Source organism: Jeotgalibacillus aurantiacus (genome assembly GCF_020595125.1).
GTDB lineage: Bacteria > Bacillota > Bacilli > Bacillales > Jeotgalibacillaceae > Jeotgalibacillus > Jeotgalibacillus aurantiacus.
Map to the genome: position 1 here is coordinate 334970 of NZ_JACNMS010000003.1, position 115343 is coordinate 450312.

112 protein-coding genes and 1 riboswitch (1 of these 113 cut by a window edge) are annotated in these 115343 nt (G+C 44.3%); of the genes, 73 read left to right on the forward strand and 39 right to left on the reverse strand.

Annotated elements, in window-relative coordinates; all coding sequences use genetic code 11:
- The 3 genes from H7968_RS11380 to H7968_RS11390 form a co-directional block, all read right to left on the reverse strand.
- Positions 1–747: the 5' portion of an ABC transporter ATP-binding protein gene (locus H7968_RS11380; RefSeq protein WP_227396271.1), read on the reverse strand. Its footprint begins 159 nt before the window's first position; 747 of the gene's 906 nt are visible here — the first part of the coding sequence; the start codon lies at positions 745–747; its stop codon lies off the left edge, out of view.
- Positions 744–1127 (reverse strand): GntR family transcriptional regulator, encoded by a 384-nt coding sequence (locus H7968_RS11385; RefSeq protein ID WP_134375726.1) that lies wholly within the window; start codon positions 1125–1127, stop codon positions 744–746. Before H7968_RS11385 ends, H7968_RS11380 begins: the two co-directional genes overlap by 4 nt.
- 182 nt (positions 1128–1309) lie before the next feature.
- Positions 1310–2350, reverse strand: a complete 1041-nt coding sequence (locus H7968_RS11390) for a nuclease-related domain-containing protein (protein WP_227396272.1) — start codon at positions 2348–2350, stop codon at positions 1310–1312.
- Between the two features lie 281 nt (positions 2351–2631).
- On the opposite strand from H7968_RS11390, the gene H7968_RS11395 reads away from it, so the two are divergent.
- The 8 genes from H7968_RS11395 (at position 2632) to H7968_RS11430 (ending at position 10407) form a co-directional block, all read left to right on the forward strand.
- Positions 2632–4098 (forward strand): glycoside hydrolase family 32 protein, encoded by a 1467-nt coding sequence (locus H7968_RS11395; RefSeq protein WP_227396273.1) that lies wholly within the window; start codon positions 2632–2634, stop codon positions 4096–4098.
- Positions 4099–4115: 17 nt separating this feature from the next.
- On the forward strand, positions 4116–4727 hold the full coding sequence (locus H7968_RS11400) for a flavin reductase family protein (protein ID WP_227396274.1): 612 nt from the start codon (positions 4116–4118) through the stop codon (positions 4725–4727).
- A 163-nt stretch (positions 4728–4890) separates the two neighbouring features.
- Positions 4891–5100 (forward strand): helix-turn-helix transcriptional regulator, encoded by a 210-nt coding sequence (locus tag H7968_RS11405; RefSeq protein WP_227396275.1) that lies wholly within the window; start codon positions 4891–4893, stop codon positions 5098–5100.
- Complete coding sequence (locus H7968_RS11410) at positions 5097–5684, forward strand: hypothetical protein (protein ID WP_227396276.1); 588 nt, start codon at positions 5097–5099, stop codon at positions 5682–5684. The genes H7968_RS11405 and H7968_RS11410 overlap by 4 nt, the downstream gene beginning before the upstream one ends.
- A 65-nt stretch (positions 5685–5749) precedes the next feature.
- On the forward strand, positions 5750–6205 hold the full coding sequence (locus tag H7968_RS11415; protein ID WP_406566401.1) for a GNAT family N-acetyltransferase: 456 nt from the start codon (positions 5750–5752) through the stop codon (positions 6203–6205).
- A 293-nt stretch (positions 6206–6498) separates the two neighbouring features.
- Complete coding sequence (locus H7968_RS11420) at positions 6499–7626, forward strand: ATP-grasp domain-containing protein (RefSeq protein WP_227396277.1); 1128 nt, start codon at positions 6499–6501, stop codon at positions 7624–7626.
- Complete coding sequence (locus H7968_RS11425) at positions 7623–9326, forward strand: methyl-accepting chemotaxis protein (protein WP_227396278.1); 1704 nt, start codon at positions 7623–7625, stop codon at positions 9324–9326. The genes H7968_RS11420 and H7968_RS11425 overlap by 4 nt, the downstream gene beginning before the upstream one ends.
- A 112-nt stretch (positions 9327–9438) precedes the next feature.
- A complete protein-coding gene (locus tag H7968_RS11430) occupies positions 9439–10407 on the forward strand; it encodes a phosphotransferase (protein WP_227396279.1) in 969 nt (322 codons plus the stop codon).
- A gap of 696 nt (positions 10408–11103) precedes the next feature.
- Here the strand turns inward: H7968_RS11430 and H7968_RS11435 are convergent.
- The 8 genes from H7968_RS11435 to H7968_RS11470 all read right to left on the reverse strand — a co-directional run bounded on the left by H7968_RS11435 (position 11104) and on the right by H7968_RS11470 (position 19374).
- The gene (locus H7968_RS11435; RefSeq protein WP_227396280.1) at positions 11104–12288 is read right to left on the reverse strand and encodes a M20 family metallopeptidase; all 1185 of its coding nucleotides are present in this window, start codon (positions 12286–12288) and stop codon (positions 11104–11106) included.
- 11 nt (positions 12289–12299) lie between these two features.
- Complete coding sequence (locus tag H7968_RS11440) at positions 12300–13115, reverse strand: MetQ/NlpA family ABC transporter substrate-binding protein (protein ID WP_227396281.1); 816 nt, start codon at positions 13113–13115, stop codon at positions 12300–12302.
- A 14-nt stretch (positions 13116–13129) separates the two neighbouring features.
- Positions 13130–13780 (reverse strand): methionine ABC transporter permease, encoded by a 651-nt coding sequence (locus H7968_RS11445; protein WP_227396282.1) that lies wholly within the window; start codon positions 13778–13780, stop codon positions 13130–13132.
- On the reverse strand, positions 13770–14798 hold the full coding sequence (locus H7968_RS11450) for a methionine ABC transporter ATP-binding protein (RefSeq protein ID WP_227396283.1): 1029 nt from the start codon (positions 14796–14798) through the stop codon (positions 13770–13772). The genes H7968_RS11445 and H7968_RS11450 overlap by 11 nt, the downstream gene beginning before the upstream one ends.
- Positions 14799–14937: 139 nt before the next feature.
- Positions 14938–15043, reverse strand: a riboswitch (SAM riboswitch).
- Between the two features lie 547 nt (positions 15044–15590).
- Positions 15591–16598, reverse strand: a complete 1008-nt coding sequence (locus tag H7968_RS11455; RefSeq protein ID WP_227396284.1) for a FecCD family ABC transporter permease — start codon at positions 16596–16598, stop codon at positions 15591–15593.
- On the reverse strand, positions 16595–17593 hold the full coding sequence (locus H7968_RS11460; RefSeq protein ID WP_406566402.1) for a FecCD family ABC transporter permease: 999 nt from the start codon (positions 17591–17593) through the stop codon (positions 16595–16597). Before H7968_RS11460 ends, H7968_RS11455 begins: the two co-directional genes overlap by 4 nt.
- 55 nt (positions 17594–17648) lie before the next feature.
- Positions 17649–18575, reverse strand: coding sequence for an iron-hydroxamate ABC transporter substrate-binding protein (locus H7968_RS11465; RefSeq protein ID WP_227396286.1), 927 nt, complete (start codon positions 18573–18575; stop codon positions 17649–17651).
- Positions 18576–18582: 7 nt separating this feature from the next.
- A complete protein-coding gene (locus H7968_RS11470) occupies positions 18583–19374 on the reverse strand; it encodes an ABC transporter ATP-binding protein (RefSeq protein WP_227396287.1) in 792 nt (263 codons plus the stop codon).
- Between the two features lie 210 nt (positions 19375–19584).
- Between H7968_RS11470 and H7968_RS11475 the strand changes: the two genes are divergently transcribed.
- Together H7968_RS11475 and H7968_RS11480 are read left to right on the forward strand one after the other, a co-directional pair.
- Positions 19585–20625, forward strand: a complete 1041-nt coding sequence (locus H7968_RS11475; protein ID WP_264476705.1) for an NAD(P)/FAD-dependent oxidoreductase — start codon at positions 19585–19587, stop codon at positions 20623–20625.
- Positions 20626–21047: 422 nt separating this feature from the next.
- Positions 21048–21383: an antibiotic biosynthesis monooxygenase family protein gene (locus tag H7968_RS11480; protein ID WP_227396288.1), complete on the forward strand. Its 336-nt coding sequence runs from the start codon at positions 21048–21050 to the stop codon at positions 21381–21383.
- A 42-nt stretch (positions 21384–21425) separates the two neighbouring features.
- Here the strand turns inward: H7968_RS11480 and H7968_RS11485 are convergent, their stop codons facing one another.
- Positions 21426–22451, reverse strand: coding sequence for a FecCD family ABC transporter permease (locus H7968_RS11485; RefSeq protein WP_227396289.1), 1026 nt, complete (start codon positions 22449–22451; stop codon positions 21426–21428).
- Complete coding sequence (locus tag H7968_RS11490; protein ID WP_227396290.1) at positions 22451–23479, reverse strand: FecCD family ABC transporter permease; 1029 nt, start codon at positions 23477–23479, stop codon at positions 22451–22453. The genes H7968_RS11485 and H7968_RS11490 overlap by 1 nt, the downstream gene beginning before the upstream one ends.
- A 122-nt stretch (positions 23480–23601) precedes the next feature.
- Between H7968_RS11490 and H7968_RS11495 the strand changes: the two genes are divergently transcribed.
- The 10 genes from H7968_RS11495 to H7968_RS11540 all read left to right on the forward strand — a co-directional run bounded on the left by H7968_RS11495 (position 23602) and on the right by H7968_RS11540 (position 34433).
- Positions 23602–25101 carry an AraC family transcriptional regulator gene (locus H7968_RS11495; RefSeq protein ID WP_227396291.1) on the forward strand — a complete coding sequence of 500 codons (1500 nt, stop codon included), beginning with the start codon at positions 23602–23604 and terminating at the stop codon, positions 25099–25101.
- 97 nt (positions 25102–25198) lie between these two features.
- The gene (locus H7968_RS11500; protein WP_227396292.1) at positions 25199–26161 is read left to right on the forward strand and encodes an ABC transporter substrate-binding protein; all 963 of its coding nucleotides are present in this window, start codon (positions 25199–25201) and stop codon (positions 26159–26161) included.
- 99 nt (positions 26162–26260) lie between these two features.
- Positions 26261–28033, forward strand: coding sequence for an IucA/IucC family protein (locus H7968_RS11505; RefSeq protein ID WP_227396293.1), 1773 nt, complete (start codon positions 26261–26263; stop codon positions 28031–28033).
- Positions 27978–29612: an IucA/IucC family protein gene (locus H7968_RS11510; RefSeq protein WP_227396294.1), complete on the forward strand. Its 1635-nt coding sequence runs from the start codon at positions 27978–27980 to the stop codon at positions 29610–29612. The genes H7968_RS11505 and H7968_RS11510 overlap by 56 nt, the downstream gene beginning before the upstream one ends.
- Positions 29575–30795, forward strand: a complete 1221-nt coding sequence (locus H7968_RS11515; protein ID WP_227396295.1) for an AMP-binding protein — start codon at positions 29575–29577, stop codon at positions 30793–30795. Before H7968_RS11510 ends, H7968_RS11515 begins: the two co-directional genes overlap by 38 nt.
- Positions 30792–31058, forward strand: a complete 267-nt coding sequence (locus H7968_RS11520; protein WP_227396296.1) for an acyl carrier protein — start codon at positions 30792–30794, stop codon at positions 31056–31058. The genes H7968_RS11515 and H7968_RS11520 overlap by 4 nt, the downstream gene beginning before the upstream one ends.
- Positions 31055–32032, forward strand: coding sequence for a DUF6005 family protein (locus tag H7968_RS11525; protein WP_227396297.1), 978 nt, complete (start codon positions 31055–31057; stop codon positions 32030–32032). The genes H7968_RS11520 and H7968_RS11525 overlap by 4 nt, the downstream gene beginning before the upstream one ends.
- Entirely contained in the window at positions 32029–32844 is an 816-nt protein-coding gene (locus tag H7968_RS11530; RefSeq protein WP_227396298.1) for a sugar phosphate isomerase/epimerase family protein, read from the forward strand. Before H7968_RS11525 ends, H7968_RS11530 begins: the two co-directional genes overlap by 4 nt.
- Positions 32845–33375: 531 nt before the next feature.
- On the forward strand, positions 33376–34245 hold the full coding sequence (locus H7968_RS11535; protein ID WP_227396299.1) for a putative RNA methyltransferase: 870 nt from the start codon (positions 33376–33378) through the stop codon (positions 34243–34245).
- Positions 34242–34433, forward strand: coding sequence for a hypothetical protein (locus H7968_RS11540; RefSeq protein WP_227396300.1), 192 nt, complete (start codon positions 34242–34244; stop codon positions 34431–34433). Before H7968_RS11535 ends, H7968_RS11540 begins: the two co-directional genes overlap by 4 nt.
- A 656-nt stretch (positions 34434–35089) precedes the next feature.
- Here H7968_RS11540 and H7968_RS11545 read toward each other — a convergent pair.
- The 3 genes from H7968_RS11545 to H7968_RS11555 are packed head-to-tail and all read right to left on the reverse strand — an operon-like array spanning position 35090 to position 35758.
- A complete protein-coding gene (locus tag H7968_RS11545; protein ID WP_134374435.1) occupies positions 35090–35224 on the reverse strand; it encodes a YvrJ family protein in 135 nt (44 codons plus the stop codon).
- 58 nt (positions 35225–35282) lie between these two features.
- A complete protein-coding gene (locus H7968_RS11550) occupies positions 35283–35504 on the reverse strand; it encodes a DUF2922 domain-containing protein (RefSeq protein WP_227396301.1) in 222 nt (73 codons plus the stop codon).
- Between the two features lie 35 nt (positions 35505–35539).
- Positions 35540–35758 (reverse strand): DUF1659 domain-containing protein, encoded by a 219-nt coding sequence (locus tag H7968_RS11555; RefSeq protein WP_227396302.1) that lies wholly within the window; start codon positions 35756–35758, stop codon positions 35540–35542.
- A 144-nt stretch (positions 35759–35902) separates the two neighbouring features.
- Here H7968_RS11555 and H7968_RS11560 point away from each other — a divergent pair, with 144 nt between their 5' ends.
- Positions 35903–37357, forward strand: coding sequence for a gluconokinase (locus H7968_RS11560; RefSeq protein ID WP_227396303.1), 1455 nt, complete (start codon positions 35903–35905; stop codon positions 37355–37357).
- Between the two features lie 72 nt (positions 37358–37429).
- Here H7968_RS11560 and hmpA read toward each other — a convergent pair whose 3' ends face one another.
- Positions 37430–38635, reverse strand: a complete 1206-nt coding sequence (gene hmpA / locus H7968_RS11565; protein ID WP_227396304.1) for an NO-inducible flavohemoprotein — start codon at positions 38633–38635, stop codon at positions 37430–37432.
- A 177-nt stretch (positions 38636–38812) separates the two neighbouring features.
- Here hmpA and H7968_RS11570 point away from each other — a divergent pair, with 177 nt between their 5' ends.
- The 5 genes from H7968_RS11570 (at position 38813) to H7968_RS11590 (ending at position 43157) form a co-directional block, all read left to right on the forward strand.
- Positions 38813–39253, forward strand: coding sequence for an Rrf2 family transcriptional regulator (locus H7968_RS11570; RefSeq protein ID WP_227396305.1), 441 nt, complete (start codon positions 38813–38815; stop codon positions 39251–39253).
- 168 nt (positions 39254–39421) lie between these two features.
- A complete protein-coding gene (locus H7968_RS11575; protein ID WP_227396306.1) occupies positions 39422–40063 on the forward strand; it encodes an SDR family NAD(P)-dependent oxidoreductase in 642 nt (213 codons plus the stop codon).
- A 21-nt stretch (positions 40064–40084) separates the two neighbouring features.
- The gene (locus H7968_RS11580; protein WP_227396307.1) at positions 40085–41383 is read left to right on the forward strand and encodes a globin-coupled sensor protein; all 1299 of its coding nucleotides are present in this window, start codon (positions 40085–40087) and stop codon (positions 41381–41383) included.
- Between the two features lie 128 nt (positions 41384–41511).
- The gene (locus H7968_RS11585) at positions 41512–42948 is read left to right on the forward strand and encodes an NAD(P)H-binding protein (RefSeq protein WP_227396308.1); all 1437 of its coding nucleotides are present in this window, start codon (positions 41512–41514) and stop codon (positions 42946–42948) included.
- 14 nt (positions 42949–42962) lie between these two features.
- On the forward strand, positions 42963–43157 hold the full coding sequence (locus H7968_RS11590) for a hypothetical protein (protein WP_227396309.1): 195 nt from the start codon (positions 42963–42965) through the stop codon (positions 43155–43157).
- A 290-nt stretch (positions 43158–43447) separates the two neighbouring features.
- On the opposite strand, the gene H7968_RS11595 is transcribed toward H7968_RS11590, so the two are convergent.
- From H7968_RS11595 to H7968_RS11620, 6 genes are all read right to left on the reverse strand, one after another.
- The gene (locus H7968_RS11595; protein WP_227396310.1) at positions 43448–44599 is read right to left on the reverse strand and encodes an FAD/NAD(P)-binding protein; all 1152 of its coding nucleotides are present in this window, start codon (positions 44597–44599) and stop codon (positions 43448–43450) included.
- A gap of 15 nt (positions 44600–44614) precedes the next feature.
- On the reverse strand, positions 44615–44974 hold the full coding sequence (locus H7968_RS11600) for a hypothetical protein (protein WP_227396311.1): 360 nt from the start codon (positions 44972–44974) through the stop codon (positions 44615–44617).
- Between the two features lie 13 nt (positions 44975–44987).
- Entirely contained in the window at positions 44988–45257 is a 270-nt protein-coding gene (rpsN, locus tag H7968_RS11605) for a 30S ribosomal protein S14 (protein ID WP_134374413.1), read from the reverse strand.
- A 152-nt stretch (positions 45258–45409) separates the two neighbouring features.
- Entirely contained in the window at positions 45410–45769 is a 360-nt protein-coding gene (locus H7968_RS11610; RefSeq protein WP_227396312.1) for a hypothetical protein, read from the reverse strand.
- 307 nt (positions 45770–46076) lie between these two features.
- Entirely contained in the window at positions 46077–46460 is a 384-nt protein-coding gene (locus H7968_RS11615) for a hypothetical protein (protein ID WP_227396313.1), read from the reverse strand.
- 38 nt (positions 46461–46498) lie between these two features.
- On the reverse strand, positions 46499–47332 hold the full coding sequence (locus H7968_RS11620) for a DUF2268 domain-containing putative Zn-dependent protease (RefSeq protein WP_227396314.1): 834 nt from the start codon (positions 47330–47332) through the stop codon (positions 46499–46501).
- Positions 47333–47470: 138 nt separating this feature from the next.
- On the opposite strand from H7968_RS11620, the gene H7968_RS11625 reads away from it, so the two are divergent.
- The 3 genes from H7968_RS11625 to H7968_RS11635 all read left to right on the forward strand — a co-directional run bounded on the left by H7968_RS11625 (position 47471) and on the right by H7968_RS11635 (position 52274).
- The gene (locus H7968_RS11625) at positions 47471–48748 is read left to right on the forward strand and encodes a S41 family peptidase (protein WP_227396315.1); all 1278 of its coding nucleotides are present in this window, start codon (positions 47471–47473) and stop codon (positions 48746–48748) included.
- A 459-nt stretch (positions 48749–49207) separates the two neighbouring features.
- Entirely contained in the window at positions 49208–50422 is a 1215-nt protein-coding gene (locus H7968_RS11630; protein WP_227396316.1) for a hypothetical protein, read from the forward strand.
- Between the two features lie 31 nt (positions 50423–50453).
- Entirely contained in the window at positions 50454–52274 is a 1821-nt protein-coding gene (locus H7968_RS11635) for a midas domain-containing protein (protein WP_227396317.1), read from the forward strand.
- A gap of 183 nt (positions 52275–52457) precedes the next feature.
- Here the strand turns inward: H7968_RS11635 and H7968_RS11640 are convergent, their stop codons facing one another.
- Positions 52458–53594, reverse strand: a complete 1137-nt coding sequence (locus tag H7968_RS11640) for an NADH-dependent flavin oxidoreductase (protein ID WP_227396318.1) — start codon at positions 53592–53594, stop codon at positions 52458–52460.
- Between the two features lie 79 nt (positions 53595–53673).
- Complete coding sequence (locus H7968_RS11645) at positions 53674–54639, reverse strand: M23 family metallopeptidase (protein ID WP_319799496.1); 966 nt, start codon at positions 54637–54639, stop codon at positions 53674–53676.
- Between the two features lie 186 nt (positions 54640–54825).
- On the opposite strand from H7968_RS11645, the gene H7968_RS11650 reads away from it, so the two are divergent.
- From H7968_RS11650 to H7968_RS11680, 7 genes are all read left to right on the forward strand, one after another.
- Positions 54826–55869, forward strand: a complete 1044-nt coding sequence (locus H7968_RS11650; RefSeq protein WP_227396319.1) for a fatty acid desaturase — start codon at positions 54826–54828, stop codon at positions 55867–55869.
- Between the two features lie 131 nt (positions 55870–56000).
- Positions 56001–57134: a sensor histidine kinase gene (locus H7968_RS11655; protein ID WP_227396320.1), complete on the forward strand. Its 1134-nt coding sequence runs from the start codon at positions 56001–56003 to the stop codon at positions 57132–57134.
- On the forward strand, positions 57131–57730 hold the full coding sequence (locus H7968_RS11660; RefSeq protein WP_227396321.1) for a response regulator transcription factor: 600 nt from the start codon (positions 57131–57133) through the stop codon (positions 57728–57730). Before H7968_RS11655 ends, H7968_RS11660 begins: the two co-directional genes overlap by 4 nt.
- Before the next feature lie 397 nt (positions 57731–58127).
- Entirely contained in the window at positions 58128–59855 is a 1728-nt protein-coding gene (gene cydD, locus H7968_RS11665) for a thiol reductant ABC exporter subunit CydD (protein ID WP_227396322.1), read from the forward strand.
- Positions 59852–61564 carry a thiol reductant ABC exporter subunit CydC gene (gene cydC, locus H7968_RS11670; RefSeq protein WP_227396323.1) on the forward strand — a complete coding sequence of 571 codons (1713 nt, stop codon included), beginning with the start codon at positions 59852–59854 and terminating at the stop codon, positions 61562–61564. Before cydD ends, cydC begins: the two co-directional genes overlap by 4 nt.
- Before the next feature lie 165 nt (positions 61565–61729).
- Positions 61730–63886 carry an ATP-dependent helicase gene (locus H7968_RS11675; protein WP_227396324.1) on the forward strand — a complete coding sequence of 719 codons (2157 nt, stop codon included), beginning with the start codon at positions 61730–61732 and terminating at the stop codon, positions 63884–63886.
- Positions 63887–63898: 12 nt separating this feature from the next.
- Positions 63899–64045, forward strand: coding sequence for a hypothetical protein (locus H7968_RS11680; RefSeq protein ID WP_227396325.1), 147 nt, complete (start codon positions 63899–63901; stop codon positions 64043–64045).
- Between the two features lie 469 nt (positions 64046–64514).
- On the opposite strand, the gene H7968_RS11685 is transcribed toward H7968_RS11680, so the two are convergent.
- The gene (locus H7968_RS11685; RefSeq protein WP_227396326.1) at positions 64515–65933 is read right to left on the reverse strand and encodes an NAD-dependent succinate-semialdehyde dehydrogenase; all 1419 of its coding nucleotides are present in this window, start codon (positions 65931–65933) and stop codon (positions 64515–64517) included.
- Positions 65934–66067: 134 nt separating this feature from the next.
- Between H7968_RS11685 and H7968_RS11690 the strand changes: the two genes are divergently transcribed.
- Genes H7968_RS11690 through H7968_RS11700 form a run of 3 tightly spaced genes read left to right on the forward strand, consistent with a single transcriptional unit; the run spans position 66068 to position 68436 of the window.
- Positions 66068–66715 (forward strand): MOSC domain-containing protein, encoded by a 648-nt coding sequence (locus H7968_RS11690; protein WP_406566403.1) that lies wholly within the window; start codon positions 66068–66070, stop codon positions 66713–66715.
- Between the two features lie 23 nt (positions 66716–66738).
- Entirely contained in the window at positions 66739–67653 is a 915-nt protein-coding gene (locus H7968_RS11695; RefSeq protein ID WP_227396328.1) for a DMT family transporter, read from the forward strand.
- Positions 67654–67656: 3 nt separating this feature from the next.
- Positions 67657–68436 carry an alpha/beta hydrolase gene (locus tag H7968_RS11700; RefSeq protein WP_227396329.1) on the forward strand — a complete coding sequence of 260 codons (780 nt, stop codon included), beginning with the start codon at positions 67657–67659 and terminating at the stop codon, positions 68434–68436.
- A gap of 132 nt (positions 68437–68568) precedes the next feature.
- On the opposite strand, the gene H7968_RS11705 is transcribed toward H7968_RS11700, so the two are convergent.
- Positions 68569–68841 carry a hypothetical protein gene (locus H7968_RS11705; protein ID WP_227396330.1) on the reverse strand — a complete coding sequence of 91 codons (273 nt, stop codon included), beginning with the start codon at positions 68839–68841 and terminating at the stop codon, positions 68569–68571.
- A gap of 217 nt (positions 68842–69058) precedes the next feature.
- Here H7968_RS11705 and H7968_RS11710 point away from each other — a divergent pair, with 217 nt between their 5' ends.
- From H7968_RS11710 to H7968_RS11730, 5 genes are all read left to right on the forward strand, one after another.
- Positions 69059–70762, forward strand: coding sequence for a methyl-accepting chemotaxis protein (locus tag H7968_RS11710; RefSeq protein ID WP_227396331.1), 1704 nt, complete (start codon positions 69059–69061; stop codon positions 70760–70762).
- Between the two features lie 138 nt (positions 70763–70900).
- On the forward strand, positions 70901–71377 hold the full coding sequence (locus H7968_RS11715) for an SRPBCC family protein (RefSeq protein WP_227396332.1): 477 nt from the start codon (positions 70901–70903) through the stop codon (positions 71375–71377).
- Positions 71378–71683: 306 nt separating this feature from the next.
- The gene (locus H7968_RS11720) at positions 71684–73543 is read left to right on the forward strand and encodes an LTA synthase family protein (protein ID WP_227396333.1); all 1860 of its coding nucleotides are present in this window, start codon (positions 71684–71686) and stop codon (positions 73541–73543) included.
- A gap of 16 nt (positions 73544–73559) precedes the next feature.
- Positions 73560–74402, forward strand: a complete 843-nt coding sequence (locus H7968_RS11725; RefSeq protein WP_227396334.1) for a DUF1206 domain-containing protein — start codon at positions 73560–73562, stop codon at positions 74400–74402.
- A 110-nt stretch (positions 74403–74512) separates the two neighbouring features.
- A complete protein-coding gene (locus tag H7968_RS11730) occupies positions 74513–75892 on the forward strand; it encodes a Glu/Leu/Phe/Val family dehydrogenase (protein WP_227396335.1) in 1380 nt (459 codons plus the stop codon).
- A 123-nt stretch (positions 75893–76015) separates the two neighbouring features.
- On the opposite strand, the gene H7968_RS11735 is transcribed toward H7968_RS11730, so the two are convergent.
- Positions 76016–77293: a S8 family peptidase gene (locus H7968_RS11735; protein ID WP_227396336.1), complete on the reverse strand. Its 1278-nt coding sequence runs from the start codon at positions 77291–77293 to the stop codon at positions 76016–76018.
- Between the two features lie 333 nt (positions 77294–77626).
- Here H7968_RS11735 and H7968_RS11740 point away from each other — a divergent pair, with 333 nt between their 5' ends.
- Together H7968_RS11740 and H7968_RS11745 are read left to right on the forward strand one after the other, a co-directional pair.
- The gene (locus H7968_RS11740) at positions 77627–78640 is read left to right on the forward strand and encodes a S66 family peptidase (protein ID WP_227396337.1); all 1014 of its coding nucleotides are present in this window, start codon (positions 77627–77629) and stop codon (positions 78638–78640) included.
- A 13-nt stretch (positions 78641–78653) separates the two neighbouring features.
- Positions 78654–79157, forward strand: coding sequence for a DUF1648 domain-containing protein (locus H7968_RS11745; protein ID WP_227396338.1), 504 nt, complete (start codon positions 78654–78656; stop codon positions 79155–79157).
- A gap of 417 nt (positions 79158–79574) precedes the next feature.
- Here H7968_RS11745 and H7968_RS11750 read toward each other — a convergent pair whose 3' ends face one another.
- Entirely contained in the window at positions 79575–80009 is a 435-nt protein-coding gene (locus H7968_RS11750; RefSeq protein ID WP_227396339.1) for a peptidylprolyl isomerase, read from the reverse strand.
- Positions 80010–80169: 160 nt separating this feature from the next.
- On the opposite strand from H7968_RS11750, the gene H7968_RS11755 reads away from it, so the two are divergent.
- The 7 genes from H7968_RS11755 to H7968_RS11785 all read left to right on the forward strand — a co-directional run bounded on the left by H7968_RS11755 (position 80170) and on the right by H7968_RS11785 (position 88029).
- A complete protein-coding gene (locus H7968_RS11755; RefSeq protein WP_227396340.1) occupies positions 80170–81090 on the forward strand; it encodes a proline dehydrogenase family protein in 921 nt (306 codons plus the stop codon).
- Positions 81091–81148: 58 nt separating this feature from the next.
- Positions 81149–81697, forward strand: coding sequence for a superoxide dismutase family protein (locus H7968_RS11760; RefSeq protein WP_227396341.1), 549 nt, complete (start codon positions 81149–81151; stop codon positions 81695–81697).
- Positions 81698–82422: 725 nt separating this feature from the next.
- Positions 82423–83409, forward strand: a complete 987-nt coding sequence (locus tag H7968_RS11765) for a LacI family DNA-binding transcriptional regulator (protein ID WP_227396342.1) — start codon at positions 82423–82425, stop codon at positions 83407–83409.
- A 153-nt stretch (positions 83410–83562) separates the two neighbouring features.
- Positions 83563–84996, forward strand: coding sequence for a PTS transporter subunit EIIC (locus tag H7968_RS11770; RefSeq protein ID WP_227396343.1), 1434 nt, complete (start codon positions 83563–83565; stop codon positions 84994–84996).
- 14 nt (positions 84997–85010) lie between these two features.
- Positions 85011–86486: a glycoside hydrolase family 32 protein gene (locus H7968_RS11775; RefSeq protein WP_227396344.1), complete on the forward strand. Its 1476-nt coding sequence runs from the start codon at positions 85011–85013 to the stop codon at positions 86484–86486.
- Between the two features lie 101 nt (positions 86487–86587).
- Positions 86588–87034, forward strand: a complete 447-nt coding sequence (locus H7968_RS11780) for a DUF4385 domain-containing protein (RefSeq protein ID WP_227396345.1) — start codon at positions 86588–86590, stop codon at positions 87032–87034.
- A 113-nt stretch (positions 87035–87147) separates the two neighbouring features.
- Positions 87148–88029, forward strand: coding sequence for an EAL domain-containing protein (locus tag H7968_RS11785; RefSeq protein WP_227396346.1), 882 nt, complete (start codon positions 87148–87150; stop codon positions 88027–88029).
- A 77-nt stretch (positions 88030–88106) separates the two neighbouring features.
- Here H7968_RS11785 and H7968_RS11790 read toward each other — a convergent pair whose 3' ends face one another.
- A complete protein-coding gene (locus tag H7968_RS11790; protein ID WP_227396347.1) occupies positions 88107–88451 on the reverse strand; it encodes a DUF3307 domain-containing protein in 345 nt (114 codons plus the stop codon).
- A gap of 111 nt (positions 88452–88562) precedes the next feature.
- Between H7968_RS11790 and H7968_RS11795 the strand changes: the two genes are divergently transcribed.
- Genes H7968_RS11795 through H7968_RS11810 form a run of 4 tightly spaced genes read left to right on the forward strand, consistent with a single transcriptional unit; the run spans position 88563 to position 95126 of the window.
- Entirely contained in the window at positions 88563–89708 is a 1146-nt protein-coding gene (locus H7968_RS11795) for an HD domain-containing phosphohydrolase (protein ID WP_227396348.1), read from the forward strand.
- On the forward strand, positions 89709–91571 hold the full coding sequence (locus tag H7968_RS11800; protein WP_227396349.1) for an adenylate/guanylate cyclase domain-containing protein: 1863 nt from the start codon (positions 89709–89711) through the stop codon (positions 91569–91571).
- Between the two features lie 14 nt (positions 91572–91585).
- Positions 91586–91951 (forward strand): response regulator transcription factor, encoded by a 366-nt coding sequence (locus H7968_RS11805; RefSeq protein ID WP_227396350.1) that lies wholly within the window; start codon positions 91586–91588, stop codon positions 91949–91951.
- Complete coding sequence (locus tag H7968_RS11810; RefSeq protein ID WP_227396351.1) at positions 91941–95126, forward strand: ATP-binding protein; 3186 nt, start codon at positions 91941–91943, stop codon at positions 95124–95126. The genes H7968_RS11805 and H7968_RS11810 overlap by 11 nt, the downstream gene beginning before the upstream one ends.
- Before the next feature lie 122 nt (positions 95127–95248).
- Here the strand turns inward: H7968_RS11810 and H7968_RS11815 are convergent, their stop codons facing one another.
- Positions 95249–95662: a GNAT family N-acetyltransferase gene (locus H7968_RS11815; RefSeq protein WP_227396352.1), complete on the reverse strand. Its 414-nt coding sequence runs from the start codon at positions 95660–95662 to the stop codon at positions 95249–95251.
- Positions 95663–95836: 174 nt separating this feature from the next.
- On the opposite strand from H7968_RS11815, the gene H7968_RS11820 reads away from it, so the two are divergent.
- Complete coding sequence (locus H7968_RS11820; RefSeq protein ID WP_227396353.1) at positions 95837–96796, forward strand: Gfo/Idh/MocA family protein; 960 nt, start codon at positions 95837–95839, stop codon at positions 96794–96796.
- A gap of 11 nt (positions 96797–96807) precedes the next feature.
- The gene (locus tag H7968_RS11825) at positions 96808–97365 is read left to right on the forward strand and encodes a GNAT family N-acetyltransferase (protein WP_227396354.1); all 558 of its coding nucleotides are present in this window, start codon (positions 96808–96810) and stop codon (positions 97363–97365) included.
- Positions 97366–97888: 523 nt separating this feature from the next.
- Here the strand turns inward: H7968_RS11825 and H7968_RS11830 are convergent.
- A complete protein-coding gene (locus H7968_RS11830; protein WP_227396355.1) occupies positions 97889–98278 on the reverse strand; it encodes a hypothetical protein in 390 nt (129 codons plus the stop codon).
- Positions 98279–98395: 117 nt separating this feature from the next.
- Between H7968_RS11830 and H7968_RS11835 the strand changes: the two genes are divergently transcribed.
- Positions 98396–98767 (forward strand): sulfurtransferase, encoded by a 372-nt coding sequence (locus tag H7968_RS11835; protein WP_227396356.1) that lies wholly within the window; start codon positions 98396–98398, stop codon positions 98765–98767.
- Position 98768: 1 nt separating this feature from the next.
- Positions 98769–99056 carry a rhodanese-like domain-containing protein gene (locus tag H7968_RS11840; protein WP_227396357.1) on the forward strand — a complete coding sequence of 96 codons (288 nt, stop codon included), beginning with the start codon at positions 98769–98771 and terminating at the stop codon, positions 99054–99056.
- Between the two features lie 131 nt (positions 99057–99187).
- On the opposite strand, the gene H7968_RS11845 is transcribed toward H7968_RS11840, so the two are convergent.
- On the reverse strand, positions 99188–100141 hold the full coding sequence (locus H7968_RS11845) for a D-2-hydroxyacid dehydrogenase (protein ID WP_227396358.1): 954 nt from the start codon (positions 100139–100141) through the stop codon (positions 99188–99190).
- 11 nt (positions 100142–100152) lie between these two features.
- A complete protein-coding gene (locus H7968_RS11850; RefSeq protein WP_227396529.1) occupies positions 100153–100641 on the reverse strand; it encodes a metallophosphoesterase family protein in 489 nt (162 codons plus the stop codon).
- 88 nt (positions 100642–100729) lie between these two features.
- On the opposite strand from H7968_RS11850, the gene H7968_RS11855 reads away from it, so the two are divergent.
- Both H7968_RS11855 and H7968_RS11860 read left to right on the forward strand, forming a co-directional pair.
- The gene (locus tag H7968_RS11855; RefSeq protein WP_227396359.1) at positions 100730–101449 is read left to right on the forward strand and encodes a GNAT family N-acetyltransferase; all 720 of its coding nucleotides are present in this window, start codon (positions 100730–100732) and stop codon (positions 101447–101449) included.
- Positions 101450–101510: 61 nt separating this feature from the next.
- A complete protein-coding gene (locus tag H7968_RS11860; protein WP_227396360.1) occupies positions 101511–102044 on the forward strand; it encodes a YtxH domain-containing protein in 534 nt (177 codons plus the stop codon).
- A gap of 461 nt (positions 102045–102505) precedes the next feature.
- Here H7968_RS11860 and H7968_RS11865 read toward each other — a convergent pair whose 3' ends face one another.
- Entirely contained in the window at positions 102506–103864 is a 1359-nt protein-coding gene (locus tag H7968_RS11865) for a copper amine oxidase (RefSeq protein ID WP_227396361.1), read from the reverse strand.
- A 315-nt stretch (positions 103865–104179) separates the two neighbouring features.
- On the opposite strand from H7968_RS11865, the gene H7968_RS11870 reads away from it, so the two are divergent.
- Positions 104180–105094 carry a F510_1955 family glycosylhydrolase gene (locus tag H7968_RS11870; RefSeq protein WP_227396362.1) on the forward strand — a complete coding sequence of 305 codons (915 nt, stop codon included), beginning with the start codon at positions 104180–104182 and terminating at the stop codon, positions 105092–105094.
- Positions 105095–105136: 42 nt separating this feature from the next.
- Here the strand turns inward: H7968_RS11870 and H7968_RS11875 are convergent, their stop codons facing one another.
- Both H7968_RS11875 and H7968_RS11880 read right to left on the reverse strand, forming a co-directional pair.
- Complete coding sequence (locus H7968_RS11875; RefSeq protein WP_227396363.1) at positions 105137–106309, reverse strand: chromate transporter; 1173 nt, start codon at positions 106307–106309, stop codon at positions 105137–105139.
- Between the two features lie 13 nt (positions 106310–106322).
- Positions 106323–106631, reverse strand: a complete 309-nt coding sequence (locus H7968_RS11880; RefSeq protein WP_134372720.1) for a PadR family transcriptional regulator — start codon at positions 106629–106631, stop codon at positions 106323–106325.
- 207 nt (positions 106632–106838) lie between these two features.
- Between H7968_RS11880 and H7968_RS11885 the strand changes: the two genes are divergently transcribed.
- The gene (locus tag H7968_RS11885) at positions 106839–108017 is read left to right on the forward strand and encodes a GTP-binding protein (protein WP_227396364.1); all 1179 of its coding nucleotides are present in this window, start codon (positions 106839–106841) and stop codon (positions 108015–108017) included.
- Between the two features lie 52 nt (positions 108018–108069).
- Here the strand turns inward: H7968_RS11885 and H7968_RS11890 are convergent, their stop codons facing one another.
- Positions 108070–108378: a DUF3243 domain-containing protein gene (locus tag H7968_RS11890; protein WP_227396365.1), complete on the reverse strand. Its 309-nt coding sequence runs from the start codon at positions 108376–108378 to the stop codon at positions 108070–108072.
- 356 nt (positions 108379–108734) lie between these two features.
- Here H7968_RS11890 and H7968_RS11895 point away from each other — a divergent pair, with 356 nt between their 5' ends.
- Complete coding sequence (locus H7968_RS11895) at positions 108735–109757, forward strand: MoeB/ThiF family adenylyltransferase (RefSeq protein WP_227396366.1); 1023 nt, start codon at positions 108735–108737, stop codon at positions 109755–109757.
- A gap of 85 nt (positions 109758–109842) precedes the next feature.
- Here the strand turns inward: H7968_RS11895 and moaC are convergent, their stop codons facing one another.
- Positions 109843–110346 (reverse strand): cyclic pyranopterin monophosphate synthase MoaC, encoded by a 504-nt coding sequence (gene moaC / locus H7968_RS11900; protein WP_227396367.1) that lies wholly within the window; start codon positions 110344–110346, stop codon positions 109843–109845.
- A 67-nt stretch (positions 110347–110413) separates the two neighbouring features.
- Here moaC and H7968_RS11905 point away from each other — a divergent pair, with 67 nt between their 5' ends.
- Genes H7968_RS11905 through H7968_RS11935 form a run of 7 tightly spaced genes read left to right on the forward strand, consistent with a single transcriptional unit; the run spans position 110414 to position 114975 of the window.
- Entirely contained in the window at positions 110414–111670 is a 1257-nt protein-coding gene (locus H7968_RS11905; RefSeq protein WP_227396368.1) for a molybdopterin molybdotransferase MoeA, read from the forward strand.
- Positions 111658–112179, forward strand: coding sequence for a molybdopterin-guanine dinucleotide biosynthesis protein B (gene mobB, locus H7968_RS11910; RefSeq protein WP_227396369.1), 522 nt, complete (start codon positions 111658–111660; stop codon positions 112177–112179). Before H7968_RS11905 ends, mobB begins: the two co-directional genes overlap by 13 nt.
- Entirely contained in the window at positions 112134–112616 is a 483-nt protein-coding gene (locus H7968_RS11915; RefSeq protein ID WP_227396370.1) for a molybdenum cofactor biosynthesis protein MoaE, read from the forward strand. The genes mobB and H7968_RS11915 overlap by 46 nt, the downstream gene beginning before the upstream one ends.
- Positions 112613–112843, forward strand: a complete 231-nt coding sequence (locus H7968_RS11920) for a MoaD/ThiS family protein (protein ID WP_227396371.1) — start codon at positions 112613–112615, stop codon at positions 112841–112843. The genes H7968_RS11915 and H7968_RS11920 overlap by 4 nt, the downstream gene beginning before the upstream one ends.
- Positions 112840–113463: a molybdenum cofactor guanylyltransferase gene (gene mobA, locus H7968_RS11925; RefSeq protein WP_227396372.1), complete on the forward strand. Its 624-nt coding sequence runs from the start codon at positions 112840–112842 to the stop codon at positions 113461–113463. The genes H7968_RS11920 and mobA overlap by 4 nt, the downstream gene beginning before the upstream one ends.
- Positions 113402–114457 carry a GTP 3',8-cyclase MoaA gene (gene moaA, locus H7968_RS11930; RefSeq protein ID WP_227396373.1) on the forward strand — a complete coding sequence of 352 codons (1056 nt, stop codon included), beginning with the start codon at positions 113402–113404 and terminating at the stop codon, positions 114455–114457. Before mobA ends, moaA begins: the two co-directional genes overlap by 62 nt.
- Before the next feature lie 14 nt (positions 114458–114471).
- Positions 114472–114975 (forward strand): MogA/MoaB family molybdenum cofactor biosynthesis protein, encoded by a 504-nt coding sequence (locus tag H7968_RS11935; protein ID WP_227396374.1) that lies wholly within the window; start codon positions 114472–114474, stop codon positions 114973–114975.
- The last annotated feature ends 368 nt before the right edge of the window (positions 114976–115343 follow it).

Consider the following 115343-nt stretch of genomic DNA (forward strand, 5'->3'; position numbering starts at 1 on the left):
AACGCTTCCACGCTTTTCGTAGTGAAGAACGTCCATTCCTTTAAGGAATTCCTCTTTTTCCGGCAGCACTTTAAACGCAACCTGAAGCTTGTGAATATCTGTTTTCAATTCATCAAGATCCCGTTCAAACAGTAGTCCGCCGTTATGCATGATCCCCACGTAATCACAGAAATCCTCCATTTCACGAAGGTTATGAGATGAAACAATCAGGGTCATCTTGCGGTCCGCAACATCCTGCAGAATTACATTTTTCATTTGCTGGCGCACGACCGGATCAAGTCCATCAAACGGTTCATCCAGAATCAGAACATCCGGCATCGTCGATAAAGTCAGAATGAATGCTGCCTGACGCTGCATCCCTTTAGACATACGAGTCAGCTTTTTATCCGGGTTCATCCGGAAATGTTTAGTCAACTGCTCAAAACGTTTTTCGTTCCAGCGGGTATATACTTCCTTGTAAAAGCTGCCCATATCATTCAATGATGACTGATGTAAAAAGTGCGGCTGATCCGGAATGAACAGGACATGCTGTTTTGTATCAGGTTTTTCAAAAACAGGCTTCTCAGCAATCGTGATGGAGCCGTTATCCTGTTTATAAATACCGGCCATCATTTTCAGCAGCGTTGTTTTGCCGGCACCATTTGACCCGAGCAGACCATAAATAGAGCCTTTTTTTACGTGCAGCGTCAGGTTCTGGACCGCCTGAAGGTCTTCAAACGTTTTATTAACGGCCGTCGCCTGAATCATTGCGCATCCTCCCTTTCCGCTACTTCAATCTGTTTAATCAAGTCAATCAGATCTTCCTTCGAACCACCCAAAAATAAGAACTCACTGACGATTTTTTCAAGGTCCTGTCTCAACATCTCCAATCTCTCCTTATTCGCATCATTCTGAAATGGCGCCACAAAGCTACCCTTACCAGGAACGGAATAAATGTACCCCTCACGCTCAAGCTCACGATAGGCTTTCTGGATCGTATTCGGATTAATTGTCAGCTCCTGTGCCAGATTCCTGACCGACGGCAGCTGCTCATCCTGCGACAACACATCCCGGATCATCAAGGTCTTCAGCTGATCCATCAACTGCTCATAAATCGGAACCCGGCTTCGCGTATCCAACGTAAACATCCGCACCCTCCTCCAATATTTAGTGTACTATCTGTATTATCTATTGTAATACGGTTAATACGGTAGGTCAATACAGTTTATGGATTTTATTGTGAAAAAATTCATGGAGGGTGGGTTTGTGAGGTCAGGCGTGGAGTTCGTGAGGTTGAGGGGGAGTTTTGTGAGGTTAGTGTGAGAGTTCGTCAGTTTGGAAGGTGAATTCGTGAGGTCAAAAAATTTTTCGTGAGTTCAGTATCATTTGACCTATGCTCCAACATCGCTAAAGTGTTGCCGGGATATCGATAATAAGTGCCGCCAAATTTTCTAAAGGCAACTAAATCATTATTAATAAACGCTCGCCTTGCTGTATCCGCCGACTCAATCCTGAGAAAATCCCGGCCCTCCTGATTGGTCAACTGACTTTTCATAAACGTCAAATACACAAAAAGAGATTCACAAACCGTTTCTGGAGCAGAGAGGTTGCAGTGAATACACCGGAACCGCTTGGCAATCCAGTGCTGAGACAGCTTTTCACAAGCAGGACACCAGATGCCTGGGTGTATATCTTCCTTCTGGATTTTAAAGTGGTCTAACGTACTGAAAATTTCTTCTGGAAGGAGAGATTTTTGGATTTGTTTTATGACCTTTGGAATGTCAGATTTGGGATCAGTATTTTGCTTTAGAAGATCTCTCAATTTCATCTGTAGTCGTTCGCTCCTAATCACGTTTTTCGGAAGATTAGAATCATCACCAACAGATTCAAGAAAAACATCGTGGTGAGAAAACACAATTAGTGTGTAAATAGGCAGCGTGACTCCCCATTTTGAAAAGAGATCCTGCAATCCTTCACGGTGTCGTTCTGCTTGAAGTACAGGATGAAGATAGGCTTTGATGGTGCCGTCAGGATAAATGCGGTACATTTGCTCGTTGCGGAGGTCCAGCCGGATGTGACCTTTCATGTGTTTAGTCTCAATGATGAGGGCAAAGGACGGGGTAAGCAGAAGGTGATCCATTTGCATTCTAGCGTTTTCAAATGGAAGTAGGAGGTTTTCTCCGAGGTGAATGTCATCTTGATTTAGGGATTGAATGAGTCTCGTTACTTTTTTCTCGCCAAATTCTCCAGCTTTCAGGAGTGAAGCTTCTTCGAGAAGCTCGAGTCTGGCTGGATGATGAATTGGAAGATGCCTTGCCAGAATTTCATAGGCGCTGGCGCGAAGGGAGGGGGTTCGTTTGTGGAAAATCAAAAAAGATCAGCTCCATTTCTATTTGGTTTACATTATTATACACTTTGAGGATTTTGATATATAGGTCTAATGATACTGAACTGACAAACTTTTTTAGGAACTCACGAATCAGGCCCGCGAACTCACGAAAGTGTTGTGCAACCTCACAAACTTCACCGCGAACCTCACAAACTCCCCGCCGAACCTCACAACCCCCATTTTGTCCAACCCCTCTTCCTAAAAATCCCCTGCACACCGCAATCGTGCTAAAATACTTTTAATAAATGAAAGCAGGTGACTTGATGAGGGAGCAGATTGAGAAGGCTGAGCAGTCGGTGAGGGAGAAGCAGGCGGAGGAGCAGCGGCATCACTGGTATCCACGGTTTCATGTGGCGCCGCGGGCTTATTGGATGAATGATCCGAATGGGTTTTCGTTTTTTAAGGGTGAGTATCATTTGTTTTATCAGCATCATCCGTTTTCTCCGGAGTGGGGTCCGATGTACTGGGGGCATGTGAAGAGTCGGGATCTGGTGCGTTGGGAGCACCTGCCGATTGCGCTTGCGCCGAGTGAGGATTTTGATAAGGATGGCTGTTTTTCAGGGAGTGCGATTGAGAAGGATGGCAAGCTGCTGGCGATTTATACGGGGAATGTGTGGACGGGACCGGATCATGATACGGACCTGAAGCAGGTACAGGCTGTGGCGGAAAGTGAAGACGGCATTTATTTTACGAAATGGGAGGAGCCTGTGATCAGTGAGGCGCCGGATGGTGATGTACACCCGTTTCATTTCCGGGATCCGAAGGTGTGGCAGCATGAAGATCAGTATTATTGTGTGCTTGGTTCGAGAACGAAGGATCATGTGGGGCAGGTGCTGCTGTATCGCTCGGCAAACCTGAAAGAGTGGGAATTTGTTGCGGTTTCAGCAAATAAGAAAGAGAATGGCGGTTATATGTGGGAGTGTCCGGATTTCTTCCATTTGGGGGAACATGATGTGCTGGTCATGTCTCCACAGGGTGTGAAGCCGGAGGGGGACAGGTTTCATAACCTGCATCAGGCGGTTTACGTTCTCGGGAAGCTGAATTACGAGACAGGTGCATTTGACCACGGTGACTTTGAGATGCTGGATGCAGGCTTTGATTTTTATGCGCCGCAAACACTTGAGGATCCTGAAGGCCGCAGAATTCTGATTGGCTGGATGGACATGTGGGAGAGTGAGATGCCGACGCAGAAAATCGGGTTCAGCGGGGCGATGACGATTCCGCGTTTACTTGTGCCGAACGGTAATCGATTGCTCGTTCAGCCGTTGCCGGAGCTTGCCGAGTTGAGAAAAGAGGCTGTCCTCGTTGAACAGACCACATTTACAGGTAAACAAACGTTTGATTATGTCAGTGGCACGTGTCTTGAAATGAAGGTGGAGGCGGATGTTGCCTCAACGGATGCTTTACATATTAATATGCGCTGTGGCGAAAGAGAAAAAACTGTTCTGTCATGGACGCGATCTGATTCAAAGCTGACGCTTGACCGCTCTGAATCTGGTGAAGGAGTAATCGGTGTTCGAACAACAGCTATTGAAACAGTAAATAATCGTTTAAAGCTGCACATCTTTTTGGATCAGTCATCAGTTGAAGTGTTTGCTAATGATGGAGAGCGCGTGATGACGGCACGTATTTATCCAAAAGAGGATTCAGACGGTATTGAGTTTGTGGCAGAAGGAAAAGTGACGCTCCGTATCGAAAAGTGGGATTTGAGTCCTGCGTTTACTTTTTAAGTGAGAGGAGTAGAAAAATGCTTTCAATTGATCCATTAAAGCAGTCAGAGCGTGATAATTATAAATTATTAACGGGTGGTATTATCCCGCGGCCGATTGCGTTTGTAACGACTATGTCTGAAACAGGCGTGATCAATGCAGCGCCATTCAGTTATTTCAACATCGTCACTGCGGATCCGCCGATGGTTTCGGTTTCAGTGCAGCGAAAAGCAGGCGTTCGCAAGGATACTGCGCTTCATGCAGCTGCGAAAAATGAGTTTGTTGTTCATATTGTAGATGATGAAAATGTAGAAAAAGTGAATCTGACAGCAGCTAATCTGCCAGTTGATGAAAGTGAAGTGGAGCTGGCAGGACTGACAACGATTCAAAGTGAGGTCATCAGCGTTCCAGGGTTAAAAGAAGCAAAAATCCGGATGGAATGCGAATTGGAACAGATTGTTGAGCTTGGCGGAAAAGAAGGGACCCCATCAGCAGACCTGTTGATCGGCAGAATTGTCCGCTTTCACATTGCGGAAGAGCTTTATCATCAGGGTAGAATTGATGCAGAAAAGCTTGGCGCAGTAAGCCGGCTGGCTGGAAGTAACTACGCAAAGTTAGGGGAAATGTTTTCGCTGGACCGCCCGAAATAAAGGAAGTCTGGTGAATTTGGTCAATGCTGCTTGGCACCGAATATATAAGAAAGCCTGATTCGAAAATTGGATCGGGCTTTTTTTGGTATTTAAAAGTAAAATGAACTTTACATTTTGTAAAGTTCATTTTACAATATGGATATAAATGACTGGAGGAGATTGGATGGCAATCCGGAATCGGGTAAAGGAGCTGCGGGCACGGGACGGTTTAACCCAGGGAGATCTGGCTGAGCGGATTGGTGTAACGAGGCAGACGATTGTTTCGCTGGAGAAGGGAAGCTACACACCGTCATTGCTGTTGGCCCTTAATTTAGCGGAAGTGTTCAAAGAGTCTGTGGAATCGATTTTCTTTAAGGAGGAGATGGGGGAATGAAGAAGGTTGTGATTGAAACAACGGTGAGTCTTGTCTTTTATGTGCTGCTGGCAATTGCGCTGGCTACCACCGTGAATGGATTCTATGAAATGCAGCAGCTTTACGCGCAAATGGAAGAAGTCACTTTTGAAGAAGGAGAGACCTATCTTTTAGGAAACGAATTTGTGATTGATATCCTGAGGCTGGAAACAACATTTACGGTTTATGGAGGTACGGAGTCAGAACCTGAAAATGTTTTGTACACTTTCAGCATGCTGCCGTGGGGCATTCTCATTCTATTCAGTATCCCCTGGATGATTTATTCATACAAAACGCGTAACCGGGCTTTGGGGTTCAGTATGTTTGCATCAAGTATGACTGAATTTGCTGATTCGGACGAAAGGGAGACACTGATCACAAATGCTGCAACAAGAAAAGCATACCAGTCATGTGGTTATTCTGCACCGATCCTTGCTACTGTGCTTGTGGTTTATCCTTTGTTTTATGATTATATCCCTGCGCTGCCTGTATTTCTGATTCTTGGCGTACTTGCGATCGCAACCTCTGTTTACGGAATCGTATGGGTGAGGGAATATCGAAAGTAAAAGGATGAATCCGGAGAATCAGCCTAATTAAAAAAGAACCCAGAAACTCTATGGAGGAAACCATAATGAAATTAGAAAGAATAACAAATCAGTCAAAGGATTTTGAAGCCGCTCTGGACCTGTTTTGGGGAACATGGGGTTCGGAAGATAACCGGACGTTTTACGGAGATTGTATGAGAAATGCTTCTGGTGATGATGTTCCTCGTTTTTATGTTATGAAGGATGATGAAAAATTGATCGGTATGGTTGCGCTTCTTCGTAACGAGCTTGTTAGCAGGCAGGATCTGACGCCGTGGCTTGCCTGCCTGGTTGTGGATCCGGATTATCGTGGACAGGGGATCGGATTTAAGATGATGGAGGAAATGTGCAGAGAGGCTGCTTCCCTTGGATATGAATATGTCCATTTAAGCACGGATCTGGAAGGCTATTATGAAAAGGCAGGGTGGACTTATTTTGAAGAGTGTTATGGACTTGGCGGTGGCAAAACAAAAGTATACCGCAGTCCGCGCCTGAATGGATGATGTGAAAAAGCATGTAACGATAATCGAGGCATAAAAAGGGAAGAGGAAACGCTATTGCGATTTTCTATTCCCTTTTTAATATGGTATTAAAGACATATTTACGTGCGGAATCTCAATTTTCGTTGTGCTAAATAAATAAAAACATATATTTAATTAAATAGGAAAATTAGTACAAATGTCTTGACTTTGACATGGTTTTTACGATAAATTAATAAATCGTTACCAAAAAATTCTTCTATTTTGTTTCTTTTATACTCTTTGTGGTATATAGTTCCTAAGGAGGTGGAGACAGCATGATCATTTTGGATAAACAAATTATTTCTCCCATACTGATTCAATCTACAATTGAAAACGAAGTCCCTATTTTTTATAACGGTGATAAGCGTGAATTGCATCTGCCTTTGCAAACCAAGCTTTTAACTAATTCAGAATCTTGTCTTGCATGGCTTGAAACAATGAACTTTGACCATCCACATATCGCCGCTTCGCGGATTGTGAAGAATAAAGCGACCTTTAGGAGTCTCATCACACCGTTAACAAAGGATTATTTCTTTCAATTGGTCAAGCTGAATGAGCTGTCAGAGATTAATGCAGCGGACCTCCCTTTTCCGGTGGTGATTAAGCCGAATAAAGGATATTCCAGTGTTGGTGTATATATTGTGCACGAGCGACAGGACTGGGAGAAAACGATTCAGTCATTACACAAGGAGCTTCTTGTGACACGTGGCGTGTACCATGATTCATTGGTTAATAGTGAAGAGATTATTATTGAGCAGTATATTGATGGGCAGGAGTATGCCATTGACTGTTATATCAATCATGATGGAAAACCAGTGATCTTGAACATTTTGAAAAGAATGTTTATCAATAAAGAAGACACATCTGATCGGATTTACTATACATCCAGTGCCATTTTAAAAGAGGTGAAGGATGAGATTTTGAAATTTTTATATGAGTTGAATGAAGTTTTTCAGGTGAGGGATTATCCCTTTCATCTTGAGGTAAGAATATCTGAAAATGGCATTATACCAATTGAATTAAATCCGCTTCGCTTTGCAGGTGCAGGGACAACGGATATCAGTCATTATGCTTTTGATATCAGAGGGGATGAATCTTACTTTCTCGACTATGAGCCCGATTGGGACATGATTGTGAATAGGGATGACTCTTTTATATACAGCTTCTTTTGTGCAGAGATTCCTGAGGACATGCGCAGAGAGAATGTGAAAACGATTGATCACGAAAAATTAAAGAATGAATTTCATCATTTGATCGAATACAGAGAAATCAAGTCATCCAGCGATCGATTGTTTGCCATCATCTTTTTCAAAGTGAAATCGTCTGATCAACTGACACGGTTGCTGAATCTGGATTTAACACGCTATATCGACGTACATCCACTAAAGGAGGAGATCAAATGAAAACAGGAAAACTGAATCCTAGGAAGTCATTAAGATCACAGTTGTTTTTATTCTTTGTTATTCCATTTGTTTTAATGGGTATTTTGGTATTTGGATTTGTTCAATATTTAACAGGTTATATTATTGAAGATCATGTATTACCGCAATTTGAGCAGCTTCTGCAAATTAACGGAGAAGAGCTTGCTACGACCATTGATGAATCACTGGTAACAGGAACTGTAAACGGTGATGCTTCGGCTGCACAAGGACTTGTTCAGTTTCTGGATGAGTTCATGGAGGGCAAGGAAGGCATGGAATATGCTTATGTTTTGAGCAGAGTGAACGGCACGGACTCTATTGTTGGACTGAATGGGATGGAAGAGACATTGGTTGAATCTCCATTTACTGCTGATCAGGCGGCTGCACTTGATGAAGGGCGGACAGTGTCTACTGAAATTTATGTTGATCAGTGGGGTAGCCATAAATCTTACTTCATTCCGCTTGAAAATACTGATGCGATTATCGGAGTTGATATGAGCACGCAGTTTATCGCTGATCTTCAGCAACAGATCTTGACGTTTCTGATCGTGTTCCTCGCGATTGCTGTTGTAACAGGTTCTGTGCTCGCTTATACGTTTGGCCGCAGATTGATTAAACCAATTGATGTGCTCGTCGGCTCAGTGAATAAAATTGCAAAAGGAGATCTGACAGAGAAGGTTTCCCTGAATCGAAAAGACGAGCTTGGACATCTTGCCCGTAACTTTGAAGAAATGCGTTTGAGTTTGATCGAAATCATTAAAAACGTTAAGTCAAATTCAAGTCAGGTAAATGACACGAGTCTTTATCTGGTCAAAGCATTTGATGAATTAGGTGAAGCATCTTCTCAGATTGCAGTTGGAACCGGTGAAGAAGCGAAGGCGTCTGAAAGCAGATCGACGCACATTGAAACGATCGCTCAAGGATTTACAGCCATGACCTCGAAAATTCAAAATGTCAACGACCAGACAAAGCAGATTGAACAGCTGACAAAAAATACAGGTGAAGTTGCTGAAAAAGGATCGGTTCAAATTCGTGAAATTTCAGATCAGATTACACGTATCCATAAAAACGGAGATGTCAGTCATGAGCGGATTTCCCTTTTAGGTAAGAAAATCGATCATATTAATGATGATATTAAGCTCATCAAAGCAGTAGCTGATCAGACAAATCTGCTCTCACTTAATGCTTCCATTGAGGCAGCAAGAGCTGGCGATGCAGGTAAAGGATTCTCCGTTGTAGCCCAGGAGGTTCAAAAGCTTTCTAGTCAGACGGAAAACACAGTTACAACGATCACTTCAACATTAAAAGAAATCACCGATCAGTGTGAATTGATGATGCAATCCAACAAGCAGGACCTTGCTGAAATTGAAAATGGTGTAGCCATGATCCGTGACAGCGGGGCGTTATTCAATCAGATTTTTGAATACGTCAATGCATTGTCGGAGCAGGTCGATCAAATCGTCGATAACATTGAAGATGTAACGAATACATCCAATCAGTCGGTTGAGTCGATTCATGAAGTGGCTGCTATTTCTGAAGAAGGCGTGGCAACCGTACAGCAGATTTCAGCATCTTCTCAGCAGCAATACGCTACGATCAACATTCTGAAAGACAAGAATATGGAGCTTCAGGAGATGGCAGATTCATTGAATCAGCTAGTTGACCGATTCGCGGTAAACTAAACGTTTATATAAAATGCATGTAATCACCGAAAAACCCTTCTCATGTGAAGGGTTTTTTCTCATTTACGGAGAAATGATAGACAAAGGATAGAATGAAGGGATGGGTTGATACATGGTACAAATTAAACATTCTCTCATTTCGGAAGAGGCGGTAAAAGGTTTTGCTCATGCTTACGATCTGGGGGGCATAACGGATTGTCGTTTTCTGGCCAGAGGCTTGAATGACACGTATGTGATTCATACAAAAGATGATCAGTATATATACCGGATCTATCGACATGGCTGGCGTGATGATGATGCGATTCTTTATGAATTGGATGCTATTTTATATGCAGCAAAAGAAGGGATTAAATCATCTGTTCCGGTAAAACGGAAAGATGGAGAGTTTCTGACGCCGATTGAGGCACCTGAAGGAAGACGTTATGGCGTCATGTTTACGTATTCTAAAGGTGATCGGCCCGAGATTACTGAAGAGAACAGCGGCAGAATTGGCCGTGCACTTGCGAATCTGCATCATGCGACGGATAAATTCAAAACGAAACATCCAAGAGGTTATGAATTAAATACAGCTCACTTAGTTAAGGTACCCGCATCGATTATCATGAAGCAGCTTGGGGATAAAATGTCAGAGGAACAGGAAACACTGCTGTATGAAGTAGTCAGTAAAGTAAAGGATAAAGCTGAGAATCCGGGGTTGTCCTACGGATTTTGCCACGGTGATTTTCATAATTTTAATTTCCATTTATATGATGGAGAACTGGAAGCCTTTGATTATGATTGCTGTGGACTTGGTTTCAGGGCTTATGATCTGGCTGTTTTCTGGTGGAACCTGAAGAATAATTATCCTCAGCAGGAGAAAACATGCTGGCGATCTTTTCTGCATGGATATGAAAGCATCCGTCCCTTAAAAGATGAGGATAAGGAGGCACTTCCTTATTTTGTGGCTGCACGGAGAATCTGGTTTTTAGGGATTTTGGCAGCAAATGAAGATGTGTGGGGACGTGCGTGGATGAATAACCAGAACCTGAATCACTTTTTTGGACAGCTGGCGTCGGATGTGAAGGGGTTTGGAGGGAAGTAGATTGTGTTGAAAAAAACGGGCTGGGGGCATCCTTTCCGTTGTCCAGCTTCGGCGACTAGCCCCTCGAGGTCATAAGTCAAAGCTGAACCAGGGCAAAGGTCAGCCCTCTTTTCATCTTCGCCTTATGCTTGTCGGGGCTGGACGAGTCGACTCCGCTTTTCCTGATGTCTAGCTCCGGCGTGCAGGGACTAGCAAACTTCCCGTCCCCTCGTCCGATAAGTCAACATCAGCTCACTGCGTTCGCTGTGTTTCCTTTATCTCCGTCGGGGCCAGTCCAGTTTGTACGTCCCTAAACGCCCGCCTCCGCTTTTCTGTGGCCGCGCGGTGAGCCAACTTGCGCTTCGCGCTACGTTGTCTCACCTGTCGCTCCTCTGCCGTAGGAGTCTACGGATGCCCCCAGCCCTTTGATCTCTCCGTTCATCAAAGGAGCATGATGAACTGGGACATTTCTTTGAAATCAAAAGATTGTCAGTCAAAATCATGAAGTGCTTCTGCTTTCGCAGGGGGTTTTTTATGAGGGTTTTTAAATGAACGGATAGAGTTGTTGAATAAGTGTGTAACGTTGTGTAATAGCCTTAATGAGTTGTTTAATAATCTAAAAAAGTTGTCAAATAAAGCTGGAAAGTTGTCAAATCCCCATTCTAATCATGAAGAAACCAAAAGCCTCTGACTCAACGAATCAGAGGCTTTTGTATGTTACCGGTTATTAAATTCTTCTTTAATACCCCTCAGTAATTCAGGCTCGGTCAGAAGGCGGAAGGCTGTTAGGGCAAGTGATTTGGCACCAATTAAAAGCCCTTCATCACCGGCTTTTGATTTAGCCGCTTCGCGAAATTCTTCTGTATGAAGAACTAATTCTTCGGGACCGATTTTCACATATGGGTGGATGGTCGGCACGACATGGCTGATATTGCCGGCGTCTGTTGAACCGATTCCGCCGTGTACTTTTTCAGGGAAGCTGCCGCCAAGTGATTCATATGCTTTTTTGTAGACTTCATCAAAAGAAGGCGTAGGGATCAGGTTATCCACCTGGTTTTGAAATTCCAGAATGTTTACCTTTGTTCCTGTTGCCAGGGCAGCACCTTGAGCAATCGCTCTGACTTTCTCAGTGACGTGATTTAAGGTAGCTCGTTCTGCAGCCCTGATATAAAAGCGGGCTTTTGCATAAGCAGGAATGATATTTGGCGCGTCCCCGCCGTGCGTAATAATGCCGTGAATACGGACGTCGCTCGTGACATGCTGCCTTAATGAATTAATGCCGTTGAACAATTGAATGACTCCTTCAAGTGCATTGGCCCCATCATGTGGGGAAGAGGCTGCATGGGCAGGCTTCCCAATGAATTCAAAGTCGAGCGGGTCGACAGCCAGGCTCGTCGTTGTTAGGCCGTTTCTGTAAGATGGATGAATCATCATCGCAGCATCAATGCCGTCCAGGTAACCGTGCTGAACAAAGCTGCCTTTTGCGCTTCCGTTTGGTCCGCCTTCTTCAGCAGGGGTGCCAAGCACGACAACCGTACCGCCAGTTTCATGAATGACACTGCCTATACTGATGGCTGCTGCTACACTGGCGGTTCCGATAATGTTGTGGCCGCATGCATGCCCTAACCCAGGGAGTGCATCGTATTCTGCCAAAAAGGCGATGACCGGTCCCGGTTTATCACTTTTCTTGTAGGCGTAAAAGGCTGTTTCGTGACCGGCGATATTCTTTTCAACGTTAAATCCGGCTGATATTAAATGGCTGGTCAGTAAATCCTGCGCAAAATATTCCTCATTCCCGATTTCAGGGCGAGCATGAATCTGATGGCTGGTTGATAAATACTGTTCTTTTCTTTCGTCAATGTGCTCAAGGATCTCCTGTTCAAAATAAGTGACAAGGCTCATGGTTGACCTCCTTAATAATTCGTTAATTCATCTAATGACACAAATGTTGGAATCATTCCACCGTCATATTCCTCTTCGATAAACTGTGCGACATCCTCTTCCTGATACAGCTCACCGATTCTCTGGTACACTTCATTATCCTGATCTTCCGTACGGCTAGCGATGATGTTGATGTATGGTGTTGCTGTATCACTTTCACGGAAAATAGAATCGTCAACCGGGCTGAAGCCTGCGTCTACTGCAATACCGTTATTGATGATCGATGCATCCACATCAGGGAGTACACGTGGAGTCTGCCCGGCAACAATCGGTTCAATCGTGATGTTTTTCGGATTTTCAGTAATGTCCTCCGGTGTTCCGGTTAATCCAGCATCATCGCTTAATTCGATGAGTCCTGCTTCTTCAAGTAAAAGCAGTGCACGGCCCAGGTTTGTTGCTTCATTTGGAACCGCGATCGTTGCACCTTCTGGAAGTTCATCCACTGATGACACTTTTTCTGAATATAGTGCCATTGGTGCGATGACAGTGGAAGCGATTGGCGCAAGGTCCAGATTACGGTCCTCAATAAATTCATCGAAATAAGAAATCGTCTGGAATGCATTCAAATCAATATCGCCTTCTGCAAGCGCAACGTTAGGCTGAACGTAATCAGAAAAGCTGACGATTTCAATGTCAATATCCTCTTCAGCTGCCTTTTCCGCAACGAAATCCCAAATTCGCGTGTCAGATCCGCTCACCCCGATCGTAACGGTTTCACTGTCTCCACCACATGCGGCAAGTAATGCTGTAGTTGATGCGATTAATACGGTTCCGATTGTTTTCTTCATGATAAATCCTCCATTTAGCTTCTTCTGATTTTTTTCGATACGATATTTCCTGTTGTTTGAAGTCCCTGAACCATGACGACCAGAATTCCGACTGTGATCAGCATAACGGCTGTATCAAAACGCTGATAACCGTAAGTGATTGCAAGATCTCCAAGACCGCCGCCTCCAACGGCTCCAGCCATGGCTGATGCACCGACCAGTCCGACTGTTGCAATGGTTAAAGCAAGGACAAGTGAGCTTAATGCTTCCGGGATCAGGAATTTGAAAATGATTTGGCCCGGTGTTGCACCCATTGCTTCTGCAGCTTCGATGACACCTTTATCAACTTCTAAAAGAGAGTTTTCGATAAGCCGCGCGATGTAAGGACCAGCGTAAAAAACAAGTGGTACAACAGCAGCTGCTGTCCCGATTGAACTTCCTACAATCAGTCTTGTAATCGGTATAATGGCAACCATCAGGATGATAAACGGAATCGAGCGAAAGACGTTAATCACGCCGTTTAAAACGTTAAAAACAGCTGTATTCTCAAGTAAATGTCCTTTTCTCGTCACGACAAGCAGAATCCCTAGCGGAAATCCGATCAGTGAGGAGAAGAGGAGGGAAAAGCCGACCATGGCCAGTGTTTCCCAAAGTGCTTCAATGATTTGATCTGTATTAACCAGCATGTCGGGTCACATCCTTTACATACACATTTTCCTGTTGGATATAATGCAGTGCTTTTTGAATATCAGACTGCTGTCCATCGAATTCTACAATCAGATTGCCGTACGGGATGTCCTGCAGTTCGGTAATGTTTCCGTAAAGTACATTGACATCCAGATTGAACTTCCGTGAAAGTCTCGAAAGAAGGGGGGATCCGGCGGAATGCCCTGTGTACTGGATCCGGTAAACGTTCTTGAAGCTCTTCTTTTCAAGCTCCCTGACAATACTTTCAGGTAACTGATCATTCATGACGGAACGTACAAACCGTTTTGTTGTAGGGTGCTGCGGGTTCGTGAAGACTTCAAAAACAGTCCCTTTTTCTTTAATGATTCCTTCCTCGATGACTGCAACTTTATCGCATATCTCCCGAATGACAGTCATCTCATGCGTGATGATCAAAATCGTGATGTTGTACGCTTTATTGATTTTTTTCAGCAGGTCCAGAATCGACTGGGTCGTCTGCGGATCAAGCGCTGAAGTCGCTTCATCACATAACAGGATGGAAGGGTTGGTGGCAAGGGCCCGGGCGATACCGACACGCTGCTTTTGCCCACCGGATAACTGGTCAGGATATTGATCTGCCTTATCTCCGAGACCGACAAAGTCCAGCAGCTCTGTTACTCTGTTCCGGATTTTATCTTTCGGCTCCCGGCTGAGCAGCAGGGGAGTCGCGACATTCTGAAAAACAGTTTTAGAGTTCAATAGGTTAAAATGCTGAAAGATCATCCCGATGTCTTTTCTAATCGTTCTGATTTCCTGTTTGGAGCGGCTGTTTAAATCCTGTCCATGAATCAGGACTTTTCCTTCTGTTGGTTGTTCAAGCCAGTTCACACAGCGTATAAGTGAACTTTTTCCTGCACCGCTGAAGCCGATGACGCCATAGATTTCACCCGTCTCCACGGTCAAATCGATCCCTTTCAGTGCATGAACAGCCTCTTGGCCTTCACCGTATGTTTTTTTAACGTTTTCAAATTGAATCATCAGGATCCTCCTCTAAATATATGTTTTCAGGGCTGTTTAATCGGATTAAAGTTAAAAATATTATCCTGCTTTATTCAGGAAGAAACAGAAAAAAGCCTCTTCCTGCAAAACAAGAAGAGGCTGCTTATCGCAAACACTCTTCTCATCTGTCAGGCAAATCGCCTGCTGGAGTTGGCACGGTGCTTATTAATAAGTCCGCTGCCGAGGTATCATAGGGCCAGTCCCTCCACCTCTCTGGATAAGAAGAAATCGTTCTATTCAAATGTTGTCACTTACTTTACTATGCTGAAATAAGATTGTCAACCCTGTATTTCAGAAAAAACGGGCGGGGACCATCCTCCGCTTTCCGTGGCCGGGCGGTGAACCCGCCTGAGCTTCGCCCAGTCGGTTTCACCTGTCCCTTTCCGCCACAGGAGTCTACGGATGGTCCCAGCCCTTTGATATCTTCGTTGATCAACGGAACATGATGAGCTAGGACATTTTTAAAAATCAACAGATTGGTAGTCAAAATCATGAAAAGCCCCTGCTTTCGCAGGAGTTTTTTGATGGGTGTTGTTTAATAAGCTGGAAGAGTTTTAACTCAATTGTGAATGTTTTAGCAGTTCTCTTAACTATTACACTTTTTAATACGGATTTTAATTAATCAAAAAGAGGGAAGGATTTCCCCGGAGACTCCTACGGCGGAGGAGGGACAGGTGAAACCGTTGTGCGTAGCACAAGGGGTTCACCGCCCGGCCGTGGAAAGCGAAGGGGAAATCCTTCCCGGTTTTCATTTGCACAAATATCTATAAATCACTTCTTCAACAACAAATAAACAAAATAAGGTGCACCAATAATCGCGACGACTATGCCTGCAGGGACGCCGGTTGGGTCGATGAGGTTTCGGCCGATTGTGTCTGCGGTGAGCAGAAGCCAGCCGCCAATGAGCATGGCGATTGGGATAAAGAGCTGGTTACGCGGGCCGACCAGTGACTTTGCGATATGTGGTGCCATCAGACCGATGAAGGCAATACCACCGGATACGGATACGGCTGCAGCGGCAAGGGCTACGGCAGTCAGCATGAGGATGATTCGTTCTCTGTTTACTTTTACGCCGACACCGATTGCCACTGGCTCACTCATGTTTAAGATATTCAGCCGCTGTGCGTTATATAAGATAAATGGCACGAGAATGACGAGCCAGGGGAGAAGAGCCCAGACGAATGGCCAGCTTGTTCCCCATACATTTCCTGCAAGCCACTGCGCGATGAAGTCGACTTTGTCGCGATCTGTAGAAGAGATCAGGACGACCATCAATCCTGACAGTGCCGCTGAAAAACCGACGCCAATCAGGATCAGGCGAATTGGCTGCAGTCCACTATCCCGCTCATAGGCGAAAAGATAAATTAATATTGCGGTAATCAATGCTCCTGCAAAAGCTACTGCCGGAATGACGTAGGTGAAGGCCCCCGTTTCGATTGGAACAAAAAGAAAGAACACGGCAACGGCAGCGCCGGCGCCGGAGTTGATTCCGATGATACCAGGATCAGCCAGATCATTTCGGGTGATGCTTTGTAAGACAGAGCCTGATACAGCCAAAGCCATTCCTGCTAAAAGAGTGACCAGCATGCGCGGGAGTCTCAGTTCAAATAACACGAATTCATCTACGAACTCTCCCTGCCCAAGGATTGTCGGGATGATGCGATCATAGGAAACGGAAGAAGCACCGAATCCAATGCTCACGATCATGATGATAAGTACGAGCAGTGAAAAAGCAATCATAAAAATACGTTGTTTTCTAATAACAGATGGATGGATCATGCTGACATATTCACTCCTTTACGTACGACGTATAAGAAGAATGGGAGTCCGAGCACGGATACGATCGCTGCAACCGGTGTTTCGAAAGGCGCATTCAGCAGTCTTCCTGCGGTATCAGCAAACAGCATAAAGGTACCTCCAACAAGTACACACATTGGCAGAATGTAACGGTAATCTGTTCCGACAATCGAGCGCACAATGTGTGGAACGAGAAGGCCTGCAAACGCTAAGTTTCCGGCAAGAGCAACCGCTGAACCGGCAAGAATAACCGTCAGTACAAAAAATACCGCTTTGACCTGGCCGATTCTTGAGCCGAGCCCTACCGCTACTTCCTCACTTAAGCTCAGGATGGTCAGCTGTTTCGAGAAGAGGATAGCGGCTAAAATACCACCTGCTGTAATGGGAATCAGCAGATTCAGCTGGCTCCAGGTCGTTCCGATCAGTCCGCCTGCTGTCCATTGTGCAACGTTTTGTGATAAACGGAAGGTCAGTGCAATACCTTCTGCAATTGCGAAAAGAAAAGCGGAAACGGCTGCGCCCGCCAGCACGACACGAATAGGTGAAAAGCCGCCTCTTCGCAATGAAGCAATCCCGAACACAAGTCCCGCACCGACGGCAGCCCCGATGAAGCTTGCGGCGATAATGCCCATATAATTGATGCCCGGAATGAACGCAAAGGCAACAGCAAGGGCAGCATTGGCACCTGCTGTCAGACCTAAAAGTCCAGGGTCGGCAAGCGGATTTCTTGTCATTCCCTGCATGATGGCACCTGATACGGCAAGTCCTGCACCTACAACGATGGCTGCGACTTCACGTGGGAAGCGGATCTCAATCAGTACGAGGGAGGTCGAGCTGCGATCCCCTGTGAATATAGCACGGAAAACGTCTTTCAATGATGTATCGGCCGCACCAAACGTGATGGCGACCAGAAACATCGCAATCAGGACAAGAAATGCCCCGATAAATTTAATGGTTAACGCACGTTCTTTATTCATCATCTTCACTCATTTCACACAAAAAAGGCTGTAGAGGGCTACAGCCTTTTGGAATTTATTCGTTACCAAGGAAATTTTCTTTAAAGAATTCAAGCTGAATTTCCAGTGTGATTGGATCATTAAAATAGAATTCCTCAGCGTTTGCGACAAACATATTTCCGTTTTTAACCGCAGGAATATTTTTAAACGTTTCAGTTTCCATAAACGAATTGTCCTGATCTGCGACGCGGCTGACGATTAAGTAGTCGCCTGCATATTCAGGAAGAACTTCAGCTGAAAGGGTGTAGTAACCTGGCTCAAGTGCGACTTCCTTTACTTTTTCAGGCATTTTCAGCCCCATTTCCTGATAAAGAATTTCTGTTCCGCGCGCCCAGTTGTCGCCGAATACGTAAAGCTGTTTATCGAAGTTCTCGATGACGCTGACGGTTGCGTCCTCACCGATTTTTGCTTTGATTTCTTCTCCGGCTTCCTGTGCACGTGCCTGGAAGTCTTCAACCCATTCTGTTGCTTCTTCTTCCTTGTTCAGAAGCTTTCCAATTTCAATCTGCTGCTCAAGGTAATCAAGGGCACCGTAAGTATAAGTGACAGTAGGTGCAATTTCCTGAAGCTGTTCAAGGTTTGGCGTTGTAGAAAGACCGATTATCAGGTCAGGATCAAGCTCGATGATCTGCTCAAGGTTATCTGCTGTCACTTCCTGTGCATCTTCAAGGTCGTAGTTTGGACTTCCTTTCGAATAGGAGTCAACACCTACAATATCGTCATCAAGTGCGAGCACATTCCCTGCGTATGTTGAGAGAACAACGATACGTTCAGGGTCTGCCGGCACTTCAACAGGGCCGTTTTCTGATTCATAAGTGATGGTTTCAGGTTCTGTAGAAGCATTGTCAGCAGCTGCGTCAGTGGAAGAAGTTTCAGCGTTTGAATTGCAGGCTGCAAGAACGAGAGCGGCTAAGAGAGAAACGGGTAATAAAGATTTTTTCATGATGTGGTTAAGCTCCTTTTACTAAGTTGTATGATAAACACATAGGTTTATTAGTGAGTGGATCGCGTCCAATCGTTGCATCAATATTGAAGACTGTACGGAGAATTTCCGGCTGGATGATTTCTTCCCCGGAGCCTGCTTTTACAATTTCCCCGCTTTTTAAAGCGATAAGATAATCGGCAAAACGCGCTGCCTGATTCAGGTCATGAAGTACCATGACAATTGTGCGGCCCTGTTCCTGATTCAGCCTTTGCAATAATTCGAGCACTTCAAGCTGATGGGCCATGTCGAGATAGGTAGTAGGTTCATCTAAAAAGATAATATCCGTTTCCTGTGCAAGTGCCATGGCTATCCATACACGCTGTCGCTGGCCACCCGATAAAGCATCGACAGGACGGTGCTTATAGTCAATCGTATCCGTCACTTCAAGTGCCCAGTCGATGACCTCAATATCCCGTTTTGTCAGGCGACCCAAACCTTTTTGATGAGGAAACCTTCCATAGGAAACAAGTTCACCGGCTGTCAGACCGGCTGCACTTTCCGGTGTCTGGGGGAGAATGGCCATTTTTTTTGCCAGTGCTTTTGTGCTTTCTTTTGAAATCGGCTTTCCATCCAGCACAACTGAACCGGACTGGTGGGAGATAATACGGGTGACCGCTTTAAGTAATGTAGACTTTCCGCAGCCGTTCGCTCCGATAATGGTCGTGATTTTCTGATCGGGGATTTTTATACTAAGGTTTTTGACAATCGGCTGATCGCCATAACCAATTGAAATATCTTCTGTATACAAACGTACCATAGGAGAGCCTCCAAATGTATTTTCACTATGTTGATAATGATTCTCACTATCAGCAATTCTTACTATAAGCCGCTAAATTTGAATTGTCAACACAATTCAGATTGCTTTTGTGCTACAATACGCTTATGATGTAAATGAGAATGAGAATCAATCGCTTATGTATCAACGGTTCACGGATGATTTGAGGAACAACAATCGGGAGTGAAAATAATGCGCGATGAATTATACGATGTAACGATTATTGGTGGAGGCCCCGCAGGTCTATATTCCGCTTTTTACAGCGGTCTGCGCGGAATGAAAACGAAAATCTTAGAATATCAGCCGCATTTAGGCGGAAAAGTGAATGTATATCCTGAAAAAATGATCTGGGACGCAGGGGGTATGCCACCGGTCACAGGTGCCAAAATGGCAGAGCAGATGATCGAACAGGGACTGACTTTCAACCCATCTGTTTTTTTGAATGAGAAAGTGGAAACTATCAGGAAAAATGAAGATGGGCATTTTGAGGTGACTGCAGCCAGTGGTAACGTCCACCTATCCAAAACAGTGATTGTGGCAGTAGGAAGTGGAATCCTCAATCCTCAAAAGCTTCAAATTGAGGGAGCCGAGCGTTTTGAAGTCACAAACCTTCACTACACAGTTCAATCGCTGAAAAAGTTTAAGGACAAGACCGTTTTAATCTCAGGTGGAGGAAACACTGCTATTGACTGGGCAAATGAACTCGAGCCGATCGCAAAAAAAGTGTATATCACACACCGCAGCTGTAACTTTAAGGGTCATGAATCACAAATCGGGCAGCTGTTGCAAAGTACAGCTGTATGTCTGCTGAACACGCAGATTACAAAGCTTCAGGCATCAGCTGCACACGATGCTATAGAGCAGGTTGAATTGACACATAGCATCACAAACGAAGTCAGCCATCTTGATGTGGATGATGTGATCATTAATCATGGTTATGAAATAGACGCATCACTGATCAAAAACAGCGAGCTGCCAATTGATATGGCTGATGATTATTTTATTAAAACAAATGCGGCCGGGGGATCAAACGTCCCAGGCATATATGCGGCAGGCGACATTGTCAAGCACGACGGCAAACTCAATCTGTTAATGGGTGCCTTTCATGACGCGGCCAATGCTGTTAATCAGGCAAAGCTTTATATCACACCTGATGCAGGAGCAGCGGCGATGGTTTCTTCGCACAATGACGTCTTTAAAGACCGAAACCGTGAACTAGTAAAAAAATTATAAAATGAAAAGCCGGGGCTGAGATCTCCAGGTTTTTCAAAACTCCCATGCCGAATGCGCTGCGCATTCGGCTTTTTTATTTTTGTATCATTGTCCGGATCATGAAAAGTAGAGGGGGGACGTTTGGTCAGCGTTGATTTGACCACCTTTTCGGAGTATTTAACCACTCTTTTAGGTTATTTAACCACTCTTGAGCAACGTTCGACCACTTTACGAAGTCATTTAACCACTCATCCTCACTTATTCACATGTGGATAAAAGAATACACTGTGTAATCCCGTGGATATGTGCACAAAGTCTGTGTATAACAGAGGTCTTATTAACGACCATTTAAAAGACCTGTATACAAATGCAAAATATTTCTTGAAAATGATATTCATTATCAATTATAATGACAAACAATGACATTGAAGGAGGAATCAATGATGTTTATTCAGTTAAAGACGATTCGTGTAACAGAGGGCCATGCAGAAAAAATGATTGAGCGTTTTGCGGGAGAAGGAATCATTGAGGAGCAGCCGGGATTTATTGATTTATCTGTTCTCAAACGAAAGCAGCGTCGTGGAGAAGAAGAGGTTCTGGTAATGATTCGCTGGCAATCGGAAGATGACTGGAAAGCGTGGGAAACGAGTGATGTGCATCTGGCTGGACATCGTGCCAGAAGAGGACAGCCTTCACCGGAATTTATTCTGGACAGTCGCCAGGATCTTTATGAAGTGATGGGATCGAAGCCTGCACGTGTTCCCTCAAAAAACGTATAAAAAGTACCGGTTAAGCCTGTCTTAACCGGTACTTTCAGCTTTTTAAGTTTTTAGTCCCTGAGAGGTTCTGGTCAGCAGCATATAGATCAGGTAAGGTGCACCGATCACAGAGATCACGATTCCCACAGGAATATCGGCTGGTGCTAATAAATTTTTTCCAATCAGATCTGCTGTTAGTAACAAAAAGGCTCCAATTAATGCTGAGACGGGAATCAGACTGTAGAAATTCGGTCCTGTCAGTTTTCGGGCTAAATGAGGGGCAAGCAGTCCGAGAAATGAAATACCTCCTCCTACAGCTACACAGGCTCCTGCTAATGCAGCAGATAAGACCAGGAGGGTTCTTCTTTTTCTTTCAGTATGTAAACCTAGAACACCTGGAAGCGGATCGCTAAGCTGCATAATATTGAGTGATTTTGCCTGGATAAAAACAGCAGGAATCAGCACGATCATCCATGGTACCAGAGCAAGGACGTATCGCCACTGCGTTCCCCACAGACTTCCGGTCAGCCAGATGGTTGCCTCCTGAAAATCCCGCGGGTCCATTTTCAGCTGAAGAACCATCAATAAAGCACCACAAAGGGCATTGAAGCCGATTCCAGTCAGGAGAAGCCTTGTAGGTGTCACACCATTTTTCCATGAGAATAGATAAATCAGAAGTGCGACCGTTACGGCACCGGTAAAAGCAAACAGGGGAAGAATAAAAGGTGATTCTCCCCAGTTGGCAGATTGAAAAAAGAAGATGAAAGCGACAACGGCTAATCCAGCTCCTGCATTAATACCTAAAATACCTGGGTCGGCAAGCGAGTTGCGTGATAATCCCTGTAATACGGCACCGGATACAGCTAGTCCCGCACCAATCAGCATCGCAATGATCATTCGGGGAAGTCTGAGCTCATATAAAATCAATTCCTGTTGAGCGGTCCCCTGACCCGAGAAAGTATGAAAAGCGTCCATCAGTGTGACAGGTAAAACACCTGTTGTCAGACTGATCATAAAAACGATCATTAAGAACAGGCTGAAAAGCAGCATCCAACTGCGTGACTGCTTAAAAGCGATACGCCAATCCATTACAAATCCCTCCCGTTTCTTCGGGCTAAATATAAGAAAAATGGTACGCCAAGAATTGCAGTAATTGCACCGACAGGCGTTTCAAACGGAATGTTTACAATACGTGCGCCGATATCAGACAGCACAAGTAATGCGGCACCCATTAAGATGCTTAAAGGCATGATCAGCCGATAATCAACACCAATCAGTGATCGGACCATATGAGGGACCATCAGGCCGATAAATCCGATGACTCCGGCAACGGCAACAGCGGCTCCGGATAACATCACAACGGCTGCAAATCCGATCCACCTTATCTTTCCTGCAGATTGCCCTAACCCGGTTGCAATTTCGTCCCCCATCGTCAGAATCGTTAAGGGACGGCTGATCCACATGGCAAGAATAAAGCCTATTACTAAAACAGGTACCAGAATCCATACGTCAATCCACTGAGATCCGGCCAGTCCACCCGCATACCAGAAGGACAGATCCTGAGCTACCTGAAAATACAGAGCCAGTCCGGTGGAAAGTGCACCAAATAAAGTGCTTAAAGCAGCTCCGGCCAGTGTCAGTGTGACAGGTGAGTGACGATCTTTTGCAATCATTGAAAATAAGATGACAAGACCTGCACCAACAGCCGCTCCACCGAAAGCAAACAGCAGTAGCGTCCAGAAAGTATGCGTAGCCACAAATACTAACGCCATAGCAATCGCCAGTCCTGCTCCGTGAGTGATGCCGATAATGGAGGGATCTGCAAGCGGGTTGCGTGTCATTCCCTGCATAATCGCTCCGGCTGCTGCCAGCGCACCACCGGTTATAACGGCTGTCAGTGCTCTGGGTATCCGGACTTCACGGATCAGCTGGTGATGGATATTTGAAGCATCGAACGAGACAATCGAGTCCCAAACGACTGAAGGGGGGATCCAGATCGCACCGATCCCTATGGACACAATGGTTAAAACAATAAGGGCTGCAAGAGTGACAGTAAAAGTAACACACACTTTCACTTCTTTATTTGTCTGTCTTTTTAATACTGTAATAGATTGCATGGCTTAACTCCTTTGAAGAAATAACGAACTAATAATTGATAATCATTTTCAATTAAAGATGTTTTTAAATTTACTACCAATTACCATTGCGTGTCAATTCTTTTCAGAAAGAAGTGGAAATGATGTATTCACTGAATCCGCTAAATTGGATATTGAAAAAATATCAGCTCAAACCTGGGCAGTCCATCAATAAGGAGAATGCGCTGATCTATATCGAAGCAGGCTCAGTTGAGTTGAAAAATGACTTAGAAAACGTTGATATGCCAGAAGGAAAAAGTTATTACAGTGAAGTTCCCTTTTCTCTTCATAACCCTTCTGTGTCTGAAGCTGTTATACATATGCTCGACGGTTGTGATGCCCTGAGAAATGATCAGCTGCAAAGAGTGTCACCCGAATCGGTCGTTCCTCTATTCCATCAGGTGATGCGGTTGCAGCAGTCAGGGCTGTTCTGTGACGGATTACGAAAAACATCACTGTTATTTGAAATACTGGCCAAGCTTTCAGAGCCTGTAACAGAAGACTGGGAAAGACTGAAACAATATATTGATGATCATCTTCATGAAGCCCTCACAGTACAGGATCTGGCTAAAAGAGCAGGAATGACCCCGCCTGCATTCTCCCGGGCCTTTAAAAAAGCAGAGGGTGTTTCTCCGAAGGAATATTTCCTCACAAAAAGAATCAGACTTTGTAAGGAAACAATTGCTCAATATCCACAGACTCCTGTCAAAAAGCATGCGGAGGCTCTGGGATTTCAGGATGAATTTTATTTCAGCAGATTCTTTAAAAAGCATACAGGCTATTCACCAAGAGAGTTTGCCACCCGTTTTCAACCTAAAGTGGCGGTTGTCAGTCAGTTGTTTTTGCAGGATCATCTGCTCTCTTTAGGTATACAGCCGGTTATGGCACCTGGATACCCTTCAGAGTTTGAACATGGGGGTCTGCCCTCTTATTTGAGAAGTGAACTGGAGGGTACAGCGCTTTTTCACGCAGAGAAGCCACTTTATTTTACCGATGTTATGTATCGTCAGCCTGACTACATTTTTAAAACGGCTTTACATGAAGAAGGCACTTCACCGTCATTTTGGGAGCAGGATGACCGGGTAAAAACGATTCCCTTTCAGAAAAGCTGGGAGGACTATCTTTTGTTGCTGGCAGTCCAGCTCGGTAAAAGGGTAAAAGCTGAGAAAGTCATCAGAGAAGTAAAGGAGCAGGAGAACAGAACAAGATCTAATATCGCTGCAGCAGTAAAGGGAACGTGGGCCATTATCTGGATTCGTCAAAATGACATCAGACTGTATGGACGTAACAGTCATGCCTGTTCCCAACTCTTTTATGATGCATTGGGCTTTCAACCATGCAAAGGACTTCCTGAAAAAGAATACCGCACCATTTCATTGAGCGAACTGTATCAGATTGATCCCGAGCACATTCTCGTTTTGTGGAGCAGAAGCCACGACATTCAGCGGGTTGCCATACAAAAGGAGTGGAATGAACTATCCGCTGTAAAAGAAAATTGTGTGTATTATCCGAAAAGCCAGGAATGGGATCCTTGGGGCCCAAAAGGCAGAATGCATATGCTGCGGGAAATAGAGCAATTTTTCAACCTCAAACACAAGCTGTAAATTTGTGCATGGAATTGGACAAGAAATGACATGTTCTCTTTAAATGAAAATGATTATCATTAGCAACAGATAGCAACGTAACCAAGGAGGATACATCATGTTAAAGAGAACATTTCAACTGGCTGCTGTCCCTGCAGCATTTGCACTTATATTGGCTGGATGTGGAGGGGAAGATGCTGAAACCCAGCCGGTGTCCGGGGAAGAGAATTCATCCGGCACAGAAGCAACATCTTCAGAAGGTACTTATACAGTAAAACACCATCTTGGAGAAGCGGAAATTCCTGAAAATCCAGAGAAGGTTGTTGTACTGTCTCACGTTTCCTGGGAGGGTTCGCTTTTATCAGTAGGTGTTCAGCCACATGCAGTAATGGCCTATGATAATGAATGGCCACCGCATCTGACGGAGGAGCTTCAGGAGACAGAAGCACTGCCTTATACGGAAGAGATCAACCCGGAAGAAATGCTTGCATTGGATCCGGATCTGTTAATCATCAGTGACCGTTACGCGCCTTTATATGAACAGCTTTCTGATACGATTCCAACCGTTGTTGTTGAAATTGGAGGAGATTGGAAAGAAGATCATCTGCTTGTAACAGAAGCAGTCGGAAAGAAGGAAGAAGGACAGCAGGTGATTGATGACCTTCAGGCGAAAGCGGAGGATATTGGACAGCGGATTAAAGAAGAAGTGGGCGATGAAACCTTTATGGGCGTTGCAATCAATCGTGAAGACATCCGGGTATACGGAACGAAAGATCATGCCGTTAACACACTGCTTTATGAAGACATTGGTTTAACACCTGCTGAAGGTTTGCCGGAAGAGTTTGGCGAAAATGTCTCAATTGAAGGGCTGGCGAAATATAATCCTGATCACATTATTGACCTGACTTTCTTCAATAGTGGTGAGTATTACGAAAGTGTTAAGGATAGTGAAGTGTGGAACGGGTTAAACGCAGTACAAAATGATCAGGTTCATACCATCTCCACAACCTGGGGCTTCTGGGATCCGATCGAGCGCGAAAAAGGACTTGAAGAAATTGAAAATCTTCTTTTAAGAGAATAAATGAAAAGAAAACGGGGGCAATCCCCGTTTTTTCACACTAGTAAATGAGAATGGTTTTCAATTATAGGCTAAAGGTCCAAAAAAGAAGGTGGAAACAAAATGATGAACGCAAAACAAAAAGCGAATGCAGCCTCTTTTCAGGCGTTTATGAACAGCTATGTCAGAGAGGCAGAGAACACTGTCTGGCTGTCAGATCTGGAGAGACAAACACTGAGTGACATTCCGTTTTCTCAACGGTCAAAATGGCTGAAGGCTGGAGAGTTTTTGATTGAAGTTCCTTACTATTCCTTAACAGGTGGCCATACATATGGGCGGCTGTATCACTATACTGCAGGGAGGTGGAGCTCAGCAGAACCTCTTCAGGTCATGATTGCGCTATGTCAAAAGCTGCACGTGCTCACAGGCCACTGTTCTCATTATGATGATCTGCTGTTCAGGCTACTTGATAGCTGGCGGGCAATGGAGCTGACAGTGAAGGCTTATTTAAAACATCCAATAGAGTCTCACCCATCGCGTTTTTCATTTATCCAATCAGAGCAGAGTATACCTTTTGGTCACTGGATGCACCCGACACCAAAAAGCAGGCAGGGGGTTTCAGAATGGCAGTATCCTGCATATGTTCCTGAAATGAAGAGCTCCTTTCAGCTGTCTTTGTTTGCGGTGAATGAGCGAATCGTTCATCAGGAGTCCAGTCGATTACAGTCATCAGCTGAACAAATCTCAGCGATGTTTCCTGAAATCAAATTGAAGGAGAATGAAATCCTTTTTCCATTACATCCTCTGCAGGCTGACTATTTGCTGCAGCAGGATTGGGTAAAAAAAGCGATCAATCATTGTCAGATCCGGTTTCTTGGAAGACAGGGAGCTGCCTTTTATCCGACTTCGTCGTTCAGAACGCTTTATCATCCTTCAAGTGATGTGATGATAAAGGGCTCAATACCAGTACAGCTCACCAATTCACTCCGTGTGAATAAGCGGCACGAGCTGACAGCTGGTGTGATCATGTCCCGCTACATTCATCGAACGCGGATTCAGGAGCGTTTTCCAACCTTGTCTTTTATTCATGATCATTCTGCACTGACCGTCCAATCTGACCAGCAGGAATCCGGTTTCGAACTGATTTTGAGGGATAACCCGTTCCGTCATCAAAAAGGGATCGTTTCTCTGGCTTTTCTTGTGCAGGATCCCGTGGGTGAAACGAGTTATATGAAAAAGCTGATCCTGTCTTTGCAGGAACCGAGGGAAGAGCTGGCGGTTACGGTGGAAAAGTGGTTTCTCACTTATCTGGAACAGGTGATCTATCCATTTATCCGTCTGTATGACGAAGAGGGAATTGCCCTTGAGGCCCATCAGCAGAATGTTCTCATTGATATTTCAACAGGGCTTCCTAAAAAGGCCTATTTCCGTGATAATCAGGGCTTTTATTTATCGAATCAGAAACGCAGTAACATGATGCTGTCACTGCCTGAGATGAAACAGCTGCAGGAGGAATTTTTTGATGAGGGTGAGATTGAGCCCCGTTTCACTTATTACTTGTTTATCAATCACTTGTTTGCGGTGATCAACCGGCTCGGCAAAGATGGACTGATCACGGAGAAAGCATTGCTGCGGATCACTGTGGATAAACTACATGACTATGCAGCTGCATCCACAGGCTCAGCGAACAGGTGGATCAAGCATATTTTGACTGAACCGGAACTTCCTTTTAAAGCGAATCTGATGACGAGGCTCCAGAATATTGATGAGCTTGAGGCAGTTGCTGAAAAAGCGGTTTATTCCAGTCTTCCTAATCCATTGTTAAAAGGAGGGATCAAGGGTGAATCGGTCAGAGAAAAGAGTGATCAGGCAGCTACTCGAAGCGCTGCTTTTTGAAAAGCTGATCCCTTACAAGTTTAATGAGGATGAATTTTGTATGACTTGTCAGGATGGTAGTGAAATGATCGTTCATGGGAGAAAAAGTGCTTTTGGACGAATCCGCCTTGATATTGAGACGATAAGAGGAACAGATGGAACGCTGACATTTAAAAAAATATTAGACGCTCTTTCCATTGATGACCGCTTTTCAGATGAACTCAAAAGAACCGCGAACTTTTCAGCAGATTCGCCGGTTTCTGATCATAGGCGTAAACAAACCGGTGACCGTCTTGATTCTGCACTTTCTGAAGGTCATCCTTACCACCCCTCTTTTAAATCGAGAATCGGATTTTCAAAGAAGGATCACCGCTGTTTTGGACCGGAGCACGGTCAGTCATTCCCTGTAATGATCGCGGCTTTTCCGAAAGAAAATAGCAAACAAAGCTTTGCTGATGAACAGTCATTTTTCCGTAAAGAATTCGGAGAAAAGGCGGAATACTGGCTTAAGCAATGTCCGGATAGTCATGCGTTAATGCCTGTTCACCCCTGGCAATGGCAACGCTTTGAGCATGAATTGGGAGCTGAAGGTGTGACCCCGATTGGATTTACGGATCAACATTATTTTGCATCTCAATCTGTTCGGACACTATGGCATCCCAAACAAAATCATTTAAAGCTTTCAATGAATATGAAGCAGACTTCATCACTGCGCACGATTAAGCCGGAAAATGCATTGGCAGCACCACATATTTCAGATTGGCTTTCGGGAATTGTTCAAAGCGATCCTGATTTAGCGGGAGTAAAAATGCTGAAAGAATATGCGTCATGTGCTTACGAATCTACCCGTTTTAGTGATGGGGAATTCAGTGCAATCTGGAGAGAGCGGCCTGAGTCATTCTGTATTGGAAATGAATATGTCGTTCCGATGAACGCACTCGCTGTTGTGGAAGCAGATGATCTATATCCGGGTCACTGGCTCAATCGTTATGGAGCGGTAGCCTGGGTCCGGCAGCTGGTTCAGTGTTTTGTTATTCCGGTGCTGCATCTTCTGATCAAACATGGGGTAGCGATCGAAGCGCATGCGCAAAACAGTCTGCTTGTACTGGAAGATGGCTGGCCAAAGCGGATCATGCTGCGTGATTTTCATGATAGTGTGGAATATTGTCACGGCTTTCTTGCTGATCCTGCTGCTTTACCTGACTTTGACCGTATTCATCCATCCTTCAACAATTGGGAACTGAATGAATATTATGAAATGACCTCTCCTGACCTATTAACCGAGCTGATAACAGATACCTTATTTGTTTACCATCTGAGCGATTTCAGTTATGCATTGGAACGTCATCAGTATATGAAGGAAAACCGGTTCTGGGAAATCGTCCATGACGAAATTGGAAAATGGCTTCAGCGTCACCCTGACTGTCAAAAAAGAGTGAATGTTGCAGGGTTATTAAAAATAAATTGGACAGCTGAATCACTTCTCGCAGCGAAATGGGGAGTGGATCAAAAAATCATCGTACATAATCCGTTTGCAGACCAGAGAGAAAGGTTGATCCAACATGTTTCAGGTAGATCAAAAGTTATATTCAACAGCTGATATAGAAAAAAGATTTTCCTATTATGAACAGCTCAATTGGCTTAAAGAACATCGAAACAGCGGGATTGCTGTCAGGCTTGAGGATACGGGGGAATGGCTTACTTTTCTACTGTATGCGAGAAAGCATCGACTCAGCCTGTTGCCGCTTCATAAGGATGAAACAGCTGATCGGTCCCAACGCCTCTCCGACAATGCGGGTTGTTCCGTTCTAATAGATGGAACGATAGAAGAAGCCCGCGTGCTGAATGAAAGTGCTGGGAAAACAGCATATGGCCTCCATTTTTTCAGTTCCGGAACAACAGGTGAACCAAAAAGAATCAGCCGGTCATGGGAGGAGATCGAAACAGAGCTGAAAAGCTATCGGATGGCTTTTCCACTTTCTGAAGAAACGCGTTCCATTGTCGCGTGCCCGGTTACACATGCTTATGGCATGCTGTGCGGTTTTCTGGCAGGTATTGACCGCGGAACCACACCCGTTGTCATCACAACATTGAATCCGTCTTATGTGCTCTCAGCGGTGCGTCAATATCCTCACAGTATTTTGTATGCAGCACCTGCCTATTTACATGCGATCGTCCGTTTATCAAAGGAAAAGATTCCAGCTGTTATGATGTCCGGAACGTCTTTGCCTGTTAAATGGCTGGAACAGATTAAACAAAAATCCACTCATGTGCTTCAGCAGTATGGCTGCTCTGAAGCGGGATGTGTGTCGATCGCTGATCATGTTAAGGAGCCGGGCCATATCGGAAAAACGCTGCCGCACGTGCAGATCACCGGTGGTACAGCATCAAATCCTGCTGAGATGATCATTCATCTAAAAGATAAAATGATCCCATCAGGAGACCTCGGCTGGCAGGACGCCAATGGTGATTGGCATTTTTCAGCCCGGCTGGACGATATGATCAATGTCGCCGGCCGAAATGTGTATCCGGCGGATGTTGAGGAAGTCCTCCTGCGACACGAAGAGGTGGAAGAAGCGGTCGTCTTTAAAAAAGGAGATGACTGGAGCGGGGAAAGAGTATGTGTCTGTATCAAAGGAACGAGGGCTGAAGGTGATGTGAAGGCTTTTTGCCGTCCGTTTCTCAGCTCCTATCAGCTGCCAAAAGAGTGGCATTTTGTTGACACGATTCCTACTCTTCCAAATGGAAAAATCAGCCGCAGGCAGTTAGGAGTGATGTTATGAAAACAGCAAAACAACTGGAGCAACTGGTCGTGAGGTTGATTGTCGAAACTTTTAACCGGCATCATCCAGAAGAAATCGATACAAGATCTGATTTACAGGATGATCTCGGTCTTGATTCGGTCATGATGCTTCATCTGATTGTAGAGATAGAGCTTACAACTGGACTTGAAATCCCCGATGAATGCCTGAGTGTGGAAAATCTTAAAACCGTTCAGTCACTCGTTCAACTGATGGAAGAACGTCAAATGGAGGAAATCAAGTGATAAAAGTGCATTGTTTTGTCAGTTGTGTATGTGAAGCAATCAAACGTCACCATGAGGCTGACCACCGTCCCTTTTATTTTGGTGTGTGGGATGCGGACTTTGCCGTAACGGATGACTATCAGCTCCGTTACCATGCAGAAAGCGTCTCTCATGATTTCTTTAAAAGCTGGTATGAAACGCTTTACAAAATCGAAATCATAGAATGGTTTGATAAAGCTAAGCCAAAACAAGACAACGTTCAGTCCTTTCTTGAATTAATTGATCATAAACCAAAAGACCGCAATGTCATGGTCATGCTTGATTTATCAAGAATTCCATCGCGGGAAAATAAATTTCATGAACCTGAATTCCCACATTACGTCATGATCGAAAAAACGGACGATCCTGACCAGTGGATGATGTATGATCCGGATTTCAGATGGGAAGGTGTTCTCGCGAAAGAGGAAGTATTGCATGCGATTGAGTCGCCAGTTGCACAGGGTGGTTTTTATTTTGATGCAGCCGGGATTCAGCCTGCTTCAGATGACGCAGTCCGTGCTTACTTCGGCACATGCCTGAAGGAAAATCAAAATCCGTTTACAGAAGCCATTAAATCCATTGTTGAAGCTTATTCAACAGGTGATATGCGGAAGCACCGTGAACAATTAAGTGATGCGATTCATCAGATTCCGGTGCTCACGATTCGCAAATATGCCTACGAACATGCTTTTGCTTTTTTCAGTCATGCGCTTAGTATTTCTGAGGATCAGTTTGAACGCTGGTGTGATGAGATTGAAGAGCTGATCCAGGGTTTTCGGGCACTCCATTTCCATGCGATCAAATACGCTAAAACAGGCTCTGACAAAATACTTGCTGATCTTTATGAAAGAATCGATCGGCAGCATCATCGAGAATACGCAATCAAAAAGTCTTTATTAACATGTTTCAGAAAATGGGAACAACAAACTTCCACGATAAAGGAGTACGCAGGATGAAACTGTCACTTTGTACGATCAGCTATCGCCATCACCTTAGATCGCTGCCCAATATCGCTTCCTTTGCAACATCCAACGGTTTTGATTCCCTTGAATTGTGGGGCATCCATGCGAAAAACCTTAATCCGCTCTGTGACCCTTCTAAGCTAAATGGAATCAAAATCAGTATGATCAGTGACTATTTGCCGCTGGATGGGAACCTCAGTGATTTATATAAAAAAACGGATGAGTTAATCGCGCTTGCAGAGAAGTGGGAGACTTCAAGGATCAGGACTTTTGCGAGCACAAAAGGAAGTGAGTCCGTTCTGCCTGCTGAAAGGAAAGAAATCACAGGAAGGCTGAGAGATATTTGTACCCGGCTACCGGAAGGACAAAAACTCCTGATAGAAACGCATCCGGGAACACTCGCGGATACTCTGGACTCTACTTTGAAATTAATCGAAGAGGTGAGACATCCTGCATTCCACATCAACTTTGACGTGCTTCACGTATGGGAGTCAGGAGTTGATCCAATAGAGGCATTTAATCAACTTGAACCCTACATTGACCATTTGCATTTAAAAAACATAGCCAACCGTTCTCTTCTGCACGTGTTTAATCCCGCAAACGTCTATGCAGCAGCCGGCAGCCGGGAAGGAATGGTCCCATTATTTGAAGGAGCAGTTGATTACACACACTTCTTCGAACAACTCGGGTCCAGACTCGATTCACTCACAGGGAGCCTTGAATGGTTCGGCCCGGATCCTGACACCGTGTTAAAACATGACAGCCAGCTCATTCAAAACGCAGGAAAATTGATGAGTGTAAAATGAATATAGCCCACCATATAAAAAAGTCTGCCAGGATTATGATCTTAGGCAGACTTTTGACATACTCGTTTACAGGATGATGCTAGGTTTTCTCCTATAAATTAATGTAGATACTAGCGAATCATATGAATGAAGTAAGTGTCGTGTTTATCCCCTGAAACTCTTTTTTTAAAAGAGTTTCAGGGGATAAACACAATGGGCCAGCGACATCCGAAGATTCCCTCGACAGAGAAGCGCCTGGTGAGACTGCGTAGCGCGTAGCATTAGCTGACTCACTGCGCGGCCTTAGAAAAGAGGGCTGCCTTTCGCCCTCGTTCAGCTTTGACTTATGACCTCGAGGGGCTAATCGCCAGAGCTGGACAAAAGGATGCGAAGGATGTCCCCGGCACGGTTTCTCAACGTCCGTCCCAATTTATTCACATGTGGATAAAAGAATACACTGTGCAATCCCGTTGATATGTGCACAAGTCCCGTGAATAAAAGGAATCCTGATTTCTGATATGATAAAAGAAAAACAATCAGGAGCAAACAGAAATGAAATTAAAGAAAAGAGAAGCAGCCGCACTCAGGATCCGGGAATCCTTTCCACATTTAACATGCCCGGTCTGTCAGGAAAAGCTTACAGTGAACGAAACATCTCTCATCTGTACGAATCGGCATCAGTTTGACATTGCAAAAAATGGATCTCTCCATTTAATGAAGAAATCAGTCAAAACCAACTATACAAAGGAGCTGTTTCAGGCAAGACGATATCTGATGGATGAAGTCGGCTTTTTTCGACCGGTAACAGATCAGATCGTTCATGTATTGCATGGGAAAAAAGAGTTAACCATTCTGGATGCAGGGTGCGGTGAAGGGACGCATCTGACGTACATTCTGAAAAAATGTATAGAGAATCAATTCACAGGAATCGGGATGGACCTTGCAAAGGATGGTATCCAGACAGCGGCGAGCCATGATGAATCAGCATTGTGGATAACCGCGGACCTGGCAAAAGCCCCTGTGGAAAACGAATCCATTGATGTTATTTTAAATATTTTATCCCCGGCAAACTATCGTGAATTCAGCCGGTTATTAACAAAGAGTGGTCGGGTTATCAAGGTTGTCCCCAGGAAAGATTATTTAAAAGAGCTGCGTCACCATTACTTTAGTGAGGAATACTCAAAAGAAGAAACAACGGCAGCCTTTTACGATCAATTTGATGTAGTGGACAAAATCACAGTGCAGCATACTCAACAGCTTGATCATGCGGGCATTAATGCTCTTGTCAAAATGACGCCGCTCAGCTGGCGTGCAGATCACGACAAGGTGCAATCATTTCTGGATAAAACAATGGCGGAAATGACAATCGATGTGGATATTTTAATCGGTGTGAAAAAAGTGGAGCAGGTGGTGTCAGAATGAAAATCATGATTCGGTTCTTTTTATATGCAACGATTTATTTTATTTTTGCACTCGTATGGGATCTTCTTTTGGCAGATTCGATAAAGTGGACAGTTAATCTGATACAGGCAGCCTTATTCAGTCTGCTGTTTACGTTGCTTTTATGGAATTTCGAATTGAAAAAACGCAGGAAAGAACAGCAATCATGAAAAGACGTGCGTTTGGCGTGTATTCAGTCGTCTTTGGTTGATTGAGTTTATTCGATCTCATTCAGACTGGTGAAGTCGCTTTTGTAGTAAACCTTATAGCGGCAGCCGTATTTGCACTTGCGTATTACCTTGTGTGGACGAAAATGGGCTGGTTAAAGGGGAAATCTTCGGAGTGAGTGCGAGGTGCGGAGAGGGTTCGCGAGATTTTGAGCGGGTTTCGGAGAATATTGAGCCTGGTTCATGAGATTTTGTGATATGTTCGCAAGATATTCATACAGGTTCGCACAATCTTACCGTTGTTTCATAAGATTGGGACCAATGACTTACTTGGCGATTTTTTCATGAATCAAAGATCGGGTGTTTTTATAGTTAACGACAGTTTTCACCCGGTTATGAACGTTTATTGAAACGTTATCAACAGTTTGCATGTGCCTATTTACATTCATTATGCCGCTACCAACAAAATCAGCTGGTTCCGGGGCAGTCTATCAATATTAATTACCTTTCTATCAACAGAATGAGCCGGCCGATCGACAGTAAGAGTCACTGGATCAACATCAGCACGTTTATGCACAGCATATCCACATCGTGCACCGGACAATCGTCGTTTAGATAAGCAAACAGCCCCCATCAATCCAGATGGGGGCTGTTTGCTGTCACTGGCTTCGCTCCGTCAAGCCGTGTATGGATTGAATAACCGCCTCAAGTTTCGCTTCGATCCGGTGAAGGAGATAAAGCGTGACAATGATCGGGAATCCAACATCACTGATAAGCGTGATCCACTGTTCCACGGGACTTTCCCTCCTTTTAGAAAAAAGCAGCCAGCATCAGCTGACTGCCCCTTTTTGATTACAATGCAAAATCTACAGGTTCAACTCCGCGCGTAAGAACGCGGGCACTTTTGATCCCGACCAGGCTGCCGGATGTGGAAACAAAAGCGTTTTGGTCAATGATCGTCTGCATCGCTGTTTGTACAGCGGCGGGATCGATCGGTTCAGCAGGTCCGTCGACTGAAAGGGAAGTCGTGCTGCCTTCAGACGTGATGAAGATAAGCTCTAACGTTTTATCCAAGAAAATCCCTCCTTTCTGTCAGATTAACGAGTCACTTACACCTCAAGAATTGATGAGGTTTCGAGACGGTCGATGTCCAGCAGGTTGTGCTGACTTAATGAAGCGAGTGCAGATCCTGTGTAAAACAGCTGATCAGCAGTTGCGCCAGAACGTACGCGGCTGTATGTTCTGCGTTTGAAAACCGGCTTGCCGTCCTTGAATCCTGCGTCAAAAACAAGTCTCAGACGGATATCCATTACGTGTGCGTTTGCCATGTGTATCACCTCCTTTCATGAAACAGATCGCATCAAAGGAGGAAAATAGATACCCTGCTTTCAAAAAAGTTGATCACAGGTTTTTAGAAAGTCTGTCACTAAATGATAGAATACAAGAAAGGCAAACAGACAGGAGCGGGTAATGTGGCAGAATATGTGGCGGGAATTGACCTTGGGACGACGAGTGTAAAAGCCGTTGTATTTGATCAGAGCGGCCAAGTGATGACTCAGAATGAAGTGAAAGTAGAAACGATTTTCGGTTCTGATGGTTCAGCTGAGCAAAATCCTGAAGAGGTACTGACTGCAGCGGGACAAGCATTAACTGAGGCGGTTCAGTCAGTGGACGGCACAGTCATCGCGGCCGGATTCTCAAATGCGATGCACGCTATTTTGTGTATGGATGAAGAGGGAAATGCATTGTCAAACGCCTGGATCTGGTCGGATCGGAGGGCACACGCGGAGGCAGATGGTCTTTTAAAAGGAGAGGGACTGAAGCTGTTTCAGAAATCAGGTACACCGATTCATCCAATGTCCCCTTTTATCAAATTGCTCTGGATGAAGAATAATCAATATAAGCCTTATTTGAACGCTGCTAAATACATATCTTTAAAGGAATATATTTTATGGCACTGGTTTGGGACAGAAGTAGTTGATTTTGCGACAGCGTGTGCAACGGGCCTGATGGATATTGAAAAGAAAACATGGGATGAGGAGCTTTTGCAGCTTGCAGGGATTCAGGACGGTCAGCTTTTTGACATTGTGTCCCCTGATACCGTGCTTGGACATGTAAGTAAGCGGGTTTCAGAACAGACCGGAATCCCGGAAACGATATCATTCGTGATCGGCGCGGCGGATGGACAGCTTGCGACACTTGGAAGCGGTGCTGTAGAGCAGGGAGAAATGACGATTTCAGCCGGAACGAGTGCTGCAGTCAGACAATGGACAAATGGTTTTCAGACACAGGAAAGTCATGCTGCCTTCTGCTATTTATTTGATCAGCAACATTCCATTGTTGGCGGGGCTTCAAACAATGGTGGTGTCGTGATCGAATGGCTCAAAAAGACGCTGAATGCACCGGAGGATTTTCAGGCGTTTTTAGAAAAGGGCTTTACCGCAGCGCCTGGTTCGAATGGACTTCTGTTCCTTCCATTTATCAATGGAGAAAGAGCCCCATTATGGGACGCGCAGGCAACAGGCGAGTTTGCTGGCTTATCCATTACACATCAGCAGCACGATTTGATTCGTGCTGTCCTTGAAGGAGTCACGCTGAATCTTTATCACATTACAGAAGAACTCGGAAAGTCGGTCCCGCCGGCCCACACGATCTATGTTAATGGGGGACTGGCAAGATCCGATCAATGGCTTCAGTTAGTGGCAGATATTTTCGGTAAAAAAGTGATCGTCACAGAAACGCATCACACAGCTGCTTGGGGAGCAGCCTGGACGGCGATGGTTGGTCTGGGCATGCAACATCATTATCAGGAGATTAAATCCACGCTTACTTTTCAGGAACCGGTCCTGCCGGATATGGAACAGCACCGATTCTATCAGGGGGTCTATGGCAGGTATAAGGAGCGGGTGGCGTTGCGCATGAGGTAACGGGTTTGATTTCAGGGTAAAGCTCATACAAATAGAGGCAGGAACAGTAACACTGCCCCTGCCTCTTACTTATTATCCGGCGGACACGGTCTCAAGCTCAAGCGCCGGTCCGAAAAATTCATGATGTATCTGATCTGAGGACAGTCCGCAGTCCTGCAATCCACGGATGACTGCTTCCATAAATGGAGCCGGTCCGCACACATAAACGAGGCTGTCCTTATGAACAATTTCCTTTAATATCTCCGTTTTCAAATATCCTTCGAAATCACCGGAAAGGCCCTTCTGTTCATAAATAACATAGCTTTCACCTGAAGAGAGTTTATTCATGGCGTTCTGTACTTCGCGCTCAAAAGCACGTACTTCTGCATTTCTTGCTGCATGTATAAAAGTGACGCTTCTTCCGCTGTTATGTTCAGCAATGGATGTGAGCATGCTGAGCATTGGGGTGATGCCAACACCGCCGCTGATCAGTGTAATCGGTGTCTGATCGTGAACATCTGCATAAAAATCACCGGCCGGCACACTCGCTTCAAGAGACTGCCCGACTTCCAGTTCGTCATGTAAATAGGTGGAGACTCTGCCGTTTGGCGTGTGATCCGCTTCTCTCTTCACCGAAATACGGTAATAGTCAGGTGTGTAAGCGCTTGAAAGACTGTACTGACGATTGAGCAAAAATTTCTCATCATTGATTTGCATTCTGACGGTAATATACTGCCCGGGTTCATAGGAAGGCAGAGCCTGACCATCTTCAGGCTGAAGATAAAAAGATGTGATCAGTGAGCTTTCCTGTTCTTTCTTGACGATGCGGAACGCTTTAAAGCCTTCCCAGCCGCCATCTTTTGATTCAGCATCCTCGTACATCTCTTTTTCAACAGAAATAAAGGCATCTGCAATAACACCATATGCTTCTGCCCACGCCGATAAAATGTCATCCGTTGCCACATCACCAAGCACATCCTTGATCGCTTTTAGTAAATACTCTCCAACGATTGGATAGTGCTCAGGCTTTACACCGAGGCTTCGGTGCTTATGCGCAATCCTTTTTACGGCAGGAATAATGGCTTCCAACTGATCGATATGGACCGCTGCTGCGTATACTGTATTAGCAAGGGCTGTCTGCTGTCGTCCCTGCTCCTGATTGGAATGATTAAAAATGTTTAACAGCTCTGGATGAGCCTCGAAAAGCATTTGATAAAAACGGGTTGTAATATCGGTTCCTTTGACCTCGAGTACAGGGACAGTCGCTTTAATCGTCCGGATCGTCTGTTCAGATAACATCAATTCCACTCCAGTCATTAAAGATATATTTTAAATGCATCTTTATCTTACTCCGTTGAGATATAAAAGCAATATATAAAATACATCTTTTGAAAAACAGACACAAATGAGCAGGATAATGACAGAAACAGCATACGGCTTGTATACTGAAATCAGACATAGAAAAGGTGGAAACGAATGAAGCTGACACTATATACAGATTATTCACTGAGGGTATTGATTTATCTGGGAGCAAGGGAGCAGGACGAGCTGTCGAACATACAGCAGATCGCGGATGCTTATTCCATTTCTAAAAATCATCTGATGAAAGTCACGCATGAATTAGGAAAGCTTGGATATATTGAAACGATTCGAGGCCGTAACGGAGGAATCCGGTTGAAGCGGGCGAAGCAGGATATTAACATTGGCAAGGTTGTAAGGGAAACTGAGGATCATTTTCATCTGGTCGAATGCTTTGAACCTGGTGGAGGAAATTGTGTGATTTCTCCTGTATGTGGATTAAAACATGCCCTGGCTAAAGCACTTCAGGCTTATCTCTCTGTATTAGATGAATACACGCTCTCAGATTTAGTCAAAAACCCAACTGAATTAAATGCTCTTTTTGAGCAGCAAAACTGATCTCCTTCATAAAAATGGAGGTCAGTTTTTTGTATGTTGAGCAATATGTTGCAATAAAGCATTTAGTAAGAACACATTTGTTTAAATTGATTTATAATAGGGGTACAGGTAAAAAGAATTATTATTTATTTAGTCGTATAGATCTAAAAACAAGGATGGTGAAGGAAGATGGCAACATATGCAGTGATTGGAGCGGGACCGGGTGTCAGTTATGAAACGGCTCGCAGATTCGGAAAAGAAGGATTTGAACTTGTACTTATGTCACGGTCAGAAGATAAATTGAAAGAACTGGTGAACCAACTGAATGAGGAGGGTTTCAAAGCCTCTTATCAGGTAGCGGATGCGAATGATTCAGGCACAATAAAGAAAGCGATTACCTCATTATCTGAAATTGATGTACTTCATTATAATGCTTCAGTATTGGTTGAAGCTGATCTATTAACAGTGGAAGCAGAGCAGCTTGAAAAGGAATACCGCATCGACGTGCTGGGCATTATTGAAGCTGTTCAGGGCGCAATGCCTAAGCTTAAAAAGTCCTCAAATGCTGCTGTTCTTTTGACAGGTGGAGGTCTTGCGTTAAACCCATCTGCCGGGCTGCCCGGTCTGTCTTTAGGTAAATCCGCGATGCGCTCACTCGGTTTTATGCTTCACGACCGTTTGAAAAAGGAAGGTGTATTTGCGGGAATGATCACGATCAACGGCATGGTTGAAAGAGGAACGGCACTTGATCCTGAAAATGCCGCTGAAGCGCTGTTTTCGTTATATCAAAATCAGGATCAGGTAGAAATTAAACTTGAATCAGATAAATAAGACATTGAGAGAAGGTATACCATGTTGTCGTTGAAGAGAAGAGAAAAGGTTTTGTATCAGTCATCCATTCAGTACCCGGCGAAAAACGAAATTGTCACAACGATTAAACCCGAACTGAAGGATCGTCTGTATTATATGGGTTTCAAAGAGGAGTATCTGAAAACACTTAAGGAAATCAGCCCCGTGATGACCTCGATTCTTGATCAGGTGCTTGAGACCATACTGGATCATCTGATGAAGAGTCCGGAGATGGCGAAAATCTCAAGAGAGTCGTCAACGAGACAAAGGCTAAAGGATGTATTCGCTGATTACTTCAGAACGCTGTTGTCAGGCCAGATGGATGCCTCTTATTTTGCGATGCGTCAGCGTATGGGTGAAACGCATAACCGTTACGGTGTGCCGGTTACCTGGTTTCTAGCCACATATGCGTCCTTTCAGACATTGCTCGTTCCAAAATTAATCGAGCATTTTCACCACGACCCAGAAGGTATGCAGCGTACGATTCTGGCTGTTTCTCATATCATGAATCTTGATTCTCAGCTTGTTGTGGATCATTACATGAATATCCGGCTCAATGAGATTCAAAAAGCAAACGAAGAAACGAAGCTCCTTCAGACAGAGATCTCTGCAGTCAGTCAGGAGGTCGCGGCATCTGTTGAACAGACGGAAAGAGCGATCCGTGATACGAATGAAAGAGCGGCTCAGGTTCTTGAGGCAACCGACCACACAGAGAAGTCCAGTAAAAATCTTGTCGGCCTGACCCGGGAAAATGAACGCCTGATGGACCAAATGGAGCAGCAGTTCATCCAGTCATCTATCCGGGTAGGGGAATCCGTTTCCGGTATGAGTCAGTTGAAGGAAACATCTGAGCAGATTATTAATATGACACGCGGCATCGAAGAAATTGCTGACCAGACGAACCTTCTCGCCTTGAATGCCTCCATAGAAGCAGCCCGTGCCGGTGAACACGGTAAAGGCTTTGCCGTCGTCGCAAGCGAGGTGCGTAAGCTTGCTGAAAATGCCAAAGCATTAAGCGGAAAAATAAACGGGTTAATTGACAAAAACAACGAAGGAATCCAGCAGCTTGTTTCACAGCTTCGGGACCTTGACCATGAAAATGATACGTCCAAAGAAACAGTTGTACAGGTGAAGAACGGTTTGACTACATTTAAAATGGAAATGGAAAACTATCTCGACATGTTCGGCCGTAATAAGCAGGATTTGGAGAAGATCGTTTCATCTATTCAGGAAATCAGCCAGACAACAGCCGGATTATCAAGTGCCACTCATAACCTGCTCCGGAAAGCAGAGCAAATTTAAACCTTTAACCAGCGACTCTCAAGAAGCGCTGGTTTTTCTATAGGGAAAACACACCTGGTGCTCTGCATTTACATAAACCCGTAAGAACCGGGTATACACGTACTAAAAGTAATAAGGAGTTGCTGCAAATGGAAAAGAGAAGACCAGTCGTTGCGTTGACAGGTGCAACGGGATACATAGGCGGTAATCTGCTGAAACAGATTCAGGAAAAAGCCGATGTGATTGCTTTATCCAGAAGTGGAGATGATAAAGAAAACACAGATCACGTCACTTGGCGTTCCTGCGATTTTTTCTCTTTAAAGGATGCTGAAAAAGCACTTGAAGGAGCCGACTTTGCCATTTATCTGATTCATTCCATGAAGCCTTCTGCGAAGCTGACTCAGGCAAGCTTTGAGGATATGGACGTTATTCTGGCCGATAACTTTGCCCGCGCAGCGAAAAAGCAGGGAATCAAGCAGATTATTTACTTAAGTGGCATCATTCCGGAAGGCGAGAAAAAGCTGAGCCGTCATCTGAAAAGCCGTCTTGAGGTTGAAAAGGTACTGAAAGCTTACGGAACCCCTGTAACCACAATCCGTGCTGGCTTAATTGTAGGGCCAAGCGGATCGTCCTTTCCTATTTTGGCTAAGCTGGCGAAGAGACTTCCATTTATGCTTTTACCGAAATGGACAAGAACGAAGACGCATCCGATTGCCTTAAAGGATGTACTTCAATCCTTGAAGAGAACAGTTGGAAATAAAGAGGTTGAACACCAATCGATTGATGTTGGTGGTCCGGAGGTTATGAGTTATAAGGAGATGATGATCAAAACAGCTGAAGTCATGGATCGATCTCCAAAGGTGATTGATGTTCCTCTCATGACCGTGCAGTTATCGAGACTGTGGGTTATGCTGGTCACCGGCGCGCCAAAGGAAATGGTTTACCCGCTTGTAGAAAGTCTTGAACATCCAATGGTGGCGAGAAACAAAGTGGAAGGAATCAGTGATGGAAAGATCCCTTTTAAGGAAGCTGCGAAAACGGCTTTGGAAGAACAGGAAGATGACCTCAGCGTACCAGCTTACCTGAAGCCGAATCCGAAGGGAAAAGATGTGCGTTCCGTTCAGAGGGTCATGCTGCCAGAGGGGAAAAATGCATTATGGGCAGGTGAGGAATACTTGCAATGGCTCGCAACATTGGCGAAGCCTTTACTCTGGACGGATATGGATGATCAAAAAAGAGGAAAAATCCATCTGATTTCGAAAAAGAATCCACTGCTTGAGCTTACTTTTTCTCCTGACGAAAGTGATGAATTCAGGGCACTCTATCGCATTACAGGAGGCGCATTTGCTTCTGTTAGAGAAAACAGCAGAGGCAGAATTGAATTCAGACAAATCCCGGATACGCAGGAGTGTATCATCGCAATCCATGAATACGAACCGGCACTGCCATGGTTTATTTACCGGTATACGCAAGCCAATGTCCATTTAATTGTGATGTATTTATTTAAAAAATATCTGGAGCATTTAATGAAAAATGAACAGCATGAAGAGCAGGCCGGTGATCGAAAAGAGATTGCCGAAGCATAAAGAGGTGAGAAGCAATGAAAGGGAAATGGAAAGTTATTTTACTGGTGATCTCGATCTTTTTCTTCTTTCTGTTTGCCGTGAGTTTGTTAATGACAGCAAGTGTAGAAGGGTCAATTACCGGGTATCCTTTTGAACGGAATTTTCTGCTGAGTCTTGCGCTATTATTTATGGTTTTGTATATTGCTGCGAGGTTTAGGCGGAGGGAGTAAGAAGACATACATCGATTTTGTCAGGTTGTCGAATTTTTAAATCGTGCCAGGTCATTTCGTAGACTTCTGCCGCAGAAGTCTACGGAATGACCTGGCACTCTGAATGTAAGAACCATAAGAATATGGCTTTTGAAATACGTTAAACGGCTGTAAAACGAAGAGAAAAAAGATAAGAAAGAAAACACCATAACTAACGTGATAGGAATTAAATGTCTTGTTCATACACTTGAGTATTTTGGAAATCCAACACTCTGACAAAAACGACCGGCGTTGACCGGTCATCTTTGTGCTTAAATGGCTGTGATTCTCTCGGCTGCTTTCATGGCACCGATAATATTACGTGAGGAGGGTCCGAGCTCAAGCTCTGCCAGTGGTCCTGAAACGTAAAGATGATCGCACCAGGAGAGGTCCTCTTTAACAACAGGAAAACCGCAATGTGCGCATTTCAGCTTCTGATCCTGGACCAAATCCCTGAGCCACGGTGTATCCATCAGCTCTCGTGAGAAGCCTGTAGCAAAATAAATCGTATTGGCTTCGATCTGTTTACCACTTTTCTGCTGCAATGTAAAAGTGCCTTGTTCATAGGTGAAGGCTTCTGTTTCATCAATGACCAATTGATAAGCCTGTTCTTTTTGCAGCCAGTGCAGGCGATTTTGAAGATCTGACGGAATGGATCCGCGATGTCTGGCTTCTGTAATCGTGTCGCGTCTCAAACGATAATCGTTCAGCTTTTTGAAGCCGTCCATATATTTCGGGCCGAGCCAGCCGGGGTCACTGTCAAAGGCATGCACGCGATAAGGGTGCCGGGTAATCTGCGTCACTTGTCCAGGGAACTCTTTGGAAAGCCGGATGACGAGATGTGCTGCGCTGATCCCGCCGCCAATGACCACGAATGGACCTTTGTTCGGAGGAGCCGCTTCAAACACATGGCTGACCTGAGCAGGAGCCATCTCTTTTGCTGTCTGACCCCAATCAGGTACATGTAATTTCCTGTTTGGTCCGGTCGCGATGACAAGATTCTCACTTTCAAAGGTGGCCTGATCTTTTAAGGTGACAAGCCATGCATGATTTTTTCGTATCACTTTTTCCGCCGTTCCCTGATACCAGCATTCCTTTAAAGTCGTCTCGCTGAACAGCTGATCGCAATGCTCATTGAATAAGTACAGGGAAGGCCTGCTGTAGATTCCGTAAAAATCAGTCTCTGTCCCGTGTTTTTTGCCGTAAGCTTTTAAGCTAAACGGATCAGTATCCAAGTGATGTACACCAGGAGAGCGGAGATAGGGCATATCAATAAATCCCGTCCGCTTTTTCCATTCCGCTAAAGGTTCAGCATTCGGATCAATGATTCTGATCTGATCAGGCGTGACCTTTTTCTTTTTTATTAAATGAGATGCGATCGTACTTCCGTGTATCCCGCCACCGAGAATAATCCACTTTAACATAGCTGGTATTCCTTCCTACATGGTAAATAAAAAATATTGTTTTTTATGCTGGTCGGACTCTCCGTAAAGCTGTTTCATTGCAGGAGTCCGGTCCTGCCATTTCACATTCTCAAGTTTTCGTCTCAGTTGAAAGTCAATATCAGATTCAATGACCCGCATTCGACGGATCACCTCTCCGAAGGACAGATTGAAATGCTGCGCTGCTTTTTGATGCGGAGCCTGCTCAACGAGTTTCTGCAAAAACTCGTCAGCTGTTTCGCAGTTTGCAGCAAGCTCATCCTCAAGCTCCACTACATACTGATACAATGCTCTTTTTTCTTCAGGCAGAGAACGGACAATCTCTCTTGCCAATATCTCCATAAGATGAGTATTCAATCAGATCTGCTCCTTACCAGCTGGACTTTTTAACTCCAGGAACCTGCCCCTTATGCGCATACTCACGGAATGCAATCCGGGACATTTTGAACTTTCTCATGTATCCGCGTGGGCGCCCCGTCACTTCACAGCGGTTTTTTAAACGGGAAGGTGCTGAATCACGTGGTAGTTTCGCCAGCGCAGCATAATCCCCTTTTTCCTTCAGCTCACGACGAAGCTCTGCATACTTTTCAACCATCGCCTGACGCTTTTTCTCTTTTACAACTTTTGATTTCTTAGCCATTTATAATACTCTCCTTTATTAAATCGTAATGGTTACGTTTTATGGAGATAAGTAAAACACATTTAAAATGAGAATGCAAGAGGGAGGTAGAGAAAAGGTCTTTCCATGAGGTCTGGGGTAGACTTCATGGACAGACCCTTTTTTTGTGGTGATCAATCCAGATATTTCTTTAGAAGTTCGGACTGTTTTTCGGTTGTTTTGTGATAAAGCGTGGAGGTTTCATCTGATATTTCGAGTCTGCTGTGTTGAGTCCAGATGTTGTAGGTTGTTGTGTTGCCGTCTTTTTGAATGAGGATCGAATGCGAGTGGGGCTCTGCCCAGCTGACAACTTTGTTTTCCCATTCGATGGATTCAAGCATAAGTTGAATTGTAAGGATGTCCTGCTCATCTGTTAAAACGGTTAATTCATCTCTCTGGTCAATGGTGATTTGGCTGGCGGGTTCGATTTCATTGGCTTCATTTAAGCAGGCAGATAGGAAGAGAGATAGTAATAGGATGAGAAGTTTTTTCATGGCATATCCTCCCTTTGATTAAGTGGACGTTTGGTGTGGAGGAAAGTTCCATGGGCAGTGTTGCTGCGATACAATTCTGTTTTGAAACGATACAAATATGTTTTGAAACAGAACAATTCAAGAGGCGAACAGTACATTTCGGTTGGCTGGAAGGGCTAGCAATACAATTAATTTTTGGAACGATACATAAATAATCCGGAACATTACAATAAAAAGTTGAATCGATTGAATAACTTCGCAGAACAGTACATATCCTGCAGCCTCTTTCCACACAAAAAAAGAGCGGATTTCTCCACTCTCTCGCCAATTAATCCTCGTGCTTCATAAACAGTGCCATATAAGCAAATAAGATAAAGCTCAGAAGCAGCGTAACGCCACCGCCAATATAAACAATAAAGTAAAACGGCTGAGGGACATTAAAAATTTCCAAAATGAAACCTGATGTCAATCCGATTGTTCCAATGATCGCCGTATAAACATGCAGGGCAGCAACTTTAACTGAAACAGGCTTGAAAATCCGGTAATACACTGCCCAGGCAAATAAAGAAAGCCAGCCAACAACCAGGATATGCGCATGGGCTGCGCGGAAATTATAATCATATGAACCCGCCATATGACCGCCAATCCCGGCTCCAATTGCACCAAAAATCGCTGCGGTTCTGAGCAGTAACATACTATGCTTTTTATGCATTCACTCTCGCTCCTCTTTTTAAAGCTTACTCCCTTATTTTAGCGGTCAGACAGATACCGTGCAAAGCATCCCTGTGACGAAAGAGGGAACGATTCGCGCAGAATCTCATCTGTTGTCATGACCGTCAGTTTCTTTAATGTCCAACCATTTAGCAGTAAAGAGAAAATGATTTCTGCTCCAATGAAATATCCGATTCTGGAATAGTCAGCTTGAGGCTGTTTCGAAAAATAATGACGCATAAGATCCTCATTTAAAATAGCATTGAAGTCTTCTTGAAAAGACCATTTACAGGAAACGCAATGTTTCACTTCCTCTTTAGACATCATTAGACCTTCTGCTAGAGTCTCGTATGTAATGCTTTGATTATAGATCATGAGAGGCGTTAATGCGGCAAGACCTTCTGCGATCATTAAGTCGATGACGCGAAATGATGCATGTTCAGAAAGAGCATGAAATCGTACCATGTGATTGAATTCATGTGGGATCAAAACGGATAAATTGGCATTCTCCAATCTTTCCAGACCGATATAAATAAATGGACGATCGGACGGCGGGGCTGCTCCGTCACTATGTCCAAGACCAACGAGACAGAAGATAGATGACTCATGGTGAAATTCAAAAAAGTCCTGGCACAACTGAATCATTTTCCACAGATCGACTCGTTCCAGTTTCTTTTGACCAATGGTTGCATGAACACTCATTTCCATCCAATCGATTTTCTTAATCATAGGGTAAAGCTGCTGAAGGTCCGATTGATAAAGGTATTTGAAAAGAGAGTCAAAAACAGTTGCGTACTTTTTATAGTATTTTTTCCAGTTATTGTGCTCGATCACATCTTGCTGAAAATCCTCGTATCCGTTAATGATTTTCATTTAATCCTCCAAGCGGGGACGGAGCGGGTGTTCTTTATTACAAAAAGGAACACCCGCTCCGTCCCCCTGATTTTGATATAATAGTAAGAATAGTATGACATATCCATCTGTCAAAATCTAAATCATAAGGAGATTGTTATGTATTTAACTATGTTTGAAGAGGTTGTAAAGGTGATGCGCCGCGATTATTCTGGGTTTCTGGATAAGCAGGGGTGGGATCATCCGGATGTATATAAAGATAAAGTTAATGCGCTTGATCCTGAGTTACCGGAATCGCGGTCTGAGTTTGTGAGGCTGGTAAAGGATTATTTGCTGGATTTCAGGGATAGGCATGTTTCGTTTATTGCTACTGATCAGCAGGGGGCTCAACCTGAGTGGCCGGGGTTTAAAGTGAGAAGACATCAGGCGTTTTTATACATAACAGAGTCAGAGGATGCGAGATTTAATAGAGGGGATAAAATCATCTCACTGGATGGTAAAAGCATTCCTGAGGCAGAAAAAGTGTATGCGAGACTGCTTTATCAGGAGAAAGAAGTGAGGCAGGACTGGAATCTGGTCATGAATGAAGTTGATGAAGTGGTGGTTGAAAACCATTTAGGTGAAAAGGATATTTATCCGGTTAAAACACAAAGGAAGCCGGTGTATGTACCTGAGTATTCCTCGAAGGAAATTGCACCCGGTATACATCTGATTAAACTGACGGATTTCGGGAATCCGGATGCCGTTTATAATCTATTCAAAGAACATGAAGAGCAATATAAAGTCGCTCGTGCGCTGATCTTTGACGTTCGGATCAATTATGGAGGCAGTGATGCGAGCTACTATCCTTTTATTCCTTTTGTTTTCGGTCAGAAGGAGGTAGATCCTTTTGAAATAAGTCCTGAGATGCTGTTCAATTGTACGGATGCGACCGCTGAACGACAGTTGAAGGAATTAAGGCAGGGTCTTGAAGTCATTGAGGAAAAAGAGACGCGAAAGATCCTGGAATTTCTTGAACAGCAATGGCAGGAGAAAAAAGGTAGTGGATTTCAGCGCTTTCCATTTGAAGAAGTGATGCCAATGCAAAAGCTTAGCGGCTATCAAAAACCTGAGCAGGTGTTTGTTTTATCCGACATCTGTTGTGGAAGCTCGGGTGATTCCTTTGTGGAAACGAGTAAATGGTCAGAAAAAGTAACCGTGATTGGTCGCTCGACAATGGGTATTAACGATTACAGCAATGTGACGTCAATCGATCTTGGAAACGGATTTGTGCTCGGGTATCCAACCTCCAAACTCGTGTATGAAAATCCGGAACATTATCAGACCGGACGAGGGATCGAACCTCATGTTTACGTTGAATGGACGCCGGAGCATTTGGAGAGAGATGTAGATTTAGAGATGGTTTTGGATAGAGTGAAAAGCAAGGCCCGGTCATAACGATCGGGTCTTACTTTTTGGATTTAATTTTACACTAAGTAATCAGCTGGCGAATAAAGAATTTAGACATCAAGAGTGCGTTTGCTTATTTGTGTGAATCGAATGGTTGTTTCTGTTGTTACGTTGTTTATTTCTGTTGCTAAGGGAGTTTTATTTGTCATATGACTTTTCTCCAAGACTCAAATTGTTGATAACTCAGCCAGTTATTTTAATAGACGTTTCGTTTCTGTCGCAAGGAAGGTTACTTATGTCGCAAAGCAGTTTGTTTCTGTTGATGAGGAGAGTGATGTCTAGCTCTTTATCTTTTTAAAAAACACCTGCCTTTTCACGCCATTTGCACTATCTGCCCGAATTAATGCTTTTTTCCTGACTTTTAAAAAGAGTGATCCATCAAAAAAACTGTCCCGTTTTCCCCACGTGATGTTTTTTAAGTCCTTTTGAAAGGAGGTGAAAGACAGCGTGCGTAAATGGGTAGTAACATTTTCGATGATGACTGGATTATTGATGGTTCCAGGTGCTGCTTCTGCTGAAGGACTGTTGTCGTCTGTGACGAATAGTTTGAGCGGCCAGGAGGAACAGTCTGAAGAGCAAAAAGAGACGTCTTCTTTGCTCGGTGACACGGTTTCTTCTGTCGTTGAAACGGTTGATGAAACAGTGGATCCAGTCGTGAAAACAGTGGAGGAAACGCTGCCTGATGTAAAGGTGGATGCCGGTGTGGCTGAAGTGGATACATCAGAAGGAATCAATGTAGAAACTCCTGTGGCGGATGCTTCTGTTTCTTCGGATGAGGGTATTGGTGTTGAAACCTCTGTAGCTGACGTAAATGTCTCGGCTGAAGAGGGAGTAAGTGTCGATAGCTCAGTAGCAGATGCTTCTGTATCTACTGATCTCGAATTGAAGGCAGAAACACCAGTTGCAGATGCCAATGTTTCATTAGTTGAGGGAGTGGAAGTTGATACTTCTATTGCTGACGCGAGCGTTTCACTCGATGAAGGTGTGAAGGTTGAAACGCCTGTTGCAGATGCAGACGTATCGCTAAATGAGGGGATCGAAGTGTCGACTCCTGTAGCTGATGCAACTGTATCTGTAGAAGACAACATTGAGATTGAAACACCTGTAGCAGACGTGGAGGTAGTTGAGGAATCTCCTGCTGAAGCCACCCCTGCAGAGGAAACAGCAGCTCCTGTCATCCAAAATGAAACTGAGAGCAACACTTTTAAAGAAGAAAACAAATCCGATAACAATGAACAAAACATAACACCGGAAGTGGAAACTGAGCCTGTGCAAGCTGCATCAGCGCCAGTTGAACGGCCAGCTGTGACGGATACAGGTTTCACAGACGATAGTGATGTCGTTTTTGAGCCTGCGACACAGCAGGAAAACGATGATGTGCGTTCAGAAAACCCTGATCAATCTTCAAACTTTACGATGCCGAAAGAGGCAACCGTAACAGCTTCCCCAACATTTAGCGGGGGTGGAGCTTCTTCCGGTCCTGCAAATGCAGTGGGAGGATCAGCAACGGCTGTAGCTGGCGTATTGTTTGACCAGACGTTCGTCATAGAGCAAGTGCAGATATCTGCCTATTCAAGTGAACGTTTGTTGTTTGATCAATGGCTGAACGCGCCGCCGTCTCAACCACCGAAATCTTCTTCTTTTTTCGCTAATAGCATTTAAAAAAACGAAAAAAGAAGGAGAGAATATAATCATGAAAAATACAGTTAAAGCATTTACAATCGCAGGAACCGTGGCATTTGGACTTTTAGTTGGAGGTCAGGCTGGACAGGCTGAAGACCGTGATGGCCTTTTAGGAGGCGATCTGCTTGATGATATCTCGATCATCGAATCTGAAGATGGCTCTGGTTCTCTATCCATTTTAAATGATCTTGGTCTGACAGGATCTGCAGATGAAGAAAACGAGGAAGTCAATGCAGGAGGAACAGCTGAAACAGACGTGAACCTTGACGCTGAAGGCTCCGGCGAGGATGAAAATGTCTCATCAGATGCAGACGTTTCAAACGATGTAAATACAGATGTAACTGTAAATGAAGACGAAGTACAAGCTAACGCAGATGCACAAACAGACGCATCAGTAGGCGTAACAGCTGAAGGTGAAGAAGAAAGTGCAGAAGTGATGGCGGACGCTTCAAACGATGTAAACACAGACGTAGTGGTAAACGAAGATGAAGTACAAGCTAATGCAGACGCACAGACAGACGCATCAGTAGGCGTAACAGCTGAGGGTGAAGAAGAAAGTGCAGAAGTAATGGCGGACGCTTCAAACGATGTGAACACAGACGTAGTGGTAAATGAAGATGAAGTAGCAGCTAACGCAGATGCACAAACAGACGCATCAGTAGGCGTAACAGCTGAAGGTGAAGAAGAAAGTGCAGAAGTGATGGCGGACGCTTCAAACGATGTAAACACAGACGTAGTGGTAAACGAAGATGAAGTACAAGCTAATGCAGACGCACAGACAGACGCATCAGTAGGCGTAACAGCTGAGGGTGAAGAAGAAAGTGCAGAAGTGATGGCAGATGCTTCAAACGATGTGAACACAGATGTAGTCGTAAACGAAGATGAAGTAGCAGCTAATGCAGATGCACAAACAGACGCATCACTTGGCCTGAAAGCTGAAGGTGAAGAAGAAAGTGCAGAAGTAATGGCGGACGCTTCAAATGATGTGAACACAGACGTAGTGGTAAATGAAGATGAAGTAGCAGCTAACGCAGATGCACAAACAGACGCATCACTTGGTCTAACAGCTGAGGGTGAAGAAGAAAGTGCAGAAGTAATGGCGGACGCTTCAAACGATGTGAACACAGACGTAGTGGTAAACGAAGATGAAGTAGCAGCTAATGCAGATGCACAGACAGACGCATCACTTGGTCTAGCAGCTGAGGGTGAAGAAGAAAGTGCGGAAGTAATGGCGGATGCTTCAAATGATCTGAATTCAGATTTCGTTGTAAATGAAGACGAAGTAAAAGCAAATGTTTCTAACGATACAACTGCAGGTTTTGGTGTGAAAGCTGAAGATGAAGAAAGCAGCTCTTTCCTTGGCGGAGAACTTTTCAACAACCTTGATGGTGCTTTTGAGTCAAATGATGACATGACATCAGGTTCATTAGATGCTGTAACTGGTGGAACAATTGGTGCAGGATTTGAAGATGAAGATTCAAAAACTGGACTAAATGGTATTCTGGTTAACGATCTGTCTGGTTCTTTCGTAAGTGAAGAGGATGAAGATTTCATGTCTTCTCTTTCAAATGACACAAACCTTGGTCTGAATCTTACAAACGAAGATGAAGAAGATCGCTCTTCTTTATTTGCTGATGTAACGAATGCATTTGATCTTGGTCTATCTGAAGATGAGTTTGGTGTTGCTACTGATCTTGGTGTAGCAACAGGACTTTCATCTGAAGATGATGACAATTCATTTGCATCAAATCTTGATCTTGGCCTTGGTTTAAACCTGATGCTTGTTGATGAAAACAACAACCACAACGGTTCATTCCTGAGCCTACGATAAGAAAAGTGACCGGACTTCCTGAGGGAGGTCCGGTTTTTTAGGTTTAAAGGAATCTGGGGGACGGAGCGGGTGTTCATTTCCGGCAAAATGAACACCCGCTCCGTCCCCCAAAAACCGGCCTCCCAAGTGGAAGGCCGGTTGATTAACCTATTCATGTTTAAAAAGGAACAGGCGCTCCGTCCCCTAGGCGTTTTGGTGCTCTTTAACCGGGAACCAGCCTTTTGTGTTGACGATTGCTTTCCATAGCGGTTCTGGGACGGTGAGTTTTTCACGGTCGTCGACGGATAAAGAGGTGCGGATGTCGCTTTCTTTGCCTGATTCGACTTTTTGTACCCAGTCCGGCTCGACGATGATTTCGCGGCCGAGTGCGATGAGTGGCACGCCTCCTGCCATGGCTTTGGCTACGTCGTCGGGTGTGTGCAGTGAGCCTACTCCGATGATTGGGATCTGGCTTCCGACACGGTCGTGGACGAGCTGAACGCGTGATGCTGTATCTGCTTCGTCGCGCATAGAGCCCTGATGGAAGTCCTGTACGGATACGTGGAGATAGTCTAGGTCTTCTTTTGCAAGACGATCTACAAATGTTAACGTGTCTTCCATTGTGATACCAGGGTTTTCGCGTTCTTCCGGTGATAAACGGTAACCGACAATAAAGGAGTCATTGCCGAATTCCTTCACTGTTTTATTCACCTCATCAATGACCGCCAATGGGAATGTCATGCGCTTTTCAACGGATCCGCCCCATTTATCTTCACGGCGATTTGAATGTGGTGAGAAGAATTGCTGAATCAGGTAGGTGTTGGCGCCGTGAATTTCAACACCGTCAAAGCCTGCTTCAATCGCGCGGCGTGTTGCGTCGCCAAATGCTTTAATAATCGTTTCGATTTCATCATTTGTCAGCTCGCGTGGTGTCATTGCGCCTTCACGCTCCGGTGCGACTGCACTTGCGCTGACGGTCTGGTTATCCGGGAGCAATTCCGGCGGTGCCATACGGCCTGCGTGGAAAATTTGCAGGATCGCTTTTGCGCCTTCTCCTTTGATCGTGTCAGCAAGTAATTTCAGGCTTGGTACAAGGTCGTCACGGTGTGCGCCGATTTCCCCGTGGAAGCCTTTGCCGTCATCCGTTACGTTTGCCACAGCAGTCAGCACAGTGCCAACGCCGCCTGAACGCACGCGATAGTAGTCAAGTTCTTCCTGTGTGACTTCTCCATTATCTTTAGACGAAAAATTCGTCATCGGTGCCATGAACAATCTGTTTTTTAACGTTACGCCGTTTTTAAAGGTAAATGAATCTAAAAATGGTTTGCTCATTTGAATCATCCTCCTGTTGAGTCAATCTGCTCCACATTATACGGGTTCTTTTCGACTCACTAAAGAAAGATGCTCACGGAATGTGCAACTAAGGCTGATCATTCTTTTCCCATACCTTTAAAGACGGGTAAGGATCAAATGCCCATTGTGTGCGGCCGTTTTCCATATACAGTCCGTAATGCATATGAGGAGGGAATTTGCCGCTTGTTCCTTCTTTCCCGTAACCGGAGCTGCCGACATACCCTAACCGATCACCCGGTTTTACATAATTCCCTTTCTTTAACCCTTTTTCAAAACCGGACAGGTGGGCGTAGTAGTGATAGACGTTGTGAATATCACGGAGGCCGACACGCCAGCCGCCATAATCATTCCAGCCCAGCTCTTCGATTTTGCCATAGGTGGTGGCAAGAACAGGTGTCCCGTAGCCGGCAAATAAGTCCGTTCCTTCGTGCATTCTCCTGCCACCCCAGCCCCGTTTATCGCCCCATGTACTCCGGTAACTGTATTCATAGTTTTTAGCTAAAGGGAATACGTGCTGATAGAGATCGAGTGAATTGAAGTGCTGATAGATCTCAGAAATGGTCATGACCTGCCGGATGCTTTCTTTTCTTTCGTAATAGTAGGTCATGGCCTGCTCGAAGGAGTCAAACTGTTGAATAAAGTCAGCCATTGACCCAAAGATATCCTCAGGATCATTCGGATCGGCTTTCCCATCACCATTTGCATCCAGCCCGATACCACCAAAAAAAGAAATAAAGTAAGGGGACAGGTTACTTTGATCAGGATGAAGGGGACCGAACCATTTATCGTCAGGGATGGTTAAAGAAAGAGGTCCCTCTTTTTTCTCAAGATCAGAACGCACCGGCTGAATATTGCGTTCAAACTGATCAACAGCAGCCAGGTAATACCACGGTACAGCCTGATGCTGATAAAGGTTGTAATAGCTTAATCGTTCCTTCAGCAGGTCCTCCCGCTTTGTTTCTTGAGCCAGCGCGGAGGCAGGGAATAAAAATATGAATACAATAAGCCATACTCCAATTTTCAATAAAATCACCTCTCGGGTAGTATGACCCGTTCAAAAAAGAATTATTGACCTGTGTTTTACCAGAATGCTTTTTATATTCCTGATCCTGCTAAATAGAACATGACACCTGTCATGAATGATCCCTTACACTCATGACTTATTTTTAAATGGGGAAAGCTTTATGATGAGGTCATAAGAGCAACAGAGGAGGAAATCATGACGAAACAAAAGATTGCCGAGCTGCGTAAAAGTGTCTCTCCTTATGAAAAAACAGACTTAAAAGCAAGCGTCAGACAAATGATTAATACCATTCCACCGTTTTTTATATTATGGTTTTTAGCCTATCAGAGCCTTGAAATTTCTTATCTGCTGACATTAGGACTGGGGATCATTGCTGCAGGATTTGTAGTAAGAATTTTCATCATCTTCCATGACTGCTGTCACGGGTCATTTTTTAAAAACAAAAAGCTGAATAACCTCGTCGGTACCATCACCGGCATTATTACGATGTTTCCGTATGAAAAGTGGAAGCGTGAACACTCGATCCACCACGCAACGAGCGGAAATCTTGATAAGCGTGGAACAGGTGACATCTGGATCATGACAGTGGAAGAATACAAAAAGGCATCGTGGAAAGAACGTTTATCTTATCGCCTATACCGTAATCCACTAGTGATGTTTGGTCTTGGACCAGTGTATTTGTTCCTTGTTACGAACCGGATGAATCGTAGTGACGCAAGGAAAAAAGAGCGTAAAAATACGTATTTGACGAATATCTCAATTGTAGTGTTATATACATTGATGGTCCTTCTGGTCGGCTGGGAAGCGTTTCTGCTTGTACATGGCCCGATCATGTTCGTATCAGGGATGCTTGGCATCTGGCTGTTTTATGTACAGCATCAGTTCGAGGATTCTTACTTTGAAGACGAATCTGAATGGGATTATGTCAAAGCAGCGGTTGACGGCAGCTCCTATTACAAGCTTCCTAAAGTGCTTCAGTGGGTAACGGGCAACATCGGCTACCACCATGTGCACCATCTGAGCCCGAGAGTGCCGAACTACCATCTTGAAAAAGCACACGAATCAACACCGCCATTACAAAAAGCAACAACGATTACCATGAAATCAAGTCTCGAATCCATCCGCTTCCGTCTGTACGACGAAACGCGCAAAACCTTTGTCAGCTTTAATGAAGTCAAACAGCAGCTGAAAAAAGAAAAAATGCGCCTTGAAATGAGAAGGATGCAGACAAAACAATAATCGCTTTTGAAACCGCGTCCTGTTTTAGGATGCGGTTTTTTTGGGGACGGAGCGCCTGTTCCTTTTTGCAAAAAGGAACAGGCGCTCCGTCCCCATGTTATACTTATTCATAACAGAAAGGACGGAGCATCATGCAAAACTGGTATAACATTTTCCCGAAGAATACAGGCTTGAATATTTATATATGGATTATTTTCTGTATGCTGCCGTTTTATTTTATTTTCAGGTCATCTACCTGGCTTGAGATTTCGGTCGGTGTTTTGATGATTTTGATTTTCTTTGTTTCCTACCGCCTGACTTTTTTGACGAAGGGCTGGCTGAATTATGTTTGGGTAGGAATTGCGATTGCGATCAGTATTGCGATGACGGTGCTGTTTGGCTTTGTTTATTTTGCGATATTTCTTTCTTTTATGATTGGTACGGTACAGAATAAGGTTGGTTTTTTTACACTTTACGGTATTTTGGTCGGCTCAACGATTGTGACGGTTAACATTGCTTTCTTCACGCAGGATCAGCTGTTTTTCACGCAGTTTCCGTTTGTGTTTATCAGTGTAATCGGTGTTATTTTACTGCCGATTAATTCGTATAACCGGATGAAGCGTCAGAAGCTCGAAGGTCAGCTGGAATACGCGCAGAAGCGGATTTCCGATCTGATGGTGATGGAGGAGCGTCAGCGGATAGCCCGTGACCTGCATGATACGCTCGGGCAGAAGCTATCGTTAATTGGTTTAAAAAGTGATCTGGCGAGTAAGCTGCTGGTTGCAAATCCTGAGTCTGCGAAAAATGAGCTGAAGGATATCCATCAGACAGCCCGCACCGCTTTAAAAGAAGTGCGTGAACTCGTGTCTGATATGAGGGGAACAAAGCTTGAAGATGAAATTTATCATATACGTGAACTGCTCAATGCGGCCAGAATGAAAGTGGAGGTGAAGGGAGATCCTGCTTTGAAAAACGTTCCGCTTTTAGTGGAGAATGTAGTGAGTATGTGTGTAAAAGAAGCTGTAACGAATGTGGTGAAACACAGCAGTGCTACTCAGTGCCAGGTAGAAGTACAACAGCTACCTAAGGAATTGCGCATCACAGTGGAGGATAACGGTAGCGGGTTTTCTACTGACCGTTTCTCAGAAGGTAACGGGATTCGCGGCATGAGGGAGCGACTGGAGTTTGTGAATGGATCGCTGGATATAAAAAATGGATTAGGCACGACGGTTATCATCAGTGTGCCAACCATTGTGAAGCACTCGTCTAAGGAGGAAACAGGATGATTCGGATTGTACTGGCGGAAGACCAAACGATGCTGCTTGGCGCGCTTGGTTCTCTGCTCGATTTAGAGGAGGATCTGCAGGTGGTCGGGAAAGCGAAAAATGGGGAAGAAGCCATTGAGATGGTTCGTTCGCTTCAGCCTGACGTCTGTATCATGGATATTGAAATGCCGTTAAAAACTGGACTTGATGCGGCTGAAGAGCTAAAGGATGAGCCGTGTAAAATCATCATTCTGACGACATTTGCCCGTCCGGGATATTTTGAACGGGCACGCAATGCAGGTGTCAGCGGGTATTTGCTGAAGGACAGTCCGAGTGAGGAGCTCGCGCGTTCGATCCGGACGATTATGGAAGGACGCAGAATTTATGCGCCGGAGCTCGTTGATATGGCGCTGACTGAACCGAATCCGCTGACGGAGCGGGAGCAGGAGGTCATGGAGCTGATTGCTGAGGGTAAAACGACGAAGGAAATTGCGGGCACATTGTTTATTACGAATGGAACGGTGCGGAATTATATTTCGGTGATCCTCGATAAGCTTGAGGTGTCGAACCGGATTGAAGCGATTTCGCGTTTTCGTGAGAAGGGCTGGTTTAAGTAGACGTCTCTGTGAGGGGGCGTTTTTCTTTTAATCCAAAATCGCGCCGGGATCATCCTCCGCTCGCGGCCGGGGGTTCGAAGGATTTTAGTCGGGGTTCGCGGGATTTTGATGTTGTTTCGAAAGATTTGGTGTGTGGTTCGTGAGATTTTCGAGAAGGTTCGCAGGGTTTCGATCATGTTTCGTAAAATAAGGTCATTTGACTTATCCGGATTAGGTTCGTTTCACAATTCCAATCGGGATTTTAGACAAAATTACATGTCTGAACACTGTACACATGCTGCGAATCCCTATGAGGTGAAATTTCACGTATAATTCGTTATAATAAGACTAACTATAATTGTGAAATACTTCACATTTAAAAGATTCATGCCATTTCTGAGAATGGAGAGAGCTTAAAATGAACGAATTGGCTCGTTATGCGAGAGAGTATAAGGGGACGCTTATTCTGCTGGTTACGATTGCGATTTTGTCTGGTGCGAGTATTATTGCACAGGCTTATTTTATCGTGCGGATTGTGGATCAGATTTTTCTGCAGGATGCCGGTTGGAATGATGTGTTGCCGTTGTTTGGCTGGCTTGCTGTTGCGCTTGTAGCCCGTGCGATGCTGACGTTTGCGAGTGGAAGAACGGGAGCGTGGATGGCTGCGAAGGTGAAACAGACGATCCGCGAGCAGCTGTTGGCTAAATATACGAGAAATCCTGTGCAGGCTTCTTTGCAGGGGCAGTCGGGAAGAAAGATCAGTGTGATGCTCGATGCGGTTGATGAGGTGGACAGCTATTTCAGCCGTTATATCCCGCAGGTGATCCAGACGTCGATTGTTCCGCTGATGATTTTGATTGTAGCTTTTACACAGGATTTAATTTCAGCGCTGATTCTGATGGTGACAGCGCCGTTTATCCCCCTGTTTTTTGTGATTATCGGAATTAAGACGCAGAAGAAATCTGAAGAGCAGATGGGACAGTTATCTGCTTTTTCCGGGACTTTTCTGGATACGCTTCAGGGACTGACAACGCTGAAGCTGTTTGGACAGTCTAAAAAACAGCGTGATGCGATTGAGGATAGCAGCTTTAAGTTCAGGGATGCCACGCTTGAGGTGTTGAAGGTGGCTTTCATTTCGTCACTGATGCTTGAGTATATTTCGATGCTTGGGGTTGGATTGATCGCGCTTGAACTTGGGTTGAGGCTCGTTCTTTTTGAAAGCGTGACCTTCTTTACGGCGTTTTTCCTGCTTGTTTTGGCGCCGGAATTTTATGTGGCGATTCGTGAGCTGGGTAGTGCTTTTCATACAGGACGCGGAAGTATGGGAGCCGCAGCGCTCATTACGTCTGAGCTTGATCAAAAAGAGGATCGGGTGCAGTGGGGAGAACGTGTTTTAAGCGGTGATCAGCCTCCTGAAATTGTTTTTAAGGATGTTCAATTCCAATATGGTGAAAACGGCTTTAAACTCGGTCCTCTTAACGCGGGCATATCACCCTTTGAAAAATCTGCGCTGATTGGAAAGAGTGGATCGGGTAAAACGACAGCACTGCATTTATTAAGTGGTCTTGTCGCACCTTCTGATGGGACGATATTGGTTAATAACCGCCCGTTAAGTGAATATACCGAGGATAGCTGGTTTTCTAAGCTGAGTTATATTTCCCAGCAGCCTTTTATTTTCTCTGGAACGCTTGCTGATAATATTGCGATCGGCAGCAACCGTCATGCAACTCGTGAGGACATTAAGCTCGCAGCTGAAAAGGCAGGTCTCGGGGAATTGATTGTATCACTTGAAAAAGGACTTGATACGCCTGTTGGTGAAGCGGGCAGAGGGCTGTCAGGAGGAGAAAAGCAGCGTCTTGCTTTAGCCAGAGCCTTTTTGAAAAAGCCATCTGTGATTCTTTTCGATGAACCTACGACGGGTCTTGATTTGAAAACAGAAAGAATTTTAACGTCGTCCATGAAGGAGCTGGGTGAGCACGCAACCGTCATCACAGTTGCTCACAGATTGTATACGATCCGTCAGGCTGATCAGATCTTACTGCTTGAGGACGGAACATTATCAGCAAAAGGAACGCATGATGAACTGCTGAAATCAGCTTCCTATCGCGAAATGGTCAATGTTCAGCAAGGAGGAGTACCTCAATGAGTGACCTGAGAATTGTGTTAAAGGAAATCGCCAGAGAGCGTAAGGATGTATGGTATTCAGTCCTGTTTGGCTTCCTTGGAGGTGCAACGACAGCTGGTCTGTTTGCCTCCAGTGGTTATTTGATTTCCAAAGCGGCACTAGTTCCGCCGGTGTATACTCTGGCTTTAATGATTGCCTTTTTAAAGGTATTCGGTCTTGCTAAAGCCGGTAGCCGATACGGGGAGCGCATATACTCGCACCGCGCGACGTTTAATATACTCGCCAGAATCAGGGTGAATTTCTTTGAAAAGCTTGAGCCGCTTGCACCGGGTATTTTTCAGAAATTCCGTAGCGGTGATCTTCTGGCAAGGATCGTTGGAGATGTGGAAAGTCTTCAGAACTTTTTTCTCCGCGTTTACTATCCGCCGGTTGTGCTTGTGCTGATCTTCCTCAGTACGATGTTTTTCACCGCTTTTTATTCGATCTGGATTTCGGTGCTGTTTTTGGCAGGATTGCTGTTAACAGGTCTGATTCTCCCGGCACTTTTTGCGTTGCGCCGCAAGAAGCTTGAAGAAGAGGTGAGAGAGACGCGCGCTGCGTTATCAACCGATGCGGCTGAAGTGCTGTATGGTTTCAGGGATCTGAAAATTTATCAGCAGCTGGTTCAAAAGCAGGAAGCATTAAGACAGTCTGCTGCTTCCTATGTCAGCAACCAGGAAAAAACGGGCAGTCAGGGGATGCTGAATCAGTCGTTTAACCAGTCTGCCGGATTGCTTGTGTCTTGGGGTGTGCTTGCGATGAGTGTGTATCTGGCGGTTAACGGAGAGCTGGATGCACTGTTTCTCGCCATGCTCGTCATGCTTGCACTGACTGTTTTTGAAAATGCGACGCCGATGGCTTTGTTGGCCAATCACTATGAAGATAGTCGTCATGCGGCTCAGCGGTTAAATGAGGTAACGGATATGAAGCCGGCTGAAGCCGTTGAACCTTTTCAGTCACTGGAAAAAACGGTATTAGATCTTCAGTTCAAGGACGTATCCTACACATTTGAAGGGGAATCGCGTCCGGTTGTTGATTCTGTCAGCTTTTCACTTCCAGCCGGTTCAAAAACAGCGATTGTCGGGGCCAGCGGATCAGGTAAGTCGACCATTTTCCAACTCATTCTCGGCATTCTCCGGACAGATGAGGGGGAGGTATCGATTGGCGGGAAGAATCTCAAAAATGTTCCGTCACAAGAGATTTGGCGTCACGCCAATGTGGTGATGCAGGAGAACCATTTCTTCTTTGGAACGATCCGTGATAATCTGATGATAGCAGGAGAGGGGCTTTCGGACGATGAGCTGAATGAAGCGCTGCACTTAATGGATCTGGCACGCTTTACGCTTGATGATCCTGTACTTGAAAAAGGTGAAAACCTGTCAGGTGGGGAGCGTCAACGGCTGGCCATTGCCAGGGCGCTGCTGAAAGGGGATCGTCTGTGGCTGCTTGATGAGCCGACTTCATCAGTTGACAGCGTGACGGAAAATAAGGTCATGTCAGCCTTATTTGAGAAAGCTGAAAATGATACACTGCTTTTGATCAGTCACCGTTTAACAGGACTTGAACAGATGGATCGCATTCTCGTTATGGATCATGGAAAGCTTGTGGAGTCGGGTTCGTATCACGAGCTGATGGAGAAAAAAGGTGTGTTTTTTGAAATGAAACAAATTGAGCAGGAAGTGTTTTTATAGAAAGAAGGGGACAACGGCGATCGCTGTTGTCCTTTTTTGTGTCGATCATCATTTACAACTGCACATTTAGCAGGCTGCGTTTTATGCATCAAAAGCAACCTCCTAAGAAAACCGATCAATGTTACAATAACCGCATAGAAGATTTGAACAGGAGACGAATGGATCATGGCAGATTATTTTGAGAGAAAGCGGAAGGAAATCGGTGTGAACCTGAACAATGTGCAGAAGAAGGCAGTGCTGCATGGGGATGGTCCGTTACTCCTTCTGGCCTCACCCGGTTCAGGGAAAACAACAACGATTATGATGAGAATAGGACACCTGATTGAAGAGCGGGGTGTGGATCCGGCAAGAATCAAGGGAGTCACCTTCAGTAAAGCTGCTGCAGATGATATGAAGCAGCGTTTTACAAAAATGTTCCCAGCCCTTCCGGAAGTCGACTTTTCAACAATCCACAGTCTGGCGTTTTCAGTTGTCAGAGACTATTTAAAAAAGCAGAGGCGTTCATGGAAGCTGATCGAAGGGCCCGTTGAAGACCCGGCAGATTTTGCAGGGAATAAAAAAATGCTGCTGCGCAATCTGTTTCAGCGTTTCAATAAAGAAAATATCACGGATGATCAGCTTGAAGAACTGACGAACTATATCAGTTTTATCAAAAATAAGCTTGTGCCGCGGGCTAAATGGAATACTGTGAAATGCGAAGTAAAGCAGGCTGCTGAGATTGCAGAAGAATATGAACGTGTGAAGCAGCAGAATCCGGATCAGCTGATGCTTGATTATGATGACATGCTGACGTTTGCCTTAGAGGCATTTAAATCAGATGCTTCACTATTGAAAAGCTACCAGTCCCGATTTGATCACGTTTTAACGGATGAAAGTCAGGACACCTCACTCGTTCAGCATGCGATTGTGGAAAAGCTGGTTGAGCGGCATCAGAATTTGTGTGTGGTGGCGGATGACGATCAGTCAATCTACACGTGGAGAGCGGCTGAACCCCAGTATTTGCTGGATTTTAAAAAAGTATATCCGCAGGCGGAAGTGCTGATGATGGAGCAGAATTACCGCTCCACACCTGAGGTTGTCAACGCGGCCAATGAATTTATCAAGCATAATAAAAACCGTTATGAAAAAAATATGTTCACTGAAAATGAAGAGGGAGAGGCGGTCCGGATCAGAGTGTTCCCGGATTATGAGGACCAGGCAGCGTATCTCGCACAGGAGCTTGCCAAGCTTGAAAACTACCGTGATGCAGCCGTCCTTTACCGTACAAACAGTTCCTCGATTTTAATTATGAATGAGCTTGAACGCGCGCAGATTCCATTTTATATGAAGGATTCAGATGTGCGTTTCTTCAGTCACTGGATCGTGGAGGACATTCTGAACTTTATGCGGCTGACCTTTAACGATACAAAGGTGGAGCTGTTTGAAAAAATCTCGACGAAATGCCTCGGTTATGTCACCCGTCAGCAGCTGTTTGAGCTGAAAAAACAGCCTGAGGAAGGATCAGTTTTTGACCGGCTGCTTCAGTTGAACTCCTTAAAGGACTACCAGAAAAAGCAGCTGAATGGATTAAAGCGGGCGTTTGACAGGATGAAGGGTGGAGAGCCGTACCGCGTGATCCGGATGATCCGCGAGCAGGCGGGATACGACCGGGCGCTTGAAAAGATGAGCGAAAATCTCGGTTTCTCATTGGAATATCTTCATGATGTGCTCGGCACCCTTGAACAGATTGCGCAGAAGGAAACCGGAATGGTCGCCTTTGCAAACCGCCTGAAGCATCTCGAATCCCTTTTAAAAACGTCGAAATTTAATAAACATCAGAATGCGGTGACCTTATCCACGCTCCACAGCTCAAAGGGGCTGGAGTTTAAAAAGGTGTATATGCTCGATTTGATCAGTGATGTCATCCCTTCTAAAAATGATGAAAAAGAGCAGAAGGCCGGGAACCGTGAGCCGATTGAAGAAGCGGCACGACTGTTTTATGTCGGCATGACCCGAGCGGAGGAGGAGCTTGAGCTGCTTTCCTACAGAAACCGGGCCGGTAATACAACCAGACCCTCACCGTTCTTGCTCCGGGTAAATGAAATCATTCATCCAGCGGAGGAACAGCAGCAAATCGAAGAGTCACGAATCCCGCAAAACCCAAATGCGATCAGGAAAGTATCAGATCTTGAGGTAGGCCGTTTTGTGAAGCACCGCGTATTTGGAAAAGGAAGAATAGAAGGATTTACAGAAGACGGACTCGAAATAAAGTTCTCGAAAGGAACAAAAAGACTGGCACTGGACTTATGTTTAACGATGGGACTGCTCGAACCTGCAGAATAAAGGGGTGTAAGCATGCGAGAAGAAGTGGGGAAATGTGTACGCTGCGGGAAAACGGTGTATTGTGAAAATGGATTTTTAAATGGCGTAACAGAGGGGAACAAGCTATATTGTATAGGATGTGGTGAAGGTGCTGAAATGAATAAAACGTCTTCACGATAAAAAAATATGAAGTATCAGAAGAAAGCTGTGAATGCACCTAGTGGTGTGTTCGCAGCTATTTTAATGGAGAATAGGCGGTATGGAGACTGGTGATCAGGATGAATGAGCCTGCGGTGATTCAAGATTCCTTCACAACCTTGAATGATTTCTTCTTTTCAGATTTTAATTCCTTCTTTCTGGAAAAACATTCGATCGTTTGAAAAATTAATTCTATCACTAGGTCCACTCGAGCAGCTTTTTCCTTCAAACACGGGTTGGATTCCATCACTTCTCAACCACAATTCCCTCACTTCACAGCTTGATTCCATCAAACCTCCACCACTTCCTGAAAAGACCTGTCCAACACCAAAAAGGCCCTGTCATTTAAGACAAGACCCTTTCCAAAAACATCACCAGCTCAATGCTCTTGACTAACCCAAGAAACAAGCCTCATCCCGTAACAGCACTGGTTCACAAAACACCAGTCACCTTATAATCCAACCGAAATATACTTCGTTTCAAGATACTCTTCAATACCCTGATGACCGCCCTCACGACCGAGTCCGCTTTGCTTGAATCCGCCAAATGGCGCTTCAGGTGCGGAAGGGAGTCCATCGTTTAAGCCGACAATCCCGTATTCAAGTGCTTCTGAAATCCGGATGCCGGTCGAAAGGTTTTCTGTGAACACATAAGCAGCCAGACCGTAAATGGAATCATTTGCACGCTCAATCGCTTCTTCTTCCGTTTTAAACACCGTAATAGGCGCCACAGGTCCAAACGTTTCTTCTTTCATGCAAAGCATGTCATCTGTTACGCCGGATAAAACAGTCTGTTTATAAAACAGCCCGTCGCGGCGTTCTCCTCCTGTTTCTATGACAGCGCCTTTAGAGACAGCGTCCTGAATATGCTCATCCACTTTTTCAACAGCGTCTTCGTTAATAAGAGGACCAAGATCAACACCTTCTTCAAGCCCGTCACCAAGCGTTAAAGCTTCGACCTTTTCAGTAAAGCGTTTTGTGAACTCATCTGCAATTTTTTCGTGTACGTAAATGCGGTTCGCGCACACACAGGTCTGGCCGGCGTTCCGGAACTTTGTTGCAACGACACCATCTACCGCTTTTTCAAGATCAGCATCATCCATCACAATCGCCGGGGCATGGCCGCCGAGCTCAAGCGAAATCTTTTTCATCGTATCCGCTGCGCCTTTCATCAGTGATTTTCCGACCTCGGTGGATCCAGTAAATGTGAGTTTGCGGACGCGCTCATCAGCTAGCCAGGCTTCACTGATATCAGAGGATTTACCTGTTACAACATTGAGTACACCATCCGGAATACCGGCTTCTTTTGCTAACTCAACAAGTCTAATTGCTGTAATTGGCGTCATCCCGGCTGGTTTAATGACACAAGTACATCCCGCAGCAAGGGCAGGTCCGACTTTACGGGTGATCATGGCTGCCGGGAAATTCCACGGCGTAATTACTGCTGCTACACCAACCGGCTGTTTATGAACGAACAATCGCTTGCCATCTTTTGAAGAAGGAATCGTTTCTCCATAAATACGCTTGCCTTCTTCGGCAAACCATTTAATAAATCCGTTCGCATAACTGATTTCACCAGCTGCTTCCTTTAGCGGTTTACCCTGCTCAATCGTCATCGTGCGTGCGAGATCATCAGTGTTCTCATCAATGAGATGGGCCCATTTCATTAACAATTCGCTGCGTTCGTAGGCGGATTTTTTTGACCAGCTTTTGTAGGCTTCGTGTGCAGCATCGACTGCATGTTCCGCTTCTTCTTTACCACCCTGAGGAACTGTCGCGATTGTTTCACCGGTAGCCGGATTTACGACGTCAATCGTGTCGAGCTCCTGGCCTGTTTTCTGACCGTTGATGATGTGTGAATATGTATCCATTGCAGATCACTCCTGTCTTTTAGTGTGTTCTTCCACTCTACCCTTTTCATTTTATCTTCAATCTTAAATCTCGTATCTGATAAAATACGTTATAATTTAGAAGGACGAATTATTTCGCTAAAGGAATGATGTGTGTGGAAACGTATAAAGTTAAATCAATTAATGTAGCTCGTGTGGAAACCTTAACGTTTGGCAGTAAAACTTTTGAAAGTGCATTGTTAAAAAGCCCGATAACAGAGGAAATGGTTGTAACCAAAACCGGCCTGGCTTCTGATGAACAGACGCCTGAGCATCACGGTGGAACGGAAAAAGCACTTTGTCTTTATCCGTATGATCATCATGACTTTTGGCGTGACTGGATGAGTATGAAAGAAGGGGAGTCGATGTTCGGTGAGAACCTGACAACAGAAGGTCTTCTTGAGCGTGACACCTTTATCGGTGATCAGTTTCAATTTGGTGAAGCGGTCATTCAGGTAACGGAGCCGCGACAGCCTTGCTTTAAAATTGCCGCTAAATACGATAAGCCGGAGCTGATTGTCCGAATGCGCGATTCAGGCTATACAGGATTTTATTTCCGTGTATTAAAAGAAGGTACGGTAAAGCCGGGTGATGACCTGAAGCTGATTCAGCGTGATCCGGCAGGTGTAACGGTTCAGCATGTAAATGAGCTTTTATTTGCAAAAAAGCCGACAAAAGAACAATATGAGAGGGTTCTGAGCGCACAAGCTTTATCCAAAACGCTCCGTCCTAAACTCGAGAAAAAGCTTTCAGCATTACATTAAACAGAGAGAAATCAGGTGAGGGTATGACGCAATCCAATGCGTATGTTTGGCTCGTTTCAATTATGGTGGCATGGGGACTGAATGTGGTGGCATTAAAAGTGCTGGTCGAGGCATTTTCCCCGGTTGCCATGACTTCATTAAGAATTTTCACGGCAGGACTTGCCGTTATGGCAGTGCTCGCGATTCAGAAAAAGCTGGCAATCCCTTCGGCGAAGCAGCTTGGTATCATCGTGCTGATTGGATTGTTCAATATTGTGGGACATCATTATTTTTTATCAGTGGGACTTAAAGGAACGACTGCGGTGAATACCGGATTGATTCTTGGTCTGATTCCGATTCTGACCGCCATTGCGGCACTGATTTTCTTAAAAGCCTCGTTGACGCCGCTGAAAATAATGGGGATTCTGATCGGCTTTGGCGGTGTGGCACTCGTCATGATGGCGGGCAGTACCGGTGAATTCAGTATTGCTGCTGGAGACTGGTTCATTTTGCTCGCAGCCGTCACGCAGGCCATCAGCTTTGTACTGATTAAAAAAATGACGGTCGATCTGAACGTGATTGTATTAACGGGCTGGATGATGATCACCGGTTCTATTATTCTCGGGATTATCAGTCTGTTAACAGAGCCGTCTGGTTACGCGTCACTGCTGACCGGTGAAGGCTATCATTATGCCGTATTTTTTGCTTCAGCCTTTATCGCTACAGGGATTGGTCACATGATTTACAATAATGCGATTCGCCTGATTGGTCCGAGTGAAGCAGCGGTATTCACAAACCTCAATCTGCTGTTTTCGATTACCGGAGCTGCGATTTTACTGAATGAACCAGTGTTCGTAGGACAAATCGTCGGATTTTTGTTAATTGTAGCAGGTGTACTAAGCGGCAGTGGAGCGGTTGATCACTGGATTCGAAGCCGGCAGTTAAAAAGGGGAGTGTAGACAGTGGCATTGATTACTTGCCGTTTTTATTCAGATGTACTCGGAATGACGACAACAATGACCGTCATTTTACCACAAAAAACACACAATCAGATTGGCATGAAGTCTGATGCCAAAGAGAGCGAACGGCATCCTGTATTGTACTTACTGCACGGTCTTTCAGATGATGACTCGATCTGGACGCGGAGAACCTCTATTGAACGGTATGTTTCTGAAATGGGGATAGCGGTTGTCATGCCGCAGGTTCAGCGCAGCTTTTATACGGATATGCATTATGGTATGAAGTACTGGACCTTTATCAGTGAAGAGCTGCCGACTATTGCACGGTCATTATTTCCACTGTCAGCGAAACGGGAGGAAAACTTCGTGGCCGGATTATCCATGGGTGGATACGGGGCTTTTAAGCTGGCCCTTAGAAAACCGGAGCAATTCGCAGCTGCAGCCAGTTTATCCGGGGTGCTGGATATCAATGCCTATAAAGATCGTGCAGCATCCTTCGTTATGAATGACTACCAGTTGATTTTTGGAGATATAGGACCACGTAACACAGAAGACGATCTGTTCTACCTTTTAGAACAGTCAGACGTAAACCAGCTTCCTGCCCTTTATCAATGCTGCGGAACAGACGACCTGTTGTTCAAAGGCAATCAGACCTTTGCCGCGCTGCTTCAAGAGAAGAATGCTGCTCTTGATTACGAGGAAAATGAAGGAGAAAGCCACACCTGGGCGTACTGGGATAAAAAAATCCAGGACGTTTTAAAGTGGCTTCCGCTCAAGCACTAAAAGCAAGGCTTGTTTAAAAGAAACCGTACTCATCAGTGGTGTTTCAGTACGGTTTATATATGTATTTTGTTCTATAAAAACATATAGAGGGGAAGGGCCAAGCGAAGGTTGGCCCTTGCCCGGTTTTTATTTTTAATACGTTGAATTAGAAGAAAACGCAATTCCAAGAATCATAAATAAAACAAATAAAAGAATATAAAGTCCAACAAAAATAGCAGCTAAAATCAGCGAAGCCCTGGAATAATATTTCTTCTGACTCGTATCCCCACCAAAAGCCCACACAAACAATAACACAATATTCACAATCGGAATTGCCAGCAGCAATAAAGTAATCAGCCAATCCTTCGTGCGCATTTCTTTTTGCGGATAGCTGGTCTGGTGGTCCGTCATCGTATGTTCATTCATCTATATCCACTCCTTTCTCTCAGATTGCACTATTATCCTCTATCTTCAAAAATATATCAATATATGACAAAAAAGATCAATTCTTTTAGTTAAAACATTTCATAGACCGAAAGAACTAATTTTTTTCGTTTATTTGGTTTTGATTAAAAATGTACGGGTAATATAGCTTTAGTTCTAAAGTTTTATATTATTCCGAAAATTGAAAGGGTGGTTGAAGATGAAATGGTATCGTAATTTGTCGATTGGCGGAAAGTATTCGGTAGCAGTTCTGTCAGCGGTTTTACTATTTGTTGTAACGGCAGTCGTTTTATTTGTCCAGATGAAAGGCATCGAAGAAGATACAGCAGCAATGGACCGGCGCAGTGAACGGGCAGTAACAGCTGTTTATCTTGGAGGGATATTCAGAGCAATGGATGTCCGGGTCGCGGATTATGTGAACTCGGGAGATAATTCCTACATAGAGGAATATCAGGAAGAGAGCACAACTTTTGATTCGTATGCTGCTTCTGTACTGGAAACGACAACAAATGAAAACCAGTCGGCCATTTTAAATGACGTGATTGGAAGTAAGGAACAAATGGATCTCAACTTTGAAAACGAGATTATTCCTAATTACACAGGTGAAGCGAATCCTGCTTTAGATGCTGCCCGGGAAACTTCACAGCAGCTGAGAGCTTCTGTTACAGGAAGTCTGGAAGAGCTTGCAGGCATGGTCATTGCAGATAGCACAGTTGCGTCTGAAAGCGCGAAATCTTCTGTTGCCACAGGAATAACAGTGATGCTGGCAGCAGTTGGACTATCTATTCTTATCAGTCTTACGCTGCTTATGCTAATCACCCGCCATGTAAAAAGAAATCTGAAGAGTGCAGTTGTCATGGCAGAAGAGATTGCAAATGGAAACCTTGCTGTTGAGGATATTGCTTATCAAAGCAAAGATGAAGTGGGGCAATTAGGCATTGCTTTTAATACGATGAAAGCCAAGCTGCATGTTCTGCTTTCTCAGGCTACAGGAGTCGCAGGAACTGTGACAGATCAGAGTGAAATGCTGAATCAGTATTCTTCTGAAGTGCAGGAAGGAAGTCATCAGATTGCCACGACGATGGAGGAGATGTCGAGCGGTGCTGAAGAACAGGCTCATGCAGCATCAGGGCTTGCTGAAAAGATGAACGAGTTTATCTCTGTTATTAACCGAGTGGAACTCAGTCAGCTGGAAGTGAAGGAGAGCTCTGTTTCAATGCTTGGTATTACCAGTAAGGGTAGCGAAGCAATGACGGAGTCTGTCGGTCAAATGTCGGAAATTGATCAAAAAATGAGAGATTCCCTTGGCATGGTTAAAGGGCTGGATGAAAAAACAGATGATATTGCAAAATTGACTGAAGTCATTCAGCAAATTGCGGATCAAACAAACCTTCTAGCGCTTAATGCTGCGATTGAAGCAGCGCGTGCAGGTGAACATGGAAAAGGATTCGCGGTTGTTGCGGATGAAGTGAGAAAGCTTGCTGAAGGAGTGGCCCAATCCATTTCCGATATAACATCCATCGTCAGCGGAATCCAGAGTGAAGCGAAAAATGTAGTATTGTCGCTTGAGGAAGGGTATCAGATGGTTTCAGACGGGACTGAAAAAATCTCCTATACAGGAGAACTTTTCGGGGAGTTGAAATTGACCATTGCCAACGTAACCGACCAGGTGGCCAATATGTCAGATTCTATTACAACAGTGATTGAATCGACAAAAGAAATGAATTCTTCAATTGAAAGCATAGCCTCTGTTTCCGAGGAATCTGCAGCGGGTGTTGAAGAGGTTTCAGCCACATCCCAGCAGTCCAGTGCCTCAATGGAGGAAGTCTCGAGGAGTGCTAAATCCTTAAAAGATGAAGCAGTGGAATTAAGCACGTTACTCGGTCAATTTAAATTAGCTTAATTGAAATGTTAAAAAAAGCAAACCGGATCAGGCTCATTCAGCTGTCACCGGTTTGCTTTTGATTTCATGTATTTATCATCCAACTTTTATCACCAAAAATGTTACAATCAGATCAAAATAATCTTTGGGGTGACTGAAATGGGTGAATGGACAAAAGGAATTGAAATAAAAGCACCGATCGATTTTGTCTGGAAGTACTTTGATGGCTCAGTAAAAGATATGAAAAAAATCATGCCGCAGGTCGTCGAGCATGTTGAGGTTAAAAAGACGGAAGAGGGCACGGGGTCAGTATACAGACAGAAATATAAAGAGGGTAAGCGGGTCATGGAGTATGATGTTGAAACACTTAATTATGAAGATGGTGAAGATAAAAAGGTTTTAAAGGTCGGCTTCACACTCGGATCATTATTTGATATTACCGCTTTATACGAATTAATCAAAATTGATGATGAGACGACATACTTCCGCTATACGACAACCAATGAACCGTTGAAATGGTATGTGAGAATGTTCCTTTTATTTGCGTCGGACCGTTCCGTGAGCAAGTTCACACAGCGTGTTAAATTCGTGGCAGAAGAGGAATATGGGGATTCTAAAGCGGAGGCGGGCGTTTAGGGACGTACAAACTGGACTGGCCACGACCGAGATAAAGGAAACACGGCTGAGTAAGCTGATGTTGACTTATCGGACGAGGGGAAGGGAAGTTTGCTAGTCCCTTCCCGAAGTAGCTGGACAACGGAAAGGAACGGTCTGGCACGTTAGATAAAATCAACATCTTTGCATCATGATTTTTTCATGGTGCTTTTTCGTGTCGAAAAACAAATAGGGCTGTATTTATTTATGCAGATTTTTACTCGTCCAGGTTAACAAGGAATGTCACAGGGTAAATAATATAGAGATATTTCCGGGAGGAGGGGTGCCGTGAAGAAGAACAAGATTCAGTCGATTGACTATATCGTTTTTATTTTTCTGCTCCTGTTAAAAATGTCACTTGTTGGACTGATGACAAGCACTTTTTACGGGTTTCATCTGTTTTTTGTAAGCTTGGGCTCTCTCTTACTTTTGACTGTATGGACATTATGGATCAGCCCTTCGAAACGCAGATGGGTTTTATTTTTTCTCAGTATTGGCTTTACCGTGCTCATTCTTTCAAATGTTTGGTATTACCGCTATTTTAGTGATTTTTTATCGGTCGCTCTTTTAATACAGATTCCGCAGATGGGCGAGGTTGGCGGCGGTTTAAGAGATTTGATCTATCCGATTGATTTTCTATTGTTTCTCGATGTGATGCTGATCGGCATTTATCTGATAATTGACCGTAAGAGATCTTTTAACACTTTGCCGCGCAGAGCTAAGAATCAATCTGTGATTATCACGGCAACAGCGGGTGTAATTTTTATTGCTGCTCCTCTATTAGTGAGTGCAAGTGACAGGGATGAATGGCTCGTTCAGGATTCACTCTCCAATATGCGTACGTATTTCAAAGCTGGAATGATGGGACATCATGTAATTGATATTGGCCGGGAAATTAATGATCAGTGGATTGAGAAGAAACAATTAACGGCTGCTCAGGAAAGGGAACTTCAGCAGTTTTTTGACAGTAACCGTGATCAGCCGGTTGATCAGACGTTCCAGGACAAGCCGAATGTCATCATTATTCAACTGGAATCGTTTCAGACATCGGTGATTGACCAGGAGATTGACGGGCAGGCAATTACACCATTTATTAACGAATTCAAAAAAGAAGTTCTTTATTTTCCGAATTTTTATCACCAGACTCATCAGGGGCGCACTTCTGATGCTGAATTTTTACTGAATACGTCTTTTTATCCACTGAAAGCAGGCTCTGTTTATACGAGATATCCGGATCATTCCTATGACTCACTGCCTGAGAAGATGGACAGCCTGGGGTATGAGACGGCAGCCTTTCATGCATTTAAACGTGATTTCTGGAATCGTGATGATGTTTACAAAAACTTCGGTTTTGATCATTTTTACAGCATTGCTGATTTTCCGGATGGAGAGGTAATTGGTCTTACATTAAATGACAAAGATTTCTTTTTATCTTCTGTTGATCGGATGATGAAAATGGAAGAGCCTTTTTATTCGTTTCTGGTCGCGCTGACGAGTCATACACCTTATGATTTTCCTGAAGATAAAAAAGTATTGGATTTAAGAAGTCTGGAAGAAGAAATCATTCAAAATTATTATCACAATATACATTTTGTTGATCAGGCGTTTGGTGCTCTGGTGGAACGGTTAAAAGAGGAAAACCTGTGGGACAACGCGTTGGTTGTTGCATATGGTGATCATGACAGTGGTCTGCAGGAGCCTGGTAGGGATATGGCTGAAATGGCTGAAGCAGAGTCAGTTACAGACTATTTGAACCTCGGGAGAAAAGTGCCTCTTTTCATGAAGCTTCCGGATATGGATTCCGGAGAAGTGATCAGCACAACAGGCGGGACGATTGATATTGCACCGACGATTCTCTCATTGCTCGGTGAAGAAAAAGGGTACATGATTGGTGATAATCTGTTGGATGATAAACCGAATCTGACCGTTTTTCGCGATGGATCCTATTTATACGATGGGTACTACTATCAGGCTGATCTGACGACTGAAAGAGAGAATGGTAAGTGTTATAGCCTGGACACGGAGGAACAGACAGCTCGTACAAATTGTTCGCCGGTTTTATATGAAGCGGCTTCCCAGCTTCGGATGTCTGATTTGATTATTAAGAAAAATGCAGTTGGTCAGCTGAAGGGAGAAACAGTGGAATGAAAGGAGAAATAACAACATGGGACAGGCAACGTTAAAAGCAAACAGTACAAAGGAAGAAGTAAAGCCATGGATTCGCCGTCTTGGCCGTTTTGGATATATGGCAAAAGGAACGGTTTATATGATCGTTGGTATCCTTGCGCTAATGGCCGCACTTGGAGTAGGTGGCGGTGAAACGACAGATACAACCGGTGCGCTGCAGCAGGTCGCGACGATTCCGTTCGGTGAAACGCTGTTGTGGATTGTGGGTATAGGTTTGTTTTTTTATATCATTTGGGAGCTGATTCGCGCATTTTTTGATCCTCAGCAAAAAGGTACGGACGCTAAAGGTTTGGGTATTCGCGCGGGTTATGTCATCAGTGCGGTTATTTATGGTGGTCTGGCAACATCAGCTATTCAGATTGCGATGAATGCAGGAAGCAGTGGTGGGAATTCTGAACAAACCCTGTCCGCTACGCTGCTTGGTCAACCATTCGGTCAGTGGATGATTGGTCTCATTGGTGCCGGCGTCATCGGGTATGGAATTTATCAGCTTTATGCAGGTTATAAAGAAAAATTCATGCGTAAATTTATTTTAAAGGACATGAATCAGCACGAGAAAAAAGTGGCGAAAAATGCCGGGAAGTTAGGACTGATTGCCAGAGGGATTGTGCTTGCCATGGTCGGCTTCTTCTTTATACAGACAGCCTATACTGCCAACCCGGATGAAGCGAAAGGGCTTGATGGTGCTCTGGGGGAAATAGCCTCCCAGCCATACGGGATGGTGTTGCTTGGTTTGGCAGCAGCAGGTCTGATTTTATATGGTGTGTATGAGATCATTCGTGGACGTTATGCCAGAATGAATTTTGGGAAAGATGAGTAGGAAGGACACTTTTACGCGGTAATGCTTACAAAATCATATCCGCCACTTCAATAGCGGATATGATTTCTTTTATGATAAGGTGGAAGAAGAAACCATAAGGGGGAATTCATATGCAATCTCAAACACGCGCTATTGTACAGGAATCATTAAATGCACTCATGGAGGATACTAATTTTCTTCCTGACCTTACAAACGGGCCAAGAGAGAAAGCGTTTTCATCTCTTGCTGCTGTTTTATCTACTCCGAATAAAATACATAAATCCTTTCTGCGCATTGTATTAGAGCGTGGGGAGATCGTCAGAATTCCTGCTTTTCGTGTCCAGCACAATAATGCATTAGGACCCTATAAGGGTGGGATTCGTTTTCATGAATCAGTAAATGAGGAAGAGGTGATCAACCTCGCATTTTTAATGACACTGAAAAATTCCCTGCATGATGTGCCTTTTGGAGGGGGAAAAGGCGGGGTCATTGTAAATCCGAGAGAGTTTACACCAAAAGAATTAAACCTGATTTCCAAGAAATATGTTCAATATTTTGCTGATGTCATTGGCCCGGATAAGGACATTCCTGCTCCGGATATGGGAAGCGGCGAGCGGGAAATGGACTGGATGATGGCTGAATACAAAAATATAAAGCCTGGTGAACCTTACCGTGGAAGCTTCACGGGGAAAAGTGTGATTAATGGAGGGTCTTTGGGGCGCAGAGAAGCTACCGGAAAAGGCGTCTATTTTACCTTCCGTTATATGATACATGAGTTTATTCAGCACAATCAGGAGTGGCTGAAAAAAACAAATAACGTTTTTGCTAAAACAGCGCTGGATCTTTATGAAAAGCCTTTGAGTATTGCTGTTCAGGGGTTTGGAAATGTAGGTTCCGTCACGGCCCTTGAAGCGTATCAGTGTCAAAAACTCCAAAATAAAGTGATTGCCGTAAGCGACCGGAATTGTACGCTGTTTCATCAGGACGGGCTGGACATTCCGTCACTCGTGCAGTTTACAGCTAAAAACAACGGTGATCTTCCGTATACAGACGAGATGCTGAAGGAGAGCGGCGTGACAGCCGAAATTCTTCATCGGGATGAAGTTTTAAGCATAGATTGTGATGTGCTGATGCTGGCAGCTCTTGAGGATCAGATTCATCAGTCCAATAAAGAGCAGATTAAAGCAAAAGTGATCGTAGAGGGGGCGAATGCACCTGTTACAGCAGATGCAGATGCTTATTTAAATGAAAAGGGCACGATCATTATTCCGGATATTCTTGCCAATGCCGGAGGGGTTATTGTGTCTTACTTTGAGTGGCTGCAGGGACGTGAAACACAGTTTTACAATGAAGATGAGATTTATCGTAAGCTATTTACAAAGATGGAAGGAACCATGGCGACGATTCTGCCAAAGTTTTTTGGGGATCCGCATTCTCTTCGTCAAAACTGTTATATCCATTCAGTTATGAAGCTTTCCCTGATTTTATATAAACAGGGTAAATTATATTAAAAAGAAGGACAGCCGGGTCGGATGGCTGTCCTTTAAACGTTGGGTTTGAAAAGTCCTTTACTTTTCAAGGTATATGAAAGGGGAAACAGATATTACAGGCTTACCAATCCTGTAAAAGACAAATTAGTTAACTTTTGCGAAACCAAATCCTGATGCATAGTCATCACCATATGCAGCACCATATCCGCCAAGGATATCATTTGCGCGTGCACGATTTTGAAGATTAGCACGAAGCTGAGTGTGTGACCAGCCTGGGTTAGATGCCCAAACCTTCGCAGCAAGTCCAGCTACGTGAGGTGTTGCCATTGATGTACCGCTGATTGTGTTGTAACCGCCACCTGGCCATGTAGAGTAGATCGATGCACCCGGTGCTGAGATTTCAACGTCGCCCTGCTGGATCACGTAGTCACCATCAGTAGCAGAGTATCCACGGGAAGAGAAGTTCGCTACACGGTATGTACCGTTTTGCTGAACATTTTCAAGAGCCGCAACAGCTACTGCATTTGTCAGTGCACCAGGGTATCCGATTGTTCCTTCACGGTATCCTGAGTTACCAGCAGCAGCTACAACAAGAACACCTTTGCTGTATGCATAGTTAACAGCGTTGGTAATTAGAGAATCCTGTCCGGCTGAACCAAGTGACATGTTAATGACAGTTTTAGTCCCTGTAGCTGTTGCCTGATCCGCTGCATGACGAATGGCTGCAGCAATATCATCAGAATAACCGGAACCGCTGTCACCGAGTACTTTGTATGCCCACAGATCAGCCTGTGGTGCAACACCGTAAATACCGGCCTGGTCGCTTCCGCCGTCAGCTAGTGCTGAACCTGCTACGTGAGTACCGTGACCATTTACATCGTTACAGCTTCCATTTACAAGACCTGATGCAGTTGTAAAGTCTTTACACTGCTCAACAGTATTCACCAGGTCATAGTGAGCTGTGTAAACACCAGTATCTAATACTGCGATGTTAACACCTGCTCCACCAGAAGTTGTTGTTTGATTTGGATTGTTATAGATTGCTTTAATTCCCCAAGGTGTCTGCTGAGTAGGATATTCTCCAGCCATTGTTTCAAATTCAGAAGCACGGACATCTGTCTCAATTTCAACCTGCTGAACTTTTGACACTTTGAAGTTTTTATTCTTTTGCAGTGCCTGGAACTGCTTTTCGTTCATTTCAGTAGAGAAGCCGTTCTCTGAAAGTTCCCAGCGAACCTCATACTGATCTTTCAATGAATTTGCAGAACTTTTGGCAGCAGCATTATTTCCTACTGCTTCAACATACACACGGAACGTTTCTCCCCCATTTCCGTTGTCTGCCGGAGCAGCACTCGCGCCTGCAGGTAAAGCCAAGCTGGCAGCAAGCAATAAACTTAATGCAACACTCTTAGACTTTTTCATTCTTTCGACTCCTTTTTCTTGGTATTTTGTGAACAACTTTATCCTATCAAAGGTTTAAACATTTGGTTATCGGGAAAATTCTGATGCTTTTTTAGACAGGGAAGCGCACTTTTTGATAGATATAACCTCCTAATGGGTGTTTAAAATTGAATATTCTGTAAATAATAGATCTTTTATGATACGACAGGGCGGTCATTTTACATGGAGCCCCGAAAAAATTTTGGGAAAAATGGCGAACATTCTATTAAAACAACTAATTTCCAAGAATAAATAATTTGATAAGTAAATAAATGGTACAATAATAGTCAGGTAAACATGTTAGGAGAGATAAAATTGATACATTATCCAACACTAAAGTCACCAGCGGCTATTGGCATTACTGCACCATCATCAGGTGTTCAGGAAGAACTGCACCATCTGATTGATCAATCGATTGAGAGAATGGAAGAAAGAGGTTTCAGCGTGGTATGCGGTGAGACGGTCTGGACACAGGACAAATCTGCTTCCGCTCCGGCTGCTCAAAGAGCGAAAGAGCTGAATCAAATGCTAAAGGACCCTTCCATCGACCTGATTATCCCGCCGTGGGGTGGACAGTTACTGATTGAAATACTTGAATATACGGATATGAAAAAAATAGATAAGAAGTGGATCCTCGGCTATTCAGACACAAGCGTGCTGTTACTGGCCCTAACACTGAAAACGGGAATGGCAACGGCGCACGGTGTCAATCTTATCGATCTTCGGGGTGAAAAAACAGATGATGTAACAGCTAAATGGAGAGACGTCTTATCCACTGAAGAGGGTGGTACGGTTGAACAATACTCTTCTGAGAAATATCAGAGAGAATGGGATCATGAAAATCCAACTGATGTGGTTTATCACCTGAATGAACCGACAGAGTGGAAATCAATTGCCTGCCGGGGTGAATCCTTTTCAGGTCGATTGCTTGGCGGATGTATTGATGTAATTCAACACCTGGTAGGCACGCCATATGGCGATGTGGAAGGATTCAGGAAAAACTTTATTGGTGATGATCCAATCGTATGGTACTTTGAAAACTGTGAATTGAATACGGCCAGTGTCAGAAGAGCAATGGTGCAGATGAAGCTTGCAGGATGGTTTGACAATTGCTCCGGTATTCTTTTCGGAAGAAGCAGTGCAAATGATCGGGTTGAAAATTATGAAATTGAAGATGTTTATAAAGCATTAAGCGAAGAGCTGTCCATTCCAGTTGTGTATGATATCGATTGTGGTCATGTTCCGCCTCAGGTTACGTTCATTAATGGTGCATGGGCTGATGTAGAAGTGGAAAACGGGAAAGGTAAAGTGCGTCAGACTTTTAAATAGAGGTGGTATGAGTTTGTTACATCAAAACAGACCCGTTGTCTCTATTAAACAATCATTAGGGGAAAAGCTGTTCAGTGCTGTATCGATTGCCTGTTTATTACTGGCTGTAGGATACTTGATATTGTCCTGGAAGGAGCTTCCTGAACAGGTTCCCCTTCATTTCAATGCATCTGGTGAGGCTGACCGATACGGTTCGAAAGCCACGGTGGTTATTCTTCCGGTTTTGGGGTTATTGATATGGGGAGGACTGACAGCGTTAGAGAGGGTTCCACATACATACAATTATCTGGTGAAAATCACTGAAGAAAATGCAGACAAGCAGTATCGGATCGGCGTATGGATGATCAACGTCACCAAAAATCTTTCCGTGCTATTATTTGCTTATTTGATTTATGAAACAGTCATGATGGGTAAACAGGAATCAGAGCAGTTGACAGCCGGCATTTTACCGGCTTTTCTGATTCTGATTTTCGGCACACTTGCCTGGGCCATTTTTCGAATGGTGAAAAATAAGTAAAAGGAGGCGTTGAAGCTGTTTTTCGGTGGAAGTGCAGTTCCTGATGGTTTTTACGTTATCGCTGGAATATTAATGATTTTGTTTATGGTGCTTGTTTATCATTGGACAGATACAGATTAAAAAAGCAGGAGTCAGCTCTTAATTGGAGTTGCTCCTGTTTTTTGTATAAAGAGAGGTTATACAACGGTCTTTGTGGTTTTGTATGCAAAATTCTTCAGGGATGAAGTCTGTCCCTTATGAGTAAGCAGTGCTAATTGATATTCCATACAAAAAGTGCAGGGTCATTCCGTAGACTCCTGCGGCAGAGAAGCGACAGGTGAGACAGATGTGCGTAGCACAGCTGGCTCACCGCGCGGCCGCGGAAAGCGAAGGAATGACCCTGCACGGTTTTAAATAGACAGTTTACTGAAAAAGAGTTTACCCGTTAACTCGGATTTCGTTGATGCCTGCGCCTTGCTCCATTGTTTGAGCATGCTCAAGTCCTTCTGTTACTTTACCGAATACAGTGTGAACGCCGTCAAGGTGCGGCTGTGATTCGTGAACGATGAAGAACTGGCTGCCGCCTGTGTCCTTACCGGCATGCGCCATTGACAGTGAACCTGGCACGTGACGGTGCGGGTTGCCTTCTGTTTCACACTTGATTGTGTATCCAGGGCCGCCTGTACCATTTTTATTCGGGCATCCTCCCTGGCTTACGAAGCCCGGAATCACACGGTGGAAATTAAGTCCATCGTAAAAGCCCTCGTTTGCTAATTTTTCGAAGTTCGCAACTGTACCAGGTGCTTCTTCCGGATATAGTTCAAATGAAATTTTCTGTCCATTCGTTAAATCAATGTAACCAGTCTTTGCCATTGTGAGCACTCCCTTATTCTAAATGTTTAACCAGTTTTCATCTTACCATGATCTCCAAAAAGAAGAAAAGAAAGACCCTTTATGGATGAAATAACCTCTGCGTTTTCTCGTGCTGATTTAAGGGAAATTGTATGGAAATATGATCCATAGGAGGGTTCGGATGGTTGAACAGACACTTCGTATGTTTTTTACAACACTTGCTTACAATAAACCACTTATAAAAACGGCAAGAAAAGCGGGTATGGACCTAGGTGGATCTTATTTCGTAGGAGGAGAATATACAGATGAAATGATTAGTCAGGTAAAAGAGTTGAACGAAAAAGGAATTGGAGTGACCATTGACTGTCTTGGTGAATTTGTTAAAACAGAAGAAGACACTGCCTATTATGTGGACAATGCGATCGCTGCCATTCACGCGATTCGTGATCATCATCTGCATGGACAGATTTCACTGAAGCTCTATTCGGTTGGACTTGAATTAGATCGGGAGCTCACCGTGCAAAATATGAAGAATATTTTGAATGAAGCTTCGGGCTGTGATGTATTTGTCACGATCAATATGGAAGAATATAAAAACTGTGAGGCGATTGTTTCGATATTTGAAGAGCTGAGATCTCATTATGAGAATATCGGTCTTGCGCTTCAGGCGAATTTATTCCGGACAGAGCAGGATTTAAAAAGACTTCATTCCTTGTCCCCAGCGATCCGCTTTGTTAAAGGGGCTTATAAGGAATCAGAAGATGTTGATATGAATGATAAAAGTCATGTTGATGAAAATTATAAAAAGCTCGTCAAACAGCATCTGCTGAACGGATTTTACACGCAGGCTGCAACACATGACAATGACATGATTGATTTTGTCAAACAGGTTGTAAAGGAATACCGTATTCCTCCTGATCAGTACGAGTTTCAAATGCTTCAGGGTATAAGAGACAAAAAGCAGGAAGAACTGGCGGCAGAGGGTCATAAAATGGTCGTATATGTACCTTTCGGCAAGGACTGGTATACGTATTTCATGAAAAGACTGGCAGAGCGCCCGGCCAATATCGGCTTCACCGTCATGTCTATGTTCAGACGATAGAATAGAATCATTCAAAACAGGACATCCTGCTAAAGAAAATGGCAGGAGGTTCAGTATAATGACAAAATATACAGCGGGTCTTATTTTAAGTGGGATTTTCGTCTTTATCGGCGGCTGTCAAATGAATATGGAGCAGGCAATGCCGGTATTAAGTGAAAAATCTGTTGAGTCAAAATTGTTAAATGCAGATGGTCAATCAGTAGGTACAGCAATATTAAAGGAAACATCAGAAGGAGTTTCGATTCATTTACAGGCTAAAAATCTTGAGCCGGGTGAAAAAGCGGTTCATATCCATGAAAAGGGAAGCTGTGTTCCGCCTGACTTTGAATCAGCGGGCGGACATTTTAATCCGGAGAAAAAGCAGCATGGTTTTAATAATCCAAAAGGTTTTCATGCAGGTGATCTGCCGAATCTTGAAGTAGATGCAGATGGAACCATTAACCTCAGTTTGAAGGTTAAAGCTGTCACGCTTGAAAAAGGAAGTCCACATTCACTTCTTGATGAGGATGGGAGTGCGATCGTGATTCATGAACGGGCAGATGATTACGAAACGGATCCGGCCGGAAATGCAGGAAAAAGGATCGTCTGTGGTGAGATTAAGGGGTAGTATCAGAAGAGCTGTTCAGGTAATAGAGCTGAATGGCTTTTTTTAATGGGTTTGCTGGAGTAATCGTGTGTTGATTCTTTTTTTGTTGCCGCGATTTTTGTTGTATTAAGAGATTAATCGCTACCGCGGAAGGTATATGGGGTGGCGACTTTGGTTTGCAGGTGTGGAGTAGTTCATAAGTCACTGAACTAACGAATTTTCGCCGTACCTCACAAACTCGCCGCCTAAGCTGACGAACTTCGCGTCTAACCTGACGAACTGCCTGCATGAACTCACGAATTCATCGGATAAGCTCACAAACCTGTCCGCGAACCTCTAATGTGTTGGCGGATTCTGTCTCGTGGTGTGAGGAGTAGTCCATAAGTCACTGAATTGGCGAATTCTCGTGGGACCTCACAAACCCGCCGCCTAAGCTGACGAACTTCGCGTCTAACCTGACGAACTGCCTGCATGAACTCACGAATTCATCGGATAAGCTCACAAACCTGTCCGCGAACCTCTAATGTGTTGGCGGTTTCTGTTTCGTGGTGTGAGGAGTAGTCCATAAGTCACTGAACTGACGAATTCTCGTGGGACCTCACAAACCCGCCGCCTAAGCTGACGAACTTCGCGTCCAACCTGACGAACTCCGCGCATGAGCTCACGAATTCCGCCGTTAACCTGGCATCACGCCAAAATCTCAAATATGATATTATGATACAAACATTGTTACCGGAGAGGATTTTATGAAAGTTACGATTAATGATATTGCAAGTCGTGCCGGGGTGGCAAAAAGTACGGTTTCCCGGTATTTAAATGGGGGAAGAATAAGCGCGGCGACGAGTGAAAAGATTAAGCTTGTGATTGAGGAGCACGATTATGAGCCGAACTCGTTTGCCAGAAGTCTTAAGTCAAAGAAAACGGGATTTGTCGGCGTGGTTGCACCTGCGTTGGATTCGTTTGTGACGTCAAAAACGTTAATCCGGATTGATGATGAACTGAGGGAGCAGGGATATACGACGCTTATTATTAATACGAGTCATTCTATTGAACGTGAGCTTGAAAGTCTGCAGAATCTGCAGCGGCAAAAGGTGGATGGGATGATTTTGTTTGCGACGGAGCTGACGCCTCAGCATTTTGAGCTGATGGAACGGTTGACAGTTCCATTGCTGATTATTGGGCAGGAAACGGATCGTACACATTGCATCGTGTTTGATGACTACAAAGCGGGTTATGAGATGGGACGTTACGTTGCTTCTGCCGGGCATAAGGAGATCTCATTTTTGGGCGTCCAGGAAGAGGATGTTGCAGTTGGCGTCAGAAGAAAAGAGGGCGTCATAGCCGGTTGTAAAGAAAATGGGGCGGAAACTGTGTCGTTTTTCAGAGGGAGCTTTGATTTTCAAAGTGCGATGAAGGCTGCGAAAGAGCAATTTTCTAACACATCTTCTACCGCGCTGATTTGTGCAACGGATACGATTGCGCTTGGCGCGATGAGAGTGGCAAGAGAGCTTGGGTACCGGGTTCCGGAAGATATTTCGATCAGCGGGTTTGGGGGATATACCGTGTCGGCGATGATTCATCCGTCTCTTACGACCATAGAATTTGACCATCAGGAAACAGGGGTGCTTGCTGCTTCTACAATGGAGAAATTGATTATTGGAGAAGAGGTTGAAAAGCTTCAGAGACCAAGCTTTTCCATTCGTGAAGGAGAAAGTGTAAAAGGAAAAAAATAGCGCTTACAAAAGGCTTGCATTTTTAAACGAAATGTTTTAGACTCATTTGTGGAACCGGTTCTATGAAAACGCTTCAGAAACTGGTTCCTAAAAAATACTTATATTTGGAACCGGTTCCACATTAAAGCCGGATCTGTTGAAAGGAGAAACCTCATGAGTGGGAAACTTCAAAAATACGAACCAACCGTGAAAGAAGTCATCCGGTTAATTGGTGGCAAGGAAAATATTCAAGGTGCTGCCCATTGTGCAACGAGACTTCGAATTGTGACAAACGACCAGGAGAAAATTTCTCTTAAGGAAATTGAACAGCTTGACCACGTTAAGGGAGCATTTATTGCAGGTGACCAGCTTCAGATTATTTTTGGAGCAGGTACGGTTAATGACGTTTATAAAGTATTCCAGCAGGAAGCAGGCATGGAAGATATGTCATTAAGTGACGTGAAAGGTGCCTCTGCTAAAAAGCAGAACGCTTTCCAGCGCGGAATTAAAGCATTATCTGATGTGTTTGTTCAGATCATCCCGGGACTGCTCGCAGCAGCTCTATTAATGGGGATTACAGGTCTATTAAGTCAGCCTGGCGTATTTGCAGAGCAATCTGTTGTTGAAATGTACCCTGCGATTACAGGGATTAATCGATTCCTGTCAATCATGGCGACAGGTATCTTTACGATTTTACCATTGCTGGTAGTTTGGTCAGCGACAAAGCGTTTTGGAGGAAATCCTGTTTTAGGTCTTGTTATTGGTGCGATCATGCTTCACCCGGAATTAGGAAATGCCTTTGAGGTTGCTGCGGGAAATGTTGAAGCAGAAAATATTAATATTCTTGGCCTTAATATCGAGCTTGTAGGATTCCAGGGTGGAATCATTGTAGCCCTTCTAATGGGTCTTGTTGTGGCGAAGCTTGATCAGTTCTTTACACGTGTTGTACCAGATATCATTAAGCTTTTCCTTGTGCCGTTCCTGACTGTCACGCTATCAGGATTACTGTTATTTGTGATTGTTGGTCCGCTTGGACGTTTCCTTGCAGACGGATTAACATCAAGCCTTCTTTGGGCAACTGAAAATCTTGGTGTTGTCGGATTTGTTATTTTTGCAGGTGTTCAGCAGGTTGTCGTCATTACAGGTCTTCACCACGTCATTGGCGCGGTAGAGGCACAGTTGATTGCCGACACTGGATTAAACTTTATTATGCCATTGATGTCTGTTGCGCTTATGGGACAGGGTGGAGCTGTACTTGGTTATCTGTACCTTCGCTGGAATGATAAAAAGGCACGCCAGATCGGAATCTCATCTTTTGGATCGATTTTATTCGGAATTTCAGAACCGGCACTGTTCGGTATTAATGTACGCTATAAATTCCCGTTAATTGCAGGCTGTATCGCGAGTGCGTTTGCAGGTGCTTACGTATTCTTCCTGAATATTAATGCGCTTGGATTCGGTGCAACAGCAGTACCTGGTATTGCTATCGTTTCAACGACTGGCGGTGGACACTTACACTACGTAATTGCCAACGTATTTGCGCTTGTTTTAGGAGCGATTTTCACTGCGATTTACGGAAAGGTGAAAAAACCAAGCTTTGATGTATAAAGAGGAGGACCATTATGACGACCCGCTATTTTGAACCGAAATACCGGACCATTTTAGAGGCAAAAGAGGGAGAGCTCGAAGCCTTAGCGAATAAATCAGCCTATGATCTGTGGAAGCCTGTGTATCACATTCATCCACAGTACGGACTGCTGAATGATCCGAATGGACTGGCCTGGTTCAAAGGCCGTTACCATGTGTTTTACCAGTGGTACCCGTATGGTGCTTATCATGGAATGAAGCACTGGGCACACGTTTCATCTGAGAATCTTGCTGAATTTGAACGTCACCCGGTTGCGATTACACCGGTTGAGGATTATGAGTCACATGGTGCCTACTCAGGTGCTTCCCTGCAGGTCGGCGATGAACTGTATTTATTTTATACAGGGAATGTGAAGTACGATAAGGAAGCGCGTGACGCCCATCAGTGTCTGGCGATCATGAATGAGGCCGGTGAGATCCGTAAATATGAAAAGAATCCTCTTATTGAAGGGGTTCCTGAGGGGTACACAGGACACGTTCGTGACCCGAAGGTATTTGAGCAAAACGGAACGTATTATATGCTGTTAGGGGCTCAGCGTGAAAATAAGACGGGTGCGATTATCGTCTATCAGTCACCTGATGCACTGAACTGGTCATTTTATGGTGAGCTTTCAGTCAATATTGACCTTGAGGGGTATATGTGGGAGTGCCCGGATTACTTCGAGCTGGAGGGGAAAGATTATTTAATCTTCTCCCCGCAGGGCATCGATCCTTCCGGTGAAAACTACCATAACGTTTTTAATACGGTGTATGCTGCCGGAACGCTTAATATTGAAAAGCTTCAGTTTGAAGTGGAAGAATATCATGAACTTGATAAGGGCTTTGATTTTTATGCACCGCAGAGCTTTGAAGCTGATGGAAAACGTCTGCTCTACGGCTGGGCCGGTGTTGGAGAGGTTAACTTCCCGACGGACGAAAATGCCTGGGCACACTGTCTGACCCTGCCGCGTGAGCTTGTCCGTAAAGGCAACAGACTGCTTCAGCGTCCTGCTGATTCGCTGTCATTACTTCAGGGTGAGCTTCTTGCTGAGGGATCGACGCAAGGCGCTGGTCAAGAAGCATTACTGGACAATACGACTGCGAAAGCATTCAGAGCATTGATCAGCACCACGTCAACGTCTGATATGAGCGTGCAGCTTTTTGAATCGGAAAATGAACATTTTGAGATCCGTTATGATCATGATGCTAAAAAAGTGACAGTGGACCGTTCGGGAATGACGCATGTGGTGGAAGCGGCATTCGGGACAACCCGTGAAGTTACGCTCGAAAACGGTCTTTCTGAAATTGAGGTTCTGGTTGATCACAGTATTGCAGAGATCTTTGTCAATGGAGGAGAAGCAGTCTTCACCTGCAGAGTATTCCCTCTAAACGAAGAGAAGAAAGTGGCAATTACAAGCAATAGTAAAACCAATTACGGGATTTATTCAATGAAACGCGGTATCAGCCGCTGATCATAAGGACTGTCGTGCAAGTCAGATAGACTGACTGCCGGCAGTCTTTTTTTGTTTCCGGATATTGAAAGTGGGAAAAGAGAAGCAAGGAGGTTGATCTTATGCCATTTGATTATGACCTGGATTTCGATTCAATTGATTTTCGTGAAAAGCCCGAGCTATACAGAGTAGGTCGTGGAGAGCAGGGTGTCTTATTAGTGGAGCCCTACAAAGGTGAAATACTGCCCCACTGGCGGTTTAAAACACCGGAGGAGGCAAAAGAATCATCAGAAAAGATTTATGAAATGTTTTTAGCCTATAAAAAAGAAGACGATTTTGTCGGAATGGATATGGCGAGGAAATTCATTCAGATGGGATATACGAGAGCCAGACGTTATGCCAATTACAAAGGTGGCAGAAAATACGACAAGAGCGGAGAAGTAAATGACCGTGAAATAGATGAAGAAAAAGTGCAGTCTGCCTCAATTTTTGAAGAGAAGTGGAAAATCGTAAGGGAAGATGAGGAATATCTGGAGAAAAAGAAACACCATCAAAAGAAGTATGGATAGCGCGAATAAAGAACTAAAAAATATTTATAAAATTCTGAAAAATAGTGCAGAGGTCTATATATATGCGTTATAATGAAAGTATTACAGTATGGCGTTGAAGGGAATGAGCCCGAATGAATGTCGCTTACATGCAGCCAAAGGTGAAAAATCTGTCATCTCAAAAGAAAATTACGTTCTTTCCCCTTGCTCCTGAAGAAGGTCAAACAGGTGATCAGGATATTTTGTCGAGGCTGAAGCTGTCCTTTAGTGAAGAGATCCGGAGAGCCATACGCAATAACGAATTTAAACTGTATTATCAGCCGCAGTTCCATGTCGAATCCGGCGCATTAGCAGGTGCGGAGGCATTTATTCGATGGCATCATCCGGACCGCGGGATCCTTTTTCCTGAGAATTTTATTTCACAGGCGGAATATTCAGGTCAGATTATGGACGTTGGACGCTGGGGTCTTCATGAGCTGTTTCATCAGCAGGCTAAGTGGAAAGACCAGGGAGCGGAACTGATCAACATTGCAACGAATATTTCAGGCATTCAATTTGTGAATCGTTCACTGATCAGTGAAGTCAGCCATTTTCTTGATGTGTATAAGGTAGATCCTGCTTACATCTCTATTGAGCTTACAGAACGTCTTGAAGTCGATCTGGATGTTTGGACACGTCAGGTTACGGACCTGAAAAACCTTGGTATAAAAATTTCACTCGATGATTTTGGTACCGGATATAATACATTTCCCCAGTTGATTAACGTTTCTGTTGATTTTGTGAAAATTGATCGGCGTTTTATTCAGCAGATGACGACCTCAGAAAGAGCGGCATCTGTTGTGGAATCTCTCATAAAGCTTTCAGGATCTCTCGGGTGTACGGCTATAGCAGAAGGGGTGGAGAGTGCTGGTCAGCTCGAGAAAATTAGACAATTCGGGGGCAAAGTGACACAGGGCTTCTATCATGAAGCTGCTCTACCCGCAGATGAATTTTTTTTAAAATACCTTTCGAAATAAAATAACTGTCCCGATAAAAAGATTAAGAGGATGATTCCTCCTGATTAATCTTTTCATTCGGGACAGTTTTTCATTACTTATAAATACAATGCGATGGCCAGAATAATAAGGTGAAAAATTTGATCTACAACGATCGTCAGCCATTTATCAGGGCCTGCAGGTGTTTGCATCATGCGCTTTACCCACCAGCGTACAAATTTTTGCCGATCCAGTATGACATGCGTTACAAAAATAAAGAGATATGCGACTAAAGACATAACACCGAAAGTCATCCAGGATACAATTAAAATCGTTATCGTATAAACGAAACAGTGCGTTAGTAAAGGAATCCACTCTGTGCTTTTTTTTGAAGCCATCCAGCCTGTTTGAAACAAAAAGTCTCCAATTAAATGTGCTAAAAACAAAAAAGAAAATGGATTCATATAATCACCTTTCATGGACCATTTTGACTATTTTTATATGATATAATTACTATATCATACTTAAATTCTATTCGTCTTTAGGATTTTTTTACTTGCTTGGAGGTGCGAAAGATGAATAACCGCCAACCGTTTTCCTCAGACATACCAGCAGAGGATTTGTTAAAAATCATTTTTGAATATGCATCAAAACTGGCTCATGAAAATGATCTGGATACGCTTCATATATTAATGGCGGAAATGGGCAAAAAGCTGACGATGGCAGATCGATGTACTTTGTGGATTGCTGATCCTCACGAAAGAAAACTGTGGACGAAGGTCGCTCACGGTATAGACAGGATTGAAATTCCTCTTTCTTCAGGCCTTGTTGGAAGCTCCTATCAGTCAGGAGAGACGATTATTATTCACGACGCCTATACAGATAGCAGGTTCAATCCGGATATTGATAAGAAAAGTGGATACCTTACAAAGTCAATATTATGTATCCCTATAAGAAATGCTGATAAAGAAATCATTGGCGTATATCAGGCAGTTAATAAGCAAAGTTATCCCTCCATCTTTTCTGAAAAGGATATTACTTATCTTTCTCTTGCTGCCACATATACAGGCCAATCGATTGAAAAAGCAATACTCTATTCTGAATTAGTAGAATCGCAGAAAGAAGTTATTTACACAATGGGATCAATTGGTGAGAGCCGTTCAGCCGAAACAGGAAACCATGTAAAAAGGGTCGCTAAGTACTCCTATATTATCGCCCGAGGCGCAGGTTTATCTGAGGAAGAAGCGAGCCTGATAGAGTTAGCGAGTCCCATGCACGATATCGGCAAAGTAAGCATCCCGGACGCTATTTTAAATAAACCCGGTAAACTTACGAACGAAGAATTCGCTGTAATGAAGCAACACACATTAACAGGCTATTCTATTTTTAAAAATTCTAAAAGAAAAATATTGCAGGCTGCAGCCGTTATCGCAAAGACTCATCACGAAAAGTGGAATGGAAAAGGCTACCCTGAAGGTTTGTCTGGAGAAGAAATCCCTCTGTACGGCAGAATAGTTGCCATTGCTGATGTGTTTGATGCACTGGCAACTGAAAGACCGTACAAAAAAGCCTGGCCACTTGAAGAAATTCTGAATTTAATTAATCAGGAAAAAGGGAAGCATTTTGATCCTCAGCTAGTAGACGTCTTTTTTGATCAGCTGCCGAAGATTCTGGAGATTAGATCACTTTATGCTGAAAAGCCGGAGAGGATGAGCGGTTAAATGAATGAAAAAGTGTATGAATTTAAAAAAATCTATCCAATGGATAAAGAGACTGCCTGGGAACTGATGTCAAATACAGATCATTTAAATCGGGTTTCAGGTGTATTTACCGTTCATTTCTCAAATGCTGAATATCATGACTCTACATTATACAGAACAGCAAAGGCAAAGGCTGCAGGATTTGTACCGTTAGAGTGGGTTGAGCATCCTTTTGAATGGGTGAAAAATGAATTTTATTCTGTAGAACGGGTGTATAGAAGCGGACCAATCAAACGGTTTCATTGGACCATTTCATTTGAAAATGTAAGTAGATCTGAAGCGGATCCGCAGGTTGAGCTTACATTTACAGGAAAGTTCACACCTGCAAATCTGCTGGGGCTTTTAGCTATTCCTACATCAGCTGTCAATTCGATTAAAGAAATCATGAAATATTTGGATAAATGTCTGGAAGCAAATCAGCAGTCAAGCATCAATATTCTGCCGGTACACGGAAAAGTTGAGCTGGATGAAATGCAACTTTCCAAAAAAAGTGCACGCTTATTGACTTTTCATCAAAATCCGGATCAGGTAAATCTTTTAATGAATCATTTAACAAGTGCCAGTGATGATGAAGTGCTGGATATGCAGCCTTATTATCTGGCTGATCGGTGGAGTATAAATCGATCAGATGCTTTATATCTTTTTTTACATGCTGTGAAGAGTGGTCTGCTGAATCAGTCATGGAATTTGATGTGTCCGAATTGCCGGGCAGCAAAGAATTCTGTTTCTGCCATGAACCAGCTGGTTGATCAGGTGCATTGTGACCTGTGTGGAGTAGATTATGAAATGACCCTCGACCGTTACGTTGAAATGCGATTTTCTGTACATCCATCTGTCAGAAAAGCAAGGAATCAAGTCTATTGTCTGAGCGGACCATCAAGAAGTCCACATATTCTTTCACAAAAAAGAATTGCTCCAGGTGAGACTTCGTTTATTCAATATCCTGTTAAACAAGGGGATCTTCGTCTAAGAGTATTAAAGTTCAATCATTCTATTAAACTGGATCAGAACCAGCATCCTGATCAGCCTTCTGCTGTTTATCATGACACAGGATGGGATACTGATAACCTCCATATAAATAAAAATGGCGGAGCACTGCAAATTTCAAATCAGACTGACAAGGAGATTGTCGTCTTAATAGAGAAAATGGAATGGGATCATTATGCGATCACAGGTGCTTCTATTGCGACCCTTCAAATCTATCGCGATCTGTTTTCTAATGAAGTATTATCACCGGATCAGCAGATTGGTGTAGAAACCGTTACCGTTCTTTTCAGTGATTTGAAGGGATCTACGGCATTGTATGAATCAGTTGGTGATGCAAACGCTTATCATCAGGTGCATCAGCATTTCAATTACTTAAAAAAGCATGTGGCTGCTAACAGCGGTGGCATTGTTAAAACAATAGGCGATTCAATCATGGCTGTTTTCTTAAAGAAAGAAGATGCTTTAAGGGCTGCCATTTCGATTCAGACGGGTCTTCACGAGTTCAATAAAGACAGTCAGACTTCCCTTAAGATAAAGCTCGGCTTATTTTCCGGCCCTGTTATTGCGGTCAATGCAAATGATATCCTTGATTATTTTGGAAGGACGGTTAATATTTCAGCGAGAATTCAGCAAAAAAGCGAAGGCGAAGATATCGTGCTGACAACATCAGATTTTGCGGAGCTTTCAGAGGTTTTTTCCAGTCATCAGTTTAAAACAGAAAAGCTGACAACGAAGCTTGCAGGGATTCATGAAAAAGCTGAATTGGTGAGAATCTTTGAGTTAGGTAATGAAGCAACGGGTGCTTTAAATGAGGCAGCTGCTGCTCAGGAAAATTAAGTGAGGTGCAGACAATGAAAAAACTGCTCATTGCAGATGACGAAGACATACTCAGAATGCTGATTGAGGATACATTGGAGGAGCTGCCATTTGTCATTTCGGAGGTGACAAACGGCAGGGAGGCATATGAACGTCTGAACGAAGAAACCTTTGATTATCTGATTCTGGATTACATGATGCCCGAGATGACAGGTTATGAAGTGCTTGAGAAACTGTCAGATGATATCAAGAGGACAATAACGATTATTATGCTGACTGCTAAAACCCAAAAAGAGGATCAGGAAGCGCTGATGCAGGCTGGTGCAGATTATTTTATTTCCAAACCATTCAGCCCGATCGAATTGGCTGATTTTATGGAGGGGCTGTTAAATGAAGGGTAACTCTATCAGAAAAACCTTTTTAAACTTGACTGCTACCGTTTTAATCCCGGTGTTGCTCGTTACAGCGGGTCTTTTTATTTATTTAAGTATAGAAAACCAGGAGATTGAAGAAGAGCAGGCTGCACTTCAGGAAAAAAGCGAAGCCATCGTAGAGCTCGAGGAGAGTGTTCGAGGAATTTTCTTTAGAGCGAGAGGCTATTATGCTTTTAAGCTGGATGCAGAAAGACAGCAGTTGGATCAGGAGATAGACAGATACGCAGTAGCGGTTGAATCAGTGGAAGGTCTTGCATTGACTGATTCAGAAAGGCAGATTATTAATGAGCTAGATGCCTTTATGACCACCTATTTTAATGAGTTGCTTCCAACAGCGCTGGAATACGTTGAAAATGATGACTATGTGTCTTTGCAGACGTATTCTGCAAGTGGAGTGAACGAGACAGTCAATGAATTTCTTTTTTATGCACAGGATTTGAGAGATCAAAACCGGGTGCTTACTCAGGAGTCAATCGAGGAAACGCTTCACCATAACCTTCTCACCTTTTTACTGTTCGGCGGTGTGATGTTGCTGTTACTCGTCATTCTGCTCTTTCTTATGCGTAAAATACTGCGGTCCATTATCAGACCGATAGAAAATTTAACAGAGGCTTCGGTTGCACTGCAGCAGGGGAAGGAATATGAGCTTGATCAGGTGCTTATAAAAGCAAATGGGGAAGTAGGCGTGCTGATTAATGCCTTTGATGCGATGAAGCGTTCCATTTCCTACAAAGAGGACGAATTAAATGCACAAAACGAAGAGTTAGTAGCCCAGCAGGAAGCACTGCATGAACAGCAGGATCAATTGAGAGACCAGCTACGGCAAATTGAAGCAACCTCACAGGCACTCGACAGAACGCTTATGGTGATTACAGTTAATTCAAATCGTATTATTACGAAAGCCAATCGCGTTATTTGTGAAAAGCTAGGTTACGCTGATGATGAGCTTCAAGGAAAAACGACGAGAATTTTTCGCACAGGAAGCCGCCCGGATTCTTACTTTGAGCAAATGTGGCAGCAGTTGAATTTCGGCATGATTTTCAATGCTGACGTACAATTGCGCAAAAAAGATGGAGGCGTCGTCTACGCAAATATGGCCATGGTGCCTTATTTGGATGAAACGGGTCATGCGTATGAATTTATAATGATTGCGCAGGATATTTCCCATTCAAAGCTGGCAGAAGAAGAGCTGAATAGGACCCTGCAGATTACGAAAGAGACGAAGGAACAGCTGGAACTTTACAATGATCTGAATCAGTCTCTCGTATCTACTTTTAATAAATATGAATTTCTGGACAACACGATAGCGTATTTAAATAAAATGTATGAGTTTGACCGCAGTATGCTCTATTTGGCGGACCGGAGTGTATATTCCGCTTACAATGTGACAACAGAGCGGATTAATGAAATTTTAAAAGAACCCTTTGATTTTACCAATGCTATTAAGGGGCTGACAATTCGTAAAAAGTTATCTCCATCTTATGACCAGACACTGAATGATGTACCTGAGTATACGTACGAACTAAAGACTGTTGTAGCCAACAACGAAGGAAAAACGCTGGCAGTATTCAGAGCTGAACGGGCTGGTAATTCATTTTCGGAGAAAGAGTGCGAAGAGCTGACAGGTATTTTTAACAGAATTTCGATTGCGTTTGACCGGATTCTTGCGTACGAGGAAATTGAATATTCACGTCAGCTTAATCAGGAAATCATTGATAACATGACTGAGGGATTACAGCTTGTTGACCGTGACGGCTGTATGATTCAGCACAATAAACCATTATGCGAAATGCTTGGGCAGCCTTATACGAATAAAAGTATGGATTGTGAATCCTGGCTCAGTGTTGTAACGAATTCTGTTGAAGAATCGGGGTTGCTTATAACTTTCTTTAAAGCAGCATATTCGGAGGACATTGAGGGAGTCAAAACCATTCGTTATACGACGAAAGAGGAACAGCCTAAAGTCATTGATATATATGCGACCACTATTTACAGGGGCTCAAAGGGAGTCGGGACGATTTTTGTTTACCGTGATATTACGCGTGATTATGAAGTCGACCGGATGAAGTCAGAGCTTGTCAGCACCGTCAGCCACGAACTGAGGACACCGTTGTCCAGCGTTCTCGGGTTTACGGAGCTGTTATTAACAAAAGAAGTTAAACCGGAAAAGCAAAAGCGCTACATTCAAACCATTCATAAAGAAGCGAGAAGGCTAACGAATCTGATCAATGATTTTCTTGATCTTCAACGGATGGAGTCCGGACGTCAGGAATATCACATGGAGCAGGTTCAACTGAATGAGATTATTTTGAAAACGATCGAAAGTCTTCAGGTGCCGCCTTCCCATCATCTGATCTTTAACGATGAGGCACCATTAACTGTCGTAAAAGCAGATTCAGACAGGCTGACTCAGGTTCTGACGAATTTAATCAGCAACGCCATTAAGTTTTCGCCGGACGGTGGGGACGTTCTGATTAAAACGAAAAGCAGCCCATCAGGGTTAACGGTTTCCGTTCAGGATCAGGGACTTGGTATTCCAAAGGACCAGCTGCAGGGGCTGTTCCAGAAGTTCAAACGGATTGATAACAGTGAAAGAAGGAAGATTGGTGGAACGGGCCTCGGCCTCGCAATCTGTAAAGAAATTATTAATCATCACGACGGCACGATCTGGGTAGAATCTTCTGAAGGCACAGGATCTGTATTCTCGTTTACCTTACCGGTGGACCAGGAGGCGGAAGTAGCCGCAGGTACAGCAGAAGTGACTGAGGGGGATGAACAGGCCCGTATCCTCATACTCGAGGATGACCTGAGTCTTGCCTTGCTATTATCGGATGAACTTAAATCCAAAGGGTATTCGGTCGTACATCACCTTGATCCGAAACGGGCGGTCGAAGATGTGAAGCAGAGGCATATTACGGCAGTGGTGGTGGACCTTTCCCTAAGTGGTGATCTCGATGGCTGGGATGTTATTGAGGAGTTGAGGAATGATGCGGAAACATCCTCTATACCGATCGTGATTTCATCTGCTCTGGATCGTGATTATGAGAAAATGAGAAAATACAAGATTGAACATTATCTGGTCAAACCGTATCCTCCCGAAGCATTATCAAAAGTCATTATAATGGGTGAGGACAGGACTTAGAAACGCAAAGTGCTGAGGTTAAGGAACACGGGAAGCCGGGACGATACTCACATAGAGTCGTTCCGGCTTTTTTGAATGAATGAGAGCACGGCGATATCACACCGCTGTATGTCCAACATTTTTTAAAGCGTAGGGCGTCCTGACTGATGCTCATAATTCCGTTTGATCATACCGGTTGAACGCTGGAGATCAAATGTGTCGTAGTAAGGCTGAAGCTCTTCATCACACATCAAATCAATCATATACAAATCATCAAGCTCATTTAGCATGCGTTTGACAAGCTCTTTGCCAATGCCCTGCTTTTTGTAGTCAGGCAGTACCTCTAAAAGTGGAATATAAGCAGAAAGAATGCCATCACTGATCGCGGTAATAAAACCGGTAACCTGATTGGTCTCTTCTTCAATGGCGACCACGATCCGGTAACTGTTCTGCAGGATTTGCAGGTGTTTTTCGCGGGATGGCGGATTAGGCCACCCGTCAAAGAAACCTTCTAACATGGCAGGGGTAATCCCTTCAGTGGATGTTTGATAAAGCATGAACATCATTCCTCCTTATATGTGGACAGTCATTAAAGAGCTAACCCGGCTCAAAAGTAAAATTCGACAAAAAGAAATAAAATCCTTTTTCAATGCCAATGCCGCGATCTGCAATTGACCGTTCCGTTTCAGTCACCGGTCTGTCATAGTAAAAGTAAAAGGGGAGTGATCATGATGAAAACAGCTATGTTAAGCAGATGGCACGTACACGCAGATGATTATGTAAAAGAAGCGCTGGCACATCCTGAGATTGATGTTTGTGCAGTGTGGGATGAAGATGCCAAAAGAGGTCAGGACTGGGCAGATGAACTCGGTGTCCCATTCTATGAGAGGCTGGATGATCTTCTTGAACGTACTGAAATAGAAGCGGTCATCGTGGATACACCGACTGTTATGCATAAAGAGGTCATCATAAAAGCTGCGAATAAGGGAAAACATATCTTTTCAGAAAAAGTGTTAGGGCTTTCAGTGAAAGAGTGTGAGGAGATCTTTGCCGCGGTAGATGCAGCAGGTGTTCATCTCATGTTATCTCTGCCAAGGCTCTCAGCTGATTATTATCTTTATGGACAGAAGCTTGCTGATGAAGGAAAGCTTGGGAAGCTGACTTCATTTCGATGCAGAGTGTCCCATAATGGAGCTGTTCCGACGAAAGAAAATCCACATGGCTGGCTTCCGGAAGCTTTTCTGAAAAAAGAAGAAACATCAGGTGGCGCCCTCATTGATCTTGGTGCCCATCCGATTTACCTCGCTAACCGGTTTGGTGGCAAAGTAAAAGAAGTGAAGGCGTTATTTCAAACGGTGTATAAAAGCGAAGTAGACGAGCTTGCAGCAGTACTGGTGTCATATGACAGCGGATTAATGGCCGTGATCGAAACCGATTTTGTTTCAAGCGGACTGTTCCATCTGGAGCTTCGGGGGACGGAAGGGAATTATCTTGTAGAAGGTAAAAAGGGGCGTATGCAAAACGCTGAAACCGGTGGTGATTGGATAGAACCTGAGCTTCCAGCATCTGCACCAAGTGCAATGGAGCAGTGGGTCAACCAGGTTAAAAGAGGTGCAGAACCACTCATCACAAGAGAAGACATGCTCAGACTGACTGAAGTGAATGAGCGGGCTTACAGAGGAAGGGAATAGGAGGAGAGAATTTGGAACCGTTTTTTACAGAGAGATTGGTTATGAGACCTTATACGCTCAATGATTATGAGGAATACATCAGACAAATGGAGCGGAGGAAGCATTCTCAGCATCAATATGATGAAGGTTACATAGACATGAAGGGCTTCACAAAAGAGATGTTTCAGGAAAAGCTTGATCGTTTCCAACGATGGGCAGAAGACGATCACGTTTATGTGTGGGCTCTATTTAAAAAAGAAAATGGAGAATTAATTGGTCACACAGATCTTATGGTTTTGAGCAGGGGAGATACGCAATGGGGTGTCACAGGTTATGCGCTTCACAACCAGTTCTGGGGAGAAGGATTTGGAACAGAAGCCCTTAAAGGACTCACAAACATTGCATTTGAAAAGCTGAAGCTTCATCGTCTTGAAGCCCAGATCAATCTAGATAATGAAGCGTCAATCAAAACGGCAAAACGAGCAGGTTTTGAATATGAATGTGTCCGTAAAAACTTTCTTTTCGAAAACGGCTGCTGGACGGATCACGTCATTTATGTAAAAACAAAAACGGAAACGAGCGCAGTTTAAGCGTTCGTTTCCGTTTTTCTTGGTGTCTAGCTGCGGCGACTAGCCCCTCGAGGTCATAAGTCAAAGATGAACGCGGGCAAAGGTCAGCCCTCTTTTCATCTTCGCCTTATGCTTGTCGGGGCTGGACGAGTCGCCTCCGCTTTTCTTCATGTCCAGCTCCGGTTCGCAGCGGCTAGTGCGCTTCCCTCAGCTCATTTCGATAAGTCAACATCAGCTCACTTCGTTCGCTGTGTTTCCTTTATCTTAATCGCTTCAGTCCACCGCATACGCCGCTAAACGCGAACCTCCGCTTTTCCCGATGTCTAGCTCCACCGGGCAGGGACTAGCAAACTTCCCGTCCTCTCGTTCGATAAGTCAACATCGGATCGCTAACGCTCTCCGTGTTTCCTTTATCTTCGTCGAGGACAGTCCAGTTTGTACGTCCCTAAACGCCCGCCTCCGCTTTTCTTGGTGTCTAGCTGCGGCGACTAGCCCCTCGAGGTCATAAGTCAAAGATGAACGAGGGCGAAGGTCAGCCCTCTTTTCATCTTCGCCTTATGCTTGTCGGGGCTGGACGAGTCGCCTCCGCTTTTCTGTTACGATTTCTTTTAAAATCCAGCCAGATCCCGATCACAATCGCAATCCACAAAAATGGCTGATCAATACTAAGGGGTGTTTCGGTCTCCCCGCCAATCAGCTGAAGAAAAATCACCAGTGCTGCAAAATAAATCGTCACCGGCAGACCCGTCAGTTCGTCCCGCTTTGAAATAGCAGGATCAAATGTCACAATAGAAACGATCAGAAACAGGCCAAATAAACCAAACAAAAACGGTATTGAAAATGGCGTACTGCCTGGAAAGAAAAACATAACAAATACCAGTGTCAATGACGCCAATGTAAGCAATGAACTAATGCGGTTAACCCATAATTTCATGAAACACCCTCCTCCTGTTCAGTATAGAAGAACGGGTCACAATGTGTAAACAAATCTCTTGACTACATACCTATAGGGGTATATATTAATTTTGTACAAACGAAAGGCGGGAAAGCAGTGGAACTGATTTTACTTTTATTGTTATTATTCAGCATTTCATTTTACAGACGATATGCACCAGTCAAAGGCGTAGAATGCGTACCTGAAGATCACTTGTCTGAACCGGATCATCAAGTGATTGATCTGCGTGAATACAATGATCCAACCACACGCAGTCAAACAAGCTTTCAACATATTCCCTATGCTTATTTAAAGCGTTTTTATAAAGAAATTCCCCATAAAGAAATCCATGTCATTGCATCTGATGAAGTGGATCTGAAACTGGGCATCCGCTTTTTAAAGAGTAAAGGATTCCAGGTGAAGAAAATGACATTACTAGCGCCTGCAAAGTCAGGCGTGTACAAATTAAAAAAATGTGGAGGGTACTAACGTGAAAAATATTTCACCGGCAGATGTAGAAAAAAGTTATGCTGAATTAAACGTGCTCGATGTGCGTGAAACAGAAGAAATAAAATCAGGGAAGATCCCCGGAGCCGTAAATATTCCCCTTGGTCTGATCGAATTCCGCAAGCAGGAACTCGACAAATCAAAAGAATACGTAGTCGTCTGCCAGGCAGGAGGCCGCAGTGCAAAAGCGACTCAATACCTGGAGGACCAGGGCTATCAAGTGACAAACATGACCGGCGGCATGAACAACTGGCAGGGGCCGGTTGAATAATTTCAATAATATATAATTCGTTTCTATTCTTTTTTGACCTTGTAAAAACAGAATAAAGTGGAGATATCAAACAAAGTGCCGGGTCATTCCGAAGCTGGACACCAGCGGAGGATGTCCCCGGCACGATTATTTTAATATCCTTTATCATAATCCACTAAATTAACAGGCAACAATTGCTGATCCAAAAACGACTCCGCATTCTTCAGAAAAATATCCTCAATCACCCTGTTGTTATAATGCTCCGTCGAACCGGCCGTATGAGGTGTAATCATCACATTCTCCATCTCCCATAAAGGACTATCCTCCGGCAGAGGTTCCTTTTCAAAGACATCCAGACCCGCTCCGGCAATTTCGCTTGATTGAAGGGCACGAGTAAGAGCAGATTCATCGATGATCTCACCCCGTCCAATGTTAACAAGAAAACTGCTTTCCTTCATTTTTGAAAAATGAGCGGATGTAAACAGCTGATTCGTCTCATCAGTCAAAGGCAGCGTAATCACTACATAATCGCACTCAGGGAGAATCTCTAACAGATTGTCGAGTGTATACATTTCATCAAAATATTCTTCGTTTTCTCCGCTTCTCCTGAATCCTTTTACCGTCATCCCAAATGCTTTTGCGATTTTTGCTGTTTCTTTTCCAATGGCACCGGCACCGAGCAGTCCTACTGTTTTACCGTGCAGTTCAAGAGACAGCCCGGCGTGATGCCAGGTTTTTGATTGCTGATGCCGTGTGTACGCATTGATTTTCCTTGTCCAGCCGAGCATGAGTGAGAAGATGGTCTCAGAAATCGGGTAAGCATGGACACCATTGGCACTCGTCAATATAATATCCCGCTTCTTGAACTCGTCCAGAGGATGTTTATCGACCCCCGCACTCCAGGACTGAACCCATTTTAACGAGTGAGCGTCCTGCAGATAGGGTGTCATCGCATTTTTCCAGCCAGCAATGACTGCTGCGTCTTTTATGTAAGGTCCCCATTGCTCTTCATCTTTTCCTGTAATGATGTTCCACCCATTAAACGTTTGTTTTACTTTCTCAACCAGCTCTTCTTCAAGGTTTTGCGCAATAACGACTGTATTCATTCGATCTCCTCCTATTTTTCTTTATAAAAAACAAGTTCCACACTGATTGCTTCCTGAATCGTAATGACCGCAAATGAATAGTGCTGCTGCCTTCTTTTATCTGTAGCTGAACCGGGATTAAGTATGATAGGGCGCTGGTCATCTCTTAAAACAGGGATATGAGAATGACCGAACAGAATCAGATCCACATCTTCATGTTCAAATGCCTGGAGCGCACGCTTTTCGGTTGTTTGTCCTTTTCCATAACCGTGCACAACACCGATTTTTTTATTCCCTGCCTCTACAATTCTCCTGGCGGGGAAAAGCGCTGTGATCTCATCAGTGTCTGTATTTCCTGTGACACCATAAACCGGCGCATAGGATGACAGCTCGTCAAAAACGGCTTTTGTATTCCAGTCACCTGCGTGCAGAATCAGATCTGCATCCTCTAATTCTTTTACAAGTGGAAGGGGGAGGTGCTTCGCCATCCTTGGCATATGTGTATCAGATAAAGCAATCACCTTCAAAACATTCACCCCTTTGAAATTTTCATGTTAAACTTACATTAATTATCATGTAACTTAATCGTTGAGTAAAGGGGATCGTTTTATGCATTTATACCAGGGGGAGGCTGAACGCCGATCTGACGGGCAGAAGGTTTCATATACTGTCGACAGAGTTCAACCTGATCAAATAGAAGAATTCAAAGCGTTTCAGGCAGGTATTTCCGAATCTCTGGAAGACCCGGCTTCTCTTCAGCCGCTGACTGATGAAGAAATCCAATATGTATTTGATGGCGGCGGGATCGTGATTGCTGCTTCAGTAGAAGGTAAAATAATCGCTGTGCGCGTCCTGTTGTATCCAGGAGATGATGAAGAAAATCTGGGCCGGGATCTCGAGCTTTCCTACGAAGAACAAATGAAGGTGGTCCATCAGGAAATCTCACTCGTTGACACGGATTTCCGGGGCAATGGGCTCCAGCAGATTTTAGGGAAAGTCATCATGCAGGAGATGAAATTCTCAACATCTTACTTTGAACACCTTTGCTGTACCGTTTCTCCGTCCAATATACCGAGTCTAAAGGATAAATTCAGACAGGGGATGTTCGTGCTCGATGTAAAAGAGAAGTACGGTAATGTTCCAAGATACATTTTTTATATGCCTTTAAAGCAAAAGCTGTTTATCGATAAAGATTCTTACATTTTTATCCGTACAGACAAGCTTGCAAGACAAAAAGACTTTTTTAACTCAGGCTATGTGGGCGTAGGGCTGAACCAGACGAAACTGGGAACGTGGATGGTTTTTGCCAGGCTTAAGGAATCTGTTTAAAGGTTTAAAAAAACGTCATGAGGGTAACCTTCATACTAGATAAAACGAGGAGGCTATTCATATGACGCAGAACAATTACTCAAACAATAATGACAGTAGCAAGTTACTTCTTGGTGTAGTAGTAGGAGCAGCAGTAGGCGCAGCAATTGCCCTGCTGGACAACTCAACCCGCCAAAAAGTCATCTCAGGCAGCAAAAATCTTGGATCATCAACAGGCGGTTTTGTCCGCAATGTAAAAGAAAATCCAGGTGAGTTCAAAAACGATGTAACAGAACGTTTTAAATCAGCCGTCAGTACCTTGAAAAGCGCAATGAATGAAGCCCAGACGCTATATGAAAAAGTAAATGAAGAAGTGGTTCCACAGATCGAATCAATCCGTGAAAGTGCTTCAGAAATCGTTGAAACGGCGAAAGAAGTAACGGAGGATGCGAAGGATATCGGATCACAGGTTGCAGATGCCGGTTCTGAGGTAAAAAGCAGCGTATCGTCGGGACACCAAAATAATGACAATGTTGTCCAGCTTTCAAAGGAAAGCCAGAAAACAGTAGATGCTTCTCCTAAAGGAGATATTCCTGGAGATGTTGGCCGTCAGTAATCTTAATAAAGCGGGATAGGCATTTGATGCTTATCCTGTTTTTTTATGTGTCCGAACGTGAGGTTGTGCGGCTAATTCGTGAGGATCCGGCATGAATTCGTCAGTTCCCCAAGAGCTTTTGTGAGTTGGCGCGCGTGATTCGTGAGGTGGGAGGATGAGTTCGTGAGTTCAGTACCATTTGACCTATCCGGCCCTCCATCAAAACCGCGCGCTGGACAAACAAAGGGGTTGGAAAACTTCGTGAGTTTGTCCTGATAGTTCGTGAGGATCCGGCATGAATTTGTCAGTTCCCCAAGAGCTTTTGTGAGTTAGCGCGCGTAATTCGTGAGGTTGGAGGATGAGTTCGTGAGTTCAGTACCATTTGACCTATCCGGCCCTCCATCAAAACCGCGCGCATAACCCCAAAGAACATAACAAAAAGCCGACTCCCCTGAGGGAATCGGCTTCAATTATTTAGTCTATTAAGACTGTTTGCGAGTGCGAAGTGCAACTGTTGTTGTGATCGCAGCAAGCAGTAGTCCTGCAAGGATCCATACGTATGGAAGTTCAGATGATGCAGTACCACCGAAACCAGTGTTTGGCATTTCAGCAGGCATTTCACCGCCACCGAACTGATCCGGGAACTGGTCTACGATTGCAGCTGATAATCCAGCAGCAGGCATTGTCATGTGAGCCCATGCTTCACGGATTGAGCTGTAAGCTGTTTCATAGTCACCAGCTACATAAGAGTCAAATGCTGTCAGAAGCTGACCAACGTGTGCTGTTAATCCTTCTTCAAGAGCAGCAGCAGGTACACGGCTTTCAGTTGCTGCGTCAAGGAATGCAGCCTGTTCTACGATATAACCGTCAAGTTCAGCTTTAGCAGCTTCCTGACCTTCAGTGTTACCTTCACCAGTAGCGACTACATAATCAACGAAGTATCCAATGTGAGAGTTCCAGATCTCAGAGAACTGAGCGCCAGCTTCTTCCCCGTATACAGATGCAACAGCAGCAGATAGATCATCAGCGTTTGCAGTTAATGCAGCAGCAGCCTGGTCAAAGCTTTCAGCTCCGTCAGCACCATCCTGCATCGCCATAGCAGCAAGTCCAGCGTGCTCTGTGAATACATAGTTTAGTTGAGCGCGAAGATCAACTGCTGGTGTATCAGGGTTTGTTCCTTCAAATTGATCAGGGAACTGATCAGCGATTGCTACAGATAATTGCTCAGCGAACATGCTCATGTGGTGAATCGCTTCACGCTCATTTGTGTAAGCAGTTTCGAAGTCTCCAGCAGCGTATGCATCAAACGCTCCAAGAAGCTGGTCAATGTGCATCTGAAGTCCTTCTTCAAGAGCAGCAGCTGGCAGGCGGTCTTCAGTTGCTGTTGCAAAGAATGCAGCCTGTTCTACTTTGTACGCTTCAAGTTCTGCAAGTGCAGCGTCTTTCCCTTCCTGATTATCTTCAGCTGTTGCTGTTACATAATCAACGAAGTATCCGATGTGAGAGTTCCAGATCTCAAGGAAAGCAGCTCCGTTATCTTCACCATATACAGAAGATACAGCAGCAGCGATATCATCTGAGTTAGCTGTAAGTGCACCAGCAGCCTGATCGAAATCTTCAGCTCCGTCAATTCCTTTTCTCATTGCTTCGATTGCAAGGAATGCGTGCTCAGTTAGTGCAGTGTCAAGCGTGATACGAAGTTCAGCAGCTGGTGTAGCTGTGCTCGCTTCCATACCTGACTCAGCGTGTCCGCCTTCACCGTGATCGTGTGCAAATGCGGCGGTTGGCATAAGTAAAGCAAAACTTAATGGCACAGCTAACATACTCTTCTTCAATTTCATGTGTAATCTCTCCTTTTTCTTTTAAAAGTAATGGTTCTGTTCAGGCTAACGGAAAGTAAAAAGACTTGGATCACTTTTTTTGAAAAAAAGATTTATTTTTCTAAAAAAGGCTGTTTTTTCATCTTCTGTTGAGCCATTCAAATAGAGAAACGGAATGACTTCAAAAAAGGATCACAAAAATTAAAACTTTTTTCGTGAGGATGTTTTTTACATGACGATTCGTAAAGAGTTATGTAATATTCACGATTTAGACTTTGACTTGCGAATGCATCTATGAGAAAAAAGAGAAAGAAATACGTGCTGGGGGTAAATGATATGAAAAAAGTGAAAAGCAGCTTGGCGATTCTGGCTGCCGTGATCATGGCTGCAGGATGCTCTTCTGAAGAAAATAGTTCGTTTTATGGACCGGTCGATGAACAGACAGGAGCTCACCATGTACATGGAATGGACTTTGTTGAAGGAGAACTGATTGTCGCTACACATTATGGCTTATTTAAGCGCGATGGGGATCAATGGTTACATTCAACTTCAAATAATCACGATTATATGGGATTTACGTCTTTCGGGGACGGTTTTTATGCGAGTGGTCATCCTGATCCTTCTACTGATCTGGAGAATCCACTGGGACTTGTGAAAAGTCTGGACCAGGGCGAATCTATGGAACAACTCGTTTTCTCAGGTGAGACAGATTATCATTATATGGCTGCCAGCCGGGAGGGAAAACGGCTCTATACCGGTTTGATGGAAGGAAACAGTGAGCTTGATGCAGGATTTTATTATACAGACGATGAAGGTGACAGCTGGATTCCGATGGAGCTTCAGGGACTCGAAGCTGAAAGTCTGTTCGGATTGGCAGCCCACCCTTCTAATAAAGAAGAATTAGTGCTTATGACTGATAAAGGACTCTTTCAGTCAACTGACAGTGGTCAGACCGTTACATTGCTCGATAACAGTCAGGGAACCACTGCAGCTTATTTCACAGAAAACGGTTTATATACGGTTGAAGGAAATCTTGTGAAGAAAGATCAGCAGGAGATCGGCAGCATTGATTTTCTAGATGAGGCAGTGATGTACCTCGCTGTAAACCCGGATAAACCGGAGGAGATTTTTGCTGTTACAGGAGCCGGAGATGCCGCTTTTTCTTCAGACGGTGGAGAGACATGGAACGAAGAAGTCATTTATCAGACTGCTAATGAAGCTGAGACGCATGATGATGGACATGAACATTAAAGAACACGCCGGAAAATGAAATTCCGGCGTGTTCTTTTTTCATTATAGAAAAATCAGTCCGGCAAGTGCGCCTGACAGTACAACAACCCATGGCGGCAGCTTCCAGAATACAAGCATGCTGAAAAGGAAAGCAGCGAGTACAAAGTGAATCGGCTCAATAATAGAGCTGGTCCAGATTGGGAAATAGAAAGCTGAGATCAAAATTCCGACAACAGCAGCATTGACTCCCATAAAGGCTGCTTTCATCTTAGGATTCTGACGCAGTGCATTCCAGAATGGAAGAGCACCGAGAATCAGAAGGAAGGCGGGAAGAAAGATTGCCGCAGTTGCCAGCAGACCGCCCTGCCATCCGCCGATAACTGCCCCGATGTAAGCAGCAAACGTGAACAGTGGACCAGGAACGGCCTGAGCTGCTCCATAACCAGCAAGGAACTGTTCTTCAGTCAGCCAGCCAGTCGGTACGAACTCTCTTTCTAATAGAGGAAGAACGACGTGTCCGCCTCCAAATACGAGTGAACCAGATCGGTAAAAACTGTCGAACATCGCAATCCAGTTTGCTGATGTAAATTCTCTTGCAATCGGCAAAATTACTAGAAGGGCAAAAAATAATGTAAGGAAAACAGCACCAAGCTTCTTGGAAACCGGGAACTTAAATGTCGGATTTTCTTCTGACGTGTCTCCTTTAAATAACAGGAATCCAACAAGTCCAGCAATCAGAATAACCACTACCTGACTGACTGTTGTCTGCCATAAAAGTGTAACGGATAAAGCTAATAGTGCGAGTGCTTTTCGCTGCAGATCAGGCGTCAGGTTTTTAGCCATACCCATAATCGCGTGGGCAACAACTGCTACTGCGACTATTTTTAATCCCTGCAGCCAGCCTGCATTTGTTACATCAAATGCATTCACGATCATAGCGAATATGATGAGCGCAATAACGGAAGGCATTGTAAATCCAATAAAGGAAACGAGTCCGCCTAGAAGTCCTCCGCGCATAACCCCAATCCCGATTCCAACCTGACTGCTCGCAGGTCCAGGCAGGAACTGGCTCAGTGCCACGAGGTCCGCGTACGTTTTATCATCCATCCATTTTCTACGCTGAACGTATTCATCGCGGAAATATCCGAGATGCGCAATCGGTCCGCCAAACGATGTAAAACCAAGCCTCATGGATACCATTAAAATCTCTAAAAGTGATCCTCTTTTTTGTTCCATTGTGATCTCCCTTCTAATCTTTGATTTCTTTAAACAGCTCGTAAGCTTTGCTGCGTGCTTCTTTCAGAACAGCCACGCCTTTTTCGGAAGCGGTGTAATACTTACGGATATGACCATCGACATTTCTCTCTTCTTTAATAAGCAAACCGTCTGTCTCCATTGAATGGAGGATCGGATACAGGGTTCCGGCACTGATTGAGTAACCGTGCTCCCTGAGCTCTTCGGTCATCCATGCTCCGTAAATCGGATGTTCAGAAGCGTGGTGAAGGATATGGATCTGGATAAAGCCAAGAAACAATTTCCGCAACACTTTATCTTCCAATGAAAAACCCTCCTCGTCATTCGATATCGGAAACCGATAACGAAAATCTATAGTGAATTCTATCAGGGAATCTTTCGTTTGTGTACTGAAAAAGCTTATGTTTACAAAAGCTTAACAAAACAAAATGGGTAAAGTTTAACGTGACATCCGCTGAGGTTTATATTATTATTTAAAACGAAATCATTACGATTTGTTAGGAGGATTTTTATGACAATACCTGTTACAGTCCTGAGTGGCTATCTTGGAGCGGGGAAGACGACGCTTCTCAATCATATACTGCATTCAAAACAAGAATTGAAGGCGGCTGTCATTGTAAACGATATGAGTGAAATCAACATTGATGGTGGTCAGCTGAAAAAAGGTTATTTCTCGAGAACGGATGAAACACTGGTTGAAATGCAGAATGGCTGTATTTGCTGCACGCTGCGTGAGGATTTAATGATTGAAGTAAAGCGGCTGGCTGAAAAAGGGGACATTGATTATATACTAATTGAATCCACGGGTATTTCAGAGCCGATCCCTGTTGCACAGACGTTTGTTTATGAAGATGAAGAAACTGGTATTGATCTATCACAGCACTGCCGTCTGGATACGATGGTGACAGTTGTGGATGCCATGCGTTTTGCTGATGATCTGGAGAGCGGGGAAACGCTGCTCGACCGTAAGCAGACGGACGATGTGAATGATGAGCGTGATGTTTCGGATTTGCTGATTGATCAGGTGGAATTTGCAGATGTGATCATTCTGAACAAGATGGATGCTGTATCAGATGAAACAGCATCAAAGATCAACATATTACTGGCAACGTTAAATCCTGACGCAAGAATCATTCCGGCAAGCTACGGTCAGATAGAAGCAGCTGATATTTTAAATACACATCGATTTGATTTTGAAAAATCAAGTCAGTCTGCAGGTTGGATTAAGGAATTAAACGAAGAACATATTCCGGAGACAGAGGAATATGGAATCACTTCTTTTCTATATAAAAGACAGCATCCTTTTCACCCGGCACGTTTTTATGAGTGGCTGAGTGAACTCCCGGAAGAAATTGTCCGTTCAAAAGGCTTCTTCTGGCTCGCGACGAAGCAGCACACAGCAGGACTCGTGTCACAGGCTGGGAAGTCGATTCAGCTTCAGTCAGCAGGCAGCTGGGTTGCCGCAATGCCTGAAGAGGAACAGCGGGCAGCCCTTGCTGAAGAGCCAGAATTGAAGCAGAGATGGCATGCTCAATGGGGGGATCGCATCAATGAGCTCGTTTTTATCGGAATTGATCTGAAAAAAGATGAGATCATTGCGGAACTTGATGCATGTCTACTGACGGAAGAGGAGCTTGTATCTGACTGGTCAACATTAGAGGATCCGTTCCCTGATTTTTCGGCACGATAGAATGCAATAAAGCCCAAAGCGCTCTTAGCACTTTGGGCTTTTGAATGTTAACTTAGTTTGTCGATTGTGCAAGTCTAACTAATAGATGGGCTAACTGATGCCGCTGTTCTTTATTGCCGAGCTTCCATAATTCCTGTAGAAGCTTTTCTTCGCGGTTTCTCGGTTCTTCACTTTTAGCCAGGTAGTCCCCGATTTTTTCGGCACCTTTAGCGAGACTTTCTTCACTTAAACCGAGTTTTTCCCCTTTTGCAACCTGGTCTCCGAGATAATTCTTGAAGTGCTCGAAATTCTGAAGGATCTCCTCTTTCTTTTCAGGTGCTGTTTGACGTGCTTCCTGCTCCACTCTATTTTCAATACTCATGGTAAAACCTCCTAAGTTTGTTATAGTTGAATGTCATTCCCTGTAAAAGGTTTAATAAACAATTATGATCAAAAAATAATAAAACATCCAAATAAAATATTTAGTTACTGGGATGGAATTGCTTTGAAATCTCACTTTTGGTCGTGCATTTAATGATTCAAACTTTTTGTATCTTTTATTTTTGAGGTTTATTTAGAAATAAACGAAGAATAAAATAATCAATATTGTAATATCGGGGTGATCATTTCTTATTTCAATCCTCATCCCTTGTCCTTCCACTCATTTACTGCTATCTTTATAAAAAACTAAATTTTCAGCTTTTACATAGAATTTTAGGAGATTAGGGGGCGGATCGTGTGCATCAGAACAGGTATTCAAGACAGGAATTATTTACACCGATTGGCGCCGGGGGACAGGAAGAGATTCAAAAAAAACACGTATTAATTATTGGTGCAGGTGCTCTTGGAACCGGTGCTGCTGAAGCGTTGGCAAGAGCAGGTGTTGGCAAGCTGACGATTGTGGACCGGGATTATGTGGAGGTCAGCAATCTGCAGAGACAGCAGCTTTATAATGAAGAGGATGCCCGCAAAAAGCTGCCTAAAGCGATTGCAGCGAAGTATCGTCTCGAGCAGGTGAACAGTCTGATTGATATTGATGCGATTGTAGCGGATTTAACGTATCAGGATCTGCTGAAGCTTGCGAAAAACAGTGATTTGATGATGGATGCAACGGATAATTATGAAACACGTCTGGTGATGAATGACGTTTCACAGAAGCTATCTATCCCATGGATATATGGCGCATGTGTCGGCAGCTACGGGATGTCATATACGATCGTGCCAGGTGTTACACCATGCTTTCAATGTGTGTGGGAGACCATGCCGCAAAACGGTCAGACGTGTGATACAGCTGGCATTATCAGCCCTGCTGTTACGATGGTGACTTCTCATCAGGTGGCAGATGCGCTGAAGATTTTGAGTGGAAATATGGATGCCTTAAGTGGAAAGATCGTCACATTTGATGTGTGGGAGAATCAGTATCAATCAATCGGTGTATCGAGATTAAAGAAGGTTGAGTGCACATCATGCGGATCCAATCCGACTTATCCGTATTTGACACCGGAACATACGATGAAGACAGCGGTTTTATGCGGCAGGGATACGGTTCAGATCAGACCCGCAGAGAAAAAAGCTGTTGATTTAGGTGATCTTCATACGATTTTCTCTACACAGGGTCTGCCTGTTCAATACAATTCTTTTTTGATCAGTGTCAATCTTGATCCTTACAGAATGGTTGTATTCAAGGATGGACGTGTGCTTGTTCATGGAACAAATGACATTTCAGAGGCGAAAAAAACATATCATCGTATTTTCAGCTGAAACCGTTTGTAATGAAAAATGAAGGGAAAACAAAAAGATCCCCGCTTATTAATCAGCGGGGATCTTTCAAACGTAAAGCAATTTATTAGTCCAGTTTCGTTAAAGGGATGCTGCGACGCAGGTAGTCGCCGTTTTTCCCACCGGTTTTTTCGTGTAAAAAAGTAGGTCCGATGACGATCCCTTTATCTGCAGCCTTACACATATCATAGATCGTCAGTGCGGCAACAGAAGCAGCTGTCAAGGCTTCCATTTCAACTCCTGTGCTGCCTTTTGTTTTCACAGAAGCGGTGATGATGAGTTCAAGACGGGAGGAAAGATCCCATTCAAATGACAGATCAATGCCGCTTAATGATAGCGGGTGACACATGGGAATAATCGAAGAGGTCTGCTTCGCGCCCATAATGCCCGCAACCTGGGCAACAGCGAGTACATCACCTTTTTTATTTGTACCATATTGAATCTGCTGGTAAATATCCTCATTCACGATGACGCTGGAACGGGCTGTCGCGGTTCTTACTGTTTCCTGTTTATCAGAGATATCCACCATTTTTGCACGGCCCTGTTCGTTAAAATGCGTAAATTCTTTCATTGATTTCACCCCGATTAAAGTAAGTAATCATATTGTAGCACGCCAAAACAGAAAGGAGAGGAAGAGTTTGGTTGAAAAAAGAAAACCGATCCCGGTCAGTGAAGCCATCAGACGGGTGATGGATCAGAACATAGAAACGAAAACAGAGCAGATACATATAAAAGAAGCCAATGGAAGAGTATTGGCAGAGAACCTGATCGCTACCCATCCAGTCCCGCCTTTTGACCGCTCACCTTATGACGGCTTTGCGATCCGGGCAGAGGACTCTATACATGCATCAAGAGAAAATCCGGTTACTTTTTCGGTTACTGAAACAATTGGAGCGGGCTCAGTGCAATCAAGACCGGTGGGGCCGTTTGAAGCAGCCAGAATCATGACTGGGGCCATGCTGCCGGAGGAATGTGATGCCATTGTGATGCTTGAGCTCACGACTGAGCCGGAGCCGGGGAAAATGATGATAAAGCGCGCGTTTTCATCTGGTCAGGACGTATCGTTTAAAGGAGAAGATATGGCTGAAGGAGAAGTGCTCGTTGAAAAAGGTTCGGTAATCAATCCGGGGATTATTGCTCTTTTAGCAACGTTTGGATATGAGTACATTTCTGTCGGTGTCAGGCCGGTTGTCGGCATTCTCGCAACAGGGTCTGAACTGCTTGAAGTTAACGAACCGCTTGAACCGGGAAAAATTCGTAACAGCAACGCACTGATGGCTGCAGCGCAGGTTGAGCGGGCAGGGGCTGAACCGAGACTGCTTGGCAAGCTGACAGATGATCTGGATGAATGCTATGAAGCAGTTAAAAAGTCATTAAATGAAGTCGATGTACTGATCACCACAGGGGGCGTGTCAGTCGGAGACTTTGATTTTTTACCTGAGGTGTACAAACGTCTTGGAGCGGATGTTTTGTTTAATAAAACCGCCATGCGCCCTGGAAGTGTGACGACTGTCGCTCATGTAAAAGAGAAATTTCTGTTCGGGTTATCCGGAAATCCTTCAGCCTGTTACGTTGGCTTTGAGCTCCTGACAAGGCCGGTCCTTCAACTGATGATGGGCAGCAGTAAACCTCATCACACGATTGAAGATGCTGTATTAGGTGCTGATTTTACAAAGCCTAATCCTTTTACGCGATTTGTCCGCGGGAAAATGGAAATTAAAAACGGACAGCTGTATGCAAGTCCCTCGGGTTTTGATAAATCCAGTGCAGTCAGCTCTTTAGCGGGAACAGACTGTCTGATTATGCTGCCCGGCGGAACAAGAGGCTATCGTTCGGGAGATGCAGTACGAATTGTATTACTTGAAGCAGGACATGGAAGTGAGTGGCCGTGGTAATGCCTGTTCTTCAGGTAGTCGGTTATCAGAACAGCGGAAAAACAACAGTCGTAAAGCATTTAATTGAGGCGGCTGCGTTAAAAGGTCTTGTAACCGGAACATTGAAACACCATGGACACGGTGGCTTACCGGAGCAGCCTTCCGGTAAAGACAGCCGCGTTCATTTAGAGACAGGTGCTTCGATCAGTACAGTTGAAGGGGAAGGCGCAGTGGTTCTGCAGTCTGCTCCCGGTTTATTATCACTTGATCAGCTGCTTGATTTTTACAGAACATTGCCGATTCATGTTATTTTAATAGAAGGATATAAAAAAGAGCCATTTCCAAAAATCGCTGTGATCAGAAACACTGAGGACCTTTCATTACTAAACGACTGTACAAACATTCAACTCGTCATTTCAGCAGCTCCAGTGAAAGGATTATCAGTGCCAAATATCTTGTTTGAAGATCAGTCGAGCTATACAAAATGGTATACCAATTGGCTAAAGGAGGAAGGCGCTTGTTTATCGTGACAGATGAGCCAATATCTATTGAAGAAGTATCCGGAAAAGTGATGCGTCCCGAGGCTGGAGCTGTTGTGACCTTCACGGGAACGGTCCGGGAATTTACAAAAGGACGCAGGACGCTTCAGCTTACATATGAAGCCTATGCCGAAATGGCGGAAAAACAGCTGCGGCGGATTGGTGATGAAATCAAGGAGCGCTGGCCGGACGCCGTGACCGCTATTACCCATCGCACTGGGGTCCTTGGCATATCAGATATCGCTGTTGTCATCGCAGTTTCCACACCCCATCGAAAAGATGCCTATGAGGCAAATGAATATGCGATTGAACGGATCAAAGAGATCGTGCCCATTTGGAAAAAAGAAAAATGGGAGGATGGGGAAGAGTGGATTGGTGACCAGCTCGGAAAACATCCTGGAACACCATCAAAGGAGGAAATCCATTGATTACAGTAAATTGTTTTGCCCATTTAAAAGAGCAACTTGGACATGATCGTATCACGCTTGAATACAAGGAGTTAACCGTGCAGGAGCTCCTTCAGGTCTTGCGGGAAAAATATGAAGTGAAAACAGAATCCATTCTCGTAGCTGTTAATGAAGAATATGCATTTCCCGAGGATAAAATCACGGAGTATGATACGGTCGCGCTGATTCCGCCGGTCAGTGGCGGATGATCATCATTGGAGCAGTGATGGCTGGCGGGAAATCAGTCCGATTTGGTAAAGCGAAAGCCTTTGCCGAATTCGACGGGGCTCCATTTTATAAAAAAGCGGTGGATGCACTGACACCTCATGTTGAAAAGGTTGTATTATCTATCAGACATGAGCAGGAAAATGCGTTCTCAAATAGCGATCTAGAGCTGATCAAAGACCTGGATCCGTATGTGAATTGCGGCCCGCTTGGAGGCCTGTATGCCTTGATGAAGCAGACAGACGGGGACGCCTATCTTGTTCTTCCATGTGACTTACCGCTTTTTACGGAAAAGGCGTCTTCCAAATTATTTCAGCAGTTTGAAGAAGGTGTGATGGCTGTTATTCCAGAAGTCGATGGCATGCTTCAGCCTCTTTCAGCTCTTTATCTGATAGGTTGTCTGCCCTATATTGAAAAGCAGCTTCAACAGGGAGATTATCGGATGATGGGCTTTTTGAATGAAATCCCATGGAAAGCTGTAACATATCAGGAACTTGACGTACCAAAAGATATTTTTTTGAATGTGAATGATCAAAAGACCTATGAGGCATTCATTCAGAAATACGCGCATTCAGGAAAGGAGGGAGAAAGTGGAGCCGATTAAAGATACTTTTAACAGACCGCTGCACGATATCCGGATATCCGTCACCGATCAATGTAACTTCCGCTGCGGTTATTGTATGCCCGCGGATTTATTCGGACCTGATTTTGCTTTCATGCCGAAGGAGCATTATCTGACATTCGAAGAAATTGAAAAGCTGGTCCGTGCGATGAGCGAGCTTGGTGTTGAAAAGGTGCGGCTGACAGGTGGTGAGCCCCTTTTACGGAAGGACCTTCATGAGCTGATTGAGAAGCTGAACCGGATAGAAGGCATCAAAGATATCGCCCTGACCACAAATGCGATGCTTCTTCCCAAACAGGCGAAAAAACTGAAAGAAGCAGGGCTCAAGCGGGTAAACATCAGTATGGATGCGATTGAAGAAGAAGTATTTAAAAAAATGAACGGCCGTAATGTCAGTACAAAGCCTGTTATTAAAGGGATTGACGCAGCTTTAAAAGCAGGGCTAGAAGTGAAAATCAATATGGTCGTGCAAAAGGGCGTCAATGATGATCAGATTCTGCCAATGGCGCGATTTTTTAAGAAGAAGGGCATCACGCTCCGTTTCATTGAATTTATGGACGTCGGCAACACAAACGGCTGGAAAATGTCCTCCGTTATTACGAAAAAAGAAATCATCGGACTGCTTCAGCAGGAATTTGATTTAGAGCCGGTAGACCCTGACTATTTCGGTGAAGTAGCCAACCGTTATCGCTACACGGATGAAGAAAATGAAGTCGGGGTGATTTCTTCCGTATCTGACTCATTCTGCTCGAGCTGCACAAGGGCCAGGCTGTCAGCTGATGGTAAGCTCTACACGTGTTTATTTGCAACAGAAGGTCATGATCTGAAAGAAGCTGTGCAAACAAAATCCCATGCGCATTTAAAAGCAGAGCTGGCCGGCATCTGGTCAAAGCGTACAGACCGTTATTCTGATGAACGCACAGAAGAAACCGCCAAAAACAGACCGAAAATCGAAATGTCATACATCGGCGGGTAAAAGGAGTTTGGCGTATGTTAAGTGAACACAGAAAAAAATCCTCCAAATCGGTCGCCTGCAAGGTCATTACCGTAAGTGACACACGGACGGAGGAAACAGATAAAAGTGGCAAACTCATGATCGACCTGTTGAAAAAGGAAGGTCACCAGCTCATCCATTATGAAATCGTAACAGACGAAAGGATCCTCATTGAAAGAGCCATTCAGTCCGGCCTGAAGGATGAGAAAGTGGAAGCGATTCTCATTAACGGAGGCACAGGTGTTGCTCCGCGGGACGTGACGATTGAAGTCGTAAAGCCGCTCCTTGAAAAAGAACTGCCCGGCTTCGGTGAAATCTTCCGCTATTTAAGCTACACAGAAGACATCGGCTCTGCTGCCATTCTTTCAAGAGCCTGTGCAGGGACCGCCAACAAAACGGTCGTGTTCTCAACGCCGGGCTCAAGCGGTGCCGTCAAACTCGCCATGGAAAAACTCATACTGCCGGAGATCGGGCACCTCGCCTGGGAACTCACGAGATAAAACCGTCCTGAATGGGGCGGTTTTTATTATGGGTGCAGGTTGAAGTTGTTGATAGCCAGGCAGCTTTCTTTTGTCGTTAATTGCATAAAAGATGTCGATAGAGCTGTGGTTTCTGTTGATAGGATTCATTACGCGGCTGGAACTGTTGATAGACTGCTGGATGATGTTAATAGAGTTGGCGGATTTGTCGTTAGCCGCCTGCTTTCTGTTCCAACAGTCCTGAGTTCTGTCGAAGCTGCGGTTATTTACCACTTCAATACATTTGTTCAATACTCTTTTATCCTGTCTAGCTTGGTTAAAATTAATATCAAACGAAGTCGTCGTTAACCGTCCATTTTTTGTCGTTAAGCGCATAAAAAATGTCGCTA

What these genes read in the sequence shown, in the direction of transcription:
- H7968_RS11385 (WP_134375726.1), bottom strand. Translation starts at nt 1,127, where the DNA reads ATGTTTACGTTGGATACGCGAAGCCGGGTTCCGATTTATGAGCAGTTG.
- H7968_RS11395 (WP_227396273.1), top strand. Translation starts at nt 2,632, where the DNA reads ATGAGGGAGCAGATTGAGAAGGCTGAGCAGTCGGTGAGGGAGAAGCAG.
- H7968_RS11400 (WP_227396274.1), top strand. Translation starts at nt 4,116, where the DNA reads ATGCTTTCAATTGATCCATTAAAGCAGTCAGAGCGTGATAATTATAAA.
- H7968_RS11405 (WP_227396275.1), top strand. Translation starts at nt 4,891, where the DNA reads ATGGCAATCCGGAATCGGGTAAAGGAGCTGCGGGCACGGGACGGTTTA.
- H7968_RS11410 (WP_227396276.1), top strand. Translation starts at nt 5,097, where the DNA reads ATGAAGAAGGTTGTGATTGAAACAACGGTGAGTCTTGTCTTTTATGTG.
- H7968_RS11415 (WP_406566401.1), top strand. Translation starts at nt 5,750, where the DNA reads ATGAAATTAGAAAGAATAACAAATCAGTCAAAGGATTTTGAAGCCGCT.
- H7968_RS11420 (WP_227396277.1), top strand. Translation starts at nt 6,499, where the DNA reads ATGATCATTTTGGATAAACAAATTATTTCTCCCATACTGATTCAATCT.
- H7968_RS11425 (WP_227396278.1), top strand. Translation starts at nt 7,623, where the DNA reads ATGAAAACAGGAAAACTGAATCCTAGGAAGTCATTAAGATCACAGTTG.
- H7968_RS11430 (WP_227396279.1), top strand. Translation starts at nt 9,439, where the DNA reads ATGGTACAAATTAAACATTCTCTCATTTCGGAAGAGGCGGTAAAAGGT.
- H7968_RS11435 (WP_227396280.1), bottom strand. Translation starts at nt 12,288, where the DNA reads ATGAGCCTTGTCACTTATTTTGAACAGGAGATCCTTGAGCACATTGAC.
- H7968_RS11440 (WP_227396281.1), bottom strand. Translation starts at nt 13,115, where the DNA reads ATGAAGAAAACAATCGGAACCGTATTAATCGCATCAACTACAGCATTA.
- H7968_RS11445 (WP_227396282.1), bottom strand. Translation starts at nt 13,780, where the DNA reads ATGCTGGTTAATACAGATCAAATCATTGAAGCACTTTGGGAAACACTG.
- H7968_RS11450 (WP_227396283.1), bottom strand. Translation starts at nt 14,798, where the DNA reads ATGATTCAATTTGAAAACGTTAAAAAAACATACGGTGAAGGCCAAGAG.
- H7968_RS11455 (WP_227396284.1), bottom strand. Translation starts at nt 16,598, where the DNA reads ATGATCCATCCATCTGTTATTAGAAAACAACGTATTTTTATGATTGCT.
- H7968_RS11460 (WP_406566402.1), bottom strand. Translation starts at nt 17,593, where the DNA reads ATGAATAAAGAACGTGCGTTAACCATTAAATTTATCGGGGCATTTCTT.
- H7968_RS11465 (WP_227396286.1), bottom strand. Translation starts at nt 18,575, where the DNA reads ATGAAAAAATCTTTATTACCCGTTTCTCTCTTAGCCGCTCTCGTTCTT.
- H7968_RS11470 (WP_227396287.1), bottom strand. Translation starts at nt 19,374, where the DNA reads ATGGTACGTTTGTATACAGAAGATATTTCAATTGGTTATGGCGATCAG.
- H7968_RS11475 (WP_264476705.1), top strand. Translation starts at nt 19,585, where the DNA reads ATGCGCGATGAATTATACGATGTAACGATTATTGGTGGAGGCCCCGCA.
- H7968_RS11480 (WP_227396288.1), top strand. Translation starts at nt 21,048, where the DNA reads ATGTTTATTCAGTTAAAGACGATTCGTGTAACAGAGGGCCATGCAGAA.
- H7968_RS11485 (WP_227396289.1), bottom strand. Translation starts at nt 22,451, where the DNA reads ATGGATTGGCGTATCGCTTTTAAGCAGTCACGCAGTTGGATGCTGCTT.
- H7968_RS11490 (WP_227396290.1), bottom strand. Translation starts at nt 23,479, where the DNA reads ATGCAATCTATTACAGTATTAAAAAGACAGACAAATAAAGAAGTGAAA.
- H7968_RS11495 (WP_227396291.1), top strand. Translation starts at nt 23,602, where the DNA reads ATGTATTCACTGAATCCGCTAAATTGGATATTGAAAAAATATCAGCTC.
- H7968_RS11500 (WP_227396292.1), top strand. Translation starts at nt 25,199, where the DNA reads ATGTTAAAGAGAACATTTCAACTGGCTGCTGTCCCTGCAGCATTTGCA.
- H7968_RS11505 (WP_227396293.1), top strand. Translation starts at nt 26,261, where the DNA reads ATGATGAACGCAAAACAAAAAGCGAATGCAGCCTCTTTTCAGGCGTTT.
- H7968_RS11515 (WP_227396295.1), top strand. Translation starts at nt 29,575, where the DNA reads ATGTTTCAGGTAGATCAAAAGTTATATTCAACAGCTGATATAGAAAAA.
- H7968_RS11520 (WP_227396296.1), top strand. Translation starts at nt 30,792, where the DNA reads ATGAAAACAGCAAAACAACTGGAGCAACTGGTCGTGAGGTTGATTGTC.
- H7968_RS11530 (WP_227396298.1), top strand. Translation starts at nt 32,029, where the DNA reads ATGAAACTGTCACTTTGTACGATCAGCTATCGCCATCACCTTAGATCG.
- H7968_RS11535 (WP_227396299.1), top strand. Translation starts at nt 33,376, where the DNA reads ATGAAATTAAAGAAAAGAGAAGCAGCCGCACTCAGGATCCGGGAATCC.
- H7968_RS11540 (WP_227396300.1), top strand. Translation starts at nt 34,242, where the DNA reads ATGAAAATCATGATTCGGTTCTTTTTATATGCAACGATTTATTTTATT.
- H7968_RS11555 (WP_227396302.1), bottom strand. Translation starts at nt 35,758, where the DNA reads ATGGCAAACGCACACGTAATGGATATCCGTCTGAGACTTGTTTTTGAC.
- hmpA (WP_227396304.1), bottom strand. Translation starts at nt 38,635, where the DNA reads ATGTTATCTGAACAGACGATCCGGACGATTAAAGCGACTGTCCCTGTA.
- H7968_RS11570 (WP_227396305.1), top strand. Translation starts at nt 38,813, where the DNA reads ATGAAGCTGACACTATATACAGATTATTCACTGAGGGTATTGATTTAT.
- H7968_RS11575 (WP_227396306.1), top strand. Translation starts at nt 39,422, where the DNA reads ATGGCAACATATGCAGTGATTGGAGCGGGACCGGGTGTCAGTTATGAA.
- H7968_RS11580 (WP_227396307.1), top strand. Translation starts at nt 40,085, where the DNA reads ATGTTGTCGTTGAAGAGAAGAGAAAAGGTTTTGTATCAGTCATCCATT.
- H7968_RS11585 (WP_227396308.1), top strand. Translation starts at nt 41,512, where the DNA reads ATGGAAAAGAGAAGACCAGTCGTTGCGTTGACAGGTGCAACGGGATAC.
- H7968_RS11590 (WP_227396309.1), top strand. Translation starts at nt 42,963, where the DNA reads ATGAAAGGGAAATGGAAAGTTATTTTACTGGTGATCTCGATCTTTTTC.
- H7968_RS11595 (WP_227396310.1), bottom strand. Translation starts at nt 44,599, where the DNA reads ATGTTAAAGTGGATTATTCTCGGTGGCGGGATACACGGAAGTACGATC.
- rpsN (WP_134374413.1), bottom strand. Translation starts at nt 45,257, where the DNA reads ATGGCTAAGAAATCAAAAGTTGTAAAAGAGAAAAAGCGTCAGGCGATG.
- H7968_RS11610 (WP_227396312.1), bottom strand. Translation starts at nt 45,769, where the DNA reads ATGAAAAAACTTCTCATCCTATTACTATCTCTCTTCCTATCTGCCTGC.
- H7968_RS11615 (WP_227396313.1), bottom strand. Translation starts at nt 46,460, where the DNA reads ATGCATAAAAAGCATAGTATGTTACTGCTCAGAACCGCAGCGATTTTT.
- H7968_RS11620 (WP_227396314.1), bottom strand. Translation starts at nt 47,332, where the DNA reads ATGAAAATCATTAACGGATACGAGGATTTTCAGCAAGATGTGATCGAG.
- H7968_RS11625 (WP_227396315.1), top strand. Translation starts at nt 47,471, where the DNA reads ATGTATTTAACTATGTTTGAAGAGGTTGTAAAGGTGATGCGCCGCGAT.
- H7968_RS11635 (WP_227396317.1), top strand. Translation starts at nt 50,454, where the DNA reads ATGAAAAATACAGTTAAAGCATTTACAATCGCAGGAACCGTGGCATTT.
- H7968_RS11640 (WP_227396318.1), bottom strand. Translation starts at nt 53,594, where the DNA reads ATGATTCAAATGAGCAAACCATTTTTAGATTCATTTACCTTTAAAAAC.
- H7968_RS11650 (WP_227396319.1), top strand. Translation starts at nt 54,826, where the DNA reads ATGACGAAACAAAAGATTGCCGAGCTGCGTAAAAGTGTCTCTCCTTAT.
- H7968_RS11655 (WP_227396320.1), top strand. Translation starts at nt 56,001, where the DNA reads ATGCAAAACTGGTATAACATTTTCCCGAAGAATACAGGCTTGAATATT.
- H7968_RS11660 (WP_227396321.1), top strand. Translation starts at nt 57,131, where the DNA reads ATGATTCGGATTGTACTGGCGGAAGACCAAACGATGCTGCTTGGCGCG.
- cydD (WP_227396322.1), top strand. Translation starts at nt 58,128, where the DNA reads ATGAACGAATTGGCTCGTTATGCGAGAGAGTATAAGGGGACGCTTATT.
- cydC (WP_227396323.1), top strand. Translation starts at nt 59,852, where the DNA reads ATGAGTGACCTGAGAATTGTGTTAAAGGAAATCGCCAGAGAGCGTAAG.
- H7968_RS11675 (WP_227396324.1), top strand. Translation starts at nt 61,730, where the DNA reads ATGGCAGATTATTTTGAGAGAAAGCGGAAGGAAATCGGTGTGAACCTG.
- H7968_RS11680 (WP_227396325.1), top strand. Translation starts at nt 63,899, where the DNA reads ATGCGAGAAGAAGTGGGGAAATGTGTACGCTGCGGGAAAACGGTGTAT.
- H7968_RS11685 (WP_227396326.1), bottom strand. Translation starts at nt 65,933, where the DNA reads ATGGATACATATTCACACATCATCAACGGTCAGAAAACAGGCCAGGAG.
- H7968_RS11695 (WP_227396328.1), top strand. Translation starts at nt 66,739, where the DNA reads ATGACGCAATCCAATGCGTATGTTTGGCTCGTTTCAATTATGGTGGCA.
- H7968_RS11705 (WP_227396330.1), bottom strand. Translation starts at nt 68,841, where the DNA reads ATGAATGAACATACGATGACGGACCACCAGACCAGCTATCCGCAAAAA.
- H7968_RS11710 (WP_227396331.1), top strand. Translation starts at nt 69,059, where the DNA reads ATGAAATGGTATCGTAATTTGTCGATTGGCGGAAAGTATTCGGTAGCA.
- H7968_RS11715 (WP_227396332.1), top strand. Translation starts at nt 70,901, where the DNA reads ATGGGTGAATGGACAAAAGGAATTGAAATAAAAGCACCGATCGATTTT.
- H7968_RS11725 (WP_227396334.1), top strand. Translation starts at nt 73,560, where the DNA reads ATGGGACAGGCAACGTTAAAAGCAAACAGTACAAAGGAAGAAGTAAAG.
- H7968_RS11730 (WP_227396335.1), top strand. Translation starts at nt 74,513, where the DNA reads ATGCAATCTCAAACACGCGCTATTGTACAGGAATCATTAAATGCACTC.
- H7968_RS11735 (WP_227396336.1), bottom strand. Translation starts at nt 77,293, where the DNA reads ATGAAAAAGTCTAAGAGTGTTGCATTAAGTTTATTGCTTGCTGCCAGC.
- H7968_RS11750 (WP_227396339.1), bottom strand. Translation starts at nt 80,009, where the DNA reads ATGGCAAAGACTGGTTACATTGATTTAACGAATGGACAGAAAATTTCA.
- H7968_RS11755 (WP_227396340.1), top strand. Translation starts at nt 80,170, where the DNA reads ATGGTTGAACAGACACTTCGTATGTTTTTTACAACACTTGCTTACAAT.
- H7968_RS11760 (WP_227396341.1), top strand. Translation starts at nt 81,149, where the DNA reads ATGACAAAATATACAGCGGGTCTTATTTTAAGTGGGATTTTCGTCTTT.
- H7968_RS11765 (WP_227396342.1), top strand. Translation starts at nt 82,423, where the DNA reads ATGAAAGTTACGATTAATGATATTGCAAGTCGTGCCGGGGTGGCAAAA.
- H7968_RS11770 (WP_227396343.1), top strand. Translation starts at nt 83,563, where the DNA reads ATGAGTGGGAAACTTCAAAAATACGAACCAACCGTGAAAGAAGTCATC.
- H7968_RS11775 (WP_227396344.1), top strand. Translation starts at nt 85,011, where the DNA reads ATGACGACCCGCTATTTTGAACCGAAATACCGGACCATTTTAGAGGCA.
- H7968_RS11780 (WP_227396345.1), top strand. Translation starts at nt 86,588, where the DNA reads ATGCCATTTGATTATGACCTGGATTTCGATTCAATTGATTTTCGTGAA.
- H7968_RS11785 (WP_227396346.1), top strand. Translation starts at nt 87,148, where the DNA reads ATGAATGTCGCTTACATGCAGCCAAAGGTGAAAAATCTGTCATCTCAA.
- H7968_RS11790 (WP_227396347.1), bottom strand. Translation starts at nt 88,451, where the DNA reads ATGAATCCATTTTCTTTTTTGTTTTTAGCACATTTAATTGGAGACTTT.
- H7968_RS11795 (WP_227396348.1), top strand. Translation starts at nt 88,563, where the DNA reads ATGAATAACCGCCAACCGTTTTCCTCAGACATACCAGCAGAGGATTTG.
- H7968_RS11800 (WP_227396349.1), top strand. Translation starts at nt 89,709, where the DNA reads ATGAATGAAAAAGTGTATGAATTTAAAAAAATCTATCCAATGGATAAA.
- H7968_RS11805 (WP_227396350.1), top strand. Translation starts at nt 91,586, where the DNA reads ATGAAAAAACTGCTCATTGCAGATGACGAAGACATACTCAGAATGCTG.
- H7968_RS11810 (WP_227396351.1), top strand. Translation starts at nt 91,941, where the DNA reads ATGAAGGGTAACTCTATCAGAAAAACCTTTTTAAACTTGACTGCTACC.
- H7968_RS11815 (WP_227396352.1), bottom strand. Translation starts at nt 95,662, where the DNA reads ATGCTTTATCAAACATCCACTGAAGGGATTACCCCTGCCATGTTAGAA.
- H7968_RS11820 (WP_227396353.1), top strand. Translation starts at nt 95,837, where the DNA reads ATGAAAACAGCTATGTTAAGCAGATGGCACGTACACGCAGATGATTAT.
- H7968_RS11830 (WP_227396355.1), bottom strand. Translation starts at nt 98,278, where the DNA reads ATGAAATTATGGGTTAACCGCATTAGTTCATTGCTTACATTGGCGTCA.
- H7968_RS11845 (WP_227396358.1), bottom strand. Translation starts at nt 100,141, where the DNA reads ATGAATACAGTCGTTATTGCGCAAAACCTTGAAGAAGAGCTGGTTGAG.
- H7968_RS11855 (WP_227396359.1), top strand. Translation starts at nt 100,730, where the DNA reads ATGCATTTATACCAGGGGGAGGCTGAACGCCGATCTGACGGGCAGAAG.
- H7968_RS11860 (WP_227396360.1), top strand. Translation starts at nt 101,511, where the DNA reads ATGACGCAGAACAATTACTCAAACAATAATGACAGTAGCAAGTTACTT.
- H7968_RS11865 (WP_227396361.1), bottom strand. Translation starts at nt 103,864, where the DNA reads ATGAAATTGAAGAAGAGTATGTTAGCTGTGCCATTAAGTTTTGCTTTA.
- H7968_RS11870 (WP_227396362.1), top strand. Translation starts at nt 104,180, where the DNA reads ATGAAAAAAGTGAAAAGCAGCTTGGCGATTCTGGCTGCCGTGATCATG.
- H7968_RS11875 (WP_227396363.1), bottom strand. Translation starts at nt 106,309, where the DNA reads ATGGAACAAAAAAGAGGATCACTTTTAGAGATTTTAATGGTATCCATG.
- H7968_RS11885 (WP_227396364.1), top strand. Translation starts at nt 106,839, where the DNA reads ATGACAATACCTGTTACAGTCCTGAGTGGCTATCTTGGAGCGGGGAAG.
- H7968_RS11890 (WP_227396365.1), bottom strand. Translation starts at nt 108,378, where the DNA reads ATGAGTATTGAAAATAGAGTGGAGCAGGAAGCACGTCAAACAGCACCT.
- moaC (WP_227396367.1), bottom strand. Translation starts at nt 110,346, where the DNA reads ATGAAAGAATTTACGCATTTTAACGAACAGGGCCGTGCAAAAATGGTG.
- H7968_RS11915 (WP_227396370.1), top strand. Translation starts at nt 112,134, where the DNA reads ATGGTATACCAATTGGCTAAAGGAGGAAGGCGCTTGTTTATCGTGACA.
- mobA (WP_227396372.1), top strand. Translation starts at nt 112,840, where the DNA reads ATGATCATCATTGGAGCAGTGATGGCTGGCGGGAAATCAGTCCGATTT.
- moaA (WP_227396373.1), top strand. Translation starts at nt 113,402, where the DNA reads ATGAGGCATTCATTCAGAAATACGCGCATTCAGGAAAGGAGGGAGAAA.
- H7968_RS11935 (WP_227396374.1), top strand. Translation starts at nt 114,472, where the DNA reads ATGTTAAGTGAACACAGAAAAAAATCCTCCAAATCGGTCGCCTGCAAG.